The following is a 115,343-nucleotide window of genomic DNA, read 5'->3' on the forward strand; positions in this document are numbered from 1 at the left end:
GGATAAACGCTGAAGGCATCTAAGCGTGAAGCCGACCTTAAGATAAGATATCCCTTCGTAAGAGTAAGACCTCTCATAGACTATGAGTTTGATAGGCTCAAAGTGTAAGCGTGGTGACACGTTCAGCTTGCGAGTACTAATCGGTCGAGGGCTTTTCCTTTTTACTTCATTCAATGTGTTCTTCGCCTCGCATTACGCTTTATTCCTTGAAAACTTCATTAATATTTAGTCGGTGCTTATGGCAATGAGGTCACACCCGTTCCCATTCCGAACACGGAAGTTAAGCTCATTCACGTTGACGATACTTGGCTGGTGACGGCCCGGGAAACTAAATCAGTGCCGACACTCTAAGGACTACTTTTCGTAGTCCTTTTTTATTTGACATATTTCTTTGACTGTGATAAAATATATATTAATCACTGTGTTTCGGGAGGTAAATAATGAGCAACACCAAAACTACCTCGACAGGCAGCAAGACATTCACAAGTATACTCGCAGGCGCCGCTAAGCACCCGTATATAGCGGCTTTTATGCTGTGCCTGATCCTTTCGATGTTTTTCCTCGGCTCTGTCGATAACATGGGCAAATATGTCCCCGGTATATTCTTTGTCTTTTTCTGCGGACTTTCCGCGGTTATAGTTAGTCATCTCTGTACTGAAAAAAAGCGCAGCAATTTTCTCACAGCTATCCTGACAGCAGCAGTATGTGCAGCAGGAGCTCCGCTGTTTCTCTTGTTCAGTCACACGAAGAACAAGATACTTTTTCTCTTTGCTTTCTGTTCCATTGTGATCTTAGCGCTTTATTTTGCCTTTTTCACCAAGAAGCTGGCGCGGCGTTTCAATGCCATGCTCATTATTGGTCTCGGCTTTGTTGTCAAGCTCTGCTATGTCCTTGGCACTTCTGTTTATGTTCGTCAGCATGATACCGGCTGGTTCGGAGCCAAAGACGAAGTCATTCCCGGTCATTTGGGCTATATTTCGTATCTCTTTCATAATCACAGCCTATATAATGGCGATTACCGCAGATATTTACAGTATTGCCATCCGCCTCTCCATCATAGTCTTTGTGCTCTGTGGATCAGTTTTTTTAATAAAGTACTCGGAGTCAAGCTTGATCTTGCAGTTGAGTCTGCACAGATGCTTTCGCTGTTCTGGTCAATGACTATCGTCATTACCGCCTACAAGATATTCCGTTATTTTAAGCTTGACGGCACAGCTCTTTATGTTCCGCTTATTATTACCGCATTCCATCCCTGCTTCACATTTTTGTCATCGATCATGAACAACGATCCTCTGGCGTGGGCGCTGACTCTGGGGGCAATGTATTCTACCCTAATGTGGTACAGAGAGCCAACACTGAAAAAAATCATCAAGATCGCCTTCTGTATCGGTCTTGGTATGATGACGAAGCTTTCAGTGGGACTCATTGCACCGTCGGTGACTATCGTCTTTATCGCTGTACTTATAAAGAAGCGCAAGGACTTTCTTGTAAAGCTTCTGGGGCAGTTTGCCGCCTTTGCAGCTGTCTGTGTGCCACTGGGATTATGGTTCCCTGTGCGTGGACTTATCCGCTGGGGGATACCTCTTACCTACGTTCAGGAGCTTCCCGAGATGACTCAGACCATAAAGGGAACTACCTTCAAGGAGCGTATTACCGATTTCTCCCTCTATCAGTTCAGGAGAGTTTTTGAGAACTGGCTCTCGTACGATGAAAACGGTGCTCCTCAGAGCTATAATGAGCATAATCCTCTTATTGCGTTCATGAAAAATTCTATTTTCAGCGAGTTTATCGGCGAGGATAATTTTTCTCACTATCCATTTATGCTGACTGTCTGCAAGATACTGTTCTGGCTGGCTGCCGTCATAGCTGCCGCTGCCTTTATCGCCATGGTTGTAAACCTTTTCAGAAAGTGTGCTGCTGATATGGTGCAAAAGCTGTTTCTGATCAGTTTCCACGTTATTCTCGTGGGTAATCTCTATATGCTTTCAAAGAACTATACTATGGTTTGCAGTATGAATTTCCGCTATATAATGCCCACGGTAATTATCGGTTCGTTTTTCCTCGGAACAACTCTGATCTCCGCTGATAAAGAGGGCAGCACTCGTGCAAAGGCTGTGAAGTATACCTCATATATTGCGGTCACGGCATTTGCGGTTATGTCCTCACTTGTGTATCTTATGGTCGTCATAAACCAATAAAAAAGCTGCACGGCTTAGCCGTGCAGCTTTTGCTGCTTTTTATCAGACGTTGCTTACAGGGGGAGTGAACATTGCCTCGGGATCGAGAGTGTCTCTCAGGTGGAGGAGATACTCCTGAATGTAGAGAGCGTCATTAGAGGTAAGACCTTTTGTAGCCTTATCTACGTCGCCGTTTTCCTTGCCCTGCTCGGTAACACTGTACTTGTTGGGGTTAGCGAGGGTCTGCATGATGAGGATGGCATCAGCCAGCTCAACAGTGTTATCGCAGTTTGTATCGCCCCATTTTTTAGCCTTGATACCGCCTGTGGTCGTCGATGTAACAGTTGTGGTTGTAGTTGTTGTAGTTGTGGTAGTTACGTTGCCGCCCGAGATAGTAGTTCTTACGGGATCAGCAGCTGTTTTGTTTCCAACGATGGACTTGAATGCGGGCTTAGCCATGAAGTCGCCGTCAAAGATAAGAGGATTCTGTGACTTTCTCCAGCTCTCTGTATCGATAACGCCCCAGAAGATAACAGCTGAGATCTTATCGCTGTACTTCTCGTAGATGTCGAAAAGTCCCTTATAATATGTGGACTGAACGTCGAAATACTTGTCGCCGGAGTTCTCCTGAACTGTAACATCAAGCTCTGTGATCTGAACGTCAAGACCTGTCTCTGTGAACTGCTTGAGAGCGAGCTCATACTGACCGAGTGAGGGGAAAGCAGCGTCCATGCTCTGTCTTACATCAAGGTGAGACTGCATACCGATACCGTCGATAACGCCTTCCTTCTTGAGTCTCTCTGCCATTTCGCAGATAGCGTCCTTCTTGCCCATGTACTCGTTGAAGTCGTTGTAGTAGAGCTTACAGCCCTCGGGAGCATACTTTCTTGCATATCTGAAAGCATAGTCGATGAATGAGTTGTCGCCGAATACAGCTACCCAGTCAGAAGCTGCATACTGGTTCTCCTGTGCGGGGTGACCCGGCTTACGGGGATTACCGTCGTTGTCAAATGCCTCGTTTACAACGTCGCAGGCATAGAAATCGATGTCGGGATAAAGTGCTGTAAGAGTCTCGAAATAGCTCTTTATATAGTTCTCCATACGCTTGAGCATCTTCTCGGGAGATACATAATCCTTCTTTTCGTCATAGTCCTCCTTGAAGAACCACTCGGGAGTCTGGCTGTACCATACGAGGGTATGAACTCTTACGGGGATACCGTACTTTCTTGCGTAATCGAGAATGGGCTTAGCCTGTGAGAAGCTTATCTGAGGATGCTCGTCGTCGCCTGTCTCCTCTAAATAAGCCAGTGTTCTTTTCTTGTTGAGAACGTAGTCGGGCTTCATCTGGTTGCCGACTGTGATGCTCTCGCCGAAATGCTTCTGTACAAGGTCCATAAAGGGCTGTGAAGCAAGGTTATCGGGAGTAAGGGCAGTTCCTACCTTGAACTTGTCCTTGTAGATCTCGCTGAGTGAGGGAAGATCCTTCTCGATATCAACATGAGCAGCTTCTACGATCTTTACATTGTCAACAAGGATATTCTCTGTGTTGTTGGACTCAAAATAGATGTAAGCAGCATCCATGCCCGAAGAATAGCTGATAGCTACATCCTCTATTCTTCCCCAGCCGTCGCCGCCGCCTGAAGCGCTCTTGATGTCCTTGACCATGTTGTTGTAAGAATCCTCACCGTCAATAGTGAACTGTGAGCTGAGTGTGCAGTTGGTGTACCACTGACCCTTTACGGAAGCCGATAAGTAATACTGAGTATCAGGCTTTAAGAATTTGTCAAGACGAAGCGAGGGACCGTTCCATGTCTCGCTTCTGCCCGATGCCAGCATGGAGCTCTTTCCGCTGTCTGCTGCATCTGGTGTGATGGAAAGCTCCGTGGTGTCGTCTCCGCCTCTGTTTGCCCAGTACTGAAGATCGGTGTCGCTCTCGAAATCACATTCGTAAACGACGGTGCCTTCCTTAGCAGCGGTCACTTTGTTTGTCAGCTGTGCATCTGCAGGTGCTACTGCGTGTACAGCCGGAACTGATGCTGTGAACGCCATGGCTGCACCCATAACGCCTGCCATCAGTTTGCTGAAGTTTTTTCCTTTCATAGTAAATTCCTCCAAAAATAAATTTTTGTATCTTCATTGTAGCACAATTGCACAAATAAGTCAATGAGACCACGGTATAATGAGCAATAATTGGCAAGACATCAGTGATATCCTATGGAAATCGGTCAGTTTTCAGCAATAAACGACTGTTGGCAGTCCTATGGGGAATTTGCATATAAATCGGAGAAATGCTCCGCCGTTTTTCTATCTTCCAAAACTGAAATGAAACGTGAGAAACGGAGAGATTGAGAGAAAAACAGAGCGATTGCGAGAGAAAACAGGGTATATATTAAAAAAATCCGCAAAAACCTCTTGACATTCACCTTTATATCGTGTATAATAATTCTTGCACTGCAAACGGTAATGGCGTTTTTTCGGGAAGCAAGAGGCAGCGGCTTCCGACCGTTGTCAGAGGTTCTGCCTCTTGTTTCCGTACTCGCTTTCCGTTCTGAAAATATATTACAGGAGGAAAAATATATGTCAACTACACTGACAAAACCGGCTGAAGTAAGCCGTACATGGTATATCCTCGATGCCGAGGGTAAGCCGCTTGGTAGAGTTGCTGCTAAGGCTGCTCATATCCTCAGAGGCAAGCACAAGCCCACTTACACTCCCAACGTAGACTGCGGAGATCACGTTATCGTTATCAACTGCGCAAAGGCTGTTCTCACAGGCAGAAAGCTCGAGCAGAAGAAGTACTACTGGCACACAGGCTGGATCGGCGGACTCAAGTCCATTTCTTACAAGGACATGATGGCTGAGCAGGCTGACAGAGCTATGATGATCGCTGTTAACGGAATGCTTCCCAACAACAGCCTCGGCAGAGCTCAGCTCAAGAGACTCAGAACCTACAAGGACGCTAATCACAAGCAGGAGGCTCAGAAGCCTGTTGCTTACGAGCTTTAATAGGAGGTGCTTTTAAATGTACGAATCAAAAGTTAAATACTACTACGGCACAGGCAGAAGAAAGCACTCCGTAGCAAGAGTCAGAATTTACCCCGGTTCAGGTAATGTAACCATCAACGGCAGAGGCATCGACGATTACTTCGGTCTTGAGACTCTCAAGCTCATCGTTCGTCAGCCCCTCGCACTCACTGACAATGTAGAGAAGTTCGACGTTATCTGCACAGTTGCAGGCGGCGGCGTTACAGGTCAGGCCGGTGCTATCAGACACGGTATCTCAAGAGCTCTCCTCGAGTTCGATGCTGAGCTCCGCCCCACTCTCAAGAAGGCTGGATTCCTCACTCGTGACCCCAGAATGAAGGAGAGAAAGAAGTACGGTCTCAAGGCTGCACGTCGTGCTCCTCAGTTCAGCAAGAGATAAGTTCATTATTGTTCTTCAAAGTACCTTTGCTCATGCAGGGGTACTTTTTGTTTTTCCGACTGAGGAGTCCTCGCAGCATAGCTGCTGCGGTCATCGCTGAAAACAGTCCACAGGACTGTTTTCTTAACGCGCTGACAGTTCTCAAAGAGACAAGTACATCATCGTCTTTCAAAGTACCTTTGCTCATGCAGAGGTACTTTTTGTTTTTCCGGCTGAGGAGTCCTCGCAGCATAGCTGCTGCGGTCATCGCTGAAAACAGTCCACAGGACCGTTTTCTTAACGCGCTGACAGTTCTCAAAGAGACAAGTACATCATCGGCTTTCAAAGTACCTTTGCTCATGCAGAGGTACTTTTTGTTTTTCCGGCTGAGGAGTCCTCGCAGGGATTTTTTCGATCACTATTGCAATATGAACGATACTATGTTAGAATGTGTATATAGGCGGTGGCAAACCGCAAATTTATCTGAAGTGAAAGGAATTATCGTTATGAGGAATACTACTGTAAAGAAAAGGTCTCCGTTCAAGAAACTGGTCTCATCAATTACAGCCGCTCTGACAGCTGCCGTAATGCTAACAGGAGCTGTGCCTGATGTAAACGCTGCGGCAGTAGATCTAGGACATACTTTAAGCGCACAGGCTCACGTTCAGAATATAGGCTGGATGGAAGAAGATATCAGCTTGCCGTTGGATATTGACCTCAGAACAGGTAAGACTACCGGTGATCAATACAGAAATGTCAGAGTCGGAACAACAGGAAGATCTTTGAGATTAGAAAGCTTAACAGTAGGTATCGGCGGTATTTCGAAAAAATATGGCGGTATCATGGTAGACGCTCATGTCTCACATATCGGCTGGCAGGGTTATAAGACTGCTCCTTGCGGCAGCAGTGTAACAGTAGGAACTACGGGCCGCTGTCTTGCTATCGAAGCATTCAGGATAAAACTTTACGGAAAGATAGCAGAATTTTACGATGTAGAGTATTCGGTACATTCCGCAGGTATTGGCTGGGGACATACCCGTAAAAACGGTCAGGTCGCAGGAACAGTAGGAGAAGGCCGCCGTTCAGAGGCTATATATATACGAATATTCCCAAAGAAATAATTATATATGCTTTACAACAAAGCCTCACAGACTATTCTGTGAGGTCTTTGTTTTATATGACCGTTGAGCTTTCCAAGTGGATATGATACAATATATAACAGGATAAATCTATCGGAAAACCGCCGCTGTGACCGCGTCCGAACTTTTTCGGAAAAATTTTCAAAAAACTTGTTACACTTCGGACAGCCGCAGCAAGTATATGTTATGAAAGCGCTTACAACAAATACATTAAAAACCAACAAAGGGGTGGTCCTATGACAGATAATGAATACCGCAAAATGTATGATAAAGATCCTCTCAAGGCGCAGACCGCACTGTTTGACGAATACCTTGGCTATGTATACGCCATCGTGTACAACAAGCTGAGAAGCTGCGGAAGCAGTGAGGACATAGAGGAATGTGTGGGAGATGTTTTTTCCGCCGTCTTTATAAGCTATGACCGCAGCGGCAGCTTCGACGGTGACCTTAAAGGTCTCATCGGCACGATCGCCAATCGCACAGCTATACAGATGTACAGAAAGCTGGTACGTCACAGCGATACAGTCTATATAGAAAATGAAACGGCCGAGCTTGCCGATACGGAAAACGTAGAGGAGAATGCAGAACGAAGTGTTCTGAAAAACACGCTCCTAAAACTCATAAACAGTCTCGGTCAGCCGGACTCGGATATAATTATCCAGAAGTTCTATTATAATATGAACTCAAAGGAGATCGCGGACAAGCACTCGATGTCGCCTGCATCGGTGAGGATGAGGTGCAGCAGAGCACTGAAAAAGCTGAAAGAGCTGCTGGCAAATGAAGGCTACGAAATGAAGGAGGGAAATATATGAACGACAAGAAAAAGATAGGATTTGATATCCTCGAAAACTCGGATATAAACACGATCGAAGAGATAGGTACAGGTAAAATGAATATTGATAAGAACGCCCGCGAAAGGATGCTGAAGAACACTATGAATAAATACGAAGCAGAGAAGAAAAGACTCGGGATAGCACAGGATACGACATCTGAAAACAATGAGAACGCCGATTCGGTAACAGGCGTAGAGGTCTATGAGCGCAGAAGGCTTCCCCATTTTATCTACATTGGTCTGTGCTCGGCAGCCGCCATCGCTCTGACCATCGGCAGCATAACCATGCTCAACCGCCGCAAGCCTGATGCTCCCGAAATACAGACTCCCGTTGCACAGGTAACTTCTACTGCCGCAACTACTTCCACAGGCATCTCCACCACCACAGCTTCATCAAAAGAAGCGGTAACTGTAATTGCAGCAGCGACCGAAACATCAGCTGCTTCGGCAAAAGATACAACTGCAGCCACCACAACAGCAGCTGATCGTTCCGATAAAACAGGCGGTGATACAGAAACTGCCGCCGGAAACACTACCTCAGACACAACTGTATCAGCAGCATACACAAATCCCCACACAGACCGCACCGATATCACTCAGGAGGAGCTCGATGCGGCTGCTGTCAGAGCTGTAAAGCAGCTTATCAATGACAATGATGGCTTTAAAAATCCCAATGTTGCTCAGCCTGATCCAACACTCGGTGTGATGCTGCGATATGCATTCTATGATGTTAACGGTGACTCCGTTCCCGAACTGTTTATACGTCATAATTATGCGCTCGGAAACGCCTATATGTATGTATATGACGGAAATGACTATGTTACAGCTCGCTTCAACGGTCATGACATGAACGGAAATGAAACAGTACAAGAGACTGTTCTGTCCGTTGTTGAAGCATTCAGCGCAGACAATACCATAGGTATGATGGGACATCAGGGTGGAAGTCAGTCCTTTATCCTTTACATGGGAGACGATAACACTATTACTCCGCTTTATGAATATACCTTATACAGATCATATAAGGACGGCAGGCTGTCGGAAGAATATACCTATGATGGTGATCTGGGCAAATTCGGCGAGTTCCTTGATATGTACAGATCCTACGGAGAAAGGGAACTGAACTGGATCGAATATGACTTAAATGAAAATTAAGTTTTCATAAGAAAAAGCGCCGTGCAGGATAAGAGTGTCGCTCTTATAGAAGTTTTACAAGTGATATTGAGGAAAACCCTTTTGAAAAAGGGTTCTTCCTCAAACTCCTTTCCTAAAACTTTTAGCATTAAATTTAGCCCCAACAGGGCGCTCTCAGTATTATTACTGATTTTCACATCTTGTGTGGAGCGCCCTGTCGGGGCTAAATTCAGTTATAAAGTCTTTGGAAAAAGGGGGCTTGGGGGAAAAGAACCTTTCCTCAGAAAGGTTTTTTCCTCCAATAATTACATATAAACTTCTATATAAGTACTACTCTTATCCTGTGCGGTTTTTTTATATTTCACAAAGATATAGCCTGATCCGCTCACTCCCGAAAAAATACCTTTCACTCCATTTTTATAGCGAAGTTCCTCTTGCGGAGATATAATAAAGTCACACTAAAGCAAAGGAGAGTGAGAAACAAAAAACTTCACTCCGCAGGAAGCGGAAACACCAATGTATTTAAATGTGATCGGTCCGAATAAAACAAGAGCCTGATCTGCATTAAGAAAATTATAACGATATTTAAGAAAAGAGGAACAAAAAAATGAAAAAGGTAAATCTCAGAAGAACTATCACAGGCATCGCAGCCGCAGCAGCAATGGCTTTCACAGCTGTCGCTCCCACAGCACTCAACGTTTCCCCCATAGCCCCCACAGCTATTTCCGCAAGCGCAGCAAGTATTTCGCTGACTCAGACAGAAGCTTCGAGAGGACAGCAGATATATGACCGTCTGAAGAGCACTACAACATGGAACGATGCAGCTATCTGCGGTGTAATGGCTGATCTTTATACAGAAAGCCGCTTTGACCCTAATGCGCTGAACGACAGAGCTTACTCTGACCCATATATGCAGGCTTACGGTCTTGCACAGTGGCGCGATGGCAGAAAGGCTGAACTCAGGACCAGACAGAATTACTGGACTATAGCTACTCAGCTCGGTTTCCTTGTTGATGAGATATATAACCGTGATTCCTGCAGATCAGATGATTTTGCAATGTCAAGAAATGCTATTATAAACGCGGTAAACAGCGCTTCCGGTGCAGGAGATGTAGTATACAAGTTCAGACTGAACTTTGGCTGGGGCAAATACAGTGAAGCTTCTGCTCCGCAGAATATGAAGGACGAATGCAATTCAAGACGTGAGATCGCAGTATTTTTATACAACAAATACGCAAGCGGAAATAATGGAGGCGGCGGTTCAAATACCGAGCTTCCTTACACAGTTAATCTGACAAGCGGAACACCTATCTATAAAACTCCGGGGTCAACAGCTACAAACGGTCAGATCACAGTAACCACTCTTTACACAATAGTTGAAGAGAAGACAGTTAACAATATCAAATACGGAAAGCTCAAGAGCGGTGCAGGCTGGGTGAAGCTCGGAACAGGCTCAGGCTCGGGAACAGGCTCGGGCTCAGGTTCGGGCAATGTCAATACAGATGAGATCGCTGTAAATTACATTAAGCAGCTTGCAAAGGGAACACCTATTTACAAGGACGCAGGCTCATCTGTAGTCAATCAGTATCTCTCCGCAGCAGGATCATTCACCATCGTAGGCGAAAAGACCGTAAACAGCGTAAAGTACGGCAGACTCAAGAGCGGCGCAGGCTGGGTAAAGCTCTGATAAACACGCTTGAATCCTTATATTGTATATGGCTCCGTCGAGGTAATTCGGCGGAGCCGCTTCATTTTATAAGGCAATATATGACAAAAACTCCCTGACAGGTGAACGGTGCAGATTTTTGCGCTATATTGACTTATTTCCCGTTTTATGATATGATATTCCTGTGATATTGCCCCGCTATCGGGAGCTATGCTTGCGAATTACTATTAAGGAGTTGTTTGCCCATGAGTCTTTTCCGCAGTTCATCATCTTATGAAAACAGACAGGCATCACCTGTCACAGCCGCCGTTGTCTTTGGTATCATCATTATCATAGCACTGTATTTCGGCATAAGCGGTCTTATAGGAGGGGGAAAGGTGTCCCTCGACAGTGCTTTTGAGTCGGGCATGGACAAGGGCAGCATCGTCAGCGGCGTGCCGCCATATGGCGCTCCACAGGCAAACCTTGACTACGAGCACGGTGTTGACTCTATACCCATAGGTCATGAGTATTACTACATGATACTCTCGGAGGATCAGCAGACTATACTTCTGGTCCGTGCAGACAAGCATTTCGGCGAGAACTTCGACAGCGAAAGCTACAAGAACATAAACGGCACCTCCATAAAGGGCAAGGTAAGAATGACTTCAAAGGACGTTACCGCAAAGTTCTCGGAGCTCACCCAGCTTGACGAGCCTGAGCTGAAATACATCGACACCACATATGTGAGCAGGAGCATAAAGTGGTTCATCATTGCCGCAATAAATCTGCTGCTGATAATAGTCCTCATAGTTAATAACGCGGTATTCGGCAGAAACGGCAGACCGCGCGGACTTGTCGGTGCTGTTACGGGACTTGTCTCCATCGCGGGAATGCTTGCGGCAGGATATCTGCTCATCTACAATATCCTTCTGAACTGAGCGGATAAGCCTGTTTTTTGCATTGACAACAGGCATAATAAATGATATAATGATTATATCTATGAAATCATAACAGAAAGAGGTCATATATATGGCAAAAGATAAAAAGCTGGTATCTGAGATAACCTCAATGGACGAGGATTTTGCTCAGTGGTATACCGATATCTGCAAGAAAGCAGAGCTTATTGAATATACAAGCGTTAAGGGATGTATGGTAATACGCCCCTACGGCTATGCTATATGGGAGAATATGCAGCATATCCTCGACACCACCTTCAAGGAAACAGGTCACGAGAATGTATGTATGCCTATGTTTATTCCCGAGAGCCTTCTCCAGAAGGAAAAGGATCACGTTGAGGGCTTCGCTCCCGAAGTTGCATGGGTAACTTACGGCGGAAACGAAAAGCTTGAGGACAGACTCTGCGTCCGCCCCACTTCCGAGACCCTTTTCTGCGAGCACTATGCTAATATAGTTCACTCCTACCGCGATCTGCCCAAGCTGTACAACCAGTGGGTAAGCGTTGTTCGCTGGGAAAAGACCACACGCCCCTTCCTCCGTTCAAGAGAGTTCCTCTGGCAGGAAGGCCACACTATCCACGCTACAGCTGAGGAGGCTATCGAGGAGACAGAGCGTATGCTCAATGTATATGCGGATTTCTGCGAGAAGTCCCTTGCTATGCCTGTTATAAAGGGCAAGAAGACAGAGAGCGACAAGTTCGCAGGAGCTGTTTCCACTTACGCTATCGAGGCGCTCATGCATGACGGAAAGGCGCTTCAGGCAGGTACCTCACATTACTTTGGCGATGGCTTCGCAAAGGCTTTCGGCATTGAGTATACAGATAAGGAAAACAAGAGAGTAAATCCCCACCAGACAAGCTGGGGCGTTACCACTCGTCTTATCGGTGCAGTCATCATGACTCACGGTGATAACAGCGGTCTTGTTCTTCCTCCCGCAGTAGCTCCTGTACAGGCGGTTATCGTACCTATCGCCCAGCACAAGGAGGGCGTTCTCGATAAGGCAGGAGAGCTCTTTAACGAGCTCAAGGCAGCAGGTATCAGAGTAAAGCTGGACGACAGCGAGAACTCACCCGGCTGGAAGTTTGCTGAATACGAGATGAAGGGCGTACCTGTTCGTATTGAGATAGGTCCCCGTGACATAGAGGAAAATCAGTGTGTTGTCGCAATTCGTTACAGCGGCGAGAAGAAGACAGTTGCACTGGGCGACCTTGCAACATACATAAAGGCTCTCCTTGAAAAGGAGATACCCGAGGGTATGTTCAACAAGGCTGCTGAGAACCGCGCAAACAGAACATATGCCTGCACAACTATCGACGAGATTAACAAGGCTCTCGAGGAGCACGGCGACGGCTTTGTAAAGGCAATGTGGTGCGGCGACGAGGCTTGTGAGGACGAGATAAAGGAAAAGACAGGCGTTGGCTCAAGATGTATCCCCTTCGAGCAGGAGAACCTCAGCGACAAGTGCGTCTGCTGCGGCAAGCCTGCAAAGTGCATGGTATACTGGGGCAAGGCATATTGATTTTCCCCACAGCATAACGCCAAAAACAGAAATAGTGCCCCTAAGTTTCAGATGACAGCTTAGGGGCATTGCAATAAGGGCTGTTTGTTTATATATGACAGCTGTGTTTGCACAAGCAAACACAAAGTGGGTTTACTTCGGGTAACACCTACCCATTTTGTATATATAATATGTTATAATCAATTGACTTAGGTTTTCAGAGGTGAGACTTATCAAAACAGTTGAGATCTTCACAGACGGCGCCTGCAGCGGCAATCCCGGTCCCGGCGGATACGGTGTTGTGCTCCGCTATAACGGCGTGGAAAAGGAGCTTTCGGGCGGCGACAGCGCCACCACCAACAACAGAATGGAGCTCCTCGGCGTTATCACGGGACTTTCCGCACTCAAGGAGCCTTGCAGGGTGATACTTACCACCGACAGCAAATATGTGGTGGACAGCGTCACAAAGGGCTGGGTGTACGGCTGGAAGAAAAAGGGCTGGATAAAATCCGACAAGAAGCCCGCACTCAATGTAGACCTCTGGGAGCAGCTCCTGCCTCTGCTGGAAAAGCATGAGGTGACCTTCAACTGGGTCAAGGGACACGCAGGTCATCCCGAAAATGAACGCTGCGACAGGCTTGCCGTGGAGCAGCGCGATATATATGCAAAATAGGAGGAATCTACCAATGGGAGAAAAAAGGTTCATATATGCCGATAATGCGGCAACTACGGCGGTATCAGAGGAAGTCCTCAACGCCATGCTGCCCTATTTCCGTACAGCCTACGGAAATGCTTCCAGTATATATAAGCTTGGACGCGACGCACAGCGCGATGTTGAGATAGCCCGTGAAAAGGTGGCAAAGGCTCTCGGCGCAGAGCCAAGAGAGATATTCTTTACCAGCTGCGGCTCGGAATCGGACAACTGGGCTATAAAGGGAACTGCCGAGATGATGGCAAAAAGAGGCAAGAAGCACATCGTTACCTCTGTGTTTGAGCATCATGCAGTTCTTCATACCTGCGAATACCTTGAAAAGCAGGGCTTTGAGGTGACATACGTCCCCGTAAGCGACAAGGGTCTCATCGACCCCGAGGACGTGAGAAAGGCTATCCGCGAGGATACAGCTCTTGTCACCATAATGTACGCAAACAACGAGATAGGCACTATCCAGCCTATTGACGAGATAGCTGCAATATGCAAGGAAAAGAAGGTTCTTTTCCACACCGACGCCGTTCAGGCTGTTGGTCATGTTGAGATAGACGTCCACAAGCAGGGCATTGATATGCTCTCGCTGTCGGGACACAAGATACACGCTCAGAAGGGCATAGGTGCCCTCTATATCCGCAAGGGCATAACCCTTCCAAACCTTATCCACGGCGGCGGACAGGAACGCGGAAAACGCGCTGGTACAGAGAATGTTCCCGCTATCGTGGGACTGGGCGTGGCAATTGAAGCTGCCACACGCAATATTGCCGAAAAGGCAGCTATCATAACTCCAAGAAGAAACCGCCTCATCGACGAGCTTCTGAAGATACCCTATACTCGCCTTAACGGCGACAGGGACAAGCGCCTCCCGGGAAATCTCAATATTTCCTTCGAGGGTCTTGAGGGAGAGTCACTCCTGCTCATGCTTGACCTCAACGGTATCTGCGGTTCATCGGGCTCAGCCTGCACATCTGGCTCACTTGACCCCTCACACGTTCTGCTGTCTATCGGTCTGGTACACGCCGTAGCTCACGGCTCACTGAGACTTTCCATAGAGGAGGACGTAACTGACGAGGATGTGGACTATATCCTCGAGGTCATTCCAAAGGTAGTGGACAGGCTGCGTTCTATGTCACCCGTGTGGGAGCGCATGATGAAAGGCGAGAAATACGAGTAAATAATAACAACGGGGTGTAAGATTATGGGAATATTTGATAATTTAAAGGACAAGCTCCTCAACAGGGAGCCCAAGAACCATGAATTTCTTACAGACGACGAAAGGGAGCTCCGCGAGTATGAGGAGTATTATACTCCTCAGTCGGGAGTTGCCGACGGTACCTATGCCGAGTTTGTGGTGAGCGATGTGTTCTCCGTAAGCGGCAGGGGAACTGTTGCGGTGGGGACCGTGACAGGCGGTGTTTTCAGTGTCGGGGACAAGGTTGTCATAGTCCGCGGCAGAGAGGACGAGATAGCTTCCGAGATAATAGGCATAGAGCAGTTCCGAAAGGTCTGTACCTCAGTATCCGAGGGCGCAAATGCCGGTTTCCTGCTCAAGGGCGTTGACAGAAAGCAGATAGGCAGGAATGACATCATCAAGAAGCAGTAGACTTCGGGAATGTTTCAGCCCGAAATATTTACAAAGGAGTAATTGCTATGTTATACAGTGAAAAGGTAATGGATCATTTCTCAAATCCGAGAAATGTGGGCGAGATCGAGGACGCTGACGGCGTAGGAGAGATCGGCAACGCAAAGTGCGGCGACATCATGAAGATGTACCTGAAAATAGACAACGGCATCATCACAGATGCAAAGTTCAAGACCTTCGGCTGCGGTGCGGCAGTTGCCACATCGTCAATGGCGACCGAGCTCATCAAGGGCAAGTCCATAGACGATGCGCTGAAGCTGACAAATCAGGCTGTTGTGGAGGCTCTTGACGGACTTCCCGCAGTAAAGATTCACTGCTCAGTACTTGCGGAGCAGGCAGTAAGGTCCGCACTTTCGGACTATTACACAAGACAGGGAATTGATCCCCTTCCCATCGTAGGCGAGATCAAGGAGCCCGAGGAATAAAAACATAGTCCATCGGACGGGTACTCATATAAAAGTTTTGCCCCTTAGTGTTTCACAGCACTAAGGGGCATTGTGTTTTATTCAGTTGCTCAGATCGGAAATTATTCTGTCAGACAGCAGACGAACTGCTCTTTGATTCATCATTAAAAGCTGATATGGATCATATCCGAAACATTTTTGTGACGAGCATACTTTCTGGTTCCGTATATCCTGATCGCGTCACGAAGAGACGGCTTAATTTCATCGATAGATAACTGTCCGTTTCCCTTGACCTCGATAATGGAATAATAAATGTCATTATCTTTGATTTTTTCAAAGATGTTAATATTCATTGCAACACCTTTATAATCAAAAATAAATTGAAACTCGCTGCAAGGTTCTCTGAATGGACCGTTTCCGTAGTAAAACAAGCGGATATCGTTTTCAGAGTCAATAATTCCTCCGTCAGGTCTCAGCTTTTCACCGTAGCGGGGAAACATAGTAAGAGTATACTCACGTTTTTCGGATTCATCTAACGTACATATACGGAATGCCATAATAACCTATTTCATTATAAAAGCCTGAATTAGAATTAATGTTATTATAGCACGGGAAAAGAATGTTGTCAATAGAAAAGCCATAGTGCTTCTGACGATATATCAGAAATACTATGGCTTAAACTTTTTTATCAAAAGTCAATCATCGTCCTCGTCGTCATCATCCTCGTCGTCGTCATCATCCTCGTCGTCGTCATCATCCTCGTCGTCATCCTCATCCTCGTCGTCATCGTCATCCTCGTCCTCATCGTCATCCTCATCCTCGTCATCCTCGTCGGAGTCCATTATCTTCTTGTAATTCTTCTCCTCCTTGAGTTCCTCTGCCTGCTTCTTTGCAGTCTTTTCTGCCTTTCTTGCAGCAGCAGGAGCGGTCTTTTTGCTGCGCTTCATAAGCACAAGAGCGAATACGAGAACTAAGACGATAAGTCCTATCATAGCGGCTATGAATGCGAACTTCTTGAGATTGCGGTCGGTGACGGTGTATTCGAGTCCCGATGACTTGGCGTATTTTTCGCCTGCCGAGCCTGCGAAAACGCTGAGTGTGAAGTTCTCAACGGGCTGTACCTGAGAGTCGTTTACCGTGAAGCCTATGGCGTTTTCGCCAATGCTGCTGACAGTCTTGGGGATGCTTACCTGTTTCAGCCCATCACACGCCATAAAGGCTTTTACGCCGATACTTTTCAGACCCTCGGGAAGAATGAGCCTTTCCATCTTCATGCAGTATGCAAAGGCGTTCTCGCCGATGGTGTCAACGGTTGTGGGGATATCCACAGACTCAATGGACTGGTCGAACATGAACGCGCCGAAGTCTATAGTATGGAGTCCCTGATTGAGGTCCAGCTTTGTTATGCCCGAGCAGTAGCTGAAAGCTTCCTGACCTATGGCAGTAAGGCTGTCGGGGCAGTGTACTGCGGTTATCTCGGCGCAGGTGGAGAAAGCGCCGTCTCTTATATTGGTAACGCCGTCGGGGATATTCACCTCGCCCTTCATATCCGTTGAGGCGCGGTATATCTCCTTCTTGTCCTTGGTCATGAGCATATCGTTTTCATAGACAAAGGAGCTGTTTGCGGAGGTGTCTATATCCTTTATGGAGAACCAGCTTCCCATGGCGTTGGGACCTATGGTGGTAAGGGAAGCAGGCAGCCTGAAACTGCTGATAGCAGGGCACTGATAGAATGCATACTCGCCGAATTCCGTGATAGTATCGGGGAGATTTACCTGCTGGAGATTGTCACAGAGCGCAAAGGTAAGGGGCTCTATTTTTGTTATGGTGTCGGGAACTGTAACCTCCTCGAGGGAGCTGCAGCTGAAAAATGCATAGTCGCCCATAGATTCCAGTTTTTTCGGCAGAGTCACCTTCTGCATACCCGTACAGCCGTAGAAAGCGTGGCTTCCGATAGTTTTTATGGTATCGGGTATCTTCAGCGTACTTATTCCCGTGCAGCCGTAGAAAGCCTCGTCACCTATGGCGGTTATGGTCTTTCCGTTTCTGATAGACGGTATCTCCGATACGATGGTGGCTGAGCACTTGGTTATGGTGTAGGTATCGTCCTCGTTGAGCTCGTAGTAATAGGAGCCGTCGTAAAGGGGCTCATCCACACCGGGAAGGTCATCTGCTGCCGCACTGAAAGGTACAGCGTAGGCGGCGATAATGCCGGAAGCGAGAACAGCGGCGAGTTTTCTGAGATCAGTCTTCATCTTCTTCGTCCTCCTCGTCGTCATCTTCATCCTCGTCATCTGTATCTTCGTCATCAAGGTCGAGGGTATCCTCGTCCTCCTCATCCTCATCATAGTCCTCACCGTCATCTTCCTCAGCTTCATCTTCGGAACGCTTTTTGCGGCGCTCCGCAGCCTTTTCACGCTTTTCCGCAAGCTCCTTCTCGGTCTTCTTTGCCTTGACCTTTTTAGCGGCGCTCTTGCCTATGAGTACAGCGATAAAGGCGAGTATGAGTCCTCCGAGGAAGCCGAGGAGCCTGATGTCGTAATTCTTGCCAAAGAGCTCAACGGTTCCCGTTACTACGTCCATTCCGCAGCCTTTTGCGTACTTGTAGGCTGTGGAATTCTTGGGAGCATAAACTCTGAAACCGTCAACAAGAACATTTGTGGCTTCCGGATCGTCGGAGTTGACCTGTTCCTGATAGCAGTAACCGAATGCACAGGCACCGATGTCTGTCAGGGTCTTGGGCAGGCGGAGCTTTTTCAGCGAGGTGCAGTTATAGAAAGCATCTGAGCCTAATGTCTCCAGCTTTTTGGAGAGCTTTACACTTTTCAGCGCCTTGCAGTTTTCAAAGGCAAAGGACTCTATTGAGGTCACAGATGAAAGGTCGGCGGATTCAAGGTTTACCGCGCCGTAGAAAGCTGACTGAGCAATGCTCTTAACTGACTTGGGAGCGGTGAAGCTCTTGTCCGCTTTGCAGGCGGGATAAGCTATGAGAGTAGTCTTGTCCTTGTTGTAGAGAACGCCGTCTTCAGAGGTGAAATTGCCGCTTCCGTCGGTAACGGTGATCTCCTCAAGGGCCTTGCAGTCAACGAAGGGTTCCTGATCGTTCCATTCCTTCAGCTCGCCTGAGATAGTCAGCTTTTTCAGTGCATTACAGTCGCAGAACACCAGCTCGCCCATAGTTTCAGCGCCCTTTATCTCCACTGTTTCCAGCAGCGAGCACTTGTCAAAGACGTTGTTGCCGATGGTCTTGACGCTTGCGGGTATGATTACGGACTTGAGATTTGGACAGGCGTAGAAAGCCATCTCTCTTATCTCGTCGATCGACTCGGGGAGGATTATCTCCGAAGCCTGACACGGGCTGAAGCAGGTGGGGTATATCTTTACTATCTTGTTGCCGTCTATTTCCTCGGGAACGGTCACCTTTGCCTCCGAGGACTGGCATGACAGCAGAACTGCGCCGTTATCGGTGATGGCGTATTCAAAGTCGCCCGAGGTTATCCTTTCGAGGTTGAGGAGCTCGCCCTGTTCCTCCTTTGCTTCACGGGTAAGGAAAGTGAAGTTGTTGACATAATCGTAATCGGTATCCGAGTCAACGGAGTATCTCTGTGCGGCGGAGCCTGAGCTGCCGACGATAACGAAATCGTTATCGGCAACGAAATTGCCCATGCTGGTAGAGTAGCCGAAAGCGCCGTAGCCGATGGACTCAACGGAATCGGGCACATCTATCTCGGTGAGACCTGTGTCAACAAATGCATACTGTCCTATGGAGAGGAGGCTCTGGGGAAGAGTTATGCTTGTGATGCTCTTACAGCCTGCAAATGCACCGCCGCCGATGTCCTCAAGAGTATCGGGGAGCAGTACTTCTTCGAGAGCATCGCAATTTGAAAAGGCATACGAGCCGAGGCTGTACACAGTCGTGCCGCTGAGGTCTATCTTCTTCAGCTCCTTCATGTCGCCGAATGTGAAGTAGTTTACCTCCTCGAGAGCCTTGGGGAGCTTTATTTCGGAGAGCTGTGAATTGTAGAATGCACCTGCACAGAGCTTCTTTACGCTGTCGGGCACTGTGAAGCTCTTTCCCGACTTGCTTGCAGGATAGGCGATAAGCTCGTTTTTGTCCTTGTTGTAGAGCACGCCGTCCTCGGCAGTGTAGCTTTCATTGCCGCTGTCCACCTTTATCTCGGTGAGTTTCGTGCAGTATATAAAGGGATTGTCCGCAGAGATATAGTTCACGGAAGCAGGTATGGTGATGCTTGTAAAGCTGCAATTTTCGGGGTCACTGCCGAATGCTGTTGTGCCCAGCTCCTTGACAGTGAGTCCGTCGATAGTATCGGGAATGACCAGTTCTGTGCCTGAAGCGGTGCAATCCTCGATACGGGCGTCACCGTCCATAGTCTTTGAGTACATGAAGTCTCCGCTGATGGTGTAGTCACCGTAGGGAGCGCCCTCCTCGGGCTCAGATTCTTCGGTCACAGTGGTCGGTTCTGCCTCATCATCGGCAAATGAAGCCGCGGGGACGGCTCCGTAAGCACACAGGAGCACTCCTGCTATAAAGGCAGCTATTTTTTTACGGTCAAACATAATATTACCCTCTCATTTTTTACAGCTTTCCGAAGCTGTTAATTCTTATACATTATAGCACAATGGGCGCGATATTGCAATGAATTTCACTTATTTTTCGTATTTCACTGCGTTTTTTCAGAATTCGTCCATATTTCCGCCGAATGTGCAGGCGAGTATGCCTTTCAGTGAACGCAGGCTGAACTCCTTATCCACTCCGAGGCGGTAAAGCAGCTCCTCCATATTTTCCTCGCAGTACTCCGTCTCCTTTGAGTAGTTCTTGGCGATATCGGCGCAGTCCGAGATGTCGGAGCAGCCCTGTATACGGAACAGCCTGTCAAGGACGATAAGGCTGAACACCGCAAATTTAGCGCGGCTGAGCACCTCTCCGTCGAACACAGCTTTAAGGAGATAGCGAAAGATGAAATAGCTCCCCAGTCTGCGGAGCACAGGTTCCGTGCCGCTGTTTGGGGCAGAGGAGCAGGAAAGCTTTGCCGAACATTCGGCAATGTATGGCTGCCATTTTTCGTCAATGGGCTCCAGCTCCGAAAGCAGGTCAAATGCACCGCGGAGAGCTTCCTCGGCAGGAGCTTCCTCCTCGCTGTCGGGAAAGGGCATATCTATGCAAAGCTGCATTTTCTCGGCAATATCCAGCACACGGCAGAGACTTTCACGGAGGGACAGCTCCTCGTCCGCAAGTGCGGCGAATATCTCCTCACGGGCGGCAATGAGCATGGAAAACAGCTCCTCGTCGTATTCTCCCGAGGCTGTCTCGTCGGGGACCTCCTCCTCGCAGAGGGCAAAGGGACGGGAGACTATGAGCTCCGCCGCCGCTTCGCAGCAAAGACCCACACCGCCCTCCTTCACAGAGCCGAACCACTCGAAATACCGCGGATGGTCGGAGCATATCCTGCACAGCTTGTCGCCGCCCAGCTCGGTGTAAATGTCGCAGAGGCCGCTCTTGTTGAGAAAGGGACATCGCTCGTCCGCGGTGAGCAGGAATGAGCCGTCCCGTATGCTGCTGCGGAGCCTTTCTCCGAAGCTGCCGCCCACGCCTGCGTAGTACGCGGCGGTCTCCTTGTCGATATCTATTTCCCAGCCCTTGCAGCAGCTGTCGCGGCAGTTGCCTGCAATGCAGCGGAAATCCCTGTAATAGGTCGGTGTTCTGAATATCATTTTTTTCCTCCAAAAACAAAGGGACTGTAAGTCAGTCCCTTTTGATATTTGCTATATTTTTGTGTTCCTTGATAAGCTCCGCTCTGTTGAACTCCTCGGGAGTTATAAATGTGGGAACTATATCGTGAAGGGCTTGGATAGCCGCTTCGTTGAGGTTCTCATTGGCTGCGTTGCGGAGCCTTCTCAGGCGCTTTATGAACTCGTCGCCGTCGAGATATATCTGCTTGCCGATGAAAATGAGCTCGTTGGAGGTCTTCTGGAGTCCCTCCTCGTCCATGAGCAGCTCCTCCTTCAGCTTTTCGCCGGGGCGGAGGCCTGTGAACTTTATCTCCACATCTTTATAGGGGACCTTTCCGTACATACGGATGAGGTTTTCCGCCAGTCTTACGATGTGGACGGGCTGACCCATATCCAGCACGAATATCTCGCCGCCCTTTGCGATGGCAGCGGCTTCCAGCACAAGGCTTACAGCCTCGGGTATGGTCATGAAGTATCTTATGACATCGGGGTGAGTGACCGTAACAGGTCTGCCCGATTCTATCTGCTTTCTGAAAAGCGGTATAACTGAGCCGTTTGAGCCCAGAACATTGCCGAAGCGTGTGGTGACGAACTCGGTACAGCCGTCCTTCTGCTGAGAGAGGTACTGTATTATCATCTCGCAGCAGCGCTTTGAAGCGCCCATGACATTGGTGGGGTTGACAGCCTTGTCCGTGGAGATCATCACGAACTTCCTTACCTTGTGGAACTGGGCAAGGGTGGCGGTATTGAAGGTGCCGATGACGTTGTTCTTTATAGCCTCCATAGGCGAATTCTCCATAAGGGGAACGTGCTTGTGGGCAGCTGCGTGGAACACGATATCGGGCTTGTACTTAGCGAAGATGCTGTCCATGCGGTAATAGTCCCTGACAGAGGCTATGAGCACTTTCAGGTCAAGCTCGTCGCCGTATTCCATAATGAGCTCCTGCTGGACCTCATAGGCATTGTTCTCATAGATATCCACAATTATGATGCGTTCGGGGCTGTATCTGGCTATCTGGCGCACCAGCTCAGAGCCGATGGAGCCGCCTCCGCCTGTGACCATGCAGACCTTGCCGTGGATAAAGCGGCGTATCTCCTCGTTGTCGAACTTTACAGAGGCTCGTCCCAGCAGGTCCTCCACCTTTATATCGTGCATCTGCGTCAGCAGGGGAGTATTGCCGTTGTCGAAGATAAGGTTTCCTATGAAGGGAACCACCTTGACGGGGACGTTTGTACCCGAGCAGATATCAAGTATCCTCTTGCGCTCGTCCTCAAGACATGAGGGGATAGCGAAGATTATCTGCTCGATATGCTGCTGATCCACGAACTTGATTATCTCGGATGTGGTACCGACAACGGTAACGCCCTGTATCTCGGTGCCTATCTTGCTTCTGTCGTCGTCGATTATGCACACAGGCTCATACTCCGCCGAGACCTTGTCCCCCTCATAGGGAGAACGCCGCGCATTGGCTATCTCGGTGAGTATCATGCGGCAGGTCTGACCGCCGCCGACGATCATGGTACGCTTTCTGCCCTCCTCTGAGTTTATCTTTGAGAAGGTGACGAAGCTCTCCTTGAACAGAAATCTGAAAAGGCACACTCCCATGAGGGTCAGCAGAGCGTGAAGGCACACATAGCCTATGGCGAGCTCATTCCTGAGGATGTATACGAAGCTGCCCGAGGCGATGAAGCCGAAAAGTACTCCGTAGAAGCAGGAAAGATAATCGCGCTTGTGGAAGAATCTCCAGAGCTTGTTGTAGGCGCCGAAAATCAGCAGACACCCACAGCAGGTCACAGAGCCGATGACGAAGCTGATCAGCATATCGCCGCGGCTTATGTCCTTTCCGAAGAATGACAGGATAAAGTTTGCGATAAGAGCGGCGGCTATGACGATAAAAGCGTCGGCAAAGGCGAGCACCACTCTGCGGAAGCTGAAGTTACCTATTAATTTTTTCAAAATCTTCCCCCCGTATCGGCAGACCTTATGGCGTGCCGACAGTTGTTCCCCTTACACGCTTGCGGAATCGCAGGCGGACAGGACTTCGATAGTATTATCTGCCGTTATCATGAAATCATTCGAAGCCTCTAAAATTTCGGGGTCACATTCCTCCAAAAGCATATCCCAGTTCGGGCGTCTTGCGCCCATATTATGTGCATCGCTGCCGAAGACGATCCTCTTTTTCTCGTCTTTCAGGCGATTTAACAGCTCGGTCTCACGTTCGACGAGGAAAGCCTCGTTATTGAACTGAAAGACGGCGTCGGTCTTTAGTATCTTCTCGAAATTTTCGGGAGAGTAATACGTCAGATACCTGTGTATATGTGCAAGTATGACGGTAAGACCGTATTCTGAAGCGATGGCATTTATCTCCTCGGACATCCAGTCCTCGAAGTCACGGAAAGGCAGCTCGAGCAGTATGAGTCCTGTATCCTCGATAGCGAGTCTGTCAATGCCGTGTATTTTTGATATCCCGTGTTCGATGGCGACCTCGGCGCCCAGCAGGATATTCGGCACCGCAGCGAAGTCCGCGATGCTTTCGTAGGCGATCTCACGCCTGATGAGGTATTCTGTGAGGGACCTTTCCTCGTGAGCATAGAAATGGGGCGTAGCGACTATTCTTTCCACGCCCTGTTCCTTCATAGTTTCTATCATACTGAGCGAGGTATCCACGTCGTATGCGCCGTCGTCGATCCCCGGCAGAATATGGCAATGGTAATCAGTAAGCATATTCAGTTGTCATCCTTTTGTTCCTGAGTGAGATGGGTTTATTATTCATTAAAAAAGCATATATATGTCTCTGCTTTTGTTATAATTTTTGAGTATAAGCTGCTGTAAGTTAGTGTTCGATTACAGCGATACTGCTATAATTATATAACAGTTTGTCTTGTTTTGTCAATAGGCTACAAAAGTTAATAATATATTATAATTCAATAGCCATAAGTCAGTTTGTATATAAGGACATCTATAAAAAATGCAGCTGCTTTTCAGCAGCTGCATTTCAGAGGTATAATTGAAAGAATTGGGTTATGCGTTAGCAGGTGTGAGGCTGTCTCTGAGGTGGAGGAGGTACTCCTGGATAAAGAGAGCGTCGTTTGATGTAAGACCTACTGTGGACTTGTCAACGTCGCCGAGATCCTTGCCATCCTCAGAAATGCTGTACTTATTGGGGTTTGCGAGGAACTGCATGATGAGGATAGCGTCTGCCAGTTCAACAGTGCCGTCGCAGTTTGTATCGCCATACTGACCGCCTGTGTGAGGTGAAGGACCCTGCTTGGTGGTTGTTGTAACGTTTGTAGTTGTAGAAGTAGTCGTAGTAGATGTGGTTGTTGTAGTGGTAGTTGTGGTAGTTGTGGTTGTAGATGTCGATGTAGTTATCTGAGGATCAGCAGAACCGATCTTTACGTCCTTGATCTCAACTTTATCGAAGTTGCCCCATACCTGGAATTCAGCGTTGCCCTTGGGAACGTCTGCCAGCGGGATAGTAACTGTGAGTGTGCCGTCAGCACCGATAGTGCCCTTCCACTCGATCTGTGTCCACTCATCGCCCTTCATGAAGCCGAGAGCACCGTCGTTATTTGTGCCTGCGGGGCCTGCGATAGTAACTGTGAGTGAATCCGAATCCTTAGCCTCTGAAAGGTCTACCTTCTTGATAAGAGCAGTAGCAATGGGCTCGGGGATATCTCCCTCGGGAGCGTTGAGGATAACGATCGAATCAACTGTTGTTGTCTTGCTGGGAGCTTTAGCCTGCATATGAGCTATAGTAGTCGGATCCTTGCCCCATGCATCGGGAACGCCTGCCATGTTGTAGTAAGCAATGCCGTTGTCCTTGTCCACATCGTAGGGCTTGATCTCAGTCCAGCCGCCGTAGCTTGCGTCTGAGAAGCAAAGTACAGGAGTTGTGCCTGTGAACTTGATAGCAACTTCCTTGCCCTCAAGCTGTGACCACTCAACTTCGCCTTCGCCGCCGGGAGTAGTATTCTTGTATTCCTTATCCTTTGAAGCGTCCAGCTCGTAAGGGCCTGCGAGGAATGTTGTACCCTCATCGTATGCCTGATGCTTTACAGTGGGGATATGACCTTCGCTTGCCCACTTGATAGAATCATCATTCATGATCTCCATCATCTTCTCAATGACGGGAAGTGAATCCTGATTCCATTCGCCTGTTGTACGGTTGATATAGCCGTGTACTTCACCGGGGTTCTGATACTCGTCCTCGGGATCTCTTACCTGACCGTTATCCCAGAGGCAGCAGGGAATACCGTACTTCTTTGTTGTTGTGAAGTACTGTGTTGTCCACGCAACTCTTGCCTCGGTGTTGCCGAAGTTTGAAGTACCCATCTCGCCGATAACTACGGGGATGTTATTGTCGATGAATGTATCGCGCATACCCTGAAGGATGTTTGCAAGGTTTGCGGAATATGTGCTTGTGAATACAGAGTGATCCTTGACTGCTGTATTCATTGTGAAGTCATAAGGAGTGTAAGCGTGGATAGAAACAGCTACATAAGGATCGTTGGGAACGTCAATAGCCTCAAGGAACTGTGTCTCTGCGCTTGCACAGTAACCGGGGAGCATAAGGAGACGGGTCTTAGCGTAAGGACTGTCCGAACTTCTGATAAGGTCAACGAAATCGTGCTCGAGCTTGTTGATAACGTCACACTCGGGAACTGCCGCTGCAGCCCACCACTCATGAGGCTGGTCAACGGCACGGGGCTCGTTCATGCACTCGAAGATGAGGTGCTGGTCATAATCCTTGAACTCCTCATTGATCTGAGTCCAGATCTTCAGGAGCTTGGGCTTGATATCATCATAAGCGTTCACGAGGTCACTTCTGTTGATCCAGTTCTCGTGGTGAACGTTGAGGATGATGTACATATCGTTCTTGATACCGTAGTCAACGACTTCCTTTACACGAGCCATCCACTCGGGATCGATGTTATTGTTCTCGTCCAGATGCTGGAACCATGTGGTAGGAACGCGGACTGTGTTGAAGCCCTTAGCCTTCAGTGCGTCGAAAAGCTGCTGATTAGCCTTGGGGCAGCCCCATGAAGTCTCGGTCTCAAGACCGGCGCTTTCCAGATCGATAGAACGTTTGGGATTGTTGGGATCGGGCTTTGAGACCTTGGCGTCCAGAGTGTTGCCGAGGTTCCAGCCTATCTTCATATTCTCTGTGATCTCAAAGGCTGTCATGGTTGTACCTGCTGCGTCGGCGATATCACCGATCGGAGCAATGCGGAGCGATGAGAACAGGCACATAGCCGCAGCTGATATGCTGATCACGCGCTTCACATTTTTTGAGTTTGTGAACATACAATATTCCTCCCTAATATTAATAAGTTTTATCTCGGGATCCAGTGCAGAAAATCCCTCTCTTTTTTTACAACTAAAGTTTAGCACAAACGTAGAATAATGTCAATAGGATTTGTGCAAAATGCAACAATAGTTGCATAGAAATATCGGTTTTGAATTTAGTATAAATGTCTATAAGAAATTCAACAAACAAAACCTGAATATTTCAATTATATTATTTATATATAAAATTTTGCTGTTCAGGTCAAATATGTTCCGGCGAGGAACAAAAAAATTAACTCCGAATTGTTCTGTTCACAATTCGGAGCCTGTCTCATATGTGCTGTCTGATGTAGGGGAGGACCTCGTCCTTGTTGAGCCGGAGGGCATATGCGAACTCGTCATAGAGCATATTCTCAGCCTCGTGCAGGAACCTCTCATCGGATGAGCGGAGCTTCTTGTGCTGGGCAGCCAGCTCCTCGCCGTGGATGTATAGGGTCTTGATGAGCCCGATTATCTTTCGGCGGTCGCCCGAGTCGATGATCCTGCGGTACTCCTCCTTGCGACGGGATTCGTCCTCGATCCAGAACATATCCTCCTGCGGCATCTCGCTTATGAGCTCCTCTACCTCGCTGCGTGAGCAGACGCTCCTCATGCGGCTTTTGAGGGCTTCGTTGTCGGTGGGGACATAAAATTTATTCTTGTTGTCACTGACGGGGCGAAGAACGTAGTATTCCACGTTTTCGCCGCTGAAATCGTGATCCTCGATGGCGGTTATCACACAAACACCGTATGATGAATAAACAACAGCGTCACCTGCGTTATACATGGTCATGCACCTCCGTAAAAAAAGAGTGCAGCCCTTTATCAACCGGATTTACGTCCTGATAGGGGCTACACGTTGCGTTTGTATTCTTATACAATTATTATAGCACATTTTTGGATGAAATGTCATAGGCATATTAGCCAAATCAGCGGCTTTCTTTTGTGCAAATGGCGCAGGACAGCGGCGCTTGACAGATCTCCGCAGGTGTGGTATAATGATGAAAATCACATTTTACTGACAAAGAGGCAATAAGTATGTTTTGGAAAATCAGAAACGTACAACTGAAAAAAGGTTATTATTTCCCGTTTACGGGGATAGTGCGCCCTTTTTCAGATTTAGCCGAGTAAAGTGAAAGGCTCTCAAGGTCTGTAAAAGTAAGCGAAAATACGCGCATTATCTCCTTAACTGATGTAATTTACAGTTAAAGGAGATTTTTTATGTTTAATATAAGAAAGCAGCTCAGAGGGCTGTATCTGTCATCCGTTATGGGAAATCTTTCCCTTACGGGGGCATGGGTGGCACTTCTTGCCGCCAGAGGCTTCAGCCTCGTTGAGATCGGCATTGCCGAGACGGTATTCCACATCACAAGTATATTATTTGAGCTTCCCTCGGGAGTCATGGCTGACGTTTTCGGCAGGAAGAAGATGCTCATGGTCAGCAGTATCATGCACTTTCTCGGCAGCCTGATAATGATATTCTCAAATGATCTGTTCATGGTCTGCGCTTCCATCGCCTTTCAGGCGCTGTGCTATAACTTCTCGTCGGGCACCGCCGATGCCCTCGCCTACGACTCCATGAAAAAGGCAGGGATACAAGACAGATTTGAGCGGTTCGAGTCAAATCAGCTGGTGATATACAGAGTGTGCAGCGGCATATCCACGCTTTTTGCAGGACTTGCCCTGACAATAGGCTACAGGCTCGCCTACTCCACCGACCTCATCTGCTGTGCGGTGCAGCTCATTGTGCTGTCAACGCTTACGGAGATCGGCGGACAGAAAGACGCCAACGACCACAGTACGCTTACGAGGATAAAGTGCTGCTTTACGGAGAGCTTCTTATTTCTGAGGAGCGCAGGCAGGGCTATGGGACTTATGCTCTGCAATTCCCTTATCGGGGCGCTGGATATACTGCTCCTGTTCTTTTTGCAGGCAAAGCTTCCCGAGAGAGGCATCCCACGCGGCGGGCTCGGGCTTGCGCTGCTGTTCATGGAGACAGGCGGCATCGTAGGCTCGCGGCTGATACTTCGATTTCCGAAAGTGCGGTACAGAACGGTGTTTGCCGTTACTGCCGCTCTTGTGCTGACGGGGCTCCTTGCCGAGCACTCCGCAAGCTATATCATCATGGCGCTGGGCGGATTTGCAGCCGCAGTGGGCGATGATGCTTTGCAGGTGCGGACAAATGCGAAGCTCCAGAAGCTGTTTCCCTCGGAACAGAGGGCGACTCTCACCTCAGTGGAGTCCCTGAGCTTTTCGCTGATAATGATAGTGCTCTCTCCAATAGCAGGAGCCATATTCACATACTGGTGATGATGAGAGCGGGCACAGTTCAACGATATAAAAAAGCCATAAGGAAGATATGCTTCCTTATGGCTTTTTGTTTTGGTATGAAGTGGTATTACTTCTTTTTCTTCTTGTTTTTGCCGCCGTTTTTCTTGGGAGCCGAATGGTGTACGGTGCCCTCAGCCTTTTCAGCAGCATCTTCTGCCGCCTCGGAGACCTCCTCGGCGATATCCTCAGCCTCGTCCTTTATGTCCTCGGCTTTTTCGGCGAGTTCTTCAGCGGCTTCCTTGGCAGTTTCCTCAGCCTCATCTGCCGCCTCGGTTATGCCCTCTTTCAGGGAAGCGTCGGCGTTCCTGATGAACCTTTCGGCGTCATTAACGGCTTCCTCGGCTTCTTCCTTATCGGACTCGGGGACCGCAACTACCAGCGAAGCCTTTGCCTTTTTCTTGGACTTTTCGGCAGGCTTCTCCTCGGCATTTGCCTCGGTCTCAGCGGCTTCGGTCTTTTCCTCGGTGTCCTCGGAGCTGCCCTCAGCCTTTTCGGGCTTGGGCTTTTTCTTCTTCTTGCTCTTGCTCTTTGAAGTCTCAGCTTCCTTGTTGAGCTCGGCAACTATCTCATCAACGGTCTTGTTCTTGAAAAGCTCATTCCTCTTCTTTCTTGCGATGAGGACCTTGTTGTGCTTCTTGTCGTATCTGTAGAACAGTACCAGAGCGATGATGCCGAGAATAAGTGTAACTACGCCCATATTGAATCCGGGAGGAGTATACTTCATGGAAACAGTGTGGTGACCTGCGGGGAGGCGTATGCCTATGAGAGTTCCGAGCACTACCACCTGACCCTCGACGCCCTGCTTGTTTCTGAGCACCTTGGCGCCTGAGTCGGTAGTTTCCTCAACAACGAGGTTTTCGATGGTCTTGCCGTCGATCTGTATCTTCCAGCCTGGCTCATAGGGGATGGTGGTTACCATTACCTGACCGTCCTGAGCGTCGATCTCGCCTACGAGGTGACGGTCGTTGGTCTTGTCCATATCGATCTCCCACTGGTTAGCCTTGAGCTTGGTGATGTCCTCTGTGAATGCTTCCTCGTCGAGGTAGTAGAAGTTGAAGCCTGCATTCTTTCTCACCATGATGTACTCGTTCTGACCTGTGTAGTTGTTGTTGGGACCTGTGGGCGGGATAGTGAGTCTTATCTCTACCTCGTCGCCTGCTTTGAAGGGACCCATTCTTACGATAGGTGAGGAGTTGGTGGTGAAGTACTGACCGTAGCCGTCATAAGCTTCGGTGCCTGTGGTCTGACCTCTGTAAACTCCGTCCTCGCCCTTGACAGCTACCCATACGTTGCACTGACGTCTCATTTCGGAGCCGAGGTGCATATAGATGTTGCCGTCCTTGGGAACAGTTACGTCAACGTTTACAACAGCGTCGTTAACGCCTGCGAAAGCTTCATAGCAGTCGTGCATAGTACCGTTTCCGTCGCCGTCGGGGTCGTTGAAGTAATCGTGGAGATAAACCTTTGAGTCGTCGTAGTTTACGGTGTAGTCAAGGGGAACATAGTACTGCTTGGGCACTATGGGATTTGTCTGGAAGCTGGGGGTGTTGCCCGTCATAGCGCTGAGGAAGTTGTTCAGGCTGTTGAAGGGGTTGTCGTTGCCGAGACCCGAGAGCTCCATGATGTCGTCGTCAGCCATATAGCCGATGTTGAGAGCGTTGGGGTTCTCATAAACATCGATATGTGCGGGGACATTCTTGTCCTTTGTGTATTCTGCCTCGAAGCGCTTGATGTAGGAGGCATCGAGGAGATTGTTGCTGATGTTTGTTCTTGCGGGATCATCGAGAACGTACTTGATACCGAGGATAGAGTCTGCAACAGGGTTGCTTCCGCGGTACTTGGACTCAAAGCTCTGAGTGAAGTAGCCCATAGTCTCGATGAATGTGATAGCTCTTGCGTTCATGACCGAGCTGGAGTGAGAGATACCCCTGAGGTTGTATGCAAGGGGATCGTTTACCATTCTGTCGAAGGTCTTTTCAGCGCGGTAGAAGCCGCCGTCGTATTCCTCAAGCTTCTTTACCACATCGGGAGCAGAGATGATCTCGGTGTAGGTGGACTTGCCTGAGTTGCCGACTTCCTTGAATATCTTTCTGAAGGAGTCGAAGCAGTTATAGCCTGTCTCGAAGAAGATGAGGCAAGCCATTACTATTGTTATGGCATTTCTTGCCTTTTTGGTCTTGGTGTGGCTGTACATATACACACCGATGAGGTAGATAGCGCCCAGTATGAGACCGAAGGCGATGGTTCCAAGCCAGAGCTGCTCGGTAGTATCGAGGGTATCAAGCTTTGCCTTATAGGGGGTGATGGCAACATACTTGTACTTTTCCTCGTTGTAGTTGAACTTCTTCATCATTCCGCAGAATGCGGCGGTAAGGCCGCCTACGGTAACAGCGGATATGCCTGCGCTCAGAGGAGTCATCTTGTAGCCGTCCAGCTTTGAGAATGTCTCTGCCGCCATGGATACCAGCACGAATGAGAGAAGGAATGAGTATCTGTAAGGGAGCCAGTTAGGGTCCTGACCGCCGTGCCACAGCATGTTGATGGGCTTTACATACATACTGAAGAGGAGGGCAAAGACCATAAGTCCATAGCCGACCTTCTTGTTGCGCTTTATCTTCTTGTTCATGAAGAACAGGGGGATGAGCACGAATGTGAGAACGCCGCAGTAGATCTCGGGGCGTCCGTAGAAGCGTGTACCCTCGTCCACGTTTACAGAGTAGTACTGGTTGGGAAGCAGACAGGGTACCAGCTCAAGGGGATTGAACATTGCCTTGTAGCTGTAATCGGGTACTGAGAAGTCGAACTTACCCAGCGCCAGAGCATTGTACACGGGCAGTATCATGAAGCAGCTGCAGAACAGGACTATCACTGTTGACAACACCATAGTGCCGAAGGTCTTGCCGTAGTCCTCTATGCCCTTGAACTTGCGGTTGGTCCCGAAGAACACATAGTAAACAAAGTAAAGTGCGATGAATATGGCTATCATAAAGCCGATATAGAAGTTCGCAACGAACATCATAGCCGTAGGTATGATGTAATTCAGCTTTCGTCCGTCGTCCACCAGATATTCAACGCCGAGGATTATCAGCGGCAGGAATACAGGTCCGTCCACCCACATGGGGTCGATGAGCTGTATCACCACATAAGCCATCATGGCGTACATAGTTGAGAATGCAATGGACTGAAGGGGCTTGAGACCCTTGGACTTCTGTGCGTAGATGCTGAAGGTAAGACCTGCGGCACCCACCTTTGTCATCTGCATTATCATCATGCTCTCGAGTATCATTTTTCTCGGCAGCACCATGATTATCAGTGTGAATGGGCTTGCGAGGTAGTAGCCTATGATACCCATGAATCCGCCCGAAAGGTTACGGCTCCAGCTGTAGAAGGCACTTCCGTCGCCCCAGAAGTCTCTTCTGAGTGCTTCAAAGTAGTAGATATACTGACCATTGAGGTCGAGGGTGAGCACAGAGCGCTCGCCGAATGGATAGACGCCAAAGCCGATATATGCTATCAGCGTGAGCAGGAAGGGTATCAGGAAGGATGCTACATAAAAAAGCGGTCTGATCTTTTTCCCTCTCTTCTCGGCTATGATGTCTGCGGCAGTTACAGCAGGTTTCTTACTGCCGATCTTTTTGCGGGAGCTAACTGTTGCAGCGCCCGCAGCGGTTGACTTAGCCAATTCTGTTCCTCCTTTGTTCGGGCGAAGGAAGACGCCGTTACGGCACAGGCTGCTTGACAGCGCCGTAAAGGCATAATGCCCAATTTTATACTATTCTCTATTATACTACAAATCTTTACCTTTTGCAATAGTAAAAACCTACCGTAAACAGGATTATTTTTCGTGAAATATTTTCTGCATATGGGGTGAGAGATACGGCTGTCCTGAACGTATAATATAAAGAAGCGCCGACCATTACAGTCATATGGCAACTATTATTGTGAATATTCTTTAAAAACCGTTGACGAGTTCGGTGCAAAGTGCTATAATTAAAATGTTATGAGCCTTTACAGGACTTAATATATCATATCATTTATATAAGGAGATAATTAACAGTGGGTAAGTATTTTGGTACAGACGGCTTCAGAGGCACTGCTAACGAGAACCTCACAGCCGACCACGCTTATAGGGTGGGAAGATTTCTCGGCTGGTACTACGGAGAGCTCAGAAGAAGAAAGGGCGACGACAGCGCTCCGCGCATAGTTATCGGAAAGGATACGCGCCTCTCAAGCTATATGTTTGAATACTCTCTCGTAGGCGGTCTCACAGCTTCGGGCGCGGACGCATACCTCCTCCATGTCACTACCACACCCTCGGTAGCTTATATTTCAAGAGTTGACAGCTTTGACTGCGGAATAATGATATCCGCCAGCCATAACCCATATTACGATAACGGCATCAAGCTCATAAACGGTCAGGGCGAAAAGATGGAAGACGAGGTCATCGACCTTGTTGAGGCTTATCTGGACGGAAAGCTCAATGCCTTCGGTCAGGACTGGAGCGAGATACCCTTTGCTCACGGCGAGAAGATAGGCAGGAGCGTGGACTATATCTCAGGAAGAAACCGCTATGTGGGATACCTCATCTCTCTCGGTATGTATTCATTCAGAGGCATGAAGATAGGTCTGGACTGCGCTAACGGTGCGGCATGGAACATTGCAAAGTCGGTATTCGACGCTCTCGGCGCCGAGACCTATGTTATAAATGCAGAGCCCTCGGGCACAAATATCAACAACAACGCAGGCTCCACACATATCGAGAACCTCCAGAAGTTCGTTGTGGAAAAGGGACTGGACGCAGGCTTTGCCTATGACGGAGACGCTGACCGCTGCCTTTGCGTTGATGAAAAGGGAAATGTCATCACAGGCGACCATATCCTCTATATCTACGGAAGATACATGAAGGAGCGCGGAAAGCTCATCAATAACACTGTCGTTACCACGGTAATGTCCAACTTCGGTCTGTACAGAGCCTTTGACGAGATAGGCGTAGAGTATGCAAAGACCGCTGTTGGCGACAAGTACGTTTACGAATACATGAAGGAGCATGACTGCTGTCTCGGCGGCGAGCAGTCGGGTCATATCATCTTCTCGAAGTACGCTTCCACAGGCGACGGAATACTCACCAGCCTGAAGATGATGCAGGTCATCATGTCACGCCAGAAGAAGCTCAGCGAGCTTGCTGCACCTTTCGTTGTGTACCCTCAGGTGCTTGAGAATGTAAAGGTCAAGGACAAGGCAGCCGCTCAGGCTGACCCCGATGTACGCGCAGAGGTTGACAAGGTAGCCGCAGAGCTTGGCGACACGGGAAGAATACTCGTCCGCGAAAGCGGTACAGAGCCCCTTGTAAGAGTAATGGTCGAGGCTAAGGACGAGTCCGTATGCCGCAGCTGCGTTGACAGAGTTGTCAACGTCATCAGAACAAAGGGTCATATATTATAATAGTATATAAGCAAAAGCCCCTTAGTGTTTCACAGCACTGAGGGGCTTTTTGATTTGAGCATTTAGCCTTTAGCCCTTAGCCTTTAGCCGTTAGCCATTAGCCATTAGGAATCGGCTTCGCCGTTTTATTATCAGACGAAAAATTGCTAAGAATGAATAGTGAAAAAGTGAATAATGAAGAGAGAAGAGTAAATGTGTTCGCTTCGCTCACAATAACTATTCACTCTTCACTATTCTCTGTTTATCGGAGCTTTATACTATGTTGGTGTATTTTGTTAAAGGGAAAAAGGGCTGAGAACAGCTTTTTATGCAAATATCAGGAATTTGTTTTTCCCTATTGACGATGAGCTTTTTTAGTGCTATAATGATTATTACGGCGTGCTATGCCGTAATAAAGAATAAAAAGGATATCGGAGGTCAAAATGGCTAAAAAAGAAGAGCGTAACCTCAATGTTACGATAAAGAATCAGGAGGACAGCAAGGGCGAGATGCTGATATCTGTCTCATCTGTTATCAGACAGCTCAAAAAATACCTTGCTGTATGGATCGCAGCTGCTGTTATTGCAGGAATACTCGGCGTAGTTGTTTCGGCTGTAAAAACTTTCTCCGTAAAGACTCCCGCAAGAGCACTTGTAAGCTTTACATATCCCAATATCGAAAAGGGACTTGACCCTGCCGGACGCAAGTTCGAGATAGAGTCAATGAAAAATCCCGTTATCATTGAAAGAACTCTCACAGAGCTTGGTATAGAGCTTGACAAGTTAGAGGACGTAAGAAAAAATATCTCCTTCGATTATAAGATACCCGATGACGCATATGACAAGCTGACAGCCTACAACAGCGTTATGGACAAGGCTACAAGCGGAAGCCTTTCAGCTGCACAGGCTATGCTGGATACAAAGTATTACCCCACACAGTTCACGGTATATTTTGACTTCGGTGAGGCAGGATTCGACAGAAAGACAGGCGTTGAGGTCCTCAACACCCTTCTCGAGAACTACCGCGATTACTTCTATGAGCAGTACGGCTATAATGAGCCTCTCGGTGCTGCTGTAAATGTTGCCGATTATGAAAACTATGACTACGCTCAGCAGGTAGACCTGTTCAGAGATTCGCTCCGACAGGTAAGAAGCTACCTCAATTCTCTTTCAAGAGACGACAACACCACATTCCGTTCAAGCATCACGGGCTACAGCTTCAAGGACCTCTCCGAGTACGCAAAGACTGTAAGCTCCATCGACCTCGACAGAATATCTTCATATATCTCGGTAAACAACGTTACCAAGAACAAGGACGCTGCCCTTGCATACTATGATTACAGGATAGAGAACCTCAACCGCGACAAGGACGAATACGCAGAGCGCCTTGCAGCTCTCGAGACTTCCATCGCTCAGTACGAAAAGGACTCCATCCTTATCTTCGGAAACGGCACAGATTCGACCAATACACAGTACGCAACTGCTTCCGACCAGTACGATTCACTGTTCAGACAGAAGACCAGCGTTGAAGCAAATCTTGCACAGACAAAGCAGGATATCAAGTTCTATGAGTCAAGACGTGATGCTCTCAAGAACAACAAGAACAGCTCCAAGGATAATGTTGCACAGGTAGAGGCTGATATCAAGGCTCTCAGCGAGAAGGTCGCAAATATCGTTGACCTTACAGAGAAGACTGCCGATGATTACTATGAGAATGTTCAGTTCGCAAACGCTTACAACATCCTTATCCCCGCAACAAAGTCGGTAGGAGCAGGTATCGGCGAGGCAGTAAAATCTGCTGTCAAGCCCCTGTTCATCATCGAGGCTCTCATATTCATGATCTACTTTGCTATTGCATTCCTCAAGGCTCTCAAGTCAGACAACAGGAAGAAACTTGCAAAGGCAGGTGCAGATTCAGATGATGATGACGAGGACGATGAAGCTGACCTTGAAGACGTCATCGACGCTATCGAGGAAGAAGCCGAGGAGATCAAGGAAAAGGCTGAAAAGGTCGTAAAAAGCAACAATAAAAAGAAAAAATAAGCCGATCTTCAGGCGCTCCCGTAAATAAACGGGGGCGCTTTTCTGTTTTTGTGAAATGTTAAATCCACGTTAAAGAAAGGGAAATATCATTGACTTGCGGCACTTTATGGCTATAATTATAAATGAGGGAAATAACAAAAAATGACAAACAGGAGAGAATTATGGAACAATTTTCTATTTTTAACATCTTCACACTTTTAGGAGGACTTGCCTTCTTCCTTTACGGAATGAGGATAATGTCAACAGGACTTGAAAAGCTTACGGGAGGTAAGCTGGAGATAGCCCTGAAAAAAATGACCGAAAACAGAATAAAAGCTATACTTCTTGGTCTTGGCGTCACTGTTGCCATACAGTCCTCATCGGCTATGACAGTAATGCTGGTAGGACTTGTCAATTCGGGCATAATGTCACTTGAACAGACGGTGGGAGTATGCTTCGGTTCGGATATCGGAACTACTCTTACAGCATGGATACTCAGTCTTGTGGGTGTAGAGAGCAGCAATCCGTTCATAAGAATACTTAAACCCACATCCTTCTCACCGATCGTTGCACTTATAGGTGTTATAATGATAATGGTGTGCAAAAAGCATAAAAAGAAGGATATCGGCAATATACTCATCGGATTTGCAATATTAATGACAGGTATGACTCTTATGTCAGAGTCGGTATCTCCCCTTGCAGAATCCGAAAAGTTCAAGAGCCTTCTGACAGCTTTCAACAACCCTCTGCTGGGAGTTCTCGTGGGCGCAGGTTTTACAGGTATAATTCAGAGCTCGGCAGCTTCTGTAGGTATCCTTCAGGCATTTTCCACAACGGGCGGTCTTACCTACGGTATGGCTATACCGATAATCATGGGTCTTAATATAGGTACCTGTGTGACCGCACTTATATCGAGTATCGGTGTAAGCAAGGACGCAAAAAGAGTTGCCTGCATACACATTTCTATCAAGGTGATCGGAACGCTCATACTTCTGCCCATTGTAATGATACTTCAGTATGTGTTTGACCTTGAGTTCTTCCACAGGACAATAGGATATCTGGGAATAGCGGTAGCTCATTCGGTATTTAATCTGGTCGTGACAGCTCTTCTCCTCCCGTTCTCAAATCAGCTTGTAAAGCTTGCGAGAATAATAGTCAAGGACGGCAAGGAAGAAAAGGAGAAGGATTCAAAGAAAACCATTACGGGTCTGGACGATATCCTGCTCAAGACCCCTGCTGTAGCAGTTCATACCTGCCTTACCGCAACTGTACAGATGGCAGAGCTCACAAGAGAGACCATCGATATGGCGCTGAAGCTCCTTGTTGAGTATGACGGCGACACCTGCGATGCAGTCATCGAGAATGAGGACATCATCGACGGTTTTGAGGACAAGATAAACAGCTATCTCATAAAGATATCCAAGAGCAGTGTAACAGGCAAGGACAGCCGAAGCGTTTCCAAGATGATGCACTGTGTGGGCAACTTCGAGCGTATCTCCGACCACGCCGTAAACCTTGTGGAATCGGCACAGGAGATGCACGACAAGGGCATAAGGTTCTCGGAGGAGTGCGTGAACGAGATAATCGTCATCACCGACGCTATCAAAGAGAACATCAACAAGGCTTTCGACTCATACGTTCAGAACGACCTTGCCATCGCCCATAAGGTAGAGCCTCTTGAGGAAGTGGTGGACAACCTGAGCACAGAACTCAAGAACAGGCACATCCGCCGTCTCCAGAACGACGAATGTACCGTAGAGCTGGGATATATATTCCAAGACGTTCTCACCAATCTTGAGCGTATTTCCGACCATTGCTCCAACATTGCGGGCTGTCTTATCGAGACAGACGAAAAGACCAATCTCCATGCTTATCTCCACGATGTAAAGGAGAACGACGAGCAGTTCCGCAACGAATACCGCGAGTATGCTGAGGAATATTTCCGCCGACTGGGCAGCACAGAGATAAAGGCACAATAAGCTTACCGAAGTAAAAAATTTGCCCCTGAGCGCTGAAAAGCACTCAGGGGCATTATGTTTGTTTAGCGCAAACGCTAATAGTGAATAGTTAATGTGTTCGCTTCGCTTACATTATTAAACGTCACCGAAGGCGACACCATAACTATTTACTCTTAGCAGGTTTCGTATGATAATAAAACGGCAAAGCCGCTTCCTAATGGCTAATGGCTAAGGACTAACGGCTAAGGACTAAAGGCTAAGGGCTTCTGAATTTAATACGGAAGTGTGAACTGTCCTGCCTTCCATACATTGCCGTTTTCAATGACCACCGAGAAATCGTCGGTCTCGGTGTAGGACTCGTCTCCGAAGTCGCTGCCGTCGTAGTAATTCTCAACGGTGAAAACTATCTCATCGTCGGTCCTTGACTTTATGCCCGTTACTCTCGATGATGAGTAGTAGATATTGCTGCCGCGGTTGCCGCAGAGAGCGTAGACTGCTCCGTTTTTCTCGATATACAGCTCCGACAGCTCACTGCTGGGGTAGCGTCTGCTGAATACCTTGTAGTAGGCGTCCTCTATGTCGCTCAGTCTGCTGATACCGCTCTCGGTTATGCGGTAGAACTGCCATCCGAAGCTGTTTTCGATATAGTTATCGTAGTCCACCTTAAAAGGGCAGCCCACGGTAAAGAGCATCTGCACATGACCTGCTGACTCGAAAAGCGCCTGAGCAGCGGCTATGAGAGTCTTGTCGTCTGAGTCCTCGACGGGCTTTTCAAAGACTACGGCTCCGTCATCGTTGTACTCAAAGGCGTCGCCGCCCAGCGGGTCGGGCTGGTGAGTTGTCTCCTCAGCAGCGGAAGTGGTGACAACAGTGGTCTCAGCAGCCGCAGTTGTGGAAGCCGGTGCCGTTGTTGTGGTCTGTTGGGAGTGGTCGGCAGGCACGGGCTGCGCGGTGGTGACAGCCTCGGTAGTCTCAGCCTTGGAGCTCTGTGAGGAGCTTCCTGCCTTTTTGCTGCTGCATGAGACAGCTCCCACGGCAACAGCCGCTGCCGCTATGAGTGATAAGAGCTTTTTCATCAGTCATCCTCCTGTTCGTCGTCGAGAACGAAATCAATAGTGCCGTCGCTGACGTTTACCGCTGCACAGACCACCTGAACGGTCTGACCCAGTGTATAGGAAACGCCGCTGAACTTTTCGGTAAGTGAAACAGGCTCGGAGTAGTCATACTCGCCCTCGGGGAGCGTCCTTATATGGACAAGTCCCTCGACCGTGTTGGGGAGCTCCGCGTAGAAGCCGAACTCGGTAACGCCCGATATCTTGGCAGTGAAGCTCTCGCCGAGGTGGGCTTTCATATACTCAGCCTTGTAGCAGTCCTCGCACTCGCGCTCAATGGTGACAGCGCGTATCTCCGCAGCGGAGGAGCGCTCCGAGGCGTTCAGCGCAAAGGCTTCATAGCGCTTGCTGAGCCATTCGTTGTTGTAGCCCGCGAGGATATCGGTGATTATGCGGTGAATGGCAAGGTCGGGATAACGGCGGATAGGCGAGGTGAAGTGTGCGTAGTCGTCCAGCACCAGTCCGAAATGACCGAGGGGCTCGTTGGAGTATTTAGCCTTAGCCATGGAGCGGAGCACCAGCATATTCACGGCTTCAAACTTGTCCGTGCCCCTTGCGCTGTCCAGTATCTTAGCCGCGTGTGCAGGCTTGAACTCACTGAAATGGGGGCACTCGAAGCCGTACTTGGGCAGCAGCTCGTGGAGAGCCTCCGCCTTTGCTTCTGGGGGAGCCTCATGTATACGGTACACGAAAGGCACCTTTTTGTCCTTTGCCAGTTTTGCGGCAGCTTCGTTTGCGGTCAGCATGAACTCCTCGATAATGCGCTCAGCCTTGCCGCGCTCACGGGGCTGTACATCATAGCAGATACCGTCCTCACCGATGAGGAGCTTGCTTTCCGTGGTCTCTATCTCGGGAGCGTGGCGGAGCTGCTTCTTTGCGATGAGCTTGTCCGCCAGCTCGTTCATAAGGTCGATATTCTTCCTTACCGCGGAGTACTTTTCCGCGATTTCCTCGGATTCGGTACCGTCGAGGATACGGTTTATCTCGGAATAGACGCCCTTTACCCGTGAGCGGATAACGCTCTTGCAGAAGCGGTATGAGAGCATATTTCCCTCCTTGTCCAGCTCCATGAAAGCCGACAGGGTGAGCCTGTCCTCATTGGGATTGAGGGAGCAGATACCGTTGGACAGCTCCTTGGGCAGCATGGGAATGACCTTGTCTGCGTAGTAGATACTTGTTCCGCGGAGCAGAGCCTCCTTGTCGAGGGCGCTGTTGCCCTTGACATAGTGCGAGACATCGGCGATGTGGACTCCCAGACGGTAGCCCTTTTTGGTCTTTTCGACCGAGACTGCGTCATCGAGGTCCTTGGACTCTGCACCGTCAATGGTGAAAATGGTCATATCACGCAGGTCCTCGCGGTTGTTGAAGCTGTACTCCTGAACACCGCCCTCGGCTATTTTACGGGCTTCTTTCAGCACCTCCTCGGGGAAGGCTGTGGGAGCACCGTGTGTCACTAATATTGAAGCAGCTGTGGAGGCTGCATACTCGGAGCTTCCGAATACGAGAGTGACTTTGACCTTGTGCTCGGCATGGCGTCTGCCGCGGTAGACTATCTCCGCCAGCACCTTGTCGCCATTTTCAAAGGGGATGCTCTCCTCGCGGACGATGATGATATGGTTGCGTGAGGCGGTATCGGGTACGAGGTAGGGCTTACCGTCTTCGAACTCTATCCTGCCTGTGAGCTGAGAGCTGCCGAACTCCAGTATATCCAGTATCTCGCCCTCGGGCTCGCCCGACCTTGAAGCGATGGGGGAGATGAGCACCCTGTCATGGGGCATTGCGCCCAGCATACACTTGCCGGGGATAAAGTACTCCACGCCCTCGTCTGTGACGGCGAAGCCGAAGGTGCGGCTCAGTCTGGTGACTTCGCCTGCGTAAACTCCCAGACGGGAACACAGTGCAGCCTTCATGCCCTTTTTCATCATGACAACACCTTCCGTGCGGAGCTCGGAAAATGCGGCGGTGAAGTTCTCCCTGCCTGATTTCTTAGTCCTGCACTTTGACTCAAGCTCGCTGAGGGGCATGGACTTCTTTCCGTAGGCTTTCAGAAAGGTGACTATTTTATTTTTGTAGCTTTCCACCGACACGGGGCTGCTGCCCTTTTTGTCGGACTGTTTTTTCTTCTTTTCTGACATATTTTCTCCTTGTGTCGTGACTTATCCGCAGTATAGCGGAGCAAAAAATAAGCCCCATGACTTTGAGTCACAGGGCAGCTTCTTTTCTTACTTTGTGAAGATCGGTACGATGTTTACCGCAAGTACAGCAATGAAAAGGATTATCGCCATAACTCTTGTGATCTTGGCGAGGATGGCTTCCTTTGTTCTTCCCTCGTTCTTTCCGTAGAAGGAATCAGCGCTTGCACCTGTGAGAGCAGCTGTCATGCTGTCCTGTGATTTCTGCTCCTGTGAAAGGCAGACAACGATGGTTAAAAGGCTGAGGACGAGTATGACGATACCGCCGATGATCTCTAAAGTTGACATAAAAACTACCTCCGAAAAAGTATGGATTACGGCAAAAGCCGATATATTTCAATTAGCTTTAATATTATATCACAGACTGCAAGGATTTGCAAGGGGTTTTATCGAAAAAGCAAGACAAAAAAACGGGGCAAAATTGTTGAAATCATACAAGTAATGTAAAAATGGCAAAAAAGAGCAGCTTCATACGAAGCTGCTCTGTGTTTTATCGAAGCATATCGATGGGGAAACCGCTGATGAGACCGAGGAGATATTCCTGGATAGCAAGAGCGTCATTAGCTGTTACGCCGCTGGAATTCTTCTGGTATACGTTAGCGTTTTCGAGACCCTGCTCGGTCATGTGGTTGGGATCGCTGCCCGAAAGACCGAATCTGTTGGGGTTAGCCATATACTGCATGATGAGGATAGCATCAGCCAGCTCAACTGTACCGTCGCAGTTTGTATCGCCGAGGCGGAGGTTGCTGACGGGCTTTACAGTAGTAGTTGTGGTAGTTGTAGTAGTTGTGACCTTGGTCGTTGTAGTTGTTGTGGTTGTTCTGGAAGTTGTTGTAGGTGTAGGAGTTACGGTAGATGAACCCTTTTCTGTGTAAACAACGATGGAATCCATCTTGTATGATGAAACATTGGTCCACCATGTACCGAACTTGAGCTCGCCTAAGCTGTAAGCGAATGTTTTTGCAGCGCTTGCAGAGGGAGTCCATGTGATAGTAGCCTTGTTGCTGTTGATGGATTTATCCTGCTGAGCGTCATCGTCCATGTACCAGTAATCGGGAGCAACAGTTGTTGAAGAACCGAAGTTACCTACCCACTTGTCGATGTTGCCGTTTGCAGAGATGTTGAACTCTATCTTGGTAGCGTACTCGCCGCTGGGTATCTTGAAGTCAGCCCAGTCGAAGCCGATCATCTTGTCATCAGCACCGTCATCGAACTCGAGAGTCTTGTTGAGCTCTAACTTATAAACGCCGTTGCCGCCTGAAACAGAAGGAGTAGAGTTTGTTGAAGTAGTTACAACAGGGGGATTATATCTTGTAGTTGAGGTGGTTACTGAAGGTGTAGGTGTGCTGCTTCCGCCGCCGTCGAGAACTATCTTTTCGATAGTAACGCCGTCGCCCTGAGGCCACCAGATCATAGCCTTTACAGTTGAGCCGACATTTGAAGGAATATCGTAGTCAACAACTACTTCCTTGTTAGCGTCTGCCTTTACGTTCTCAAACTCTACCTGCTCCCACGTGCCGGTATATGTACCGAAGCCGCCGGAAGCCTGTGTATCGTTGGTGTTTATCTTGAAGTAAAGTGTAGCCTTCTTAGCGCCCTGAGGAGCGAACTCAGCATAGCTGATAGGTCCGTCTTTGCCTTCCTCTGTACCGACCTTCATATCGGAAGGAAGGAGAGTCTTTCCGCTGCCTGTTGAAGGACCGGGATTGTAGGAAGTGGTTGTGGTAACGATGCTCGGACCGGGATCGTTATAAGTTGTAGTTGTTACCTGAGGTGTAGGTGTGCTTCCGCCGCCGCTGTAGATCTTTGAAACACCGGGGATAGTGGAAACAGTTGAGCCTGTCTTGTAGAAGTGGTAAAGACCTGCTGCTGCACCAACGAGACCTGCGTTATAGTCAACAGCTACCTCGTTTGCCTGATAGTCGGAACGAACGTCAGCGTATCCGTCGCCGTTAGCCATCTTAGGACCGCCGCAGAGAGCGCCGACCAGCAGGTTCTTGTTAGGTGTTCCGTCATTTGCCGCGTCTGCATTTGCAGTGGGTGAAGCAGCTCTGTGGTGAGGATTCTTGGAAGAATTGTCCTTGAAACCAACGATAAGGCAATAGCTTCTTCCGTTCTGGAAAGCCTTGTCGCCTGTGAGGTACTGCATCTGACCCTTAGCCCAGCCTGCGTCACCATGGTTGTACTTAGCAGCTACGAGAGTTGCCATCTGAGCGGTAGCATTGTGTCTTGCCGAGCCCCACTCGTCGTAGAACTTGTACTCGTTGCCGCCGCCGATCTCATGAACGCCGCCCCAGTTTCCTGTTGCTTCAGCCTTGAGGATAGAAGCACCGAGACCAACGTTCTCCCAGCAGTGTACATACCAGCCCTCGGGGCAGTTGCCAAGATCGCTGAGGTATTTCTGATCGTTTGTAGCCTTGTAGAGCCAGCCTGCTGCCCATGCGAGCTCATCAGCAGAGCCGCTGGTGCCGCTTACATAGAAAGGAGCAACGGAATATGTTCCGGGGTTCTGCTTTGAAAAATTGTAGAGAGCCTCAGCGTACTTGAGGTCATCGGGATTACCGAAGTTTACATAGTTAGCTGCGAGAGCTGCCGCATACTCGGCAGTGATGTTTGCAGCACCGCCTGTAGTCCATACCATACGGCCTCTGTCGCCCTGAGTTTCGGGAGCGCCCCAGTACATATGGTCCTGATTTCCTTCGCCCTTTTCGATGAGGACCTTGGAAACGGTATTGCCGTTGAGCACTGTTGCGTCACGGAAGAATTTACAGAATTTGTCGGTTATTACTTTGAGGTGAGCGTCCTGTCCTGTAGCAGTGAAGGCGTCCTTGAATTCGTAGTAAGCCCAGCCCAGTGTAGCAGCTGCATAGCCCTGGGGCTGACCGAACATAACATGGTCGCCTGCGTCGTGGAAACCTCCGGGTACTTCGTCGCTGGTGTGGCAGTTGCCTCTCCATGAAATACCGCAGTCGGAGTTGTATCCGCACATATTTGCGTCATAAAGATAGAGGGAGTACTGAAGGAGCTTTGCGTAGTTATCACCGTCTGCCGCGTTTGCTGTGAGAGAGGGAGCACCGATGTTTGAGAGAGGTGCCGCAATCGAGGTGAGGGCGATAGCACTGCTTATGATGGCTGATTTCAGCCTGTTTAATTTGTTCATGTTATCACACTTCTTTCAATATGATCTGCCTATAATATGTCTTACACCCATTATACAAGGTTTGCCTTGAAATTTGGTAACAAAAGAGTAACAAAAAGGTTACAATACGATTAATTTCAAAGGATTATTCATAATTTCGTCATAGTGTGCAAAAACATCTGTTGAGCGTTGTGCATAATTGCCATGGATTTTACGCAGAAAAAGTGTAAAAAATCAGGCTCGCACAGAACAGAAGTTCTGCACAAGCCTGAGAGGTGGTCATTCAATTATGGGAAACTATCACAGAGATGGTATGAGGTGGAGGAGGAACTTCTGGATAGTAAGTGCGTCATCGGCGGTGAGACCGTCACCGTTGATATCGCCGTTTATTCTGCCCTGAGGAGTCAGAGCCATGCTGTCTGTGCCGCCCTCGGCGTACTTGTTGGGGTTAGCCATTGACTGCATTATGAGTATGGCGTCAGCCAGCTCTATGCTTCCGTCGCAGTTTGCATCGCCCTTGACAGCGCTTGCCTTGGTCATCAGCACATCGTAATACATGGTATTGGGCTTGCCGCCGTCCCTGATGTCCTCATTGACCTCAACAAAGGTATAGCCGTCAGCCTTTGCTGTGATCATATCCACATTGACTGTTTTCCTGTCCTTGAATGTATCGCAGGTGTAGGTCATGGGATTGCCGTTAGCGGCATCGAGTTTAACATAGACATGATCGTAAGGATCAGCTATATGGAGTCCCGAATCCTCGGGGAGAGAAATGAGACCGTTTACGCGGAATGAGAGCTCAGGGTTCTTTACGAGCTCGCCCGTGTCCTTGTCCTTTATTGTAAAAATAAAGGTATAGGGTTCGGTCTTATCTGCTCCCTTGACGGTTATGTTGTGCTTGAAGTCTGCGAACTCTAAATCGCGGTTCTGAGAGTCGGTGTATGTGCCGTAGAACATTACCGTATAATCGCCGGGCTCCAGCTCATTAGCCTGTCTGCCCTGCCAGATAGCGCCGTTATCTCCGTTTATGGTTACAGCAGCGGGATCAAGTGTGATATTGTCCACGATGAAGGGATCGCCGTAGATGATACCTGCTCTTGAGCCGCCTTCTGCCTCCTGCCAGCGTGTCTCGGAGCGAACCTTTACGGAAATGCCCGTAAGGTCGAGGCTCTCGCCGACAGTGTACTCTGTCTTTGCAGGATAGGAGATGATCTCCTGAACAACATAACTGGGTCTTGCTGTTATAGTCACGAGGGGCTGTGTAACAGTTGTGGTGGTAGTTGTCGTAGTTGTAGAAGTTGTTGTTGTGGTAGTAGTGGTAGTTACGGGTTCTGCTGAACCGAACTTGAAATCAGCGTTGATCTCGCTTACCTGCTTAGCAAGGGCGGGCATTGAGGAAGCGTCGCCGCCGTAGAGGTTTGCGATGCCTGCACAGGCGATAGCGAAGCAGCCGTTATAGTCCAGAGCACCTTCGGTGTACTGGTACTTGTCGGTATGATCCTGATATCCGCTGGAGTCGTCGCCGCCTACGAGGAGACCGTAGGCTGTGTACTTGGCAGAAGGATTTGAGGCAGCTCCCGAGGCGTCGGTTCCGGGGTTAGCTGCACGGTGGTGGATATGTACGGGCCACTTGCTGCCATATCCCAGCAGGAAGCTGTATCCCAGATTATTGTCGCCGAGGATGTGATCCATCTGGTACTTTGCAGCCTTTGCGTAATCTGCATTTGCGTCACCGTTTGCAAGAGCGAGAGCGTCCATCTGTTTAGCGCAGTTGTAGCGTGAAGCGCCCCAGCCGCCGGCGTTGTAGGTGCCTACTTTCAGGTCGCCCTGATTTTTGAGCTCATACTGAAGCTCATCGGCGTATGCCTTATCTCCCGTAGCCTTGTACATGAGAGCGGAATAGCCCTGCCATACCTTGTCCCACGAGAATACCCAGCCGTCGTACTGGCTGTTGCCATAGTCGCCGTTTTTGCCGATGCGGGAAGGCTTGCTGCCTGCGTCGTTGACCCAGAGCCATGCCTGAGCCATAGCCTCCTCGTCCTGATACTGTGCAGCGGTGTCATAAAATCCGCCGATACCGCCGGAGTTATTGCCGACGTGCTTCTGACCGAAGTCCAGCAAAGCCTTTGCGTACTTCAGACACTCTGCGGAATATGTGGGGTCGGAGTCCTTGAGGACATATGCTGTACCTGCCAGACCTGCTGCCATCTCGCAGCATACCGACGAGTTGTTATCGCCTGCTGTGAGCCAGTATATGGGTCTTTCGTAGGTCTGCACCTCGGGTGACGACCATATGCCGTGGTCTGTGCCGCCGTTGGCAACAACGTGTGCAACAGCGCCTACACTGCCCGAGCCGTCGAGGAATGTTGTCTTCATAAGGTAATCGGCACCCCATTTCAGCTCATAGATGAGGTGGTCCTTGCAGCCTGCCTTTTCATATACGCCGGGATTGAGGTAGTCCGAGAGCGCAAGGCTGTTCAGGGCGAAGCCGATGGTGAGGTTGAATTTTATGTGGTCGCCTGCGTCGTGGAAGCCGCCCGAAACGTCCACTTTTCCGTCGCCGTCAGGATCAACGAGGGATTTGAGTGAGCCGTCCAGACTTCCCACAGAAGCCTGTGCATCATAGGTGTGACAGTCACCGCGCCATGTGAGCGGACCGTCGGTAATGCCCTTGCCGCAGGCATTTGCGTCATACATATAAAGTGACATAGCAAGCGCTTTATAGTAGTCATTGTCAGCTGCGCCGGCAGTCATGGGACTGAATGTTGTCACCGCCGATGTCAGTGCTATGGCAGCGGATGCGGATACAGCAGTCAGCTTTTTGATGATAGTGTTTTTTAGTCTCAATTTCCATTCTCCTCTCATTATATAATGAATAAGTAAGGGGAAACTGCCTGAGGTCACAGTTTCCATGTTACTATTATAACATAATTATCGCTGATTTTGTGAACAATGTGTGTAATTTAGCACAAAAAGCAACATATTTGGAGAATGTATCAAAAAACGCACTCGCCATTTGTTATATTTTACTATCATAAAAAGAGCATATCCCCCGTAAAGGACGCTGTGAGGGTATAAAAAGCCCCCGAGCACCCGATGGGGATACTCAGGGGGGATTTTATGATAAGCTGTTGAGCTTTGATACCTCGCCGTCTATGGCAGGAGACAATTCGTCGCGGAGCTGCTCATATGTCTTGCTTATGGAGTCTGTTTCCGTTATTTTCTGCATAATTCCGCGGCTGTCGGGTGTATAGTTGCCGTTGCCGCTCATTGCTTCGCCCATGCCCCAGCCGCAGTCGAACACGGGAGTCACCTTTGAAAGGTCGAGGTATTCCTGCAATGCGTTGTACTGCTCCTCGGTGATGAAGCTTCTGAATGAGCCCGAGGCGTTCTTCTGCTGCACAAGAGCCTGTTCCTTTGCGGCAGCTTTCATGGTCTCGTCGGACGCTGCAAGGCGTTCGCACTTGAGATAGGTCGCCACAGCCTTGCCCTTCTGCGAGTTCTTCACCAGCATACGGGCATTCACGTCGCAGGAGATGTAGTTTTTATCCGCGTCGGGCGACTTGGGGAAGGGAACTATCATCAGGTCTGCTTCGGGATTTGCGGCATTGGAAATGCCCAGAGACCAGCTTCCCGAGGCGTAGAACAGGGTATTGAGGTCGGAGGGGAAGGTGTCGCGGAGAGTGCTGCTGTACCAGCCGTTGTTCTTTATTTCGCTCATAAGACCCACAGCCTTGCCTATCTCGGCGTCGCCGATGTTGTTGCTGAATGATACACCGTCAAAGCCGACAACGGTATGTCCCGTTGAGGCGAGGGCAGCCTGTCCGTACCAGCCGTTAATGCCGTATCTCGGGGCATCGGGCTGATTGTTCCTGAATTTTTCTATCATGCCCTTCATGGCGTTCCAGTCCCACTTGCCCTCCTGCCAGAGCTTTCTCGGGTCGTCAAGTCCCTCGGACTCCATGAGCTTTCTGCTGTATGTCAGGACTGCGGGCTCGGAAATCGAGTAGGGCACCACATAGTGCTGTCCCTTGTAAGCGAACATATCCGTCACATCTGACATATCCGACCACAAGCCGTCATCCATGCCCATGTAGGTGAAATAGGGGTCCAGCGGGTCAAAGAGCCCTGCCGTGGTGCCGTTGGGGAATGCTCCTGCCTCGCAGGGGAACATATCCACGGCCTCGCCCGAATTTCTCATTGAGGAAAGTCTTTCGTACTTGTCCTTGGGGGAGGTGTAAACGCAGTTTATCCTGCCGCCGAAGATATCCTCGAATAAAGTCAGAGCAGCGGAGCGCTGTCCGCCGGGCTGAGGGTTCAGGTCATAGTCCGCCAGCCATGTTATCTCCATTTCGGAGTTTGCAGCCGCAGGACTGCCGTCATACTGAGTGGCAGCAGGGGTGGTGCTTTCGGTGGCGGGCTGTGTATCGCTGCTGCTGTTCTTCTTGCTGCTGCAGGCAGCCGCAGCTGTGAGGACTGCCGCCGCACAGGCAATGACGGACAGTCTCCTTTTATTCAACATATAATATAACTCCTTTCGGGAACACTGCATAATGAGTCATTTTTTCGCTGAATATTATTATACTCGTTCTGGAGGAATGTGTCAAGGAATATAATGTTAACGAGGAGAAATGATAGGGCGCGGAAAAACGTTGCTTTTTTCCATTGTAATACGATGGCGGCATGACTTCTTTGTTAAAAAGCTCCAAAAATACTGCCTGTTATATGTCAAGTTGTTAAAAAAATGCGGAATTGGTGTAATTTTGCGTGACATTTCATTTAACCTGTGATATAATGTTAGTAGATATTTATATGGGCGGCTCATGCTGTCTGTACTATAATAACATATGCAGTGAAAGGGATTTTAATATGGACAATAACAGATATGATTCACATCGTCCCCGCAAAAGAGTATCCCGTCAGACGCTGAGAAGACGACAGTTGACTGCTCTCTTCGTAATAGCGCTTCTGGTGCTCCTTTTCGTTCTGCTTGTGGCTCATGCCTGCTCGGATAACGGAAAGAAAGACGGTAAGGGAAAGACTAAAACACCCGTGACTACTATAACCACTACGGCAACTGCTACCGACCCTGCTATCACAACAACAGCGGTCACTACTACGGCAACTCTTACAGAGCCCGTAAACAACAGCGATTTCAAGCTGGATAAGTATTCGGTATTCCTTGGCGTCGGCGAGACCGATATGCCCAGAGTTCAGGGCTATCCCGACGGCATGGGCGAAGCGGATGAGCGCTGGTCCTCAGGAGACCCGACTATTGCCACTGTTGACAGCATCGGCAATATCACAGGCGTAAAGCCCGGTACCTGCTACGTTACTCTCAGGTCTGCAACAGACTCCACACAGGAAGTAATGATTAAGGTTACCGTCCGCGGAGAAGCAACAGATGATACAGCGTCGCCTCAGTCGAATACGGCTGAGGCACCCGAGCCCCCTGTTTATGATGCAGAGGGGCTTACTTATATAAAGGGGGTCCTCATAGTCAACAAGAGCTACGGTCTCCCCGCAACATTCGACCCTAAGCTTGACCCTTTGTGCTATCAGCAGTTTCAGGCTCTTTCGGGAGCCGCTGCCAAGGAGGACCTGAGCATCTATATCGGCTCCAGCTACCGCTCCTACCACGATCAGGAGATAATCTACGACAACTACGTCAAGAGCGACGGAGTTGACAAGGCGGACACCTATTCCGCCCGCCCGGGTTATTCCGAGCATCAGACGGGACTGGTCATAGACTGCAATACCATTGACGATGCCTTCGGCGCTACGCCCGAAGCAGCATGGCTGGCACAGCACGCACATGAGTACGGCTTCATAATCCGCTATCCTCAGGGAAAAGAGGACATCACAGGCTATCAGTACGAGCCTTGGCACATAAGATATGTGGGCTCAAAGATTGCTACCGAGATGTACAACAGCGGACAGTGCCTTGAGGAGTACCTTGGCGTTGATTCAAAATATGAGTGACAAAAGTCCCTGTCGTCAGACAGGGTTTTTTATTGCCGCCTTGACAGAGGGGCGCGGGATATGATAATATTGTTTTAATATGAATTGTAACGAGGTGCTTGCTATGCCGAGATTTTTCAGAAATGAGATAGATGAGGACAATATCGTGCTTACGGGCGACGATGCCAACCATATCGGCAGGTCGCTGAGAATGAGAGTGGGGGAGGAGATAACCGTCTGCTGCAACGGTACGGATTATCGCTGCAATATCGGCAGCATTACCGCAGATGCCGTATATCTCGACCTCATCGAGAAGCACAGGTGCGCCGCAGAGCCCGATATATCGGTGACTCTGTTTCAGGCTGTGCCCAAGCTTGACAAGCTGGAATACATCATACAGAAAAGCGTGGAGCTGGGCGCCGCAAGGATAGTTCCCGTGCTGACAAGGCGCTGTGTATCCCGTCCTGACGAGAAGGACTTCGCTAAGAAGAAGCTGCCGAGACTGTGCAGGATAGCCGAGGAGGCTGCAAAGCAGTCGGGCAGGGGGATAATCCCGGAGGTGACACCGCTGGTAAGCTTCAGGGAGAGCGTTAAGATGAGCAGCTCTCTTGACCGCAGCATTCTCCTCTATGAGGAGGAGGGCGGACGCTCCTTCGGAGAGGTGGACTTTGACGGCATAAAGACCGCAGGACTCTTTATCGGAAGCGAGGGCGGCTTCGACAAGGAGGAGGCTGACGCACTGGTGGAAGCAGGTGCGGAAAGGGTCTGGCTGGGCAAAAGAATACTGCGTTGTGAAACTGCACCAATAACTGCCCTTTCAATTTTGATGTTTTTAACAAATAATATGTAAAGAGTTGAAATTATAAAAAAAGTATGGTATAATAAATTCAGATTATCGTAATCCGATCGCAAGCGGTTCGGTAAGTACTATTTCTTGCGGAGAAAAGAGGAAATTAAAATGAATAAGTTTTTAGTCGCTATTTTAGCAGCCGGCGCAGCAGCTGCTGTTGGATATGTTGCAGCACAGGCGCTCAAGGATAAGAGCTCGGGTTCAGATTATGATGATGACGATTACGATGATTTCGATAACTTTGACACAGACGAGAGCATCGATTTCGAGATCAATGATAATTCCGTAAAGGAAGCAGCTGAGGACGCTGTTGAGGATATCAAGGATAAGGCTGAGGACGTTGTTGAGGACGTTAAGGACGCAGCTGAGGATATTGCCGACGATATCAAGGACTAATGATCTGTTAAGGGAGCTTTGAGCTCCCTTTTTTTGTTGAAAGGGCGGCAAAATATTACAAAAACCTACAATATCTATTGTATGATGTTACAAAATGTGAGAAAGCCGCTTGACAAGAACGATGCGTTCTGGTATAATATAAAAGCTGTCCGTCAAGGACTTGCCGAAGAACTAATCCGAGGCGTAGCTCAGTTTGGTAGAGTGCTTGCTTTGGGAGCAAGATGCCGCAGGTTCGAGTCCTGTCGCCTCGACCAGACTTTTCAAAAAAAGTTGAAAAAAGTACTTGACAAGCAGCAGCAAATGTGATATAATAATTAAGCATTAGCGCTGGTGTAGCTCAGTTGGTAGAGCAGCTGATTTGTAATCAGCAGGTCGGGGGTTCGAGTCCGTCCACCAGCTCCATTATTTTGTCCAAAGACAAAATACAAGATCCTTTATGGGAGAGTTCCCGAGTGGCCAAAGGGGGCAGACTGTAAATCTGTTGCTTTTCAGCTTCGATGGTCCGAATCCATCCTCTCCCACCAGAACGCCCCGAAATTTTCGGGGCTGTTTTTGTTTGACACTATCCGCCTGAGACCTTGCAATTTTCCTGCAAGGGCTTTTTTATGCCCTGAAAAAAAGAGGATTTGCACGGAAATACAGCCTTTTTGTGCAGAAATGTATAAAGATTGTGGAGGGATAACCGTGGTAAGGATCGCAATAAACAATGACCTGAAACACTACTCATTGATAATCAGAAACACTAAAGCCTATAAAACTACCAAGAATATCGCCATTATAACGGGAGCACTTTTCCTCATAAATTCCATATGTCTTGTTGCGGAAACTGCCCGTACACATAAGGCTGAACCCCTTTTAGTGCTGCTTGTCAGTGCCTTCTTTCTGCTGTTTGTGCTCTATATGATACGGCTTCTTGTGAAAATGGAGCCCATGAAGCTCCACAAGAAGGTCACGGAGGCAAATCCTGGGCTTACAGGGGAGTACGTCTTCAATGACGAGGGCGTTACGATCAGCACAAAGACCGATCACGACAGCAAGCACGCGGAATACGCCTATGACAAGTTTATAAGCGCCGCCGAGAAGGAAGGCTTTTTCCTCATGAATATCTCCATTGCGGGATATGTGGCGTGCAATGCAGAGGACTTCATCGAGGGCACTCCCGATGAGCTGAGAGCTTTGCTCCGCACAAAGCTTGGCGGTAAATTCAAGGAGAAGTGATATGGTAAGGGCAAGAGTAACATACAATGACAACCATCTGAAGGCGCTTTACTCTCTGACAAAAACACCTTATATCATCAAAAAGCTCATATCGGACGGTCTGTGGCTCGCAGCAAGTCTGATCGCGGGGATATGGCTGGTGAAATATGAGATCAGATACCGCATCAACACGGATTACTTTTTCATCGCGCTGGCATTTACCGTTGCGATGCTGCGGGCGTGGGACATAATCAAGCTGCTGAGCTCCGACAAGGGCGAGCTGAAGCTCCTGCCGTATCCCTGCTCGACTGAGATCATCTTCGGCGGCGAGGTCCTCGAGAGCTTCAAGTTAGCAGAGAACTTCACGGTACATAAGACCTATCCCTACGGCACTATCAACAAGGCTGTGGAGACCATGAATTACTTCTTTATCTTCGTGGAAGCAAATAAAGCCTTCATCATACACAAGTCTGAGCTGACCGAGGGCAGCGTACCCGAGCTGGAACATTTCCTTTCGGCAAGGTTCGGCGACCGCTTCATTGACAAAAGGAGCGTGAAGATATGATAAGGATAAACAGTCAGAGGGACAAAAGAATGTTACTGACAGAGCTGAGGATGACGATGTCATTCGGAGCGGTCATGGTGCTGCTGATGCTTCTGGGACTCAGTGTTCTGTGCTTTGTTTTCTGCGTTCACGGCATCCGTGTTTTATATGAACACAAAGAAGGCTTCAGATATGCACGGGTCATGTATCTGGTTGGAGGAATAGCCTGCTTTTTTACTGCGGTGAGTATACTGATACGCGCTGTCAGGTTCGTTGCGGCAGCTGTCTCCCTTTTGGGGAAAAGGTACAGTCTCAGTGAGGAGCTCCTCTTTGAGGACGAGGGCTACACATCAAGATATACCGCCGAAAACGGCGTGACCGTCGAGGGCAGATACAGCTATGCTGCCGTTAAGAAGGTCATTACCTATAAGGATCATATATTAATTGCATCTCCCGATCAGACCTCTGTTTTCAGGCTGTCGGATATCACCGAGGGCACTGCCGAGGAGCTTTCGGCTATACTTGCAGGAAAGCTTGGGGACAGAGTCACACACAAGTAAAAGAGGTGGAGATATGACGATTTGCAGGATACCCGATACAGAGCGTTTTTCCGACAGATATCAGCGTGTTCTCATGGCGAAGAAGATAATGCTTGCGATACTCATTGCAGGTGCAACTATATTGGGATTTTCGATCTCACGGGCTGACAGCTCGACAATGCTGCTGCTCATAGTCGCCTACCTTGTTATTTCGGGCATTGCGGCGTATCTCTGGATACTCTATGGCAGGAATTCCATGGCGGCATACATCATTACCGATGACACCGTCTGCCATGTGGACTTGATGAAGGCGTTCACCAACGACCCACTTTTCGGCAAGCCCCAGAGCTGGGACAGTATGAAGGGCAACTTCAGCGCCTTGAAAATGATCGACAATATGAGGGATATATCCTCACCTGCCGAGGCTGACATTTTCATTTGCAGGCAGGATGTGACAGACCGCTATGGCAGTATCATAAAGCAGGTATACAGCGTCGCCGACGGAGAGAGATACCTTCGGGCGAGGGTGCAGACTGCTCCCGCACACAGCGGAGGCGGCTCACCGAAAAACATGACACTGTACATACCCAAGGACTTCAAGGACATTGACATACTCCGTTCAGAGCTTGAACGGCTGGCAAATAAGACAACGGCATAAAGCCGTTCACATATAGGACATCTCTAAAAACCCACTTTGAGAAAAAACGGCTATGCACGACATATGCTGTGTCAAACTCCCTCGGAGTGCGTCAGCACGCCTTCGGGAGCTTTCCTTGCCTCTGCCGTACCTATCCGTTTTTTCTTGATCAAATAGGTTTTTAGAGATGCCCTACGAAAACCTTATGGAGGAAAGAAAATATGATAAGAGAAGATTTAAGAAACATTGCCATTATCGCCCACGTTGACCACGGTAAGACCACCCTCGTTGACGAGATGCTCAAGCAGGGCGGCGTTTTCCGTGAAAATCAGGAGGTCGCTGAGCGTGTAATGGACTCAAACGACATCGAGAGGGAGAGAGGTATCACTATCCTTGCGAAGAATACCTCAGTTATGTACAACGGCGTGAAGATCAACATCATCGACACCCCCGGTCATGCCGATTTCGGCGGCGAGGTAGAGCGTGTACTGGAGATGGTGGACGGCGTTCTGCTCCTTGTTGACGCCGCAGAGGGACCCATGCCCCAGACACGTTTCGTACTGTCAAAGGCACTGGAAATGGGCCACAAGATCATCGTTGTGGTAAACAAGATAGACCGTCCCGACGCCCGTCTTGATGAGATAGGCGACGAGGTGCTGGAGCTCCTCCTTGACCTTGACGCAAACGAGGAACAGCTCGAGAGCCCCCTGCTTTTCTGCTCGGGAAGAAGCGGCACAGCTTCACTCAGCCAGTATGAGGCAGGTACAGACCTGAAGCCCCTTTTCGACACCATCATCAACTACATCGAGCCCCCCAAGGGCGAGGAGAACGATCCTCTCCAGATGCTCATTTCCTCTATCGACTATAATGAGTATGTGGGTCGTATCGGTATCGGACGTATCGTAAGAGGAAAGATAGCTGTTAATCAGCAGGTAACTGTCTGTGACTACACAGGCTCAAAGAAGAACTACAACTCAAAGATAGTTTCCCTCCTCCAGATACAGGGACTCAACCGTGTTCCCGTTCAGGAGGCTGCTATGGGCGATATCGTATGGATATCGGGTATCGAGGGAATAACCATAGGAGACACAATCTGTGCAACAGACGCTCCCGATCCGCTTCCATTCGTGAAGATAAGCGAGCCTACCGTTGAGATGACATTCTCCGTAAACGACAGCCCCTTTGCAGGCAGAGAGGGCAAGTTCGTTACATCACGTCAGCTCCGCGAGAGACTTTTCAAGGAGCTTCTCAAGGACGTATCCCTCCGCGTTGAGGAGACAGAGAGCACCGATGCATTCCGCGTTGCAGGACGAGGCGAGATGCACCTTTCCATACTTATCGAGAATATGCGCCGTGAGGGCTATGAGCTGGGCGTATCAACTCCCCACGTTCTCTACAAGCAGGACGAGAACGGCAGACGCCTTGAGCCTATCGAGCGTCTTGTCATCGACGTTCCCGAGGACTGCGTAGGCTCTGTAATGGAGAAGATAGGTGCTCGTAAGGGCGACATGGTGGATATGCACCCCCAGGGAAGCCGTATGCGTATCGAGTTCCTTATCCCTGCAAGAGGACTTTTCGGCTATAAGAGCGAGTTCCTCACAGATACAAAGGGCGAGGGTATCATGAGCCACGTTTTCGACGGCTATCAGCCCTACAAGGGAGATATCGAGCGCAGAAACACAGGCTCTCTCGTTTCCTTCGAGACGGGCGAGGCTGTTACCTACGGTCTTTACAACGCTCAGGAGCGCGGACAGCTCTTCATCACAGCAGGTACTCCCGTATATGAGGGCATGATCGTTGGAGCTTCTCCCAAGACAGAGGACCTCGTTGTAAACGTCTGCAAGAAGAAGCACCTGACAAATACCCGTGCAAGCGGAAGCGATGACGCTCTCCGTCTTGTTCCTCCGAGAGTTCTCAGCCTTGAGGACTGCCTTGAATTCCTTGCCGATGATGAGCTCCTCGAGGTAACTCCCGAGTCTCTCCGTATCAGAAAGAGAGTTCTCAGCAATACTCAGAGAGCTAAGGAAAGAGGAAAGAAGTCCTGATTTTTCACCAAATCAACACATATAAACCATACAATTTGCAGGTTTGGGAGATATGATATGAAAAAGATTATATTCGCTTCGCTGATGCTGGCTGCGGCGGTCTGCTTTTCGGGCTGTGGCAGCAAGGTTAAAAAGGACGGCGAGGTGAGCAGCGATACTGCCGAGACCGAAGCGGTGACCGAATCGGAGACCGATGAGCCTCTTGCTACTGAAAGAGAGCGCAATATAGTTTCGACTGAGGAGTACGATTATGAAGTCGTTGACGGCGGAGTTATCATAACAAGTTATAAGGGTAAGGACTCCAATGTGGAGATACCTGCCGAGATAGATGGCACTCCCGTTACCGAGGTGGGTTTTTATGCCTTTGAGGCTAAGCCCGACCTTGTCTCGGTAGCTCTGCCAGAGAGCGTGACAGTCATAGGCGAGGGTGCCTTTGCGGACTGTCAGAAGCTTGCGGACATTAACCTTCCGTCAGGACTTAAAGAGATAGAGTGCGGTGCATTTGCGGGATGCATAAGCCTAACCGAGCTTACTATCCCCGCAGAGGTGACACGCATACAGCAGCAGGCTTTCACAGCCTGTACGGGGATGAGAACACTGACTATTCTCAGTCAGGATCTGAAATATGAGGGCTGGGGGCTCGAGGAGCTTCCCGATATTACAGTATTCGCACCCGAGGGCTCGGCAGCTGCCGAGTGGGCGGGAGCAATGGGAAAATATGCCGTATATTGATCATGAGAGGACAATTCTATGAGAAAGCTGAGACTTACAGCACTGATGCTTGCCGCTTCGGCAGGAGTGCAGGGATTTTCGGGATGTGCAAAGAATAAAGAGATCAGTATGCCTCTTTATGCGGAGACAGCAGTCCAGACACCTACTTCGTCTCCCGCAGGCGGAGCAGAGCTTTCGGGAGACAACTACAATTCCGATGAGTATTATACTAAGATACAGGAAAAGGTCAGCAGCGCCGCTGTTGACAGCGATCCGCTGGATCTGGGACTGGTCGGCAATGAGCTCATAACTCCCGACGAGGGCGCCGAGGACGCAGAGCTGGGCTCATATAAGATGAGCAGCAGCGGAGTAAAGCTTTATTACGACGATACCGAGTTCTCCGACGAGCTCATGCTTACTCTTGAAAAGTACTTCCTTTCGTTCCCGGCGGCTGATTATAATTCCTATCAGAAGTGTATGTTCCCCAGCTATATAGACGAGATGGAGGGCTTTCTCGGCAAGGAGTACGATTACGACCTGAAGACCTCGTTCTCAAAGCGCTGTTCAAGTCTTGCGGACAATATGTACGGCGATTACAAGATAACAAGGATAAAGCTTGAAGCGGCTCCCGTATACGATGAGACCAAAGACAACCTTGAGACCTATTTCGAGTCCCTCAATGAAGTTTTCGGCAAGGACTACTATGAACAGGTAAAGTCAGAGAGCGATGAGGTCATCGATGCCTGCTTCTATATCATGGGCGAGGACGCATACGGGCAGGAAAATCCCATAGTAACAGGCTATGAGATAGTTTTTGCCGTCAAGGGCGGAAAGTATTATACATTCGGCTAAGGAGGCATATCTATGAGAGTTTTTTTCAGAAAAGCAGCTGCTATTATGGCTGCGGCAGTTATAACAGCTTCAGCGGCAGTTTCATGCAGCAGCAAAAGTTCTTTTTCAAGCGACCCAAATAACCTTATAGGCGGAGATCTTCCCGACGATTACAGCAAGGACCTCGAGGATATGCCATACGGCGGAGAGTACCAGAAATTCGAGGCAGGTGATAATGATTTCCCTATGGGCATAGATATGGACCCCCGTTTCGTTACCATAGATGAGGCTTCAGCACTGACAAATTACTTCTATTCCGTAAATAATCAGGACGTTGAGAGCTTCAAGAAGGCAGTTCACCCCGACCTTATCAAGTACCGTCTGGAGAATTCCGAGTACAGCACCGAAAAGGAGTTCCTTGATGCCGAGTATGAGCTTCTCAAGCAGTATACGGGCTCTGACTTCACCTTTGACTACATTCTTATCGACGGCAGACTCAAGGACACAGAGGGCGCATTCGAGCAGTATGACAAGCTTGTGGAGACTGCTATACCGGGCTGTAATATCACATCAAGGAATATGTACATGGTGGACGTTACCTATCATAAGCCCAATGACGGCGGAAGCTATTCCCTCAGGTACAGATTCGGCGATTATATGAATATAGCTATCTATACCATCGACGGCAAGGCATACGTTATTTCATGATATATCGAAAAAAAGGGTGCTTTGCTCCCTTTTTTTGTTACAGATTTATGAACTTTTCAAAAGCCTCTTGAAATTCCCTTTTTTATGTGCTATAATTCCATTATCAAAGCATAAGGGGGAGCTTTTTCACTATGAAAAATGCGTTAAAAACAGCAGCAGCGCTTGTGCTTGCAGCGGTCGCCTGCTTCCTTGGGAGCATGAACTGCTTTGCAAATGCAGAGGAGTGCAGCGGACAGAATGTTGTTTCGGCAGCAGATGCTGCATAAGCAGGCAAAGACTGCGATATAGGGTATTACAGGGCAGCGATCACGCTACCCTAAATGAAAAACAAATTGCCGTGTCCGGTATTCGGGCACGGTATTTTTATGCCCTGATGGCTTTGCAGGGATATTGTATTGCTGATTTAAGCCGTTAGCCCATAGCCATTAGCCGTTAGCCTGATGTAGGGGCGGCGTTCCGCCGCCCGATAATAAAGCGGCGAAGCCGCTTCCTGATGGCTAAAAGCTAAAGGCTAAGGGCTTCGGAATTTAACACCTGCGGTGTTAAATTCCGATTTGTATTAGTAACAATTATTGCACAGCATTAAAAAGAAGTCAGCTGAGGTCTTCTTTTTGTTACAATATTTTTACAATTGATTTAAGATTTGCCGTTTTCGGTTGAAGTTGTGCCTGCCCGGTGCTATAATAAGAAAAACAGATAAGAGGTGCAGCATTATGAAAAAACACATCAAAACAATGGTCGCAGTCATATTCACAGTAATGACCTGCCTTTTCGGCGGCATGAACGCATTTGCGTGGGTAGCCGCAGACGGTATTATAGCTGTCCGCTATACAGACGCTCCCGAGGGAACGGTATTTGTTGATATACTGCTCCCGAAAACCGAAGATGACAAATACGCTTCCGCAGACGGTAAGCCCTCCGCAGCGATCATACTTCACGGAGAGGATGAAAACGGCGAGCGTACAGAAGAAACTCTGACTCTTCCGGAGGACTGCGAGCTTGTAAAGTATGATGACGGCTATACCAGCTGCCTTTTCGGCAGGGACATTGCCACAGAGTACAGGGTGAACAGCTTCAGGATGGATATAGTACTGGACGAGCAGAAGCTGATAAACACAGACGTTTCCAATTACTACGGCAGCCTGAAGTTGGCGTACTGCGACGAAAAGGGCAATGTACTTGCGGTCACAGAGCCTGTGGAGACAGAGCATAACGATAAACCTGCGAATTTCTATGTCAATGCGAACGGAACAAGTCTTGAGTGCAAGCTTGATAATGGTATAGATGTCGGAAAAGGATTGACTGCCTTTGTATTTGGTACCGTGATCGTTGTATGTATAATAGCAGTTCTTGGTGGTGCAGTTATAGCAGCAATTGTTGTAGTTGTGGTGATACTTATTTTAAGACACAATAAAAAGAAAAATCAGCAGTACAGACAGTAATGCGCGTGATGGGGGATATTATGAAAAAGCATATCAAGGCTGCCATAGCAGTCGTATTTACGGTAATGACCTGCATTTTCGGCGGCATGAGCGCCTTTGCGATGGGACTTGGAACAGCCGTATGGAGTATAGAGATAGAGTACGGGAACGCTCCCGAGGGAACAGCTTTCGTTGACCTGCTCTTCCCGAAGAAGACTGACGATAAATACTATCCCGACCCGACCACAAATGAAAATGACGAGAAGTACAGCGTATGCCGCAATGTCTATGCAGACTATATCGGCAGGGGAAACAGCGATCCCATTGCCCTCGATGACAGCTGCGGACTTGCGGTCTACGATGACGGCTATACAAGCTGTATGCTGAAAAGGTATTTCGTGAAGTACAACCATGCCGAAAAGGATAAGTGCTCGCTGGAGTTCGGTGTGCCAAGCAATGTCCAAAATCAGGAGGTCTTTGAGTATTACGGCAGATTTAAGGTAGCCTACTGTAACGAAAAGGGCGAGGTCCTCGGAGTCACCGAGCCTGTGAAGGTGAAGCACGTCAGCACGACCTGCCTCTATAAAGTAAAGGCAAGCGGCAACAAGGCAGAATATACCGTAGACAGGGACGGCTCCGTATTTATTCAATTGTTCGTAATGGCGCTGATATTTGGCGTCCCTGTAGTGATAGCCCTCGTTATCGGGCTTATAATATACCTCTGCACAAGGAAGAAAAATGGCAAGCAGTCTGTGAAACGATAAAAAACAAGCCCCTGAGCGTTCAGACAAGCGCTCAGGGGAATTTTTTATATCTGTGTTGAGTAGTTGGGAGCTTCCTTGGTGATATAGATATCGTGGGGGTGGCTCTCCTTGAGTCCTGCACCTGTGATGCGGATGAACTTAGCCTTCTCGTGGAGAGTGGGGATGTCAACACATCCGCAGTATCCCATACCCGAACGGATACCGCCCACGAGCTGGAAGATAGTGTCGGCAACGGGGCCCTTGAAGGGAACACGACCCTCAACTCCCTCGGGAACCAGCTTCTTGGCGCCCTCCTGGAAGTATCTGTCCTTGGAGCCGTTTGCCATAGCACCGAGGCTTCCCATGCCTCTGTAAACCTTGAACTGACGTCCCTGATAGATCTCGGTCTCACCGGGAGCTTCTGCACAGCCTGCAAGGAGCGAGCCGAGCATAACAACGTTTGCGCCTGCTGCAAGAGCCTTTACGATATCGCCCGAATACTTGATACCGCCGTCTGCGATAACGGGGATACCGTACTTCTGAGCGACACAGGCTACATCATAAACAGCGGTGATCTGGGGAACGCCGATACCTGCAACAACACGGGTGGTGCAGATGGAACCTGGTCCGATACCTACCTTGAGGCAGTCGGCACCTGCTGCGATAAGAGCCTCAGCAGCCTCTGCGGTAGCGATATTGCCTGCGATAACGGGGATCTCGGGGAAAGCTTCCTTGACCATCTTCAGGCACTTGATGATGTTAGCGCTGTGTCCGTGAGCTGAGTCAAGAACCAGAACGTCAGCCTGAGCGTCAATGAGAGCCTTTGCTCTTTCGAGAACGTTTGCGGTAACGCCGATAGCAGCGCCGCAGAGGAGCCTGCCCTTGCTGTCACGGGCGGAATTGGGGTACTGAACTGACTTCTCGATATCCTTGATGGTGATGAGTCCCTTCAGATAGCCTGCCTCGTCAACGATGGGGAGCTTTTCGATCTTGTGTGCGCGGAGAATATCCTGAGCCTGCTCGAGAGTAGTTCCGACGGGCGCAGTGATAAGGTTGTCCTTTGTCATTACCTCTGAGATCTTGGCATTGAAGTCTGTGAGGAAGCGCATATCTCTGTTGGTGATGATACCAACCAGCTTGCCCTTTCCGTCAACTATCGGAACGCCTGAGATCTTGTACTTGCCCATGAGCTCGTCCGCATCGGCAACGATATGGTCCTCTGTAAGTGAGAAGGGGTTAACGATAACGCCGTTCTCGCTTCTCTTTACCTTATCGACCTCTTCAGCCTGCTGCTCTATGGTCATGTTCTTGTGGATGATACCGATACCACCCTCACGGGCGATGGCGATAGCCATACGGGAATCGGTAACGGTGTCCATAGCGGCAGTCATGATAGGAGTATTGAGGTGGACAGTCTTAGTGAGCTGAGTACCGATCTGGATCATGTTGGGGGTAACGTTTGATTCAGCGGGTATAAGCAGCACATCGTCGAAGGTGAGACCTTCCTTCTGAAATTTGCTGTTCATGTCGGTCAGCATAATAATTCCTCCTTGCATTGATATTATTAACTTCTATGATACTATTTTTGACGGCTTCTGTCAATAGTTTGGGGAGCGGAGACGGCATAGAAATTTTTAGTTCAAAAAAGGTCGGGTTTTGGCGAAAAAAGCAATTTGTTATAGTAAAGTAACTCAGTGTTAAAGCGACCTTGCGGAAAGTGAAGCGTATTTCGCCAGAATAGCCGAAGCGTCCACCGCATCAACTTTGCCGTCGCCGTTGAAGTCGGCAGCGATATTCTGCTCGGCTGTAAAAGTGCCTTTCTTGTTTGATGAGAGCCGTGCGTACTCTGCCAGCACCGTGGAAGCGTCCACGGCATCGATGAAGCCGTCGCCGTTGACATCTCCTCTTGGGGCCTTTCCCACCTCGAAGGCGAGTCCCGAGTCCGAGGCATATTTCTCAGCAGCAGAGCCCTTTTCGCCCCTTATGATGAAGCCCGAGATGTTCTCGGAGGAGCTGCTTCTTGCGTCGTATCTTCTGCCGAGAGCCTCCCTTCCTATGGTCTTTACAGAGTCGGTGACGTAGATCCCGCTGATATCCGAGCAGCTGTAAAAGGCTTCGCTGCCTATGGAAGTGACGGTGTCGGGGATATCCGCGGTTTTCAGCGAGGTGCAGGAGTGGAAGCAGTTTTCGGGTATGGTTTTCACGCCCTTGCCCACGGTGACGCTCTCAAGCTCGCTGCAGCTCATGAAGCAGCCCTTTCCCAGAGTTGTCACCGAGTCGGGGATATCTACGGATTTCAGCGAAAGGCAGCCCGAGAAAGCGTGGTCGTCGATAGTTTTTACACTGTCGGGAAGTGCTGCGGAAACAATGTCAGCCTTGCCGAAGAATGCTCCCTTTCGGATAGTCTTGGTGTTCTTGTTTATGACGGCTTCGGAGCTTCCTGCGTAGAGGAGCAGAGTGTCGCCGTTTTCGTAGAGACAGCCGTCGATATTGCTGTATGTGGCGTTGTTCTTGTTGACGTCGATATAGGCGAGTGCAGGGCAGGCTGTAAAGGCGTAATCGCCGATCTCAGCCACGCCGCTGCCGATGGTGATGGTGCTGAGGGAAGGACAGGCGCTGAATGCTCTTTCGCCGATAGTCTTTACGCTGTCGGGTATGACGCAAACGCCGATATCCTTGTTGCCCGAGAAGGCGTCGTCGGCAACAGCCGTTACGGGACAGCCTTCCAGCTCCGCAGGTATGATGAGAATGGCGTCGCTTCCCGCACAGCCTGTTACCGTAGCCTGCTTGTCCTCGATGGTATAGCTTAGCACAAAGCCGCCAACGTCCTCTGCAGCAGCCTCGGAAAGAGGAGCGGCACTGAAAGTAATGGCGGCTGATGCCAGCAGTGATAGCAGCTTTTTCATATCATATCTCCCTGCGGCACACATTGCCGTCTATCATGACGAGCAGCGGCTCCGACATGAGGTCAAGAGGATTGCAGCCCTTTGCATAGAGCTGTAGATCAGCGTCCTTGCCCTCGGAGATGGTGCCTGTGGAGTCGCTGATGCCCAGTATCTCGGCAGGATAAGCCGTAATGGTCATTATTGCGTCGTCAAGGCTGAGACCGCCCTTTACCGCAGCCTGTGCGGACAGGGGCAGGTACTGTATGGGTATTACCGTGTGGTCTGTGCAGATAGCTGTCTTAACGCCGCTCTCGTGGAGCACAGATGCGTTTTTCAGCTCAAGTCCGCGCATTTCGGGCTTGCAGCGGTCACACATAAGGGGACCGCAGATAACGGGGATATTCTCCTCGGCGAGGATATCGGCTATCTTGTAGCCCTCGGTGCCGTGGATGATAACGGGGTCAAGGTTGAACTCCTTGGAGATACGCATAGCGGTGCAGATATCGTCGGCGCGGTGACAGTGGAAGAAAGCCTTTATCTTGCGGTCGAGGAGGGGCATGAGCGCCTCGCACTTGATATCGTACTCGGGGGGATCGTAGTTCTCGCTGTCGGAGTAATAGCTGTCCATGTCGTGGACGTAGCGGCGCGCCTTGTACAGCCCCTCTCTTATGAGAGCGGTTATCGCCATACGGGTAACGGGAGTCTCCTCCCTGCCGTTGTAGACGTTCTTGGGATTTTCTCCCAGAGCGAACTTTATTCCGCAGTTTCGTATGAGCATATCATCGATGCGCCTGCCGTAGGTCTTTATGGCAGCTATCTCGCCGCCGCAGGCGTTGGCGCTTCCGGGACTTGATGCCGCAGCGGTTATGCCCCGCATACGGGCTTCCTCAAAGCAGCGGTCGAAGGGATTGATACCGTCGATAGCCCTCATCTGAGGAGTGAATGGGTCTGTGGACTCGTTGCAGTCGTCTCCCTCGAAGTCAAGACCGTCCTCGATGATGCCGAGGTGGGTGTGGGCGTCAATGAAGCCGGGGAGGAGAAGTCCTCCGCAGGCGTCAATGCTGTCCTCGGGGACAGCCGCGGGAGAGCCCTCGCCCAGAGCCTTTATCTTGCCGTCCTCGACCTCCAGCCAGCCGTTTTCAATGGAGCCGCGGGAGTCCATGGTGTGAATTTCAGCGTTATAGATAAGCATAGTCTGCTCACTTTCTGACAGCCTCGGCGATGCGCTCCGCATTTTCAACGGGGCTGCCGTTGCATTCGAGTCTTATGGTGGAGTGTTTCAGATATACGTCCCTGCGCGCGTTGTACAGGGCTTCCAGCTCCTCCTTTGTGGACTTTACCACGATGGGACGGTTCGTATCGTCCTTTATGCGCTCATAGCAGGTCTCAAAGGGGACGTCAAGGAAAATGACGGCGGCACCTGCGTCCTTTGCAGCCTTTGCGGTATCGGGATTGAGCATAGCTCCGCCGCCGCAGGCAGCAACGGTAGTCTTGCCGCAGAGGGACTTCACGATCTCAGCCTCTGTCTGACGGAAGAAGGGCTCGCCCTTCTGCTCGAATATCTCGGGTATCGTCATTTCGAGGGTCCTGACTATGATGTCGTCGGTGTCGCAGAAGCCGCAGCCCAGTTTCTTTGCCGCAAGCTTGCCGATAGTTGATTTTCCGCAGCCCATAAAGCCGCATAAAAATACAGTCATATATTTCTCCTTAGATAACGGAACTGCCCGTATCGGGGACAGTATCAGATTCCGAAATGGATAACGAATTTGTTTTCGCGCTGAGCCTCGGTCAGCAGGGCTGTCAGCTCCGAGAGCTGAGGGCAGCCGAGAGTGGCTTCGATAAAGCCGCCGAGGGACTCGGGCGGTATTAGGGTAATGCCGTAATATGCCGGTCCGTATTCGGGACGGTCAAGGCTGTGCCGGAAGCATTTCAGCTCCCCGAGCTTCGGGAATATGGGCAGGATATAGTCATCATGCACCGAAATGCAGCCGTATTTCTCAGGCTCATAGCTGATATAGCTCCCTTTTTCGGGAGTCTCCTGCATTATTCCGAAGTCATGTGCCAGCATGGTCTCACCCTTTTCTCTCCATTTTCACCAGCGGCACCCATTCGTCCTCTATCATCTTCTCGCCTGTGAGCTGAAAGCCATGGCGCTCATAGAAGGCTATGCCGCGTGTGTTGTATTCAAGTGCCCAGAGGTTGTCCGCACCGAACTCCTTAACGGCGAACTCCAGAAGCTCAGCGCCTATGCCGCTGTTCTGGAACTGAGGCTCCACATAGAGCTTCACCACCTCGGTGCCGCTTACGCGGATAATGCCCTTGACAACGCCCTCGTCATCATAGACATAGGTGTTTTGCAGCTCCTCGGAGCCCTCACAGTACTCCGCCGCCATATCCACCACGTTGAGCTCCCCGAAATAGAATGGGTCATTGCGGAAGAAGGGGTAGAAGTTCACGCGGTAGTTGGTTATGATTATTTCTGCGATACGGGAGGCATCGCAGGCTTTTGCGGGTCTTATCATTTGTTCATGCTGTCAACGGCATTTTCAACGTCAATGATTATCTTTGAGATATCCTCAGCGGAGAACTGTCCGCCGTACCATATCTCATGAGCCTTTACAGCCTGATATACCAGCATTGAAGCGCCGCCCACAGCGGTCTTGCCGAGAGCTCTTGCCTTTTTCATCAGCAGGGTCTCGGTGGGGTTATAGATAACGTCAAAGACGCTGAGGGAGTTCTCGATAACGGTATCGCTTACCGCGCAGGCGTCCACCTTGGGGTACATACCCACGGGAGTAGCGTTTATGAGCAGGTCATAGCTGCCCTCAAGTGTAGCTATATCGGCAATTCTCACGGAAGCATCGCTGCACTTTGCAAGTATCTCAGCCATGAGGAGCTGAGCGTTCTTTACGTCCTGAGGGATAACGGCGAGGGTGATGTTTCCGCCGTGGCGGGCGACCTCAATGGCTATCATCCTGCCGACACCGCCGCAGCCCAGAATAGCCACATTCCCGCCGATGGGGAGCAGCTCCGCAGAACGGAGGAAGCCGTCGCAGTCGGTGTTGTAGCCTGTGAGCCTGCCGCCGTCGTTGCTGATGCAGTTTACGGAGTTATAGCGCTGAGCGCTGTCTGCAAGCTCGTCCACCAGAGAGATGACAGCCTGCTTGTGGGGGATGGTCACGTTGAGACCGCGGAGGCTTTCAAGAAGTCCGCGGCTGCCTGCCATATCCTCGGGAGCTATATCTATGAGCTCGTAGGAGGTGTCGCTGAGTCCGCTGAGAGCGAAAAGCTTTTCGTGTATAAGAGGGGACATTGAGTGTCCCAGTGGGTGGCCTATGAGTGCGAATTTATTCATGATAATGCTCCTTCAAGGGTATCGATATCTTCAACATTTACAGCTGTCACGTCCTTGAGTGTCTTTTTTACCAGTCCTGTGAGAGTTCTTCCGGGTCCGAATTCAACGAATCTGTCTGCACCTGCCTCATGCATGGCAGCAAGCTCCGATGTAAAGCGGACAGGGGATACGATGTGCTTTGCAAGCAGCGAAGCCATATCCGAGAAATCCGTGAGCTCGCCGCCTGTCAGGTTGGAGTAGTACTTCACCTGAGGAGCTTTGAACTCGATAGTCTTTGCGGTCTCGTAGAACTTGTCCGCAGCAGGCTGCATAAGCTTTGAATGGAAAGCGCCTGCAACATTGAGGGGGATAACTCTTGCCTTCATACCTGCGAATACCTCGCTGACCTCGGCGATACCCTCGGGAGTTCCTGCGATAACGGTCTGCGTGGGGGAGTTGTAGTTTACTGCTGTGACATATTCCTTAGCCTCGCCGCAGACTCTTTCCACCTCCTCGGGCGCTATCTTCATGACAGCAGCCATAGCACCCTCTGCGGAAGCGGTAGCCTCCTCCATAGCGGCTGCTCTTGCCTTTATAAGGCGGAATGCGTCCTCAAGGGATATCATTCCCGAGGCGTACATAGCTGCGTACTCACCGAGGGAGTGACCTGCGACACCGTCAAAGGTGAAGCCCTTTGACTGAGCGGCTTTCAGGCACACGATGGAGGTCGCCATGACAGCGGGCTGGGAGTTGATGGTCCTCGACAGCTCGTCGAGAGGAGCATTGAAGCATATCTCCTTCAGGTCGCAGCCGAGTATTCCGGAACCTGTCTCGTATACGGAGAGGAGCTCGGGCATAGCCTCTGCTATATCCTTGCCCATTCCCTCGTACTGTGAGCCCTGTCCCGAAAATAGTGAAATTGTCATAATAATAAACATCCTTTCTGTGCGTTATATTCAATGTTATGGTGGAAATATCTTAATAATCGATTGCAAATTTGTGAGAAATGACGATATTTTGTCTTGAAATTGTCAAAGTGCCAAAATATCGTTGCAAAAAAACTCAAAATGATTTACAATATTATATGTGTGGTATTATGCCCGTTTGACGAAAAAGGTCATCGGACAGCCTGCCGACATTATTACTATAACACAATTTTTTGGTTTTTACAACCATATTTGCATATTTTTTAATTGCTAAGGAGTTATTAATGGGTATCAGCATTTTGGGAATGGGCAGATATGTGCCCGAGCAGATATTGACAAACGACGACTTCACCCGTTTTGTCGAGACCAACGACGAGTGGATAAGGACAAGAACGGGCATAACCGAGCGTCCGATGGCAGGCTGGGAGCCCACATGGTACATGGGAAAACAGGCTTCGCTGCGAGCAATAGAGGCAGCAGGGGTATCTCCCGAGGATATCGGACTGGTCATCTCGTGTACTGTCACCTCTGATTTTCTTACGCCCAGTATGGCAAGCGTTATCCAGCATGAGATAGGAGCACCGAATGCTGCTGCCTTTGACCTGAACGCAGCCTGCTCGGGCTTTGTGTATGCACTTGACACCGCAAGGCGCTTCCTCGAGACAGATGACTCGCTGAAATACGTCCTTGTAGTTGCAAATGAGGCGCTTTCACGCTTTCTTGACTTCTCCGACAGGTCGTCCTGCATACTCTTTGGCGACGGCGCTGCGGCAGCCATAGTCGAAAAGAGCGATAAGCTGTTTTCAGCGGCTCTCCGTTCACAGGGAAAGGATGCAAAGTATCTGTATGCAAGGTCACTGAATGTGGCTCCCGAGGTGGCTCAGGAAAGCGATTTCGCAGACCCCTTCCCCGAGGCTCCGCTGCATAAGCTCCAGCAGAACGGAAAAGAGGTCTACAAGTTTGCAACACAGGCTCTGGCAAGGTCCTTTGAGCTTGCGGCAGAAAAAATAAACATCACCAAGGACGACATAGACTGGTTCGTGCCCCATCAGGCGAACGTACGAATAATCGAGACCGCCGCCAAGAAGCTGGGAGTGCCTATGGATAAGTTCATAGTTACTCTCGACCATTACGGCAACACCTCCAGTGCCTCCATTCCTCTTGCGCTCTGTGAGGCGACAGAGAAAGGGATCATCAGGCGCGGACAGACAATAGCCATCATAGGCTTCGGAGCAGGTCTCACCTACGGCGGCATAATAATGGAATACTGATCTTCATAGCCGCCAGCCATCAGCTTATATAAAGGAGAACTAATATGAAAACACGCATTACCGAGCTTCTCGGCTGTGAATACCCCATCATACAGGGCGGTATGGCATGGGTAGCCGAGCACACACTTGCCTCAGCAGTTTCAAACGCAGGCGGTATAGGTCTTATCGCAGGCGGAAGCGCTCCCATCGACTATCTCCGTGAGCAGATACGTCTCTGCAAGGAAAAGACCGACAAGCCCTTCGGCGTGAACATCATGCTCATGAGCCCCAATGCCGACGACCTTGCACAGCTCTGTATCGACGAGGGCGTTAAGGTCATCACCACAGGTGCGGGTAATCCCGGCAAGTACATGGCTGCATGGAAGGATGCAGGCATAAAGGTGATGCCCGTTGTTCCCTCGGTAGCTCTTGCAAAGAGAATGGAGAAGTCCGGCGCCGATGCGGTCATCGCAGAGGGTACCGAGTCGGGCGGACATATCGGCGAGAACACCACAATGTGTCTTGTGCCGCAGGTAGTTGACGCGGTTGAGATACCCGTTATCGCAGCAGGCGGTATCGCTGACGGCAGAGGTATGGCAGCAGCCTTCATGCTGGGCGCAGAGGGCGTCCAGATAGGCACACGCTTCCTTGCTTCCGAGGAGTGTCAGATACACCCCACATTCAAGGAACTTGTCATCAAGGCGAAGGACACCGACAATATCGTAACAGGAAGATACACAGGTCACCCCTGCAGAAATATCAAGACCAAGTTCGCAAAGAAGCTGGCAACAGGCGAGAAGGATGGAACTCTCTCTCCCGAGGAGTTCGAGCAGCTCACAGTGGGCGCTCTCCGCAGAGCTGTTGTTGACGGCGATGTGGACAGCGGTTCCTTCCTCTGCGGAGCTATCTCGGGCATGGTGAATGAGATAAAGACCTGTGCCGACATAGTAAAGGAAATAAACGACGGCGCTGAAAAGCTCCTCGGCAGATAAAATAGTTACATTTGTAACTGCGGAAAGTGACATTTTTCCCGTTAACATCGTGGAAAAAGTGTGTTAAAATAGAGTATCACATTCGGATACCGAAAACGGAGGTAAATATTATGGCAACAGCAATAATCACAGGCGCTTCTCAGGGAATAGGCGCCTGCATCGCAAAAAGACTTGCAAAGGACGGCTTCGACGTAGTTATAAATCATTACCCCAGTGACAGCGATAAGGAAAAAGCTCTTGCAGTTGCAGAGGAGTGCCGCAGCTTCGGCGTAAAGGCTGAGTGCTATGCGGCTGATGTATCAAAATTCGACCAGTGCGAGGCTATGGTCAAGCAGATAAAGGCTGACTTCGGCACTATCGACGCACTTGTGAACAACGCAGGCATAACCAAGGATAAGCTCCTTGCCAGAATGAGCGAGGACGAGTATGACGCAGTTATCGCCGTAAATCAGAAAAGCGTTTATAACATGACAAAGCACGTTACAGCAGTTATGATGAAGCAGAGACACGGCAGGATAGTAAATGTGGCTTCTGTTGCGGGACTCTACGGAAATCCCGGACAGATGAACTACTCCGCTTCAAAGGCAGCCGTAATAGGCATGACAAAGACAGTAGCCAAGGAGTTCGGCTCACGCAATATCACCTGCAACGCCGTAGCTCCCGGACTTATAAGAACGCCCATGACGGACGTTCTCTCCGATGAATTAAAGGAAAAGATGATAGAGGCAGTAGCACTCAGACGCTACGGTGAGCCCGAGGAGATAGCTTCGGTAGTCTCCTTCCTCGTATCCGATGATGCTTCCTACGTTACAGGTCAGGTCATCGAGATATCGGGCGGACTTTCAATGTAATACTACCAACAGACGCAGCAGGGGACTTCCGTCCCACATCTACCACAGGAACAATAATAAAAAGCGAAAGGATAAAATATGAGCAGAAGAGTCGTTATCACAGGAATGGGAGCAGTCACTCCCCTCGGAACAGGCGTAGAAAAGTTCTGGGAAGGAATAAAGGCAAACAAGCTGGGGATATCATTCATAGATATGTTCGATACAGAGCGCACGGGCGTCAAGATAGCAGGAATAGTCCGCGACTTCAACGAGGAGGACTACTATGACGCCGAGGGCTGCTTCACCAAGAAGGAAGCCAAGCACATGGACACCTTTACAAAGTATGCTGTTATCGCTTCTCACGAGGCACTGACGGACGCAGCAACGGATTTCTCGGACCTTGACCCCTATAGAGTAGGCGTGCTGGTAGGCTCGGGAATAGGCGGCGTTGACCTCACTCTTTCCGAGTACAGCAAGTTCCTCCAGAAGGGACCCAGCAGAGTTTCCGCGTTCTACATTCCCATGATGATAAGCAATATGGCTGCAGGTACCATCTCCATGAAGACAGGCTTCAGGGGAGCTAATTTCGATATAACAACTGCCTGTGCATCTTCAACTCACTCCATAGGCGAAGCTTTTCGCAAGATAAAGGACGGCTACCTTGACGCCTGCCTTGCAGGAGGCACAGAGTCCACAAGAGTTGAGTTCACATTCGGCGGCTTTTCAAATATGAAGGCACTCACAAAGAGCGGCGACCTCACAAGGGCTTCCATCCCCTTCGACAAGGAGAGAAGCGGATTTGTCCTCGGTGAGGGAAGCGCTGTACTGGTGCTTGAGGAATACGAACACGCCAAGGCAAGAGGCGCAAAGATATACGCAGAGATAGCAGGTTACGGCGCTACCTGTGACGGATATCACATGACATCGCCCATGCCCGGCGGCGAGGCTGCTGCAAAGGGTATGCAGCTTGCAATGGAAGAAGCAGGTCTCAGGCCTGCGGATATAGATTACATCAATGCTCACGGCACATCAACAGGTCTCAACGACAAGTACGAGACGGCAGCTATAAAGCTTGCTCTGGGCGAGGAGGACGCAAGGAGAGTAAAGATAAGCTCCACAAAGTCCATGATAGGACATCTTCTCGGTGCCGCAGGAGCAGTTAAAAAAGTTGTATGCGCGAAATCCGTGCAGGAAGGATTCATACACGGAACAGTGGGGTATAAGGTCCCCGATGAGGAGTGCGACCTCGATTACTGCGGAAACGGCAATATCGAGCAGGAGGTCAATGCCGTCCTGTCCAACTCCCTCGGATTCGGCGGACACAACGCTACACTTTGCTTCAGAAAGGTAAAGGATTAAGGAGGATACTAAATGGAGAAGTTATACGGTCAGCTTGACCTTGAAACAATAGAGAAGCTTGCTGATATAATCAACAGGAAGGAGCTCTCGGAGCTCACTGTCACAAGCGGTGACAATACCATAACCCTCAAGGGCAAGAAGTGCGTACCGCCCATGCCCATGCCCGTAGTTGCGGCAGCTCCCGCTCAGGCTCAGTTCCCTGTGGAGAGCACCCTTGCCGAGAGTGAAGCTTCCATGGCAGAGGAGGTAAGCGGCAAGATAGTGAAATCGCCTATCGTAGGTACATTCTACTCTGCACCTTCACCCGATAAGCCGCCTTTTGTAAAGACAGGCGACGAGGTGAAGAAGGGCGACGTCATCATGATAATCGAGTCCATGAAGCTCATGAACGAGATACAGTCTGAGTTTGACGGCACAGTTGAGCAGATACTTGTGTCCGACGGTCAGGCGGTTGAGTATGACCAGCCCATAATGGTCATAAAGTAAAAAATGAAATACAGGTTCATCACGCAGGATATCATCGACGCGGGAAGCATAAATATAACTTCCCCCGAGATGTATTCGGAAGCCCGTGAATACAACATAGATGCAGGCAGAAACTATATCAGGCGCAGGAACAACCATATCGCTATGGCAATATGGTTCGGCGTACAGCCTTTGCTGGTCCTTTTTTGCATAGTGCTCCTTACGGGACTTACACAGCTCGATCAGGTGCATACGGGCAGGACCACCTCGAATGCAAGGATAATCGCAGCTGTTGTGGGCTTTATATCGTGGCTGCTCATCTACGGCTATTTCGTAGTCCTCAGGAAACAGCGCAGCGGACTCATGATGTTCCTGACATCACTTCCGCTTTTGCTGGTACACTGGTCATTTGCCGTTATCTGCATTGCCAACTTCGTCATCGGAAAATGGTACACCGGCTGGGAGAAAAAGCTCTCCGAAAGGGCAGGCTATCCCGGGTTCACACAGCTTGCCATAACCACCATCGACAGCGAGGCAAATACAGTTGAGGAGCTCACCTTTGAAAACATCAGGGAGAGAGCCGTGACTATGCACAGGCATGACGGTACATTCCTGAAATAGGAGCAGGCTATGGAATACAGATATATCACACAGGAGATCATCGACTCGGGCGGCAGGAATATCACTTCCCCCGAGATGTTCGAGGAAGCCCGTCAATATAATATCGAAGCGACAAAGAACCTTACAAGGCGACAGAGGGCGCATTCGCTTTTCAATATCTGGATGATAGTGCAGTTCATATACCTTTTCTACAAGGTATTCAGCATACTTACAGATACTACCATGAAGCAGTTCGGCGACGGGAGCTACACTCCCGACATTCTGGTATGGCTTGGAGTCGCAGGCTTTTTCGGGTATATCGGGCTTATAATATGGTTCGTGTTCCTGAAGCACTGCCGCAACAAGTTCATCATCGCGCTGATATCCCTGACGGTGATAGCAGTTTCGTGGAGGCTCTGGCTCATACCCGTGGTGAATTTCCTTGTGACATGGTACTACGAGTACGTCGAGAACGAGCTTTCAAAGGAGCTTGGCTACCCGTCATTCACTCAGCTCAATATCACCACATTCAACAGCTATGCAGGCAGCGTGGATAACATTACATTTGACAGTATACGCGAGAAAGCCAGACGGGATCACCCTCATGACGGTGAGTTCCTGTGATATACAGACCGCTCCCGAAGCGAGAGGGAGCATATTATAACGGAGGACTTTGATATGTCAGATATACTTATGAATAAAGAGCAGATCATGGAAATAATCCCCCACCGCGACCCTTTCCTTCTCATCGACGAGATCGTTGACATGGAGGTAGGCGTAAAGGTACACGCAAGGAAGTACATAAAGGAGGAGGACTTCTGGTTCAAGGGGCACTTCCCCGGATATCCTGTTACTCCCGGCGTTCTCATGGTGGAGATGCTGGCACAGGCAGGTGCGGTATGTATGCTCTCAAAGCCCGAATTCAAGGGCAAGATCGGACTTTTCGGCGGCATAGACAAGGCTAAGTTCCGCAGACAGGTAGTTCCCGGCGACGTTCTCGACCTTGAGGTGGAGATCATCCGTCAGCGCGGACCCGTGGGCACAGGAAAGGCTCTTGCCTCGGTAGGCGGCGAAAAGGCTGTATCATGCGAGATAACCTTTGTAGTTACAGACAATAAATAATCCATACAGGAGATAATATAGATGTTCAGAAAAGTTCTTATCGCCAACAGAGGCGAGATAGCTGTACGAATAATAAGAGCGTGCAGGGAGCTGAGCATACGAAGCGTGGCGGTTTATTCCACCGCTGACCGCACATCGCTCCATGCACAGATAGCCGACGAGGCTGTATGCATCGGTCCTGCGGCGACCAAGGACAGCTACCTCAATATGAACGCAATAATACAGGCGGCACTGAATACAGGCGCCGATGCTATACACCCGGGCTTCGGATTTCTGTCCGAGAACGCAGAATTTGCAAAGCTCTGCGAGGCGAACGGAATAGTTTTCATCGGTCCGTCATATAAGTCAATAGAGATGCTCGGCGACAAGGCAGCCGCAAAGGAGACCATGGCAGCAGCAGGCGTTCCCGTTATCCCCGGCTCAAAGGGCGCCGTGAAGTCTCTGGAGGAGGCTCGCAGCATTGCCGACAAGGCAGGCTATCCCGTACTGGTAAAGGCTTCCGCAGGCGGCGGCGGACGCGGCATACGCCGTGTTGACAGCCCCGAGGAGCTTGAGGCACAGATGACAGCCGCTCAGCAGGAGGCTAAGAATTTCTTCGGTGACGATGCGGTATATATCGAGAAATTCCTTATCAATCCACACCATGTGGAGATACAGATAATAGCCGACAAGCACGGCAACTATATCCACCTCTGCGAGCGCGACTGCTCCATGCAGCGCCGCAACCAGAAGATGCTGGAGGAATGCCCCAGCCCCATAGTTGACGAGAAGCTCCGCGCAAAGATGGGCGCAGCAGCAGTTACAGCTGCAAAGGAGTGCGGCTACTACAACGCAGGAACCATCGAGTTCCTTGTGGACGAGAACCGCGACTTCTACTTCATGGAAATGAACACGAGAATACAGGTCGAGCACCCCATTACCGAGGAGGTAACAGGCTTTGACCTTGTAAAGGCACAGATAGAGATAGCCGACGGCAAGCCTCTTGAGATAAAGCAGGAGGACGTTACCATGCGCGGTCACGCTATCGAGTGCAGAATAAACGCAGAAAATCCCGACAAGGGCTTCCGTCCGTCACCGGGTACCATTACGGCACTTTATATGCCAGGCGGCCCCGGAATAAGAATAGACGGCGCAGTATATCAGGGCTACACCATCACCCCTTACTATGATTCGATGATAAGCAAGCTTATCGCACACGGCTCTGACAGAGAGGACGCCATAAACAAGATGAGATGGGCACTTTCGGAGTTCATCGTTGAGGGCGTTGACACCAATATAGACTTCCAGCTGGAGATAATCAGAAATGCCGATTTCAAGGCAGGAAAGTACGATATCGGCTTCCTTGGCAGGTTCATGGAAGAAAAGAAGAAATAATCGGGAATGTGGTGAACGTAATTGTTTGAAGATTTTTTTAACGTTGTAAAAAAGCGCTGGGGCGACGGCGAAGAGGAATACAAGCCGCCTATGTTCAAATGTCCCCGCTGTCAGGGCACAAGCCCCCTTTCCAAGTATGAGGAGCTCCACAGAGTATGCCCTAAGTGCAGCTACCACGGAAGACTTTCCTCTCAGGAGCGTATAGCCATAACCGTTGACAAGGAGAGCTTTAAGGAGTTCAACGGCAATCTTCGCGGCGCAGACCCCCTTGACTTCCCCGACTATAAGGAGAAGCAGGCAGAGCTCCGCGGAAGCACGGGACTCAGCGAGGCTGTCATCACAGGTACAGCTACCATAAAAGGCTCGCCCGTGGTCATCGGCATAATGGACTCACGCTTCATGATGGGTTCTATGGGAAGCGTAGTGGGCGAGAAGATAACAAGAGCCTTTGAGTACGCCACAGAGCACAAGCTCCCCGTGATAATGTTCACGGCTTCGGGCGGCGCCCGTATGCAGGAGGGCATAGTTTCCCTTATGCAGATGGCAAAGACCTCGGGAGCAGTAAAGCTCCACAGCGAGGCAGGCGGACTTTATATATCAGTAATGACAGACCCCACCACAGGCGGCGTTACAGCCAGCTTTGCGTCGCTGGGCGATATAATCATAGCCGAGCCCAAGGTGCTCATAGGCTTTGCGGGCAGACGAGTTATCGAGGGAACTATCAAGCAGAGACTTCCCGAGGACTTCCAGCTTGCAGAGTTCATGTACGAAAAGGGCTTTGTGGATATGATAGTAGAGCGCAGAAAGCTCAGGAGCGTGCTGTCGCACCTGCTGAAGCTTCACGGATTTTACCCTAAGGAGGCGTGAGTATGGACGAGAAGAGAACAGCGTGGGAACGCCTTCAGCTCATACACACCAAGGGCAGACCCACTATCAAGGACTATATCCCCCAGATATTCACAGACTGGTACGAAATGCACGGCGACCGCCTTTTCGGTGACGACAGAGCCATTATCGGCGGACTTGCCCGTCTTGACGGCGAGCCTGTTACAATAATCGCAGAGGTCAAGGGCAGGGATATCAACGAGAACAAGATATGCAACTTCGCAATGCCTCATCCCGAGGGCTACAGAAAGGCTCTCAGGATAGCAAGACAGGCTGAGAAGTTCCACCGCCCCATAATCTGCTTCATCGACACTCCGGGAGCATTCTGCGGAGTTGCGGCTGAGGAGCGCGGACAGGGCGAGGCTATCGCAAAGAATATCGCTGAGTTCATGACTCTCCGCACACCTATCGTTTCCATCGTCCTCGGTGAGGGCGGAAGCGGCGGAGCCCTTGCACTTGGCGTGTGCGACGAGCTTGCAATGCTTGAAAATGCGGAATATTCCGTATTATCGCCAAGAGGATTCGCAAGCATTCTCTGGAAGGACGCTTCACGCGAGCAGGAAGCCAGCGAGCTTATGAAGATAACTGCCGAGGATATGGTGCGTCTGGGCGTGGCAGAAGCCATAATCGAGGAGCCTCTCGGCGGCGCACATAACGATTTAGACAAAATTTCAGAAAATATACACGAATATTTGTCACAGAAAATTCCGGAAAAATGCAAAAAAGATATTGACGTTTTGCTTAAAGAACGCTATACTAAATTTAGAAAAATCGGAGCGTTCACGGAATGAGCCGATTTTGAGAAAAAATAAAGAAAATGGAGGATCAAATAATGATTTTTGAAAAACTCAAAGATATTATTGCAGAACAGCTCAGTGTGGAGGCAGACGAAGTAAAGATGGATTCCAATATCCAGGACGATCTCGGCGCAGATTCACTTGACGTTGTTGACCTCATCACAACTATCGAGGATGAATTCGATATCTCTATCCCCGATGAGGCTGTAGAAGAGATCAAGACAGTAGGCGACATCGTTAATTACGTAGAGAAGAATACAGACGCTGAATAAGTATAGTAAAAGCTCCCCCGATGAAAATCGGGGGATTTTTTTGTTTGCCTTGTCAAACGTCAAAGTTGTTGCCTGACGTAAAATACCACTTGCAATTAATGCTTTACCGTGGTATAATATAGGTTGTAGGATTTTTCACAATAGAGTCAAGAGGATAATTATGAAAAATATCAAGATAATCACAGGCCATTACGGAAGCGGAAAGACAAACTTCTCTGTAAACCTTGCGGTAAAAGCCGCAGCAGAGGGCAAGTCCGCTGCCATAGTTGACCTTGACATAGTAAACCCTTATTTCCGTACCGCGGATTTCAAGGATCTCTTCGAGGAAAAGGGCATAAGACTTATCGCTCCCGATTTTGCAAGGAGCAATCTGGATATCCCCTCAATACAGTTCGACGTTGTTGAGCTGGCAATGGATGAGGACTGCCTTATAATAGATGTGGGCGGCGATGACGCTGGCGCTGTTGCGCTGGGACGTTATGCCGAGGCATTGGAGCAGTTCAGGGACAATATCGAGATGTACTACGTCATCAATCAGCGCCGCTACCTCACCAATACGGCTGAGGAGGTCACAAAGCTGATGTATGAGATAGAGGCTGCTGCCCGTATGAAGCATACGGCAATAGTCAACAACACCAATCTCGGCGTGGAGACAAGCCTTGAGATAATCGAGGAGTCACGCAGCTTCGCCGAGGAAACATCGAGGTTAACGGGGCTTCCCGTTATCTATACCGTATATCCCGAGGATATCGCCCCGCTTTCGGATAAGCAGGACGTCTTCCCCGCAAAGATATATGTAAAGCCCGTCTGGGGCTGAGCAAGAATGCATAATTCATAATGCATAATGCATAATTGTCGGAAAAACGGCATTCCGTATATTTTCCCGTCAGCATTGATTATGAATTATGAATTGTGAATTATGAATTAATCTGAAAGGAGCGAAGGGTGTATGGAGAAGATGACAGTTATCACCGAGCGCTGCAAGGGCTGCGGACTGTGTACAGCTGCCTGTCCCAAGAAGATTGTTGTTCTTCAGAAGGAGCATCGTAACAAGAAGGGATATTTCTATGCGGAATGTACCGACCAGTCAGCTTGTATAAGCTGTGCAATGTGCGCGACTATGTGTCCCGACTGCGCTATCGTTATTCAAAAATGATCATTATTTTGTGAAAGGAGCTGTTCAGCTTTGGAAAGAAATCTTATGAAGGGTAACGAAGCGCTGGCAGAGGCTGCTATCAGAGCAGGCTGTAAATGCTTCTTCGGCTATCCGATCACTCCTCAGACAGAGCTTGCCGCTTATATGGCAAAGCGTATGCATAAGGCAGGCGGCGTATTCTTACAGGCAGAGTCCGAGATCGCTGCTATAAATATGGTACTGGGCGCAGCATCAACAGGCGTCCGTGCAATGACATCATCATCATCACCCGGAATCTCACTCAAGAGCGAGGGCGTTTCCTATATCGCAGGTTCCGACCTTCCAGCAGTTATCATCAACGTAGAGAGAGGCGGCCCCGGTCTGGGCGGTATCCAGCCCTCACAGGCTGACTACTGGCAGGCTACTAAGGCTCTCGGCCACGGCGACTTCCAGCTTCTGGTATACGCTCCCGCTTCCGTACAGGAAATGGTAGACTACGTTGTAAAGGCATTCGACCGTGCTGATAAGTACCGTATGCCCGCAATGATCCTCGCAGACGGACTCCTCGGACAGATGATGGAGCCTGTTACATTCCCTGAGATCAATCCCGACGCTTATGATAAGAGCGGCTGGGCTGCAAACGGCCACAAGATGAAGAGAGAGCACCACATCATCAATTCGCTCTACCTCAAGCCCGATGAGCTGGAGAACTCCATCATCGAACGTTATAAGAGATACGATATCATCAAGGAGACAGAGACAGAGGCTGAGCTCTACCTCACAGAGGACTGCGACATTCTCGTATGTGCATTCGGCGCAACAGCAAGAGTCGTAAAGTCTGCTGTAAACGATGCAAGAGCACAGGGCATCAAGGCAGGTCTCTTCCGTCCCAAGACACTGTGGCCCTTCCCCGTAAAGGAGATCAACGAGGCTGCAAAGAGCGCTAAGAAGCTTCTCAGCGTAGAGATGTCAATGGGTCAGATGGTAGACGATATCAGACTTGCTATCAACTGCTCAAAGCCTGTAGAGTTCTTCGGAAGAACAGGCGGCGTTATCCCCACACCTGCTGAGGTACTGGGCGAGATCAAGAGAATGGGAGGTGCCCTCTGATGGCTGTAGTATTTGAAAGACCCAAGTCGCTCATCGACGTTCCTACACATTACTGCCCCGGCTGTACTCACGGTATAGTTCACAGAATACTCTGTGAGGTCATCGACGAAATGGGTATCGAGGGCGATACTATCGGAGTATGTCCTGTTGGCTGCTCTGTAATGGCATATGATTACTTCAACTGTGATATGATCGAGGCTGCACACGGACGTGCTCCGGCAGTTGCAACAGGCGTTAAGCGTACAAACCCCGATAAGTTCGTATTCACATATCAGGGCGACGGCGACCTTGCAGCTATCGGTACTGCCGAGACTGTTCACGTTGCTACAAGAGGCGAGAATATCGTCGTTATCTTCATCAACAACACTATTTACGGCATGACAGGCGGACAGATGGCTCCTACCACACTCCCCGGTCAGGTAACACAGACAACTCCCTTCGGAAGAAGCCCCGAGCTTGCAGGCTACCCCGTAAAGGTATGTGAGATGCTCTCAACACTGACAGGTACTGCTTATGCAGAGCGTGTTGCAGTTGACAGCGTTCCCCACATCAAGGCTGCAAAGAAGGCTATCCGCAAGGCATTCGAGAACCAGAAGGCAGGCAAGGGCTTCTCTATCGTAGAGGTACTGTCAACTTGTCCTACAAACTGGGGTCTTGCACCTCTTGACGCTATCAAGAGACTTCAGGACGAAATGATCCCCTACTATCCTCTCGGCGTTTACAAGGACGTTGACGAGGGAGTATTCCCCAAGACAGAAGGAGGTAATGAGTAATGGCAACCACAGAGATCCTTCTTGCAGGCTTCGGCGGACAGGGTATCCTTTTCGCAGGAAAGATACTTGCATACTGCGGACTTATGGACAATAAGGAGCTTTCATGGCTCCCTTCATACGGTCCCGAGATGAGAGGCGGTACCTGTAACTGTTCAGTTACCATCTCCGATGATCCTATCGGTTCGCCCCTCGTTCTCACACCTCACCTCCTCATCGCAATGAACCAGCCTTCATTCGACAAGTTTGTAAGCTGTGTACGTCCCGGAGGAAAGGTATTCTTCGACAGCACAATGATCGAGCCCGAGACAGACAGAACAGACATCGAGCTGTACGGTATTCCCTCACAGCAGATGGCTGACGACAACCAGCTCAAGGGCGGATCAAACATCATTCTCCTCGGAAAGCTTCTGAAGGAGACAAATATCTGCTCACTCGAGACAATGCAGAAGGCTATCGAGAAGGTAGTACCGCCCAAAAAGGCAGCACTCATTCCCAATAACTTCAAGGCTATCGAGCTTGGCATGAACGCATAATAAAAAGGCTATCGGCTTTAAGAGTGACACTCATATAGAAGTTTTACGAGTGATATTGAGGGAAACCCTTTTGAGAAAGGGTTCTCCCTCAAACTCCCTTCCTAAAACTTTTAGCATTAAATTTAGCCCATACAGGGCGCTCCACAAGATGTGGAAACCAGTAATTTACTGGGAGCGCCCTGTATGGGCTAAATTCAGTTATAAAGTCTTTGGAAAAGGGGTTCGGGGAAAGAACCTTTCCTCAGAAAGGTTTTTCCCCGATAATTACCTATAAACCTTTATAAGAGTGCTGCTTTTACCGATAGCCTTTTTTGCAGGGGGCGGCGGAGCGCCGTATGAGACGCTCCGACTATCAACTTTTAACTTTCAACTCTCAACTTACATAAACAGTCCCACAAGGAAAGCCGCTCCCGAGGCAGCCAGAGCCACCACGATAAGGGGCATCTCGAAGAACGCCAGAGCCACAGCCACGGCAGTTCCCGCAATGGCTGTCCACATATTATGGGTGGTGTAGAAGATGGCAGGAATGGTCATGGCGCTGAGGACCGCATAGGGGATATAGTACAGAAAGCTGCGGAAGAACCGCGACTTTATCTTCTTGCGGAAGAAGGTGAAGGGGATCATTCGTATGAGGTAGGTGACGCCTGCCATAACGAAGATGTAAACAGCTATACTCATTCTTCAGCCTCCTCGTCCTTAACGGGGAATATGAAGGCAGCCGCAGCTGAGGCTGCAACAGCTGAGATGATTATAGCGAAGCCGTCACTGACCATAGGCAGGCAGTACCTGAACACCACGCTGAGGGCAGCTGCCATGGCGATGACAAAGAGGACGCTGTGCTGCTTTTTTGCAGGGGGGATGATGATAGCGATGAACATTCCGTAGAGGACTATCTCCATAGCCTTGCTGACGGATAAGGGGAGCAGCTCGCCTGCTGCCGCACCAAGAGCCGTGCCCGTGACCCACCCCACAGCGGCAATTAGTATCATGCCGTACATATAAGCAGGGGTCAGCGGAGTTTTCTGTGCGGAGCACACTGCGAATATCTCGTCGGTTATGCCGTATGAAGCCATGAGCCTGTGAGGAGTGGTAAAGCGCTTGTCCAGCTTCTGAGAAAGGGACAGCGCCATGAGTGAATATCTTATATTTATGGTGAGCTGGAGCAGTATCATCTCGATGATAGTGCCGCCTGCTGCGATAACGTCGATGCCTGCCTTCTGACCTGCGGACGTTAGGTTGGACGCGGAAATTATTGACGCCTGAAATACCGAGAGACCTGCCTTGCTGACGGCGAGGATGCCGAAGCCGAAGGATACTGAGAGGTATCCGAGGCAGATAGGTATACCGTGGGACATACCGCGCAAGAAATTGTTTTTCAAGTTTATACCTCCGATTTGAGGGACTGTTTTATTTGTCCGACAACTTTACCATTATAACACAATCGGCAATTTCAGTCAATAGTCCGACAGTCTGCGCCCGTAATATAAAGGTATCTCAGGAGGATATAACGAAAAAGGGACGCCGATGGCGTCCCGTCTAAGAACTATGTACAATGCCGTCACTTGAAACGGCTCTTGAAGCCTGCCTTGTCCAGAGCGGAGCCTGCTGCGACGTACAGCGCGGTGCTGGCGGCTATCTGCACAAGATAGGACGGAGTCTGTGTAAAAGCAGCGATAAGACCTGCGGCTGAGAGCCCTTTCGTGATAACAAAGCCCTCATAGAGACTGTATCCCACAACGCAGATGATGAACGAGGGGATTATGGCAAGGAGATTTCGCTTTGTGACTATCTTATCGCTCTTGTTTGAAAAGAACATGGCTGTCAGAGCCTTGATGATAACGGTGGCAGGTATCCATATGGGATAGCCCGAGAGCCCGTCCGCGAGAGCTCCGCCGATAATTCCCGAGGCAATGGCATAGGGCATGGGGAGTATACTTGCTGAGAGGTAGATGAGACCGTCGCCTGCGTGGGTATAGCCCGAGCCCGTAGGCACATGGATATAGGCTGTAAAGACGAATATCAGTGCGGAAAAAAGTCCTGTCACGACTATCCTTTTCAGCTTTTCGGAAGATTTTGCGTGAGTCATAGCCATACCTCCTTAATGTATACAAGACCCATATGTTTTTTGGATTTTCATTATTATAGCATTGACGCGGAACAAATTCAAGAGCTTTTTTCAACAAATATTGCAAACGCGAAAGGGCACAAAATAGGACAGATAACGTATAATCCCCGCCTATACCGCGCAATAGGAAAGGAGCAGTGAGGGCTGACCCTGACTGCTCCCTGCTTATTATCTGTGGTGACTGCTGTGGCTGATGCTTCCGCCGTGGGAGTGGCCTCCTCCGCCGCCTCCTCCGCGGGAACCTCCTCCGCCCGACGAGCTTTCGATCCTGTGCTTGGTAACATAAGAACGAATGAGCACATCGGAGTTATCGATGAAATGAACATCATTATTATTGAGGTAGATGCTGGGGTTTGTCTTGTTCTTGAACTTATATCTGCCCTTTGTACAGAGAAAGATGATAAGGGCGGTAAGTCCGCCTACGGCTTCAGCGGCAATGCATATCAGAAGCTTCCTTAAAGGCGGCTTGCTCTTGGTGATATAGGTCTTGCCGTTTCTGTAATAGGTATAGGTGGGGACGTTTGCTGTGGCGTCGTAATAGGGCTCAGATGCACGGGATTCGCTGTAATTCGTCTCCAGAAGGGAGCAGAAGTGCTCTACTGCATTGGTGATATGCTCGGGATAAACGGGGCCGTATGAGGGCGGCAGATACTCGTCCAGAGCATAGAAGATATTCTGGCAGATATCCTCTGTATAGACCAGTGAAGCCTTGCCGCTCTTTGCGATATCATCGCAGGCGGGGGATTTTCCCGAAATGTCGATATAGTACAGCAGACCGTCGGTAAATTCGCCGAAGGTATCGTTGTACTTGTTGGCGGTAAAATCTCTTACGTCGTCATCGGTGTAGTACTTCTTTGTGGAGTCGGGAAGGAAGATGAGGATATTGAGGTCCAGCTTTGCCGAGGTCTCCCTGACGATCTTGCTCAGCCTTTCCAGCTCGGCAGGGTCATCTCTGAAGATGCCGTTTTCGTCGGTGACACCGGATGATGATGAGTCGGAGTAGCCCTTATACAGGTTCTTTGAATTGGTATGGAAGGCGAAGAAGTAATCCAGCAGGGCAAGACCTGCGATAACGCCTATTATGATAATAAGTGTGCTGAGCACACTGCCTTTTCTTTTCATCAGAATATGCCACCTCCCACAACAATAATGATTGCGGAAAGAGCGGCGCCTATGGCAGCACAGAGCAGTCCCAGCCTGCCCTTTGAGAGGGGAGGAGTACCTGCCAGCTTGCCTGTCTGACCGTTTATGGCAAATTCATATATCTTGTCCTTATACTTGTATGACATGAACCAAACGGGCAGAAGTGTATACCTCCAGTCCGTATTGGAGATGTTATACTGTTCGGAGGAGGGGATAATGCTGCTGTATCCGCTTATAGTCGACCTCACATAGGCGCTGCACGCCTGATTGGAGCGTACACGGATACGCGGAAAGACCGCTGCCTTGTCCACGTCGTATTTATCGGCATAGAAGCCGCTGAGGTAGGACATTGAGAAGTCCTTGAGCTCGCGGTAGTCGTAGGGCTCGATAGCCTCCATGAGCAGGTCCTCTATCTTTGTCTCGCCGTCTGCGGGTATGCCCTTTGTGAGCATTCCGCCCACACGGGTGATGCGGAACTCCTTTGTCTCGGTATAGCTGTAATTGCCCGATACCCAGTGGCGGAGCTTCTTTCCTATGGCGCGGACGTCCACGTTCACATGGCAGTCAGCCAGCCAGAAGGGGACGTAGAGACCTGTCAGCTTTTCCAGCTGCTGCTGCGATTTAAAGTCTTTCGGCACGAACCAGCGCTTGCCCACCCACTTCTTGAAGCAGGCTATGGCGTTATCTCTTGTGAGCTTGAAGCCTATTACCTTGTCGGGCTTGAAATCTCCGCCCATTTTTCCTGCTAAAATAACGGGATTGTGGCAATAATAACAGAAGGTGGCTGTAAGCTGGTCGTCAGCCATTATCTCCGCACCGCAGCTCTTGCAGCGGTAGAGGTGAGTATGGTTGGCGAAGTCCTCCTGAACCTGAACAGCTTCCTGAGGGATACTGTTTTCCGTGGTGGCACATAACTTTTTTATCTCATCGACCGTAAACGCACTGAGACAATATTCACACTCCAGCTTCTGGCTTGTGGGATTGAACTTCAGGTCTGCGTTACAGTTCGGGCATTTGTATTCAACTGATTCCAAAAAACCAACTCCTTTGCGCGGCGCTTGGCTTTACCCCGAAAAAACAAGCAGAGCGCAGCGAATAATTTCTATATCATGTGTCGGATGATATCCGATAAATATATTTTACCATATCGTATAATATTTTTCAAGAGAAAAGAGAAAAAATCAGCAGACTGTCACCGCAGATAAAAGTAATTATCCTAACTATTTGTGAAGCCTTGACAAAATTAATAAAATCCAATATAATTGTAATATGCATATTTATTACTACAAACTGTAAAAGAAAGGGATGACGATACATGAGATACAAGTTTTCAGAAATAACCCCCGAAATATCGAAACTGGCAGAGATGTCCCTCGAGGGCTACAGGATAGACCCCGAGCTGTACACACAGTACGACGTAAAAAGAGGACTCCGCGATATAAACGGCAACGGTGTAGTTGCCGGACTTACAAATATCAGCACCATAAAAGTGCTTGAAACAGGTGACGGGATGCCAAACCACGGCGACGGAAAGCTTTACTACCGAGGAATAGACGTTGAGGATATCGTCGCAGGCTTCATAAAGGAAAAGCGTTTCGGCTTTGAAGAGACCGTCTACCTCCTTCTTTTCGGGAAAATGCCCGCAGAGCATGAGCTTGCCGAGTTCAGGAAGCTTCTTGCGGACTTCCGCGAGCTCCCCTCTAACTTCATGAGAGACGTTATCATGAAGGCTCCTACGGACAACATGATGAATACTCTTGCAAAGAGCGTCCTTGCGCTGTATTCCTACGACGACAAGGCTAACGATATATCGATACCAAACGTACTCAGACAGAGCGTGGAGCTCATAACCATGTTCCCCGTGCTGTCGGTTTACGCCTACCATGCATACAAATACGCAAGGCTGGGCGGCGACCTGTTCATACACAGCCCACGTCCCGACCTCTCCATAGCCGAGAATATACTTTATATGCTTCGCGACGACGGAAAGTACACTGAGCTTGAGGCGCGTATACTTGACCTTGCGCTGGTGCTCCACGCAGAGCACGGCGGCGGAAACAACTCCACCTTTACCGTCCATGTAGTTTCCTCCTCGGGAACCGATACCTATTCCGCCATAGCGGCGGCGCTGGGCTCACTGAAGGGTCCAAAGCACGGCGGCGCAAATATCAAGGTGGCAATGATGTTCGACGATATGAAGCAGAACGTCAGTGACTGGACCGACGAGGAGGAGGTAAAGAACTACCTGAGAAAGCTCCTTCACAAGGAAGCCTTCGACCACGCAGGTCTTATCTACGGTATGGGTCACGCAGTATACTCACAGTCCGACCCGAGAGCAAAGGTGTTCAAGGGCTTTGTTGAGTCCCTCAGCTCCGAGAAGGGCAGACATGAGGAGTTCGCACTGTATTCGCTGGTTGAGCGCCTTGCCCCCGAGGTCATAGCCGAGGAGCGCAGGATATACAAGGGCGTATGCGCCAACGTGGACTTCTACAGCGGTTTCGTATATCGTATGCTGGGCATACCCGACGAGCTGTTCACGCCTCTCTTTGCCACATCGAGGATAGCAGGCTGGTCGGCGCACAGAATTGAGGAGCTCATCAACTCCAACAAGATAATCCGTCCTGCCTACAAGGCAATATCTCCCATGCGCGAGTACACCGACATGGAGAACCGAATGGACTGACAAATCATAATTTATATGTGTAGGGGACGCCGCCCTCGGCGTCCCGTTGGGCGTGTAATGCATTTCGCGGGACGCCGAGGGCGGCGTCCCCTACATTAGCTAACGGCTAAGGGCTAGGGGCTCAAATCATAATTTAGCTTTGCTAAATTATGATTTAACTTACAGATGGCATAAAAATCCGAAAGGAAAGTGATATAAATGGCAAACACAGCAGAATTATTTGAATGGAAGGGAACTACCTGCGTAAAGCTCAGCGCAGGGGGATATGAGGCATGGGTAGCAAATGAGATAGGCTCAAATGTTATCCGTCTCCGCGACAACGCAAACGGACTGGAGTTCTTCCGCTTCAGCGAGGACAACACTGCCGACACCATAAAGCAGTCCGCAGAGGTATGGGGACTCCCCACACTTTACCTGCCCAACCGTTTTGCAGACGGCGTACTGAAGACCTCCGACGCGGTGTATCAGCTTCCCGTAAACGAGAAGGCTCCCTACAACAACCACATACACGGCTTCCTCCACAAGAGAGCCCACGAGGTAGTGGAATACAGTGCCGATGACAACTGCGCATGGGTAAAGACACGCTATGTCTATGACGAGAAGGACGAGTTCTTCAAGTATCTTCCCGTCCGCTTCACAGCCGATTACACATTCACACTGTCCGCACAGGGCTTTGAGCAGAATATCCGCTTCATCAACACCGACGGCATGAAGGTGCTTCCCATGTCGCTGGCATCACATACAACTATCAATTCGCCCTTCGTTGACGGCGCAAAGGAGGAGGATATCCGCCTGACAGTGCCAATAGGCAAGAGGTGCGAGCTCAACGAGCGCTGCCTGCCTACCGAGAATCTGAAGGTGCCCACCATGCACGACTTGGAGTACAAGAACGGCGTAAAGAAGCCTGTTCTTCAGGTAGTTGACAACGAGATGTATTTCGGCGAGTACATTGATATCGACGGGGAGAAGTTCCACGGCGTTATCGCTGAGGATATCGCCAGCGGCAAGAAGCTCTGCTACGAGGTATCGGAGGAGTACGGCTTCTGGATAATCTGGAACGACCGCGGCTTCAACCATTACTTCTGCCCCGAGCCCATGACCGCAATGATAGACGCTCCCAACCTGAGCCTGCCTGCCGACGTTACGGGCTACCGCGAGGTAAAGCCGGGAGATGTTTTCGAGACTCACGAAAGATTTTTCACCAAGCTTTGATAACTGTAGGGGCGGATAATATCCGCCCTTTTTAATGCATAATTTATAATTCATAATGCATAATTGAGGTGTCGCCGCTGGCGACGGATCTGAAATAAATGTCGCATAAACAATATGTAGGGAACGCCGTTCTCGGCGTTCCACAGCCCTTAGCCATCAGCTTGCAGGGACGCGCAATGCGCGTCCGCAAACACACAATATCGAATACAGCAGGGACGACCGACGGTCGTCCCTGCATTTGCGTTTTTATGTGACAAATGCATCACATCTTACAAAAAGAGGGAGCGTTATTTGTACACTCCTCCAAAAGTGATGGATTTGTCACTTTTTCTGTTGACAATCTCACATATGGGTGATATAATTGTCACAGTAAGTGACGAATACATCACACCGAGGAGGAAATAATATGAACATCAGATCCAACACAAAAAAGAAAACAGTTACACTCAGGACCATACACTTAGTTATAGTTATCGCGGCAGTAGTGATAATAGCAGGGGGACTTATCTTCGGCGGCTGGTCTGACTGGATATTCTACGCAAGCATACTCATCCCCATAATACTGGACGGGAAATCGGAAAAAGAGGACGAGCTCGTAAAGGAGAACATGGCAAAGGCTACAAAATTCTCATTCTGGGCGCTCATAGGAGTGATGGTCTATTTCGGACTCAAAGCCCGTTTCCACGCTGTATCCGCAGTATCGTTCCTTGTAGTCATATTCGGAGCTGTCGCACTGAGAAGCCTGATATTCCTTATACTGGACTTCTCACCCAAGGCAGAGGAGGAAGAATAATGAGCATAAGAAGTTTATTTGAAGCCGATACCACAGCAAAAAAGCCTGCGGTGGAGCTCCACGGCTATCATAAATTTGCCGCAGCAGGTTATCTGCTGGGTTCCTTCACCTTTTTGGGCATGGCGCTGATGAACAGGCATAATTTTGCGGTACTTACCGTACTTCTGGCAGCTGCCGCCGTTATCGAGCTTATCATGTGCGTGAAGTTCTTCGCCATGATAAAGGGACACACCATACAGCAGGCGGACGAGCTTGCCCGCCAGATAATGTACAAGGCGGGCAGACTTACGGCGTTTGCGCTCATTATAGTCGGCGGCATTATTGAGCTGATATTTGCCGCAACAGGAGCAAGCTTCACCATAGACGGCTCTAATGCAGCCTGTCTCCTGTTCGGGGTATGCCTTTTTACAGCAGGGCTCAGGAGCCTGTTTTTCGTGCTTCTTGACCGCACCGACAGCGAGGAGGAAGAATAATGGAAAAGTCAAAGAAAAAGTTTTCATACAGCGATTTTCACAGGCTGATATTCGTTATAGCACTGGTCCCTGTAATGCTCTTTGTTTTTCATAAGGTACAGGGCAGGGAGTACGGCGACAAGCTATCCATACTCATAGGAATGGCGATATTTGCAGCCCTTCACGCGGCAGTCCAGTCCATATTCTATAAACTGGAGAAAAAGGACGAAATGGTGCAGTACAACCTTGCAAGAGCAAACAGGATAATACTGTTTGCGGTGCTTGCGGTGCTGTTTGCTGCGGTAATTGTGAACGACTATTTTTACAAAGGGCTTATCTGCTCTGATTTCTGCTGGATAACGGTAATGAGCGCTATTGGACTGCGAAGCTTTCTATTCATATGCTTTGACGCGGTGTCAAACAAGGATACGGAGGAAGAATAATGCCCGAGCTGAAAACAAAACTAAAGGAATACCGTGCAAAGCATGATATGAAGCAGGGGGAGCTTGCGGAGCTGGTGGGAGTCCGCCGCGAGACCATAATCCGCCTCGAAAAGGGGCTCTACAATCCCTCACTGAAGCTTGCCATGGACATAGCGGCAGTGTTCCACACAACTGTCGAGGAACTTTTCTCCTTTGAGGAATGAGCGTAAGGCATATTGCACAAAAAACGACAAGAAAAAAATACAACGCAATTTTTGATAAATCTATTGTATTATATGCAAATATATGGTATAATAAAGCAAATGCGGTTCTGTTTTCCGCTTTTGTCACCAAAAATAAAGGAGTAAAATTATGAAGTTCGGATTTTTTGACGACGCTAAGAAGGAATATGTTATCAATTCCCCTAAGACTCCCTATCCGTGGATAAACTACCTCGGCAATCAGGGATTTTTCTCACTTATTTCCAATACAGCAGGCGGCTACTGCTTCTACAAGGACGCACGCCTCAGACGTATCACACGTTATCGCTATAACAACGTACCCCTTGATATGGGCGGACGTTATTTCTATATCAACGACAACGGAACCATCTGGAACCCCGGCTGGTCTCCTGTGAAGACACCCCTCGATTTCTACGAGTGCCGTCACGGTATGGGCTATACCGTTATCACAGGCAAGAAGAACGACCTGAAGGCTGAGGTAACATTCTTTGTTCCCCAGAACTACGACGGTGAAGTTCAGCAGGTAGTTCTCACCAACGAGGGCAAGGAAGCAAAGAGCTTCTCCATCTTCTCCATCGCTGAGTGGTGTCTCTGGGACGCACAGGACGACTGCACAAACTTCCAGAGAAACTTCTCTACAGGTAGAGTAGAGATCGAAGGCTCAACTATCTACCACGTAACAGAGTACAGAGACAGACGTAACCACTACGCTTTCTATACTGTAAATGATACTATCGATGGCTACGATACAGACCGTGACGCTTTCCTCGGAAGCATCTACAACGGCTGGGACAACCCCGAGACCGTAAAGGCTGACAAGCCCGCAAACTCATTTGCTGACGGCTGGTCACCTGTTGCTTCACACTACAAGAAGGTGACACTGGCTCCCGGCGAGTCCAAGACACTCATCTATATCCTCGGCTACGCTGAGAACCCCCAGGACAAGAAGTTCGCTGCTGAAAAGCCTGCAAACCTCCTCACAAGAGAGACATGGGTCCTCAATAAGGAGAAGGCTTATGCAATGATCGAGAAGTACAACACTCCCGAGAAGGTAGCAGCAGGACTTGAGGAGCTCCGCAATACATGGAACGACCTCCTCTCCATCTTCAATGTAAACACACCTGATGACAAGGTAAACAGAATGGTAAATATCTGGAACCAGTATCAGTGTATGGTAACATTCAACCTCTCACGTTCAGCTTCATACTTCGAGAGCGGTATCGGCAGAGGCATGGGCTTCCGTGACTCCAACCAGGATATCCTCGGATTTGTACACCAGATCCCCGAGCGTGCAAGAGAGAGACTTATCGACATCGCTTCAACACAGCTTTCAGACGGCGGCTGCTATCACCAGTACCAGCCTCTTACAAAGAAGGGCAACGCTGATATCGGCGGCGACTTCTCTGACGATCCGCTCTGGATGATCCTTTCTGTTGCAGCATATATCAAGGAGACAGGTGACTGGGGCATCCTCGATGCAAACGTTCCTTTCGACGATGATCCCAATGGCAAGCACACAATGCTCGAGCACCTCAACGTTTCCTTCTATCACATCGTAAACAACCTCGGACCTCACGGTCTTCCCCTTGCAATGAGAGCTGATTGGAACGACTGTATCAACCTTTCATGCTTCTCTGACACACCCGGTGAGTCCTTCCAGACCTACACCAACCCCAAGTTTGCAGCAGAGGGCGGCTACTCAAAGGTTGCTGAGTCCGCATTCGTTGCAGCACTCTTCACATACACAGGTCCTGCATTCGTAGGCATCCTTGAGCATCTTGGAAAGGCTGACGAGGCTGCAAAGGCTCAGGCTGAGATCGACAAGATGAAGAAGAACGTAATGGAATCCGCATTCGACGGCGACTGGTTCATCAGAGCTTACGACGCAAACGGCGAGAAGATGGGCTCCAAGGAGTGCGAGGAGGGCAAGATATTCATCGAGCCTCAGGGCTTCGCAGTAATGTCAGAGATCGGTAAGGACGTAGGAGCTGATATCAAGACTCTTAACTCCATCGACAAGTACCTCAACTGCGAGTACGGTCTCGTTCTCAATAACCCTGCATTCACAAAGTATTATATACAGTACGGCGAGATCTCCACATATCCCGGCGGATACAAGGAGAACGCAGGTATCTTCACACACAATAATGCATGGATCATCTGCGCAGAGGCTTACGTCGGACGCGGTGACAAGGCATTTGAGTATTACAGCAAGATAGCTCCCGCATTCACAGAGGAGACATCTGATATCCACAAGACAGAGCCTTATGTATACGGTCAGATGATCGGCGGTAAGGACGCAAAGAACTTCGGTCAGGGCAAGAACTCATGGCTCACAGGAACAGCTGCATGGAACATGGTAGCTATTTCCCAGTACATTCTCGGTGTACAGCCTGTGTTTGACGGTCTGAAGGTAGATCCTTCCATTCCTCACGAGTGGGACGGCTTCACAGCAGTCCGTAAGTTCCGCGGCGCAACATTCAACATCACAGTCAAGAATCCCGAGCACGTTTGCAAGGGCGTAAAGACAATGACAGTTGACGGCAAGGCAGTAGAGGGAAATGTTATCCCCGTATGCGAGAGCGGCACACACGAAGTAGAGATCGTAATGGGCTGAGCCCAATGAAAAAAGGCGGACTTGATGTCCGCCTTTTTAGTTATCAGTTGTTCGTGCTTAGTGCATAGAATGGGCGCACAGTGTGCGCCCGATAAAGTCAAACCGCAGTATGCAGGGGGCAATTTCCCCGGCGTCCAACAGTTTTAGCCCTATAATTTAGAGATGCTTTCTGTATTAAGACCAAAGGCACGTCCTGTTTCAGTAGAGACTATTAAAGAACCTTTGACTTTAATTTTATCACCTTTTTTCAGCTTTAAGGCTTTATTTTGCAATTCTTCGCTATGTAAATTGCAAACAACGCGCGTGCTGATCATCAATTCGTCTTTGACCGAAACTACAACAATGTAATCTAATGAAGAAGGAATTTCGGCAACCTTACATTCAAAGCTGACTTCCTTGCCGTCATATTTGTCTATGCAGGCAGCAGCGTTGTCACTGTAACTGCTACTAAGCTTCTTTATGAAATCTTCACTTTTCTTATTGCTCCTGCTGTGATGTATCGGTATAGAGCCCAACCACAAAACGGAAAAAAGAATAATTCCGCCAAGCGCTATCCAGAATTCCTTGGTTTTAATAAAATCCATTTTTTGTTTTTGCATAAGAGCACACCCTTTCATATGTTTTGAATTTTTTAAAGGTATTGATAAGCATTTTATTGCTTATTTCAACATTATTATAACACATATGTATTCACAATGTCAACATATGTGTTCATAGTTTACAAAAAATTCGTATATCATATTATCTGAGGTGATAATATGTATATACCGACACTTGACCCCAAATTAGTAGGCGAAGTTATAGCGCAGTTTCGCAAGAAAAAGGGAATATCACAGGAGGTCATCAGCGGACTTGCCGATATAGGGCGCACACATCTCAGTGCGATAGAGCGCGGCGAGAGAAAGCCCACACTTGAAACTCTGTACAGAATAGCCAATGCCCTCGGCGTAAAAATGAGTGACATCGTTATCGGCATAGAGGAAGCGATCGACGAACAGAACGGCTCCATATAAATCAGTAAAAGGAGGATAACATGGACAAACTATACACATGGGCACTTGCCCTTATTCTTGTGGGCGTGATACTGATGGCATTCGGCATCGTTACCAGAGCCCAGCGAAAAATGCTTGAGGGAGACCTTGAGCGCTTTGACGCGGTGGTGACGAAGCTGAAGCCCGTGACGAAAAGGCACAATTACGGCGACGCAGTCACCCTTTACGCGGAGTACACCGTAGGCGAGAAGCTCATAGAGGGATATTTCTACACAAGTCTGCCCTCGAAGATGTTTCCCTACCGCCCGGGGGACTCCATCGTCATAAAGCTTGACCCCATGCACCCCACGGTGTTCATGATAGAGGATATGGAGAACGATCCCGAGCTTGAAAGGCAGTACAAGTCGGCGCCGCTGGTAATAGGCATGGGCGCGGCAGTCCTTGTCATAGGCGTGGTACTGCTCATTCTGCATATTATGAAGTAAACCGAGCCACGGGCGAACAATGTGCGCCCGTGGCAGGAGCAATGTTTATGCTTGAGGGCGCACATTGTGCGCCCTCAAAACTAAAATCCCGATTTATCCGGATAAACACAAAGCCCCGAGTGCTTTAGGGCGGTACTAATATAGAAGATTTATAGTTTATTATTGAGGAGGGCCCTTTTGAAAAAGGGTCTCTCCTCAAACTCCTCCCCTAAAACTTTCAGCATTTAATTTAGCCCAGACAGGGCGCTTCCAGTATTATACTGGTTTTCACATCTTGTGTGCAGCGCCCTGTCCGGGCTAAATTCAGTTATAAAGTCTTTGGAAAAGGGGTTCGGGGAAAGAACCTTTCCTCAGAAAGGTTTTTCCCCGATAATTTGCTATAACATTCTATATGAGTGTAGCCCTTAAACACTCAGGGGCTTTTGTTTTATATGTTTTTAAGCTTTTCCTGTTGTATATGTCTGTGCAGAAGCAGCGTGAATACCGTACAAACCAGCACTCCTGCCATACCGAGTATGCCCAGAAGCATTGCTGCTCCCGAGCCTTTGCCCTCACCGAAAACAGCGGTAAGGACGCTTCCTGCGGACTGCTCTGCCATAAGCGGCTCGGCAGCCTTGTCGATGAATACTCCGCTGAATAGTCCTCCTATGGGTATGGTGAAGAATTGCAGCGTATTCCGGCAGGAGTAGACCCGACCCTGCATATCCGCAGGGATAGTGCTGCGGAAGATAACGTCAAGCTGCGTTCCCATGACGGGAATGAACAGCCAGCCGCAGACGGCTCCCACGCACCATATTATGGGCGAATCTGACAGCGCAAGGAGAAAATTCTCAGTGCTCATGGAGAAAAACAGCGACAGGCATATGAGCCTTACACGGCTTTTCGGAGCAGGCAGCGCTGAGGCTATGATGCTTCCCAGCAGCGCGGCTATGCCTGCACAGGCGTTTACCGCACCGAGGACTCCCTCGCCTCCCGACGCCTTTGGTATTATCAGTGCTGGAAGTGCCGCGGTGTAGGCTGAGGCGATAAGGTTTATCCCCGACAGGAAGAATATGAGCTTCATGATGAGGGGATTATCCTTCAGCCAGCGAAGTCCCGAGGCAGCGGAGCTGAGCAGGGACTGCTCCTGTTTATACGACCTTTGTGGCTCTGGTATCTTTATGAAGAACAGCAGCGCAGAAAAGGCTGCACCGAAAGTGAGCAGGTCGGTGGTGATGACCGCTCCGATGCCGCCCCATGCGTAAAGCAGGGTGGCAAATACGGGGGTGAGTATGGTGTTAAGCGACTGTGAGAACGAGCGCAGTCCGCCTGTTTTCTGGTAGTGCTCCTTTGGTATGAGCTGTGTTGCCGCTACCTCCGCCGCAGGCTGCTGGACAGTGTTCATCAGTCCGCCCACTGCGTTGATGACATAGAGATGCCACGGACAGAGCTGCCCCGTCTTTATGAGCAGGAAGGCGGCTGCCGTTGTTATGGCTGCCAGCAGGTCACAGACCAGCATGGTGCGTTTTTTGTTCCATTTGTCGCTGAGAGCGCCTGCAAATATGCTCATCAGCACATAGGGCGCATACGAACATATCCTCAGCAGAGCGGTGCTCAGTGCAGAGCCGCTCCCACGGTAGAGCCACAGCACCAGCGCATAGCTTGTCATGCCGCTGCCCAGCGCGGATAGTGACTGTGTGCTCCATAATAACAGATAGCTTTTTAATTCCTTTATAGTTTTCATTGGCTTTGCTCCTTTTTGTTATTCTTGTCTGCAAGCAAAGCCCGAGGGTATCAGTGATCCTCCATGCAGTCCCTCAAGCCTTGCATGGAGCTGAAACTATGCATAAACGCATTTCCGTATCATTCCTTTCGTTTTTTACTTTATTATATCACCCGAAAGCGTAAATTGTCAAATAAAGGTGAAAAAAACGCAAAAAACAAGGGGATATATATGCTAAAAACTGTATATTTGACAATTGACGGAGAAGATATTGTTTGTTATAATATAAATGTAATTTGAATTTTTATTCAAAAAAACAGGAGGTATATGAGAAATGAAGAAGACTGATCTGAAGCTTATTGCTTGTCTGCCACTGGCTGCTGTTCTGGTAAGCTGCGGCAGAACTGCCATCGACCCCAATGACTATGTTGAGGTAACATTCGATGGTATGGACACTGTTGCCTATGCTCATGCTGAAGTGGATTATGAGAAAATGGTAACGGATAACCTCAAGGCTTTCGGCATCAAGAGCAAGAAGGACGACCACGCCATCGAGAGAGCTGCCGGCAAGCTGGAAAAGTATCTCAGCGGCGAACTGGACAAGTCCTCAAATCTCTCAAACGGCGACGAGATCGTATTTGAGTGGGATGATGACGATGTTGAGAAGCTTGAAAAGAAGTACAAGATAAAGCTCAAGGTAAGCGACAAGACAATTACCGTAAAGGACCTCGACGAGCCCAAGAAGTTCGATCCCTTCGACTATCTTGATGTAAGCTTTACAGGCGTTGGTCCCGACGGTCAGATACAGCTGGATTACAGTGATCTTCCCGTTGACTACGTTTCATTCTATGCTGACCCCAGCTACGGACTCAGCAACGGCGACAAGGTCAAGGTGACCTTCGGCTACAGCGAGGACAGCGCAAAGGACGAGTGCTTCAGTCAGGGATATATGCCTGAAAATTACGAGAAGGAGTACACTGTTGAGGGACTCCAGCAGTACGTCACAAAGATATCAGAGATCGAGAAGAAGTCCTACGACAAGATGGACAAGTACGCTCAGGACCGCTTCATGGAAGACGTTGAGGACAACTGGGATAAAAAGGAACTCAAGGATATCGAGCTCCTCGGTGTAAATCTCTATGTTCCCAAGGAAGAGAATTACAGCATGAAGAACGCTCTCTGCTATGTATATAAGGTAACTACCACACTCAAGGGTGAGGAGAAGAAGGACGAGGAGCCTACAACAGAGGCTGCAACAACAACAGCAGAGGCTGCCACAGAGGCTCCCACTACAACAGCTGAGGAAAAGAAGGACGAGGGAACCACTACTGCCAAGGCTGACGAGAAGAAGGAAGACGCTACTGAGGCAACTACCGAGAAGAAGGACGATAAGAAGGAAGAAGCTAAGAAGGACGAAAAGGTTTACTACTACTTTGCTTACTATCAGAATGTACTCTCGCCCGGAGACCCTGACAAGGACTACGACGCTCAGAGCTACAACGAGCCCAGCTACTCCAATTTCTTCGGCGTATCGGGCGATGCTTTCGCAATCGACGGCGTTCTCTATGTAGGATATGAGAACCTTGACGACCTCTACAAGGCTGTTGAGGATAAGTTCTACTACGAGTGCAAGGTCGAGACTAATATCAAGAAGAAGTAATTCCTGCAATAAATACAGATACACATATGAAAAAACCCCTGAGCGCGGAAAAGTGCTCAGGGGATTTTTTAGACGTTAGCCCATAGACATTAGCCGTTAGCATAATGTAGGGAACGCCTCCCAACAGGAGCCGCGACCCTCTGTCCTTCGGACATCTCCCTATACTATAGGGAGTCACCCTCGCCGTTCCGCAAAATGTATTACATATCCAACGGAACGCCGCCCGATAATAAAGCGGCGAAGCAGCTCCCTGATGGCTAACGGCCGATGGCTTTGCCCTTATCTCGGGAACTTATCGCGGTACACGCCTATTTCCGTGACGACTCCTCGGCTGCTACCGCTTATATTGACAGAGCCTACACGCTCCGAGGTGACAGAGCCGAAGCTGACGAGGTCGGAAAGGTCCTCGCCCTTATAGCCTGCATAGGAGCAGAACAGCCTTTTCTGTCCGCGGAAGTCATATTTATCGCGGTAGGCAAGAGCCTCGGGCGGATCGTAGAGAAAGCGCATATCAAGGTCGAAGTACTTATGGCGGACTATTTTCAGTGCCTCGGTGTCGCTGTCCGCAAGGTCGAATTCTCCGTAGCTGCCGCCCATATTCGCCATATGGTAGCCGCTGGCGAGACGGCTGTCGGTGAGCTCAGTGCCAATGGAAAGCAGCTTTTCTCCCCTGAGGTCAAATACCGCAGGAGAAGCCGCAGAGCTTATCATGACCTTGTTAGTGCCCCTTATATAGGGATATGTGCCCAGCAGCTTATAGGCGAGATTTGACGCCGCGTCCCACATTGAGGTATTGGGTCTGACATAGATATAGCTGCTGTCGTCGGAGTTGTCCTCGTGGGTGACATAGGGCAGAGTGTAAAAGTTCTCCATAAGAGCATTGAAGGACATATGGGATTTTAGCCCCGGCTCTATCTGATTTTGTGTGAGCAGCGAGGTAAAGCCTCTCGAGCTGACGTTCATGAACATCTCTCCATCGGTTTTTACCCAGCGTATATTGTCCACAAGGCCGTGATGCACCATAGCTCCGTTAATGAGCAGTATCACCTCCGCCGCGTCCTCATAGGAGTTCCTGACGGCTCTTACTCTTGCCCTTAGGGTGGTATAGGGAGTGTAGAGGTCCTTATCGAACACGAAATTGAGCACCTTTTCCTCCGCAAGGGAGGTACCGTCGGCAGTCTTTATAATGACAGAAGCGGTCATGGGTCATCGCTCCTCTCTATGGTCTCGGCAGTAGTCAGCGTCACCGCTACATCTGCCCATTCGCCGCCCTTGTCCTCAAAGGTGTAGGACAGCATTCGGCAGCCGCTGAATGTGAGCCCCATGTACTCCACGGAAAAGTCCGCAGGGGAGTGGACAAGGGCGTTGAAGCCGAGGATAAAGTCCCCGGGCTGCCCCTGAGTGCAGACCCTGCCCGAAAAGGACAGCCTGCTGCTCCTGAAAGCGGAGTTGGTCACGGCAGTACCGCCGTCAGCGGTGGACTCCTCATTGAGCACCCTTGCCGCCGAAGCTTTGAAGCTTTCGCAGCAGACGGTTATTCCGCCTATGTCTGCGGGAACGGCTTTGCGGCAGGAAAAGGCAGTTACCTCACTCATGAGCTGCTCCTTTCAATTTTGGTGATACCGCTGGCGCCCAGCTTTATCGTCAGCACAAGGCGCTGGATATTGCTGTCGAACTTCACGCTCATCTTGGTGAGCTTGCAGGTAAGTCCCGACATATCGCCTACCGCCGCGGATATCTTCTCATCGTAGTAGCTGTAGAGCTGCACCATTGAGTAGTTTTCGGGAGCCGTGACGTTTATCTCCACCTCAGCCTTGAACGGCACATAGACCATTGCAGGCGCATAGATGGGAGCCGAGGACTCAAAGGCGCTTATCCCGACAACAGTGAAAAAACCGCTGCCCTTGCGCTCCACAGCCATGGCGTCAAAGGCGCTGTACACATTGGAAACGTCCTGCGCCCTGAGTCTTGAAATGATATTCTGGATCAGATCCCTGAGCATTTTATACCTCCTCCTCGCTTGAAAAGCTGCTGAAAATGAAGTGCTGGGGCTTGATAAGGTCACTGCATATCTGCATATAGTCCCTGACCAGCAGCTTTGAGTACTCATATGCGGAGTTCTGTGACTCCTTCAGCACCTTTCCTGCATATGTGACTGCGGCGCGTTCCCTTGCGGCAAATATCTGCTGCACTCTGTAATAGGCAATGGCAGCGGCAAGGAAATTCAGCCTTGTATCCGTCTGGTCAGCCCCGGGACGGAGCATCATGCCCGTTTCATACACAGCGAGATTGATTATTCTGAAGTATTCCTCGCCGTTGCGCTGTCCCGTAAATATCTCAAATACTTTGAGAGCTGCATCTACGTCCATAAACTCCCTCCTATCTCATGGAAAATCCCTCTGTGGGGTCGGCTTCCTTGTTATCGGGAGCAAGCTGCACCTCAGCCCTGCCCCTGCCGCACTGCTCCTCAAAGGACCTGCGGAGAGCAATGAGCTGCTTTGTGGTAAGGCTTGCCGCGGAGAGGGAAGCGATATCCGCTGCGGACCTTCCTCCCGCAAAGTAAGCCAGCCTGCGGATATCGCGGCGGAGCTCATCGTCTGCCGCAGAGATATCCTCGCCCTGAGCCTTTACTGTGTCGGACTCGGTGTACTTCTTGGTGACGCCTGCATTTACCTGTGCAGGCACAGCCACGAAGCTCCACTCATAGGCGTCGGTGATATCGTCAAGTATGGTGTGGCACAGCTTTCCGCCGTACTTTCTGCCCTTGACATGGTTGCAGGAAGTCACAGCCTTATCGCTGCCGCAGACCGAGCAGATACGCTTGGCTGCCGAACAGGAGATGCTGACCTCCTTTTTTATGCCGCCGTCTATTTCTGCGATGAGGTTTTTGTTCTCCTCGGTGCGTACCATATACGCCATTGCCCTGAGGTACTTGTAAGGCTTGCCGTCCGCGGCAGTACGCGAGTCATCTGTGACAAGCTCCGTATCGAAAATACGGGCGTTCTGGTTGGCGGCGGCAGTGTCATGGTCGAAGATGCCTGTCCTGCCCACAAATCTCTCCTTCAGGGACTGAAGCGCCCCGTCGGAAAATCTCTCGCAGTCGCGGTCGATATCGTTGTCGCAGAGAATGACCGAGAAGACGTAGACCTCGTCCTCGGTGAGCTTTCTCCGCGTAAATCTGTTTATTTTATCGAGAATGATATTGTCCATAATATCTCCTTTCGGAATAGACATTCAATGTAGGGGGGCGATGTCTTCATCGCCCCGCACTAAGCACTAAAAACTGATCTCTTACTCTCCTGCCTCCACAGTGAGCACCTTTACTGCCTCGGGAGTTATCTTTCTGAAGCCGCAGGTCACGGACACTGTCATCTGGTCGAGCTGACGGTCGATGAGCTTGTCTGTCTCCATGACGAGGTCGGTGCTGGTGATGAACTCCAGAGCGAAATCGCGGTCGATACCGATAACCGTATCAGCTCCCGCAGCAGAGGTCTTGATGAGCTCAGCACCGAAGGGAAGAATGAGCCTTCCGTCGGGAGTTGCGGCGCAGTCCTTGAGCTGCTCCATAGCTGCTATCTTGGAAGCAAGCTCGGGAGAAGCGATGACGGTGGTCATATCGAAGCAGTCAAACTCGCCGTAAAGTGCGGCAAGGTCGTCATAGGTGAGCGCCTCGGTGGTGATGGGCTCAACGCCCTCCACGAGCACATCCACAGCCTTCTTCACAACGGATGCGGCAAGTCTTACGCCCACGCTTCTGAGCATGACGCCGAAAACGTCAAGTCTCTGCTGGCGGATAGCCTCGTAGGAAGCGCTTATGAGTCTGCCGAACTTCTCAAGGACGGTAGCCTCCGCGCCCTCTCTGACTGTTGCCTCGGGGAGAGCTGTTGCCTCTGCGGTGGTGGAATAGGCTGCCTTATCGTCAAGTACACAGCCCAGATACTGGCTGCTGGCGCAGACTGTCTTTGCAGCGCATACCGATCTGAGCACCGTCTCGTCGAAGCCCTTTCTGATGCAGCGTGTTACGAACTCGGGGAAAAGGACCGCTGTCTCGGTGGTCGAGAAGAACTTCTCCACGCAGTCGCAGTCCTGACCGCTGATCCTGATGTTGAAGCGCTTGAGCTGTCTCTCGAAAGCGTCCAGCTTCTCAAGAGGAGTTCCTGCATATGCCGAGGAGGGGTCAAGCTCCTCGAGAGCGGCTGTGAAAGACTTGCCGCTGAGATTGTAAAGACCCTTTTCAAGCTTGATATCGTTATACATAATTCATCCTCCGTTTTGATTCTTTTCAAGGCGAAGCTCAATTTCCCTCGCCTGTGCGTTTTTCAGCCTTGCCTCTGCAAGGGCTGTTTCGTCCTGTAGGTTGATGTTGTCCCACTCCACTGTGCAGGCTGCCTCCGCTCCGACAGAAGCAAGATAGGCGTTACCCACGTCGCAGATGACGGGAGTGAGAAGTCGGCGGTAATACTCCAGCTCAGAGGTGAGTATATCCGCCTGCTGTGATGACATACGCTCCGTAGAGCTCCACGACAGTCCCAGCAGGAATGGCGGTATGGACAGCTTTGCGATGAGCTGCTCAAGTATCTGCCTTACGGGCACATTGGTATCAAAGAGCTGGTTTTCGGCTCCGATGACCTTTATATCAACGTCGCCCACCGCAACAAAGTCCTTTACCTGACCGTATTTCGCCGAGTTCATGCCGTCCGCCCACTCACGGGCTATCTGCTGAGCCCTCTCACGGGTGAACATTACGTCCGAGGCTTCGCCTGTGGGCTTGTAGGTCACTGCATAGCGGATGTTGCCTGCACGGTCGTAGTTCTGACCTATGCACTGATATATCCTCATGAGGATGCCGCTGAGTGACGGAAGCCCTCTGAGCAGCGAATTGCCGCCCGTCAGCTCCGCGTAGACTATGCGCTCGGGGTGGGCTATCCTGCGGCTTGTGCCGTCGGGAGCCCTGAGTTCGTAGCTCCTGCTGAACGGGTCTGCTCCCGAAGAAATGCGTATTTTGGAGATATCCCCGTTCCAGAGCCCTGCGATACGGCGCTGCTCATTGTCCGTGACTATCTCCCCAACAGCCCTGCCGTAGGTGAGCAGGCTGTCAAGGAAGTTGTCCGCGAAGCAGCCCACCGACCGCCCCGTAAGTCCTACGGGGACCCCTGCGAGAAAGCTGTCCAGCTCCTGCTGAAAGCTCTCATCGCTGCATATAACGCGGAAGCCGCCCGTGAGCCTGATTATCTTCATGATGGCTGCGTCGATTATGGGAACTGCACAGCGCAGCCTGTCATAGAGCTCCTTTTCATAGGGCTGTACTGCGGCAGGCAGGTCAAATCCCTCCGCGCAGCCGCGCTGTGCGCCTATTAGTTCGGGAGCGCTTTTCGGAGCGTTCTTCTTCTGAAAAAGCTTCATAATTCCTCCTTCTTTCGTACTGAACGGCGTCACGTTCTTATCGGGCTACGGACAGCGCTATGAGCTCGCCGCCGCCCTGTGACCTGACCATATCCGTCACAAAATAGCGCATATCGTCCATTGCGTGGTCGTTTTCCTTTACGGGAGCGTCCGCCCCTGCCCTCTCGTTCCAGCAGTACAGCGAGAACTCCCTGATGATGTCGCGGCAGGACTCATGGAAGCGGAGCCTGCCTTGCTTCAGAGCTGTGCTGACCTGACGGATGCCCGATATAACGTCGTTATCCGCCTTTGTCACACGAAATTTCCCGTGGCGTCTTATGCATTCGATAAAGCTGGCGGCAGACGGGTCAACTATGACCTTTTCCACAGCTCTGTCTCCTGCAAGCTCATCAAGAGCGGCGTAGTGCTCCTCATCGGTGCGTGATGAGCCCTCCCGACGGGAGTCGTAGTAATACTCCCTGAGTCGGTACCAGACTCCGCCGCTGAGTCCCCAGAGCCCGAAGGACGAGGGATTTACGGTGCCGTAGTCGCAGGAGATGACATATCGCTCGCAGCTTATATCGCCGCTGAAAACGTGCTTTTCCGCGCTGAACATGGGATAGACCACGCCCTGTGAGGCAGTCCATTTTCCCAGCACGAAGCGGTCGTAAAAGGTGCCCGAGTACATACGCTCATAGCGCTCCCTGACCCTCTTTGTCAGCGAGGGATTGTCCTCCATGGTGAAGTGAAGATAAAGAGCGTTTTTCTGCTTTAGCTTCTTTATCCACTCATTGTAGAACCAGTGGGAGGGATTGTCGGGATTGCAGTTGAACCACATTTTCGAGCCGCTGACAGAGCATCGTGCAAGTGCCTGTTCAACGAAAGACCGCGGCATGAGAGCTACCTCGTCAAAGAATACTCCCGAGAGAGTCATTCCCTGTATCAGCGCCGCGGAGCCCTCGTCCTTGCCGCCGAAAAGGTACACCCTGTTGGTGCTGCCGAGGAAGGTCATATCGAAGTAGTTCCTGCTGACTTTTTCGTTTATGATGTAGCCGTACTCGGTCAGCAGCGGCAGCATGGGCGTTATCACGTTTCTTCGCAGGGAGGTTATGGTCTTGCCGCACATGGCAAAGGAGCCCCCTTTGAAGCATTTGCTCGCCCAGAATATGAAGCCCAGCGACATGGAAAGAGTCTTGCCGCTCCTCACCGCTCCGTCGCAGATTATGGCGTCGCGGTCGCCGTAGTTACGCATATTCCACCATTTCATGGCAAGGAGCTGCTTGTGTGAGAACTCAGTTATCATCATCGTTCTCACTCTCCTCCTCGGCGGTCAGCGCCTTTATAAGGCTCTCTGCCTTGTCACGGTCGCTGAAAGCGTTCTCCAGCTCGAAAAGCTTTTCAAGAGCTTTGAGCCTGTCGAACAGCTTTACCTCAACTCCGCCGCCCTTTACGCGCTTTATCTCGGAGACATTGAAAAGGTCCAGCCTGCCTATGACCTCCGCAGGGGGAAGCTCATCGGCAAAGACCAGATACACCGCGTCTGTGCAGCTCCCGAAGGCGAGCCGTTTAAGTCCCGCGGCTACTGTGCCGCTGTCGGCAAGGAGCTGACGAAGCTGTGATATGAGCTGTCGGCACTCCTCCGTTTTCATAAGCTCTATGCCCTCAGAAAGGGCGGTCTCACGGGGAAAGCCTGCCCTGACAGCCGCCTCCTCGACGCTGCCGAGAGTTACATAATTGCAGCAGAAAGAGTTCAGCCTTGCTTTTGTGTTTCTGTTCAAAAAAATATGACCTCCTTTCGGTAATGAACGAAGACGCCGTTCATAAGTAGTCCGGAAAGGGGGTCAAAACAACGGAAAACCGTTGTATAACTGAAAAAAAGTTTTTGACTTTGTATACCTGCACAAAAGAGAACATCTGTTTCTGTGCAGAGCGTACAAAAAATGCAGGGATGACCTTTAGCGTCCGCAAGGCATAAAAATACCGAGTCTGTAATTTCAGACTCGGTGATCCGTTTTATATAGTAGTTTAGCCTCGGGATGTTTCATCACATGAGCGACTTAAAAAAGCTGCACATATCGTCGTTTGCCTGAGCAGCTTCGGCAAGTCTCACATTGCAGTGGAAAACGTGGCCGAGAGGCTCTTTTTCGGTGCCGTAGAGCTTATACTCGCACCTGACGCCTGCTTTTGCGAGACATTCCGCAAAGGCTGCGGACTCCTCCCTGAGGAAGTCACCCACGGCAGTCATAAGGAAGCAGGGCGGAAAGCTGCTGCTGACCATATCCACCACATTGAGCCTTTCCAGCATAGCAGGATAGTCCTCGTCCCTGAGAAAGTCCCTGAGCGTGGAAACTGTCTTTGAGTCTACGACCTTGTAAAGACCGCAGCTGAGCCCCAGTCCTTTCAGCACGAGTCCCACGGGAACGGTGAAGTCATAGTACTCCGCGTACTTTTTGTCGGTGACGATGAGGGCGTATATCGCCATGCCCAGAGCTCCTGCGGAGTCTCCCACGCCGAAGATATTATCGGTGTCGAAGCCGTACCTGTCCGCATTTTCGAGGAGCCAGCGAAAGACCTCGTTGGTGTCCTCATATGGCGCGGGGTATCTGTATTCGGGAGCCAGACGGTAGGAGTAGTTCACCACGGCAAAGCCCCTTTTTGCAAGCTCCATACAGTAGAACTGATACACGTTCTTGTCGCCGTAGACCCAGCCGCCGCCGTGAAAGCTGACGATGACGGGGAGCTTACCGCTAAGCGCCTTCGGTCTGTACACATCGAGGACATTCCACTGACTGTTGCTGCCGTACTGTATATCATCGAATCGCTCCACCTCGGGAGGAGTAGTGAGACCTGCGTCGCGCTCGGCGTCGCTCATGGCACACATCTCCCTGAAGATAATACTTTTTCTTGACATCGCACCGGCTCCTTAAAGTGATTTTATCCTGTCGGCAGAGTCGCTTATCTCAGCCCACGAATAGTCTATCATATATTCGCCGTGATAGGAATTCATGGCAGCTGCGTCTCCTGCAAACAGGTCATAGAGGTCGCAGTCAACAGCTTCCTTGTTCACCTGTATCTGGCGGTTCTGTTTGATTATGACGTTGTGGAAGCCTGCCGATTCAAGGTCCTTTATGAGGTCAGAGACATACTGCGACACCTTTTTAGATGTAGGTCTGTCGAAGTCCTCCACCTCGAGGACGTCTGCCGCTATCTCCTTGCTGGTGACGGGATAGCCGCACTGGTCTATGAGATAGGCGAAAATTTCCTTGGAAATGGTCCTTGAAAATTTAAGGGGAGCGTCCTCATTGCCGAATACGCGGAAGTTGCCGAAGGTACGCACCTTCAGCTTGCCGCTGTCCTTTTTCTCGGGCTCGGGGACATATCTGAAGTTATCGAACTCGTTCCTGATATCCTCCTCGGTATAGGGCTTCATTATATAGCCGCTGGGACGCATCTGGATAGCTGCAAAGGCGTATTCCGAGTAACTGGTGACAAAGACGATATTGCAGTGAGGTGAAGCCTTTTTCAGCTCTATCGCCACCTGTATGCCTGACATCTTGCCTATGCGGATATCGAGGAATGCGGCATCAAAGGTGTCCTTTTCCTCATATTCGAGGAACTGAGAGGCTCTGCGGAAGGCGACTATCTCCGCATCGGGCTTTACCTTGTGCAGAGTCTCTACCAGCATCTGGAGTGCGTATCTTTCGTCATCAATTGCCAGAATTTTCATTGTTTTTCTCCTTTGGGATAAGTATGATACATTCCGTTCCCTTGTCAGGGACACTGTTGATTATGAGCTTTCCGCCGCACTCATCGCTGAGTCGCTTGCGGACATTGATTATACCTACATGGCTGGCGTCAAGGTTCTCTATCTCATCGGTATCGAAGCCTGCACCGTCATCGGTAATGGTTATCTGATGGAACTGTTCATTCTCCTCGGTGACTATCCTTACGGTGCCGCAGCCGCTTTCCGAGCCGTTGATACCGTGCTTTACGGCGTTTTCCACCATAGGCTGGAGAGTCAGAACGGGCAGCATGAACATATCGTCCTTTATATCGAATTCCACGTTCAGGTCCTCGTCAAAGCGGAGCTTTTCAAGTGAGAGGTACACTCTTGTGTGCTCCAGCTCCTCCTTGATGGAGACAAGTCCCTGACGGCTGAGAGAGTCCACGTTCTTTCTCAGGTATTTCGAGAAGTCGATGAGGGCACTCTTGGTCTTTTCGGAGTCCTTGTCGCAGAGGTAGATTATGGAGGTGAGAGAGTTGTACATGAAGTGGGGCTGTATCTGTGAGAGCGCGATGAGACGGCGGCTCCTTTCCAGCTCAAGCTCGCTGGTACGGAGCTTTACCTTGGTCTCGCTCTGATATATAGCGACCAGATAGAAATAGTATATGATAACGTCGAGGGCAACTATCTCGTCCATAAGGTCAACGACGATATACGCCGCCTCGAGGTAACATTCGAGGATAGTGAGGAAAACGATGAACACTACCGCAACGCCCTTGCTCATCTGTTTTTCCTTGAGGAAAATAATGGAGTATCTCAGAAGGAGCAGCAGATAAAGCATTCCTACGAAATAGGGAAGCAGGAACAGCAGGTCATCGTGGAAATCCAGATGCTTGTCATAGTGGAAGATATACTTGGGACCGAACAGGTTCACCGCCTCGGCAATGATGAGTATGAGCTCGGGCAGAAAGGTTATGTATTTCTTCTTTATGGGGGCTATGAGCAGCAGCAGCGTATACGCTATCATGGGGAACAGGATGTGCTCCGCAGTGGACCTGATGTACATGAACCACATGGCGGTATTGCCTCGATAGTCCATTGTCGCGTCGTAGACCCTCATGAAGAACCATTCCTTCAGCTCCGTGTTCACGATGATTATGGTGAGCATAACGACAATGACGGAGATGTGCTCGGAGCCCCGGGGACTTTCCTTTCGGTTCTCAATTAGCATGATGACGATACCGATTATCATAGCTGCGGAGATAAAGTTATAAGTCAGAAGATGTGACAAAAGCTCCACAGTATCCCCCCTCATTATTAAAAATAAATATATAATAGCATTATATCACATTATGCACTGTTTGTAAAGAAAAGAATTGCCGCTTTTTGTGAATTTTTTTATCGAAGCCTTGCTGCCGCCTGTCATACACCCTCGAACTTTCCACGTTTTCCGCAGTTTTTTACTTTTTTTCAAAAAAATGTAAAAAATGCTGTGTTTTTGTTGAACCATGTGGAACAGGTTATGATATAATAATTACGGGATATGATAAGTATATATCGTGATAGTAGATAAGCGAGGGCGTATGTGCCGCAGCACGGCAGGGGGGTTACAGTCGTGGTGCGTTATGATAATATCGCCGCTGTGTGCCTTGCGTCCTCCTTGCTACGCTATCACCCTCTACGTTATTTATGGCTCCGTTCCTCCTCTCAGCAGTCACGGAGCAATTAAATATGATAATTTCTTTCAAGGGGTTGTATTTATCTTCATTGTTCCTAAGTTGTGTGTATGCGCAGTCATAGTTGACTGCGCCCTTTTTTTGTCCTGACGCAGGCAGCGGCACCGCCTTAAAAAACTGTTCATTTTTGGCTTCTGCAAAATAATATTCTCATTATATCCGATAATGTCATAACGCCGAAATCCCATTGACACCGCCATTTTTAAATGCTAAAATGAAGTCGGAAAGCAAACGTGAAAAGATCATACTTCACATAAAAACAGAAAGGAAGATCACAGATGAAAGCATTTAAAAAGACTATGGCGGGTCTTTGTGCGCTGTTCATCAGCGCAGGCTGTGTGTCCGTTTCAGGCACTGCGGACAGACAGACAAAGGCTTTTGCAGCAGCTAAGGACATCTCCTCACAGATGGAATGGGGCACCCTCAGAATAGGCGGAGGCGGCTTCGTTTCGGGAATCGTCACAGGCAAGAAGGAAATGTACGCAAGAACAGACGTAGGCGGCGCGTACAAGTACAACTATGACACAGAGAGCTGGGAGCAGCTTTTCGGCTTCCTCACCGAGGCTGACCGCGGACTCCTCAGCGTTGACGCAATGGCAATAGACCCCACTGATGACAACACGGTGTACTTCCTCTGCGGCTGTGCATATTTCTCAGCCGAGAAGACGGTCATATTCAAGACCACCGACGGCGGCAAGACCTTCAAGGAGATAAATGTCACCAACCTTATAAAGGTAATGGGCAACGGTGACGGACGCCAGTGCGGCGAGTCCATCGCTGTAGACCCCGACAACCCCAAGGTAATATATGCAGGCGGCGACGTTACTGCCGATGAGAAGTCAAAGTCCGCACTCATCAAGTCCACCGACGGCGGCGAGACATGGGAGCCTGTTATCGGCTACGATGACCTTGGACTTTTCAAGGCTACAACAAAGTGGCCCACATGGACGGATAATATTGCACGCTCAGTTACCTCCGACGCCTACAACAACCAGAACGGCGTTGCGAATATAGCTATCTCAGACGGAAAGGTATATGTGGGAACTTCCATTAAGGGAACTGCCAACGTTCACGTTGCAAGCACAAAGGACGACAAGTTCACCGCACTCAGCAAGGACCTCCCCACAGACCACTTCCCCTCGCGTATAAATGTTGACGCCAACGGCAACCTCATCATCACCTACATGGCAGGACTTGCCTTCGGCGGAACCTCCGGCGGTGCTTACAAGTACGATGTCAAGGCAGGCAAGGCTACTGATATCTCTCCCTCGGGCAACGGCTTCGGCGAGATATATCCCGCCCCCAAGAACCCCGACCACCTTATCGCAACTACCTGCGGCGTATGGGCAGGACAGATGTATTCTGCCGACGCATGGGACAGAGATGCAGTTGCATGGGGCGACCAGTTCTTCCGCTCTACTGACGGCGGAAAGACATGGGAGGGCATAACTCCCGGCAAGGAAAAAGGCTGGAACCAGCCCTGCGAGGCTGACTATATACAGACAGGCGGCTATGACTGGATAAAGGACAAGGCTATCCACTGGGTAGGCGCAATGGTCCTCGACCCCAGAGATCCCTCAAGAGCATTCCTCACCTCGGGCAACGGCTCATTCGTATGCACCGATATATGGGGCGAGCTTCCTGTTTACACCTTCCATCCCGACGGTATCGAGGAAGTCGTTTCCCTTGATTTCACCAGCACCAAGGACGGTCTGGACCTGTCCGCTATCGGCGACTATGACGGCTTCGTTCACGAGTCCGAGGATAAGATAGGACTCCAGTACAAGCCCAACATGGGCTCCACCTCAGCTATCGCCGTATGCCCTCAGAATACAGATGTATGGGCAAGAATAGCCGAGGGCGACAACGGCGGCGGCTACTACACCACTGACCGCGGCAAGACATGGAATTCCTTTTCACCTGCTGCAAAGGGCGGCAAGCTGGCTATCGCAGAGATAAGTGCAGGCAAGTACCGCATATTCAATACAGGCAAGGACGACGGCGCAGTTTCCTACAGCGATGACTGGGGCAAAACATGGAGCAAGTGTGAAGGTATCCCATCACAGTACGGCTCCAAGTCCACAATGCTTCTCATCGAGCCCGATGACCCCAATACAGTCTATGCCTATGCAACATACTTCAACTCCTCATGGCATTACTCAAAGGACGAGCCCGATGCTACCGATGCACAGTATAAGTTCTGCGTCAGCACCGACGGCGGCAAGACCTTTACCTCCACAGACGTTTGTATGTACGACCAGTGCGACAGCGCAGGACGTATCGCATACCTCGGCAAGGGACACCTTATCCTCGGCGGCGGCTGGTACGGAATGTACGATGCTGTTGTAAAGGACGGCAAGGCGACTATAACCAAGCTGGACAACGTGAGCTACTGCAAGACCGCAGGCTACGGCGCTCCCGAAAAGGCTGGCGGCCCCAATACCATCTACTTCTACGGCAAGCCCGAGGACTCAGACCCCGAGGGTATCTACCGCTCAACAGACGGCTGCAAGACATGGGTATGCATCAATACCGACCACCTCTACGGCGGCACAGGCAACGGCAACTACATCGTAGGCGATATGGACGAGTTCGGCAAGGTATATATGTCCACAGTAGGCTGCGGTATCGTATACGGAAAGCTCTCAGGCAGTGAGCCTGCACCCTCCAAGACTACCACAACTACCGCAAAGACAACAACTACCACCACATCGACTACCACAGCAGTTACCACCACCACAGACAAGAATTACAAAGCAGGTGACGCAAACTGTGACGGTACAGTTGAGCTGGCTGACGCTATCCTCATCATGCAGAGCCTTGCAAATCCCAACAAGTATGTTATTACGGAACAGGGCAAGCTCAATGGTGACGTTGACAAGTCCACTACGGGACTTACCTCCAACGATGCGCTGAAGATACAGGAGTTCCTGCTTCACAAGATAGAAAGTCTTTAATTACCGATAATCAAAAATGAGCCATAGTATTTCTGATACGATATCAGAGGTACTATGGCTTTTTTGTTGACAATAGTATAAATCAAAATTTAGCTTTGCTAAATTTTGATTTAAGCCGTTAGCCCATAGCCATTAGCCGTTAGCCTGATGTAGGGGCGGCGTTCCGCCGCCCGATAATAAAGCGGCGAAGCCGCTTCCTAATGGCTAAAAGCTAAAGGCTAAGGGCTTTCAAAGGACTACCAGCCGTTCAAGTTCTGCCTTGTCGCTGCGCCAGTGGGGGCACACTCTGTCCAGAAGGGAATAAAAGTCCCGCGAGTGGTTCGGATAGATGAAATGACAGAACTCATGTGCCACAACATGGGCGATACAGTGCAGCGGTGCTTCGATGAGATAGCGGTTCAGCACTATCATGCCCTTGGTGTAGTGGCAGCTTCCCCAGCGGGCTTTCATTGCCCTTATCTTCAGCTGAGGGAAGGGGACTCCCATAGCGGCGAATTGAGGATATATCTCCCTCATAAGGTTGGTGAATACCTCCCTGCACCTGCCGTCCAGCCATTTAGCGTAGAGCCGTTCTGCACGGGTAAGGTCGGAGCTGTCCCTGAGGGCAATGACGATACGCTGTCCCTCAGCGGTGACGCTCTCTGCCGCGGACTGCACCATGCAGAGCTCCATAGGTCTGCCCAGATGCATGACTGCGGCGCCCTGTGCAAACCTGCGCTCCTTTGCGGCGGTCTCGGTGCGGCTGCGGAAGTGTTCCTGCGCCTGCTTTATATAGCTGCATTTTGCGGCGATGAAGCTTTCTATCTCCCTTACGGGTACACGGCTCGGCGCGGACACATATACCGTTCCGTCCCTGCGGACGCGGAGATTTATGTTCTTCACCTTCTTGCGCTCAAGAGTGTACTCTATGCAGCCTGCGGGCGTTTTTGCTGTTCTCACTGATGATGATACTGCTTTCATTTGTTCATTTCCTTTTTCGGTGAGCGGCTTAGCGTTTGATCATATGTATTATAACACAGCTTCGGAAATTGTTCAATAAAGTTTTTCGGAGAAAATTTCAAAAACCCCTTGACAAATCGGATTTCTTGTGCTATAATCCAAGACATAAGCTGTGAGGAAGACACGCAGAGGATTGCCAATGTCTGCAGAGAGCCGACGGTAGGTGTGAGTCGGTGATAAGCAATGCTATGTATCCCTTCTGAGCCGAAGTGCTGAAAGTTTCAGTAAGCGCTTCCGTGATTCTGCGTCAATGAATAGGACTTGCTGGAGTCTGAAGTGGTGTTACGCAATAGCGGCACAATTTGAGTGGTACCGCGGGTAATCAGGATTGATACTCGTCTCAAAGTTCATCTTTGAGACGAGTTTTTTGTTTTTACGCGGCAAATGTCGGCAGTATTTCACAGCGCCCGTTTCATTTTCCAGTACAAAAAATATTTTTTAAAGGAGAGATAATTATGAGCGACATGATGAATTTACAGAATGCAGAGACAAGGATCAAAGAGGTCGCAGAGCGTATCGCAAGCCTGCGTGAGGACTTGGGCATATCCGTTGAGGAAATGGCTGTTATCACAGATTATTCAGTGGATGAGTACAAGAGACTGGAATCGGGCGAGCAGGACTTCAGCTTTACTTTTATATATAAATGCGCCAATGCTTTTCACGTTGAGATAACCGAGCTCATGGAGGGCAGCAGCCCCGAGCTCAGCGGCTACACTGTTACCAGAAAGGGCGAGGGAGTTCCCATCGTCCGCAGAAAGGGCTTTACCTATAACCGCCTTGCTGCTAAGTTCAAGAACAAGTCCGTGGAGCCCTTCCACGTCGTTATCCCCTATTCCGAGGAGGCTCTCTCCCAGCCCCTCCACATGGCAAGCCACGAGGGTCAGGAAATGGATATCGTTCTCAAGGGAACTCTCCGCATGACTGTTGGCTCACATACAGAGATACTCCACGAGGGCGACTGTATCTACTACGACAGCTCCATGCCCCACGATGAAGTGGCTCTCGGCGGCGAGGACTGCGAGATATACGCTTTCGTTATGCCTCCCAAGGGCACCACAGGCATGACCGAGTACCGCGAGCAGGTGGCTGAGCATCACATCACCAATGTTGACAAGGCAGGTCTTCTCCACCCCGTTTCAGAGAAGTTCGTCAAGTGCGAGACCAATGAGCAGGGAATCCTCAGCGCCGTTAACTTTGAAAATCAGGATAAGTTCAACTTCGCTTATGATATCGTGGACGCTATGGCTGAGAAATGTCCCGACAAGACCGCTATGATCTATGTTGACGTCAACAAGAACGAGCGCACATTCACTTTCAAGGACATCAAGAAGTACTCCTGCCAGACCGCTAATTACTTCAAATCTCTCGGCATAAAGAAGGGCGACAGAGTTATGCTGGTGCTGAAGCGCCATTACCAGTTCTGGTTCTCTATCATCGCTCTCCACCGTATAGGTGCTCTTGTTATCCCTGCTTCAAATATGCTCAGGAAGCACGACTTCGAGTATCGCTTCAACTCCGCTGAGGTATCGGCTATCGTCTGCACAGCTGACGGCGATGTGGCAAATGAGGTGGATCTCGCCTGTGCGGTTTCTCCCACACTGAAAACAAAGATACTGGTAAACGGTCAGCGTGAGGGCTGGCACGACTTCAACGCAGAGCTCTCCGCTTACAGCACTCACTTCGAGCGCACAGAGGACACTCCCTGCGGCACAGACCCCATGCTCATCTTCTTCAGCTCGGGTACTTCGGGCAATCCCAAGCTTGTCCTCCACAGCTATCAGTACCCCCTCGGTCACTACGTTACTGCACGCTACTGGCAGAACGCCGACCCCAACGGTCTCCACTTCACTATTTCCGATACCGGCTGGGGCAAGGCTCTCTGGGGCAAGCTCTACGGTCAGTGGATGTGTGAGGCTGCCGTATTTGTCTATGACTTTGACCGCTTCCACGCAGATGATATACTCCCCATGTTCAGGAAGTACAATATCACTTCATTCTGCGC

General features: G+C 49.8%; 104 protein-coding genes, 3 tRNA genes, 2 rRNA genes and 1 other annotated feature (1 of these 110 running past the window's edge). Of the genes, 65 read left to right on the forward strand and 44 right to left on the reverse strand.

Going from position 1 to position 115,343, the window contains the following annotated elements; translation table 11 throughout:
• The 3 genes from DSZ37_RS14420 to DSZ37_RS14430 all read left to right on the forward strand — a co-directional run.
• Positions 1-161, forward strand: a 23S ribosomal RNA gene (locus DSZ37_RS14420); the annotation flags it as partial.
• A 67-nt stretch (positions 162-228) separates the two neighbouring features.
• Positions 229-345: ribosomal RNA gene (gene rrf / locus DSZ37_RS14425) — 5S ribosomal RNA — on the forward strand.
• Between the two features lie 95 nt (positions 346-440).
• Positions 441-2,198, forward strand: a complete 1,758-nt coding sequence (locus DSZ37_RS14430; RefSeq protein WP_109727589.1) for an ArnT family glycosyltransferase — start codon at positions 441-443, stop codon at positions 2,196-2,198.
• A 42-nt stretch (positions 2,199-2,240) separates the two neighbouring features.
• Here DSZ37_RS14430 and DSZ37_RS14435 read toward each other — a convergent pair whose 3' ends face one another.
• Positions 2,241-4,277 carry an endo-1,4-beta-xylanase gene (locus DSZ37_RS14435; RefSeq protein ID WP_109727590.1) on the reverse strand — a complete coding sequence of 679 codons (2,037 nt, stop codon included), beginning with the start codon at positions 4,275-4,277 and terminating at the stop codon, positions 2,241-2,243.
• 477 nt (positions 4,278-4,754) lie between these two features.
• Here DSZ37_RS14435 and rplM point away from each other — a divergent pair, with 477 nt between their 5' ends.
• From rplM to nifU, 12 genes are all read left to right on the forward strand, one after another.
• On the forward strand, positions 4,755-5,183 hold the full coding sequence (gene rplM / locus DSZ37_RS14440; RefSeq protein WP_028519761.1) for a 50S ribosomal protein L13: 429 nt from the start codon (positions 4,755-4,757) through the stop codon (positions 5,181-5,183).
• 16 nt (positions 5,184-5,199) lie between these two features.
• A complete protein-coding gene (rpsI, locus tag DSZ37_RS14445) occupies positions 5,200-5,601 on the forward strand; it encodes a 30S ribosomal protein S9 (protein WP_028519760.1) in 402 nt (133 codons plus the stop codon).
• 485 nt (positions 5,602-6,086) lie between these two features.
• The gene (locus tag DSZ37_RS17795; RefSeq protein ID WP_173386642.1) at positions 6,087-6,701 is read left to right on the forward strand and encodes a hypothetical protein; all 615 of its coding nucleotides are present in this window, start codon (positions 6,087-6,089) and stop codon (positions 6,699-6,701) included.
• Between the two features lie 254 nt (positions 6,702-6,955).
• A complete protein-coding gene (locus DSZ37_RS14455) occupies positions 6,956-7,531 on the forward strand; it encodes an RNA polymerase sigma factor (RefSeq protein WP_109727592.1) in 576 nt (191 codons plus the stop codon).
• Positions 7,528-8,703 (forward strand): hypothetical protein, encoded by a 1,176-nt coding sequence (locus DSZ37_RS14460; protein ID WP_109727593.1) that lies wholly within the window; start codon positions 7,528-7,530, stop codon positions 8,701-8,703. Before DSZ37_RS14455 ends, DSZ37_RS14460 begins: the two co-directional genes overlap by 4 nt.
• A gap of 586 nt (positions 8,704-9,289) precedes the next feature.
• Complete coding sequence (locus DSZ37_RS14465; RefSeq protein ID WP_109727594.1) at positions 9,290-10,369, forward strand: phage tail tip lysozyme; 1,080 nt, start codon at positions 9,290-9,292, stop codon at positions 10,367-10,369.
• A 224-nt stretch (positions 10,370-10,593) separates the two neighbouring features.
• A complete protein-coding gene (locus tag DSZ37_RS14470; RefSeq protein ID WP_109727595.1) occupies positions 10,594-11,268 on the forward strand; it encodes a hypothetical protein in 675 nt (224 codons plus the stop codon).
• A 91-nt stretch (positions 11,269-11,359) separates the two neighbouring features.
• The gene (proS, locus tag DSZ37_RS14475; RefSeq protein WP_109727596.1) at positions 11,360-12,805 is read left to right on the forward strand and encodes a proline--tRNA ligase; all 1,446 of its coding nucleotides are present in this window, start codon (positions 11,360-11,362) and stop codon (positions 12,803-12,805) included.
• A gap of 211 nt (positions 12,806-13,016) precedes the next feature.
• Positions 13,017-13,457 carry a ribonuclease HI gene (rnhA, locus tag DSZ37_RS14480; RefSeq protein ID WP_109727683.1) on the forward strand — a complete coding sequence of 147 codons (441 nt, stop codon included), beginning with the start codon at positions 13,017-13,019 and terminating at the stop codon, positions 13,455-13,457.
• 13 nt (positions 13,458-13,470) lie between these two features.
• Positions 13,471-14,664, forward strand: coding sequence for a cysteine desulfurase NifS (nifS, locus tag DSZ37_RS14485; protein ID WP_109727597.1), 1,194 nt, complete (start codon positions 13,471-13,473; stop codon positions 14,662-14,664).
• 24 nt (positions 14,665-14,688) lie between these two features.
• Positions 14,689-15,093 carry an EF-Tu/IF-2/RF-3 family GTPase gene (locus DSZ37_RS14490; RefSeq protein ID WP_109727598.1) on the forward strand — a complete coding sequence of 135 codons (405 nt, stop codon included), beginning with the start codon at positions 14,689-14,691 and terminating at the stop codon, positions 15,091-15,093.
• A gap of 47 nt (positions 15,094-15,140) precedes the next feature.
• Positions 15,141-15,557 (forward strand): Fe-S cluster assembly scaffold protein NifU, encoded by a 417-nt coding sequence (gene nifU, locus DSZ37_RS14495; RefSeq protein WP_028519768.1) that lies wholly within the window; start codon positions 15,141-15,143, stop codon positions 15,555-15,557.
• A 143-nt stretch (positions 15,558-15,700) separates the two neighbouring features.
• Here nifU and DSZ37_RS14500 read toward each other — a convergent pair whose 3' ends face one another.
• From DSZ37_RS14500 to DSZ37_RS14535, 8 genes are all read right to left on the reverse strand, one after another.
• Positions 15,701-16,093: a hypothetical protein gene (locus DSZ37_RS14500; protein WP_109727599.1), complete on the reverse strand. Its 393-nt coding sequence runs from the start codon at positions 16,091-16,093 to the stop codon at positions 15,701-15,703.
• Positions 16,094-16,231: 138 nt separating this feature from the next.
• On the reverse strand, positions 16,232-17,791 hold the full coding sequence (locus DSZ37_RS14505; protein WP_181380330.1) for a leucine-rich repeat domain-containing protein: 1,560 nt from the start codon (positions 17,789-17,791) through the stop codon (positions 16,232-16,234).
• Positions 17,781-20,114, reverse strand: a complete 2,334-nt coding sequence (locus DSZ37_RS14510; protein ID WP_109727601.1) for a leucine-rich repeat domain-containing protein — start codon at positions 20,112-20,114, stop codon at positions 17,781-17,783. The genes DSZ37_RS14505 and DSZ37_RS14510 overlap by 11 nt, the downstream gene beginning before the upstream one ends.
• 117 nt (positions 20,115-20,231) lie before the next feature.
• Positions 20,232-21,269: a flagellin lysine-N-methylase gene (fliB, locus tag DSZ37_RS14515; protein WP_109727602.1), complete on the reverse strand. Its 1,038-nt coding sequence runs from the start codon at positions 21,267-21,269 to the stop codon at positions 20,232-20,234.
• Between the two features lie 31 nt (positions 21,270-21,300).
• The gene (locus DSZ37_RS14520; protein WP_207655918.1) at positions 21,301-23,244 is read right to left on the reverse strand and encodes a polysaccharide biosynthesis protein; all 1,944 of its coding nucleotides are present in this window, start codon (positions 23,242-23,244) and stop codon (positions 21,301-21,303) included.
• Positions 23,245-23,295: 51 nt separating this feature from the next.
• Positions 23,296-24,012: a CpsB/CapC family capsule biosynthesis tyrosine phosphatase gene (locus tag DSZ37_RS14525; protein ID WP_109727603.1), complete on the reverse strand. Its 717-nt coding sequence runs from the start codon at positions 24,010-24,012 to the stop codon at positions 23,296-23,298.
• A gap of 297 nt (positions 24,013-24,309) precedes the next feature.
• Positions 24,310-26,595 carry a cellulase family glycosylhydrolase gene (locus DSZ37_RS14530; protein ID WP_109727604.1) on the reverse strand — a complete coding sequence of 762 codons (2,286 nt, stop codon included), beginning with the start codon at positions 26,593-26,595 and terminating at the stop codon, positions 24,310-24,312.
• 313 nt (positions 26,596-26,908) lie between these two features.
• The gene (locus tag DSZ37_RS14535; RefSeq protein ID WP_109727605.1) at positions 26,909-27,403 is read right to left on the reverse strand and encodes a CarD family transcriptional regulator; all 495 of its coding nucleotides are present in this window, start codon (positions 27,401-27,403) and stop codon (positions 26,909-26,911) included.
• Between the two features lie 434 nt (positions 27,404-27,837).
• Between DSZ37_RS14535 and DSZ37_RS14540 the strand changes: the two genes are divergently transcribed.
• Complete coding sequence (locus DSZ37_RS14540; RefSeq protein ID WP_109727606.1) at positions 27,838-28,926, forward strand: MFS transporter; 1,089 nt, start codon at positions 27,838-27,840, stop codon at positions 28,924-28,926.
• A gap of 88 nt (positions 28,927-29,014) precedes the next feature.
• Here the strand turns inward: DSZ37_RS14540 and DSZ37_RS14545 are convergent, their stop codons facing one another.
• On the reverse strand, positions 29,015-32,629 hold the full coding sequence (locus DSZ37_RS14545) for a YfhO family protein (RefSeq protein ID WP_109727607.1): 3,615 nt from the start codon (positions 32,627-32,629) through the stop codon (positions 29,015-29,017).
• Positions 32,630-33,003: 374 nt separating this feature from the next.
• Here DSZ37_RS14545 and glmM point away from each other — a divergent pair, with 374 nt between their 5' ends.
• The 3 genes from glmM (at position 33,004) to DSZ37_RS14560 (ending at position 38,368) form a co-directional block, all read left to right on the forward strand.
• The gene (gene glmM / locus DSZ37_RS14550; protein WP_109727608.1) at positions 33,004-34,389 is read left to right on the forward strand and encodes a phosphoglucosamine mutase; all 1,386 of its coding nucleotides are present in this window, start codon (positions 33,004-33,006) and stop codon (positions 34,387-34,389) included.
• Positions 34,390-34,811: 422 nt separating this feature from the next.
• Positions 34,812-36,410 (forward strand): lipopolysaccharide biosynthesis protein, encoded by a 1,599-nt coding sequence (locus DSZ37_RS14555; RefSeq protein ID WP_109727609.1) that lies wholly within the window; start codon positions 34,812-34,814, stop codon positions 36,408-36,410.
• Positions 36,411-36,571: 161 nt separating this feature from the next.
• Positions 36,572-38,368 carry a Na/Pi cotransporter family protein gene (locus DSZ37_RS14560; protein ID WP_109727610.1) on the forward strand — a complete coding sequence of 599 codons (1,797 nt, stop codon included), beginning with the start codon at positions 36,572-36,574 and terminating at the stop codon, positions 38,366-38,368.
• A 251-nt stretch (positions 38,369-38,619) separates the two neighbouring features.
• On the opposite strand, the gene DSZ37_RS14565 is transcribed toward DSZ37_RS14560, so the two are convergent.
• The 6 genes from DSZ37_RS14565 to DSZ37_RS14590 all read right to left on the reverse strand — a co-directional run bounded on the left by DSZ37_RS14565 (position 38,620) and on the right by DSZ37_RS14590 (position 49,312).
• The gene (locus DSZ37_RS14565; protein ID WP_109727611.1) at positions 38,620-39,423 is read right to left on the reverse strand and encodes a hypothetical protein; all 804 of its coding nucleotides are present in this window, start codon (positions 39,421-39,423) and stop codon (positions 38,620-38,622) included.
• Positions 39,423-41,594: a ribonuclease R gene (gene rnr / locus DSZ37_RS14570; RefSeq protein ID WP_109727612.1), complete on the reverse strand. Its 2,172-nt coding sequence runs from the start codon at positions 41,592-41,594 to the stop codon at positions 39,423-39,425. Before rnr ends, DSZ37_RS14565 begins: the two co-directional genes overlap by 1 nt.
• A gap of 87 nt (positions 41,595-41,681) precedes the next feature.
• Positions 41,682-41,939, reverse strand: a complete 258-nt coding sequence (gene secG / locus DSZ37_RS14575) for a preprotein translocase subunit SecG (RefSeq protein WP_109727613.1) — start codon at positions 41,937-41,939, stop codon at positions 41,682-41,684.
• Between the two features lie 202 nt (positions 41,940-42,141).
• Positions 42,142-44,811, reverse strand: a complete 2,670-nt coding sequence (locus DSZ37_RS17800) for a glycoside hydrolase family 9 protein (protein ID WP_181380331.1) — start codon at positions 44,809-44,811, stop codon at positions 42,142-42,144.
• A 279-nt stretch (positions 44,812-45,090) separates the two neighbouring features.
• Entirely contained in the window at positions 45,091-47,637 is a 2,547-nt protein-coding gene (locus tag DSZ37_RS17805; RefSeq protein ID WP_242978643.1) for a glycoside hydrolase family 9 protein, read from the reverse strand.
• 271 nt (positions 47,638-47,908) lie between these two features.
• On the reverse strand, positions 47,909-49,312 hold the full coding sequence (locus DSZ37_RS14590) for an ABC transporter substrate-binding protein (protein ID WP_181380332.1): 1,404 nt from the start codon (positions 49,310-49,312) through the stop codon (positions 47,909-47,911).
• A 347-nt stretch (positions 49,313-49,659) separates the two neighbouring features.
• On the opposite strand from DSZ37_RS14590, the gene DSZ37_RS14595 reads away from it, so the two are divergent.
• The 17 genes from DSZ37_RS14595 to DSZ37_RS14670 all read left to right on the forward strand — a co-directional run bounded on the left by DSZ37_RS14595 (position 49,660) and on the right by DSZ37_RS14670 (position 61,394).
• Positions 49,660-50,772, forward strand: coding sequence for a M15 family metallopeptidase (locus DSZ37_RS14595; RefSeq protein ID WP_109727685.1), 1,113 nt, complete (start codon positions 49,660-49,662; stop codon positions 50,770-50,772).
• A 103-nt stretch (positions 50,773-50,875) separates the two neighbouring features.
• Positions 50,876-51,601: an RsmE family RNA methyltransferase gene (locus DSZ37_RS14600; protein ID WP_109727615.1), complete on the forward strand. Its 726-nt coding sequence runs from the start codon at positions 50,876-50,878 to the stop codon at positions 51,599-51,601.
• A 108-nt stretch (positions 51,602-51,709) separates the two neighbouring features.
• On the forward strand, positions 51,710-51,997 hold the full coding sequence (locus DSZ37_RS14605; RefSeq protein ID WP_109727616.1) for a YtxH domain-containing protein: 288 nt from the start codon (positions 51,710-51,712) through the stop codon (positions 51,995-51,997).
• A 177-nt stretch (positions 51,998-52,174) separates the two neighbouring features.
• A tRNA-Pro gene (locus DSZ37_RS14610) sits at positions 52,175-52,251 on the forward strand.
• A 72-nt stretch (positions 52,252-52,323) separates the two neighbouring features.
• Positions 52,324-52,399: transfer RNA gene (locus tag DSZ37_RS14615), tRNA-Thr, on the forward strand.
• Positions 52,400-52,435: 36 nt separating this feature from the next.
• Positions 52,436-52,521: transfer RNA gene (locus tag DSZ37_RS14620), tRNA-Tyr, on the forward strand.
• A gap of 160 nt (positions 52,522-52,681) precedes the next feature.
• Positions 52,682-53,215: a hypothetical protein gene (locus DSZ37_RS14625; protein ID WP_109727617.1), complete on the forward strand. Its 534-nt coding sequence runs from the start codon at positions 52,682-52,684 to the stop codon at positions 53,213-53,215.
• 1 nt (position 53,216) lies between these two features.
• Entirely contained in the window at positions 53,217-53,759 is a 543-nt protein-coding gene (locus DSZ37_RS14630; protein ID WP_109727618.1) for a YcxB family protein, read from the forward strand.
• Positions 53,756-54,298, forward strand: a complete 543-nt coding sequence (locus DSZ37_RS14635; RefSeq protein ID WP_109727619.1) for a hypothetical protein — start codon at positions 53,756-53,758, stop codon at positions 54,296-54,298. The genes DSZ37_RS14630 and DSZ37_RS14635 overlap by 4 nt, the downstream gene beginning before the upstream one ends.
• Positions 54,299-54,311: 13 nt before the next feature.
• Positions 54,312-54,935, forward strand: coding sequence for a hypothetical protein (locus tag DSZ37_RS14640; protein WP_109727620.1), 624 nt, complete (start codon positions 54,312-54,314; stop codon positions 54,933-54,935).
• Positions 54,936-55,135: 200 nt separating this feature from the next.
• Positions 55,136-56,959, forward strand: a complete 1,824-nt coding sequence (gene typA, locus DSZ37_RS14645; protein ID WP_109727621.1) for a translational GTPase TypA — start codon at positions 55,136-55,138, stop codon at positions 56,957-56,959.
• A 57-nt stretch (positions 56,960-57,016) separates the two neighbouring features.
• On the forward strand, positions 57,017-57,691 hold the full coding sequence (locus DSZ37_RS14650; RefSeq protein ID WP_109727622.1) for a leucine-rich repeat domain-containing protein: 675 nt from the start codon (positions 57,017-57,019) through the stop codon (positions 57,689-57,691).
• Positions 57,692-57,709: 18 nt separating this feature from the next.
• Positions 57,710-58,522 carry a hypothetical protein gene (locus tag DSZ37_RS14655; RefSeq protein ID WP_109727623.1) on the forward strand — a complete coding sequence of 271 codons (813 nt, stop codon included), beginning with the start codon at positions 57,710-57,712 and terminating at the stop codon, positions 58,520-58,522.
• Between the two features lie 12 nt (positions 58,523-58,534).
• Positions 58,535-59,209 (forward strand): hypothetical protein, encoded by a 675-nt coding sequence (locus DSZ37_RS14660; RefSeq protein ID WP_109727624.1) that lies wholly within the window; start codon positions 58,535-58,537, stop codon positions 59,207-59,209.
• Positions 59,210-59,340: 131 nt separating this feature from the next.
• Positions 59,341-59,475 (forward strand): hypothetical protein, encoded by a 135-nt coding sequence (locus tag DSZ37_RS18130; RefSeq protein ID WP_278298955.1) that lies wholly within the window; start codon positions 59,341-59,343, stop codon positions 59,473-59,475.
• A 447-nt stretch (positions 59,476-59,922) separates the two neighbouring features.
• The gene (locus DSZ37_RS14665; protein ID WP_109727625.1) at positions 59,923-60,651 is read left to right on the forward strand and encodes a hypothetical protein; all 729 of its coding nucleotides are present in this window, start codon (positions 59,923-59,925) and stop codon (positions 60,649-60,651) included.
• A gap of 20 nt (positions 60,652-60,671) precedes the next feature.
• Positions 60,672-61,394, forward strand: coding sequence for a hypothetical protein (locus DSZ37_RS14670; RefSeq protein ID WP_109727626.1), 723 nt, complete (start codon positions 60,672-60,674; stop codon positions 61,392-61,394).
• Between the two features lie 44 nt (positions 61,395-61,438).
• Here the strand turns inward: DSZ37_RS14670 and guaB are convergent, their stop codons facing one another.
• The 8 genes from guaB to fabD all read right to left on the reverse strand — a co-directional run bounded on the left by guaB (position 61,439) and on the right by fabD (position 68,518).
• Positions 61,439-62,911: an IMP dehydrogenase gene (guaB, locus tag DSZ37_RS14675; RefSeq protein WP_109727627.1), complete on the reverse strand. Its 1,473-nt coding sequence runs from the start codon at positions 62,909-62,911 to the stop codon at positions 61,439-61,441.
• Positions 62,912-63,070: 159 nt separating this feature from the next.
• Entirely contained in the window at positions 63,071-64,279 is a 1,209-nt protein-coding gene (locus DSZ37_RS14680) for a leucine-rich repeat protein (protein WP_181380333.1), read from the reverse strand.
• Between the two features lies 1 nt (position 64,280).
• Positions 64,281-65,450 (reverse strand): amidohydrolase, encoded by a 1,170-nt coding sequence (locus DSZ37_RS14685; RefSeq protein WP_109727629.1) that lies wholly within the window; start codon positions 65,448-65,450, stop codon positions 64,281-64,283.
• Between the two features lie 7 nt (positions 65,451-65,457).
• A complete protein-coding gene (locus tag DSZ37_RS14690) occupies positions 65,458-65,955 on the reverse strand; it encodes a shikimate kinase (RefSeq protein ID WP_109727630.1) in 498 nt (165 codons plus the stop codon).
• A gap of 44 nt (positions 65,956-65,999) precedes the next feature.
• Positions 66,000-66,326, reverse strand: coding sequence for a short-chain dehydrogenase (locus DSZ37_RS14695; protein WP_109727631.1), 327 nt, complete (start codon positions 66,324-66,326; stop codon positions 66,000-66,002).
• 4 nt (positions 66,327-66,330) lie between these two features.
• Entirely contained in the window at positions 66,331-66,780 is a 450-nt protein-coding gene (locus tag DSZ37_RS14700; RefSeq protein ID WP_109727632.1) for a GNAT family N-acetyltransferase, read from the reverse strand.
• Entirely contained in the window at positions 66,777-67,613 is an 837-nt protein-coding gene (locus DSZ37_RS14705) for a shikimate dehydrogenase family protein (protein ID WP_109727633.1), read from the reverse strand. The genes DSZ37_RS14700 and DSZ37_RS14705 overlap by 4 nt, the downstream gene beginning before the upstream one ends.
• Positions 67,610-68,518, reverse strand: coding sequence for an ACP S-malonyltransferase (gene fabD, locus DSZ37_RS14710; protein ID WP_109727634.1), 909 nt, complete (start codon positions 68,516-68,518; stop codon positions 67,610-67,612). Before fabD ends, DSZ37_RS14705 begins: the two co-directional genes overlap by 4 nt.
• Before the next feature lie 284 nt (positions 68,519-68,802).
• On the opposite strand from fabD, the gene DSZ37_RS14715 reads away from it, so the two are divergent.
• From DSZ37_RS14715 to DSZ37_RS14795, 17 genes are all read left to right on the forward strand, one after another.
• Positions 68,803-69,789, forward strand: coding sequence for a beta-ketoacyl-ACP synthase III (locus tag DSZ37_RS14715; RefSeq protein ID WP_109727635.1), 987 nt, complete (start codon positions 68,803-68,805; stop codon positions 69,787-69,789).
• 44 nt (positions 69,790-69,833) lie between these two features.
• A complete protein-coding gene (fabK, locus tag DSZ37_RS14720; RefSeq protein ID WP_109727636.1) occupies positions 69,834-70,760 on the forward strand; it encodes an enoyl-[acyl-carrier-protein] reductase FabK in 927 nt (308 codons plus the stop codon).
• A gap of 110 nt (positions 70,761-70,870) precedes the next feature.
• Positions 70,871-71,611 carry a 3-oxoacyl-[acyl-carrier-protein] reductase gene (gene fabG, locus DSZ37_RS14725; protein ID WP_109727637.1) on the forward strand — a complete coding sequence of 247 codons (741 nt, stop codon included), beginning with the start codon at positions 70,871-70,873 and terminating at the stop codon, positions 71,609-71,611.
• A 78-nt stretch (positions 71,612-71,689) separates the two neighbouring features.
• Complete coding sequence (gene fabF / locus DSZ37_RS14730) at positions 71,690-72,949, forward strand: beta-ketoacyl-ACP synthase II (RefSeq protein WP_109727638.1); 1,260 nt, start codon at positions 71,690-71,692, stop codon at positions 72,947-72,949.
• Positions 72,950-72,961: 12 nt separating this feature from the next.
• The gene (gene accB / locus DSZ37_RS14735; protein ID WP_109727639.1) at positions 72,962-73,435 is read left to right on the forward strand and encodes an acetyl-CoA carboxylase biotin carboxyl carrier protein; all 474 of its coding nucleotides are present in this window, start codon (positions 72,962-72,964) and stop codon (positions 73,433-73,435) included.
• A 3-nt stretch (positions 73,436-73,438) separates the two neighbouring features.
• Positions 73,439-74,035, forward strand: coding sequence for a hypothetical protein (locus tag DSZ37_RS14740; RefSeq protein ID WP_109727640.1), 597 nt, complete (start codon positions 73,439-73,441; stop codon positions 74,033-74,035).
• A gap of 9 nt (positions 74,036-74,044) precedes the next feature.
• On the forward strand, positions 74,045-74,638 hold the full coding sequence (locus DSZ37_RS14745; RefSeq protein ID WP_109727641.1) for a hypothetical protein: 594 nt from the start codon (positions 74,045-74,047) through the stop codon (positions 74,636-74,638).
• Between the two features lie 54 nt (positions 74,639-74,692).
• Positions 74,693-75,136 carry a 3-hydroxyacyl-ACP dehydratase FabZ gene (gene fabZ / locus DSZ37_RS14750; protein ID WP_109727642.1) on the forward strand — a complete coding sequence of 148 codons (444 nt, stop codon included), beginning with the start codon at positions 74,693-74,695 and terminating at the stop codon, positions 75,134-75,136.
• Positions 75,137-75,157: 21 nt separating this feature from the next.
• The gene (gene accC / locus DSZ37_RS14755; RefSeq protein WP_109727643.1) at positions 75,158-76,510 is read left to right on the forward strand and encodes an acetyl-CoA carboxylase biotin carboxylase subunit; all 1,353 of its coding nucleotides are present in this window, start codon (positions 75,158-75,160) and stop codon (positions 76,508-76,510) included.
• Between the two features lie 21 nt (positions 76,511-76,531).
• Positions 76,532-77,377, forward strand: coding sequence for an acetyl-CoA carboxylase, carboxyltransferase subunit beta (gene accD, locus DSZ37_RS14760; protein ID WP_109727644.1), 846 nt, complete (start codon positions 76,532-76,534; stop codon positions 77,375-77,377).
• 2 nt (positions 77,378-77,379) lie between these two features.
• Positions 77,380-78,186: an acetyl-CoA carboxylase carboxyltransferase subunit alpha gene (locus DSZ37_RS14765; protein ID WP_109727645.1), complete on the forward strand. Its 807-nt coding sequence runs from the start codon at positions 77,380-77,382 to the stop codon at positions 78,184-78,186.
• Positions 78,187-78,227: 41 nt separating this feature from the next.
• Complete coding sequence (gene acpP / locus DSZ37_RS14770; RefSeq protein WP_109727646.1) at positions 78,228-78,464, forward strand: acyl carrier protein; 237 nt, start codon at positions 78,228-78,230, stop codon at positions 78,462-78,464.
• 160 nt (positions 78,465-78,624) lie between these two features.
• The gene (locus tag DSZ37_RS14775) at positions 78,625-79,281 is read left to right on the forward strand and encodes a cobalamin biosynthesis protein CobQ (RefSeq protein WP_109727647.1); all 657 of its coding nucleotides are present in this window, start codon (positions 78,625-78,627) and stop codon (positions 79,279-79,281) included.
• Positions 79,282-79,413: 132 nt separating this feature from the next.
• Positions 79,414-79,620, forward strand: a complete 207-nt coding sequence (locus DSZ37_RS14780) for a 4Fe-4S dicluster domain-containing protein (RefSeq protein ID WP_019680241.1) — start codon at positions 79,414-79,416, stop codon at positions 79,618-79,620.
• A 45-nt stretch (positions 79,621-79,665) separates the two neighbouring features.
• Positions 79,666-80,709 (forward strand): 3-methyl-2-oxobutanoate dehydrogenase subunit VorB, encoded by a 1,044-nt coding sequence (locus tag DSZ37_RS14785; protein ID WP_037297119.1) that lies wholly within the window; start codon positions 79,666-79,668, stop codon positions 80,707-80,709.
• Positions 80,709-81,482, forward strand: coding sequence for a thiamine pyrophosphate-dependent enzyme (locus tag DSZ37_RS14790; RefSeq protein WP_109727648.1), 774 nt, complete (start codon positions 80,709-80,711; stop codon positions 81,480-81,482). Before DSZ37_RS14785 ends, DSZ37_RS14790 begins: the two co-directional genes overlap by 1 nt.
• Positions 81,482-82,015 carry a 2-oxoacid:acceptor oxidoreductase family protein gene (locus DSZ37_RS14795; protein WP_028519822.1) on the forward strand — a complete coding sequence of 178 codons (534 nt, stop codon included), beginning with the start codon at positions 81,482-81,484 and terminating at the stop codon, positions 82,013-82,015. The genes DSZ37_RS14790 and DSZ37_RS14795 overlap by 1 nt, the downstream gene beginning before the upstream one ends.
• A gap of 378 nt (positions 82,016-82,393) precedes the next feature.
• Here DSZ37_RS14795 and DSZ37_RS14800 read toward each other — a convergent pair whose 3' ends face one another.
• The 5 genes from DSZ37_RS14800 to DSZ37_RS14820 form a co-directional block, all read right to left on the reverse strand.
• On the reverse strand, positions 82,394-82,693 hold the full coding sequence (locus tag DSZ37_RS14800) for an AzlD domain-containing protein (protein WP_109727649.1): 300 nt from the start codon (positions 82,691-82,693) through the stop codon (positions 82,394-82,396).
• Complete coding sequence (locus DSZ37_RS14805) at positions 82,690-83,394, reverse strand: AzlC family ABC transporter permease (protein WP_173329119.1); 705 nt, start codon at positions 83,392-83,394, stop codon at positions 82,690-82,692. Before DSZ37_RS14805 ends, DSZ37_RS14800 begins: the two co-directional genes overlap by 4 nt.
• A 179-nt stretch (positions 83,395-83,573) precedes the next feature.
• Positions 83,574-84,101, reverse strand: a complete 528-nt coding sequence (locus tag DSZ37_RS14810; protein WP_109727650.1) for a TIGR04002 family protein — start codon at positions 84,099-84,101, stop codon at positions 83,574-83,576.
• A gap of 207 nt (positions 84,102-84,308) precedes the next feature.
• Entirely contained in the window at positions 84,309-85,262 is a 954-nt protein-coding gene (locus DSZ37_RS14815; RefSeq protein ID WP_109727651.1) for a hypothetical protein, read from the reverse strand.
• Positions 85,262-86,317 (reverse strand): hypothetical protein, encoded by a 1,056-nt coding sequence (locus DSZ37_RS14820; protein ID WP_109727652.1) that lies wholly within the window; start codon positions 86,315-86,317, stop codon positions 85,262-85,264. Before DSZ37_RS14820 ends, DSZ37_RS14815 begins: the two co-directional genes overlap by 1 nt.
• Positions 86,318-86,598: 281 nt before the next feature.
• Here DSZ37_RS14820 and DSZ37_RS14825 point away from each other — a divergent pair, with 281 nt between their 5' ends.
• From DSZ37_RS14825 to DSZ37_RS14855, 7 genes are all read left to right on the forward strand, one after another.
• Positions 86,599-87,966: a citrate/2-methylcitrate synthase gene (locus DSZ37_RS14825; RefSeq protein WP_109727653.1), complete on the forward strand. Its 1,368-nt coding sequence runs from the start codon at positions 86,599-86,601 to the stop codon at positions 87,964-87,966.
• A 198-nt stretch (positions 87,967-88,164) separates the two neighbouring features.
• Positions 88,165-89,178: an aldose 1-epimerase gene (locus DSZ37_RS14830; protein ID WP_109727654.1), complete on the forward strand. Its 1,014-nt coding sequence runs from the start codon at positions 88,165-88,167 to the stop codon at positions 89,176-89,178.
• 406 nt (positions 89,179-89,584) lie between these two features.
• The gene (locus DSZ37_RS14835; RefSeq protein ID WP_109727655.1) at positions 89,585-89,971 is read left to right on the forward strand and encodes a hypothetical protein; all 387 of its coding nucleotides are present in this window, start codon (positions 89,585-89,587) and stop codon (positions 89,969-89,971) included.
• Complete coding sequence (locus DSZ37_RS14840; protein WP_109727656.1) at positions 89,971-90,444, forward strand: hypothetical protein; 474 nt, start codon at positions 89,971-89,973, stop codon at positions 90,442-90,444. Before DSZ37_RS14835 ends, DSZ37_RS14840 begins: the two co-directional genes overlap by 1 nt.
• Positions 90,444-90,866, forward strand: a complete 423-nt coding sequence (locus DSZ37_RS14845) for a hypothetical protein (RefSeq protein WP_109727657.1) — start codon at positions 90,444-90,446, stop codon at positions 90,864-90,866. The genes DSZ37_RS14840 and DSZ37_RS14845 overlap by 1 nt, the downstream gene beginning before the upstream one ends.
• Positions 90,866-91,069 (forward strand): helix-turn-helix transcriptional regulator, encoded by a 204-nt coding sequence (locus DSZ37_RS14850; RefSeq protein ID WP_019680258.1) that lies wholly within the window; start codon positions 90,866-90,868, stop codon positions 91,067-91,069. The genes DSZ37_RS14845 and DSZ37_RS14850 overlap by 1 nt, the downstream gene beginning before the upstream one ends.
• A gap of 148 nt (positions 91,070-91,217) precedes the next feature.
• A complete protein-coding gene (locus tag DSZ37_RS14855) occupies positions 91,218-93,704 on the forward strand; it encodes a GH36-type glycosyl hydrolase domain-containing protein (RefSeq protein ID WP_109727658.1) in 2,487 nt (828 codons plus the stop codon).
• Between the two features lie 149 nt (positions 93,705-93,853).
• On the opposite strand, the gene DSZ37_RS14860 is transcribed toward DSZ37_RS14855, so the two are convergent.
• Positions 93,854-94,303 (reverse strand): OB-fold protein, encoded by a 450-nt coding sequence (locus DSZ37_RS14860; protein ID WP_181380334.1) that lies wholly within the window; start codon positions 94,301-94,303, stop codon positions 93,854-93,856.
• 159 nt (positions 94,304-94,462) lie between these two features.
• Between DSZ37_RS14860 and DSZ37_RS14865 the strand changes: the two genes are divergently transcribed.
• Positions 94,463-94,717 carry a helix-turn-helix domain-containing protein gene (locus DSZ37_RS14865; RefSeq protein WP_109727660.1) on the forward strand — a complete coding sequence of 85 codons (255 nt, stop codon included), beginning with the start codon at positions 94,463-94,465 and terminating at the stop codon, positions 94,715-94,717.
• A 20-nt stretch (positions 94,718-94,737) separates the two neighbouring features.
• Entirely contained in the window at positions 94,738-95,181 is a 444-nt protein-coding gene (locus DSZ37_RS14870) for a DUF3592 domain-containing protein (RefSeq protein ID WP_109727661.1), read from the forward strand.
• 427 nt (positions 95,182-95,608) lie between these two features.
• On the opposite strand, the gene DSZ37_RS14875 is transcribed toward DSZ37_RS14870, so the two are convergent.
• The gene (locus DSZ37_RS14875; protein WP_109727662.1) at positions 95,609-96,904 is read right to left on the reverse strand and encodes an MFS transporter; all 1,296 of its coding nucleotides are present in this window, start codon (positions 96,902-96,904) and stop codon (positions 95,609-95,611) included.
• Between the two features lie 313 nt (positions 96,905-97,217).
• On the opposite strand from DSZ37_RS14875, the gene DSZ37_RS14880 reads away from it, so the two are divergent.
• Positions 97,218-98,543 carry a hypothetical protein gene (locus tag DSZ37_RS14880; RefSeq protein ID WP_109727663.1) on the forward strand — a complete coding sequence of 442 codons (1,326 nt, stop codon included), beginning with the start codon at positions 97,218-97,220 and terminating at the stop codon, positions 98,541-98,543.
• Between the two features lie 279 nt (positions 98,544-98,822).
• On the opposite strand, the gene DSZ37_RS14885 is transcribed toward DSZ37_RS14880, so the two are convergent.
• The 12 genes from DSZ37_RS14885 to DSZ37_RS14940 form a co-directional block, all read right to left on the reverse strand.
• Entirely contained in the window at positions 98,823-99,746 is a 924-nt protein-coding gene (locus tag DSZ37_RS14885) for a hypothetical protein (protein WP_109727664.1), read from the reverse strand.
• The gene (locus DSZ37_RS14890) at positions 99,743-100,138 is read right to left on the reverse strand and encodes a hypothetical protein (protein ID WP_109727665.1); all 396 of its coding nucleotides are present in this window, start codon (positions 100,136-100,138) and stop codon (positions 99,743-99,745) included. The genes DSZ37_RS14885 and DSZ37_RS14890 overlap by 4 nt, the downstream gene beginning before the upstream one ends.
• Positions 100,135-100,545, reverse strand: coding sequence for a hypothetical protein (locus DSZ37_RS14895; RefSeq protein WP_109727666.1), 411 nt, complete (start codon positions 100,543-100,545; stop codon positions 100,135-100,137). Before DSZ37_RS14895 ends, DSZ37_RS14890 begins: the two co-directional genes overlap by 4 nt.
• A gap of 1 nt (position 100,546) precedes the next feature.
• Positions 100,547-100,912 (reverse strand): hypothetical protein, encoded by a 366-nt coding sequence (locus DSZ37_RS14900; RefSeq protein WP_109727667.1) that lies wholly within the window; start codon positions 100,910-100,912, stop codon positions 100,547-100,549.
• A 10-nt stretch (positions 100,913-100,922) separates the two neighbouring features.
• The gene (locus DSZ37_RS14905) at positions 100,923-101,753 is read right to left on the reverse strand and encodes a hypothetical protein (protein ID WP_109727668.1); all 831 of its coding nucleotides are present in this window, start codon (positions 101,751-101,753) and stop codon (positions 100,923-100,925) included.
• An 81-nt stretch (positions 101,754-101,834) separates the two neighbouring features.
• Positions 101,835-102,800 (reverse strand): hypothetical protein, encoded by a 966-nt coding sequence (locus DSZ37_RS14910; protein ID WP_109727669.1) that lies wholly within the window; start codon positions 102,798-102,800, stop codon positions 101,835-101,837.
• A 3-nt stretch (positions 102,801-102,803) separates the two neighbouring features.
• Positions 102,804-103,946 carry a serine/threonine protein phosphatase gene (locus DSZ37_RS14915; RefSeq protein ID WP_181380335.1) on the reverse strand — a complete coding sequence of 381 codons (1,143 nt, stop codon included), beginning with the start codon at positions 103,944-103,946 and terminating at the stop codon, positions 102,804-102,806.
• Between the two features lie 37 nt (positions 103,947-103,983).
• On the reverse strand, positions 103,984-105,231 hold the full coding sequence (locus DSZ37_RS14920) for a PBSX family phage terminase large subunit (protein ID WP_109727670.1): 1,248 nt from the start codon (positions 105,229-105,231) through the stop codon (positions 103,984-103,986).
• Positions 105,218-105,703 carry a terminase small subunit gene (locus DSZ37_RS14925; RefSeq protein WP_109727671.1) on the reverse strand — a complete coding sequence of 162 codons (486 nt, stop codon included), beginning with the start codon at positions 105,701-105,703 and terminating at the stop codon, positions 105,218-105,220. Before DSZ37_RS14925 ends, DSZ37_RS14920 begins: the two co-directional genes overlap by 14 nt.
• Before the next feature lie 266 nt (positions 105,704-105,969).
• Positions 105,970-106,836 (reverse strand): alpha/beta hydrolase, encoded by an 867-nt coding sequence (locus DSZ37_RS14930; RefSeq protein WP_109727672.1) that lies wholly within the window; start codon positions 106,834-106,836, stop codon positions 105,970-105,972.
• A 12-nt stretch (positions 106,837-106,848) separates the two neighbouring features.
• On the reverse strand, positions 106,849-107,652 hold the full coding sequence (locus DSZ37_RS14935) for a LytR/AlgR family response regulator transcription factor (RefSeq protein WP_109727673.1): 804 nt from the start codon (positions 107,650-107,652) through the stop codon (positions 106,849-106,851).
• On the reverse strand, positions 107,633-108,949 hold the full coding sequence (locus tag DSZ37_RS14940; RefSeq protein WP_173385681.1) for a sensor histidine kinase: 1,317 nt from the start codon (positions 108,947-108,949) through the stop codon (positions 107,633-107,635). Before DSZ37_RS14940 ends, DSZ37_RS14935 begins: the two co-directional genes overlap by 20 nt.
• A gap of 714 nt (positions 108,950-109,663) precedes the next feature.
• Between DSZ37_RS14940 and DSZ37_RS14945 the strand changes: the two genes are divergently transcribed.
• On the forward strand, positions 109,664-112,342 hold the full coding sequence (locus tag DSZ37_RS14945) for a 1,4-beta-glucanase (RefSeq protein WP_109727675.1): 2,679 nt from the start codon (positions 109,664-109,666) through the stop codon (positions 112,340-112,342).
• Between the two features lie 228 nt (positions 112,343-112,570).
• On the opposite strand, the gene DSZ37_RS14950 is transcribed toward DSZ37_RS14945, so the two are convergent.
• A complete protein-coding gene (locus tag DSZ37_RS14950; protein WP_109727676.1) occupies positions 112,571-113,302 on the reverse strand; it encodes a M48 family metallopeptidase in 732 nt (243 codons plus the stop codon).
• A gap of 142 nt (positions 113,303-113,444) precedes the next feature.
• Positions 113,445-113,687 (forward strand) — a binding site (T-box leader).
• Positions 113,688-113,796: 109 nt separating this feature from the next.
• On the opposite strand from DSZ37_RS14950, the gene DSZ37_RS14955 reads away from it, so the two are divergent.
• Positions 113,797-115,343: the 5' portion of an AMP-binding protein gene (locus DSZ37_RS14955; RefSeq protein WP_109727677.1), read on the forward strand. It continues 805 nt past the right edge of the window; 1,547 of the gene's 2,352 nt are visible here — the first part of the coding sequence; it begins with the start codon at positions 113,797-113,799; the stop codon falls past the right edge of the window.

It is taken from the genome of Ruminococcus flavefaciens, from assembly GCF_900116855.1.
GTDB classification, from domain to species: domain Bacteria; phylum Bacillota; class Clostridia; order Oscillospirales; family Ruminococcaceae; genus Ruminococcus; species Ruminococcus flavefaciens_R.

Coding starts and splice junctions, on each gene's coding strand:
- DSZ37_RS14430 (WP_109727589.1), top strand. CDS start 441: ATGAGCAACACCAAAACTACCTCGACAGGCAGCAAGACATTCACAAGT.
- DSZ37_RS14435 (WP_109727590.1), bottom strand. CDS start 4,277: ATGAAAGGAAAAAACTTCAGCAAACTGATGGCAGGCGTTATGGGTGCA.
- rplM (WP_028519761.1), top strand. CDS start 4,755: ATGTCAACTACACTGACAAAACCGGCTGAAGTAAGCCGTACATGGTAT.
- rpsI (WP_028519760.1), top strand. CDS start 5,200: ATGTACGAATCAAAAGTTAAATACTACTACGGCACAGGCAGAAGAAAG.
- DSZ37_RS17795 (WP_173386642.1), top strand. CDS start 6,087: ATGAGGAATACTACTGTAAAGAAAAGGTCTCCGTTCAAGAAACTGGTC.
- DSZ37_RS14455 (WP_109727592.1), top strand. CDS start 6,956: ATGACAGATAATGAATACCGCAAAATGTATGATAAAGATCCTCTCAAG.
- DSZ37_RS14460 (WP_109727593.1), top strand. CDS start 7,528: ATGAACGACAAGAAAAAGATAGGATTTGATATCCTCGAAAACTCGGAT.
- DSZ37_RS14465 (WP_109727594.1), top strand. CDS start 9,290: ATGAAAAAGGTAAATCTCAGAAGAACTATCACAGGCATCGCAGCCGCA.
- DSZ37_RS14470 (WP_109727595.1), top strand. CDS start 10,594: ATGAGTCTTTTCCGCAGTTCATCATCTTATGAAAACAGACAGGCATCA.
- proS (WP_109727596.1), top strand. CDS start 11,360: ATGGCAAAAGATAAAAAGCTGGTATCTGAGATAACCTCAATGGACGAG.
- nifS (WP_109727597.1), top strand. CDS start 13,471: ATGGGAGAAAAAAGGTTCATATATGCCGATAATGCGGCAACTACGGCG.
- DSZ37_RS14490 (WP_109727598.1), top strand. CDS start 14,689: ATGGGAATATTTGATAATTTAAAGGACAAGCTCCTCAACAGGGAGCCC.
- nifU (WP_028519768.1), top strand. CDS start 15,141: ATGTTATACAGTGAAAAGGTAATGGATCATTTCTCAAATCCGAGAAAT.
- DSZ37_RS14500 (WP_109727599.1), bottom strand. CDS start 16,093: ATGGCATTCCGTATATGTACGTTAGATGAATCCGAAAAACGTGAGTAT.
- DSZ37_RS14505 (WP_181380330.1), bottom strand. CDS start 17,791: ATGAAGACTGATCTCAGAAAACTCGCCGCTGTTCTCGCTTCCGGCATT.
- DSZ37_RS14510 (WP_109727601.1), bottom strand. CDS start 20,114: ATGTTTGACCGTAAAAAAATAGCTGCCTTTATAGCAGGAGTGCTCCTG.
- fliB (WP_109727602.1), bottom strand. CDS start 21,269: ATGATATTCAGAACACCGACCTATTACAGGGATTTCCGCTGCATTGCA.
- DSZ37_RS14525 (WP_109727603.1), bottom strand. CDS start 24,012: ATGCTTACTGATTACCATTGCCATATTCTGCCGGGGATCGACGACGGC.
- DSZ37_RS14530 (WP_109727604.1), bottom strand. CDS start 26,595: ATGTTCACAAACTCAAAAAATGTGAAGCGCGTGATCAGCATATCAGCT.
- DSZ37_RS14535 (WP_109727605.1), bottom strand. CDS start 27,403: ATGTATAACGCAGGTGACGCTGTTGTTTATTCATCATACGGTGTTTGT.
- DSZ37_RS14540 (WP_109727606.1), top strand. CDS start 27,838: ATGTTTAATATAAGAAAGCAGCTCAGAGGGCTGTATCTGTCATCCGTT.
- DSZ37_RS14555 (WP_109727609.1), top strand. CDS start 34,812: ATGGCTAAAAAAGAAGAGCGTAACCTCAATGTTACGATAAAGAATCAG.
- DSZ37_RS14560 (WP_109727610.1), top strand. CDS start 36,572: ATGGAACAATTTTCTATTTTTAACATCTTCACACTTTTAGGAGGACTT.
- DSZ37_RS14565 (WP_109727611.1), bottom strand. CDS start 39,423: ATGAAAAAGCTCTTATCACTCATAGCGGCAGCGGCTGTTGCCGTGGGA.
- rnr (WP_109727612.1), bottom strand. CDS start 41,594: ATGTCAGAAAAGAAGAAAAAACAGTCCGACAAAAAGGGCAGCAGCCCC.
- secG (WP_109727613.1), bottom strand. CDS start 41,939: ATGTCAACTTTAGAGATCATCGGCGGTATCGTCATACTCGTCCTCAGC.
- DSZ37_RS17800 (WP_181380331.1), bottom strand. CDS start 44,811: ATGAACAAATTAAACAGGCTGAAATCAGCCATCATAAGCAGTGCTATC.
- DSZ37_RS14590 (WP_181380332.1), bottom strand. CDS start 49,312: ATGTTGAATAAAAGGAGACTGTCCGTCATTGCCTGTGCGGCGGCAGTC.
- DSZ37_RS14595 (WP_109727685.1), top strand. CDS start 49,660: ATGGACAATAACAGATATGATTCACATCGTCCCCGCAAAAGAGTATCC.
- DSZ37_RS14600 (WP_109727615.1), top strand. CDS start 50,876: ATGCCGAGATTTTTCAGAAATGAGATAGATGAGGACAATATCGTGCTT.
- DSZ37_RS14605 (WP_109727616.1), top strand. CDS start 51,710: ATGAATAAGTTTTTAGTCGCTATTTTAGCAGCCGGCGCAGCAGCTGCT.
- DSZ37_RS14630 (WP_109727618.1), top strand. CDS start 53,217: ATGGTAAGGGCAAGAGTAACATACAATGACAACCATCTGAAGGCGCTT.
- DSZ37_RS14635 (WP_109727619.1), top strand. CDS start 53,756: ATGATAAGGATAAACAGTCAGAGGGACAAAAGAATGTTACTGACAGAG.
- DSZ37_RS14640 (WP_109727620.1), top strand. CDS start 54,312: ATGACGATTTGCAGGATACCCGATACAGAGCGTTTTTCCGACAGATAT.
- typA (WP_109727621.1), top strand. CDS start 55,136: ATGATAAGAGAAGATTTAAGAAACATTGCCATTATCGCCCACGTTGAC.
- DSZ37_RS14650 (WP_109727622.1), top strand. CDS start 57,017: ATGAAAAAGATTATATTCGCTTCGCTGATGCTGGCTGCGGCGGTCTGC.
- DSZ37_RS14655 (WP_109727623.1), top strand. CDS start 57,710: ATGAGAAAGCTGAGACTTACAGCACTGATGCTTGCCGCTTCGGCAGGA.
- DSZ37_RS14660 (WP_109727624.1), top strand. CDS start 58,535: ATGAGAGTTTTTTTCAGAAAAGCAGCTGCTATTATGGCTGCGGCAGTT.
- DSZ37_RS18130 (WP_278298955.1), top strand. CDS start 59,341: ATGAAAAATGCGTTAAAAACAGCAGCAGCGCTTGTGCTTGCAGCGGTC.
- DSZ37_RS14665 (WP_109727625.1), top strand. CDS start 59,923: ATGAAAAAACACATCAAAACAATGGTCGCAGTCATATTCACAGTAATG.
- DSZ37_RS14670 (WP_109727626.1), top strand. CDS start 60,672: ATGAAAAAGCATATCAAGGCTGCCATAGCAGTCGTATTTACGGTAATG.
- guaB (WP_109727627.1), bottom strand. CDS start 62,911: ATGCTGACCGACATGAACAGCAAATTTCAGAAGGAAGGTCTCACCTTC.
- DSZ37_RS14680 (WP_181380333.1), bottom strand. CDS start 64,279: ATGAAAAAGCTGCTATCACTGCTGGCATCAGCCGCCATTACTTTCAGT.
- DSZ37_RS14685 (WP_109727629.1), bottom strand. CDS start 65,450: ATGCTTATCTATAACGCTGAAATTCACACCATGGACTCCCGCGGCTCC.
- DSZ37_RS14690 (WP_109727630.1), bottom strand. CDS start 65,955: ATGACTGTATTTTTATGCGGCTTTATGGGCTGCGGAAAATCAACTATC.
- DSZ37_RS14695 (WP_109727631.1), bottom strand. CDS start 66,326: ATGCTGGCACATGACTTCGGAATAATGCAGGAGACTCCCGAAAAAGGG.
- DSZ37_RS14700 (WP_109727632.1), bottom strand. CDS start 66,780: ATGATAAGACCCGCAAAAGCCTGCGATGCCTCCCGTATCGCAGAAATA.
- DSZ37_RS14705 (WP_109727633.1), bottom strand. CDS start 67,613: ATGAATAAATTCGCACTCATAGGCCACCCACTGGGACACTCAATGTCC.
- fabD (WP_109727634.1), bottom strand. CDS start 68,518: ATGACAATTTCACTATTTTCGGGACAGGGCTCACAGTACGAGGGAATG.
- DSZ37_RS14715 (WP_109727635.1), top strand. CDS start 68,803: ATGGGTATCAGCATTTTGGGAATGGGCAGATATGTGCCCGAGCAGATA.
- fabK (WP_109727636.1), top strand. CDS start 69,834: ATGAAAACACGCATTACCGAGCTTCTCGGCTGTGAATACCCCATCATA.
- fabG (WP_109727637.1), top strand. CDS start 70,871: ATGGCAACAGCAATAATCACAGGCGCTTCTCAGGGAATAGGCGCCTGC.
- fabF (WP_109727638.1), top strand. CDS start 71,690: ATGAGCAGAAGAGTCGTTATCACAGGAATGGGAGCAGTCACTCCCCTC.
- accB (WP_109727639.1), top strand. CDS start 72,962: ATGGAGAAGTTATACGGTCAGCTTGACCTTGAAACAATAGAGAAGCTT.
- DSZ37_RS14740 (WP_109727640.1), top strand. CDS start 73,439: ATGAAATACAGGTTCATCACGCAGGATATCATCGACGCGGGAAGCATA.
- DSZ37_RS14745 (WP_109727641.1), top strand. CDS start 74,045: ATGGAATACAGATATATCACACAGGAGATCATCGACTCGGGCGGCAGG.
- fabZ (WP_109727642.1), top strand. CDS start 74,693: ATGTCAGATATACTTATGAATAAAGAGCAGATCATGGAAATAATCCCC.
- accC (WP_109727643.1), top strand. CDS start 75,158: ATGTTCAGAAAAGTTCTTATCGCCAACAGAGGCGAGATAGCTGTACGA.
- DSZ37_RS14765 (WP_109727645.1), top strand. CDS start 77,380: ATGGACGAGAAGAGAACAGCGTGGGAACGCCTTCAGCTCATACACACC.
- acpP (WP_109727646.1), top strand. CDS start 78,228: ATGATTTTTGAAAAACTCAAAGATATTATTGCAGAACAGCTCAGTGTG.
- DSZ37_RS14775 (WP_109727647.1), top strand. CDS start 78,625: ATGAAAAATATCAAGATAATCACAGGCCATTACGGAAGCGGAAAGACA.
- DSZ37_RS14780 (WP_019680241.1), top strand. CDS start 79,414: ATGGAGAAGATGACAGTTATCACCGAGCGCTGCAAGGGCTGCGGACTG.
- DSZ37_RS14785 (WP_037297119.1), top strand. CDS start 79,666: ATGAAGGGTAACGAAGCGCTGGCAGAGGCTGCTATCAGAGCAGGCTGT.
- DSZ37_RS14790 (WP_109727648.1), top strand. CDS start 80,709: ATGGCTGTAGTATTTGAAAGACCCAAGTCGCTCATCGACGTTCCTACA.
- DSZ37_RS14795 (WP_028519822.1), top strand. CDS start 81,482: ATGGCAACCACAGAGATCCTTCTTGCAGGCTTCGGCGGACAGGGTATC.
- DSZ37_RS14800 (WP_109727649.1), bottom strand. CDS start 82,693: ATGAGTATAGCTGTTTACATCTTCGTTATGGCAGGCGTCACCTACCTC.
- DSZ37_RS14810 (WP_109727650.1), bottom strand. CDS start 84,101: ATGACTCACGCAAAATCTTCCGAAAAGCTGAAAAGGATAGTCGTGACA.
- DSZ37_RS14815 (WP_109727651.1), bottom strand. CDS start 85,262: ATGAAAAGAAAAGGCAGTGTGCTCAGCACACTTATTATCATAATAGGC.
- DSZ37_RS14825 (WP_109727653.1), top strand. CDS start 86,599: ATGAGATACAAGTTTTCAGAAATAACCCCCGAAATATCGAAACTGGCA.
- DSZ37_RS14830 (WP_109727654.1), top strand. CDS start 88,165: ATGGCAAACACAGCAGAATTATTTGAATGGAAGGGAACTACCTGCGTA.
- DSZ37_RS14835 (WP_109727655.1), top strand. CDS start 89,585: ATGAACATCAGATCCAACACAAAAAAGAAAACAGTTACACTCAGGACC.
- DSZ37_RS14840 (WP_109727656.1), top strand. CDS start 89,971: ATGAGCATAAGAAGTTTATTTGAAGCCGATACCACAGCAAAAAAGCCT.
- DSZ37_RS14845 (WP_109727657.1), top strand. CDS start 90,444: ATGGAAAAGTCAAAGAAAAAGTTTTCATACAGCGATTTTCACAGGCTG.
- DSZ37_RS14850 (WP_019680258.1), top strand. CDS start 90,866: ATGCCCGAGCTGAAAACAAAACTAAAGGAATACCGTGCAAAGCATGAT.
- DSZ37_RS14855 (WP_109727658.1), top strand. CDS start 91,218: ATGAAGTTCGGATTTTTTGACGACGCTAAGAAGGAATATGTTATCAAT.
- DSZ37_RS14860 (WP_181380334.1), bottom strand. CDS start 94,303: ATGCAAAAACAAAAAATGGATTTTATTAAAACCAAGGAATTCTGGATA.
- DSZ37_RS14865 (WP_109727660.1), top strand. CDS start 94,463: ATGTATATACCGACACTTGACCCCAAATTAGTAGGCGAAGTTATAGCG.
- DSZ37_RS14870 (WP_109727661.1), top strand. CDS start 94,738: ATGGACAAACTATACACATGGGCACTTGCCCTTATTCTTGTGGGCGTG.
- DSZ37_RS14875 (WP_109727662.1), bottom strand. CDS start 96,904: ATGAAAACTATAAAGGAATTAAAAAGCTATCTGTTATTATGGAGCACA.
- DSZ37_RS14880 (WP_109727663.1), top strand. CDS start 97,218: ATGAAGAAGACTGATCTGAAGCTTATTGCTTGTCTGCCACTGGCTGCT.
- DSZ37_RS14885 (WP_109727664.1), bottom strand. CDS start 99,746: ATGACCGCTTCTGTCATTATAAAGACTGCCGACGGTACCTCCCTTGCG.
- DSZ37_RS14890 (WP_109727665.1), bottom strand. CDS start 100,138: ATGAGTGAGGTAACTGCCTTTTCCTGCCGCAAAGCCGTTCCCGCAGAC.
- DSZ37_RS14895 (WP_109727666.1), bottom strand. CDS start 100,545: ATGCTCAGGGATCTGATCCAGAATATCATTTCAAGACTCAGGGCGCAG.
- DSZ37_RS14900 (WP_109727667.1), bottom strand. CDS start 100,912: ATGGACGTAGATGCAGCTCTCAAAGTATTTGAGATATTTACGGGACAG.
- DSZ37_RS14905 (WP_109727668.1), bottom strand. CDS start 101,753: ATGGACAATATCATTCTCGATAAAATAAACAGATTTACGCGGAGAAAG.
- DSZ37_RS14910 (WP_109727669.1), bottom strand. CDS start 102,800: ATGTATAACGATATCAAGCTTGAAAAGGGTCTTTACAATCTCAGCGGC.
- DSZ37_RS14915 (WP_181380335.1), bottom strand. CDS start 103,946: ATGAAGCTTTTTCAGAAGAAGAACGCTCCGAAAAGCGCTCCCGAACTA.
- DSZ37_RS14920 (WP_109727670.1), bottom strand. CDS start 105,231: ATGATGATAACTGAGTTCTCACACAAGCAGCTCCTTGCCATGAAATGG.
- DSZ37_RS14930 (WP_109727672.1), bottom strand. CDS start 106,836: ATGTCAAGAAAAAGTATTATCTTCAGGGAGATGTGTGCCATGAGCGAC.
- DSZ37_RS14935 (WP_109727673.1), bottom strand. CDS start 107,652: ATGAAAATTCTGGCAATTGATGACGAAAGATACGCACTCCAGATGCTG.
- DSZ37_RS14945 (WP_109727675.1), top strand. CDS start 109,664: ATGAAAGCATTTAAAAAGACTATGGCGGGTCTTTGTGCGCTGTTCATC.
- DSZ37_RS14950 (WP_109727676.1), bottom strand. CDS start 113,302: ATGAAAGCAGTATCATCATCAGTGAGAACAGCAAAAACGCCCGCAGGC.